Annotated in this window: 109 protein-coding genes, 1 tRNA gene, 1 other RNA gene, 1 pseudogene and 3 riboswitches (2 of these 115 only partly in view); of the genes and pseudogenes, 74 read left to right on the plus strand and 38 right to left on the minus strand. The window is 60.8% G+C overall.

Going from position 1 to position 113,480, the window contains the following annotated elements; all coding sequences use genetic code 11:
- A protein-coding gene (locus LZG00_06070; GenBank protein ID MCF3593561.1) for a tRNA (cytidine(34)-2'-O)-methyltransferase crosses the window boundary here: on the plus strand, positions 1-45 show its end. Its footprint begins 429 nt before the window's first position; only the last 45 of its 474 coding nucleotides appear in the window; its start codon lies beyond the left edge, outside the window; its stop codon occupies positions 43-45.
- A gap of 78 nt (positions 46-123) precedes the next feature.
- Here LZG00_06070 and LZG00_06075 read toward each other — a convergent pair whose 3' ends face one another.
- Together LZG00_06075 and LZG00_06080 are read right to left on the minus strand one after the other, a co-directional pair.
- Complete coding sequence (locus tag LZG00_06075; GenBank protein ID MCF3593562.1) at positions 124-1,170, minus strand: rod shape-determining protein; 1,047 nt, start codon at positions 1,168-1,170, stop codon at positions 124-126.
- 261 nt (positions 1,171-1,431) lie between these two features.
- Positions 1,432-3,012 (minus strand): 2-isopropylmalate synthase, encoded by a 1,581-nt coding sequence (locus LZG00_06080; GenBank protein MCF3593563.1) that lies wholly within the window; start codon positions 3,010-3,012, stop codon positions 1,432-1,434.
- Positions 3,013-3,615: 603 nt separating this feature from the next.
- Here LZG00_06080 and LZG00_06085 point away from each other — a divergent pair.
- A complete protein-coding gene (locus tag LZG00_06085; protein MCF3593564.1) occupies positions 3,616-4,887 on the plus strand; it encodes an FAD-dependent oxidoreductase in 1,272 nt (423 codons plus the stop codon).
- Positions 4,888-5,013: 126 nt separating this feature from the next.
- Here LZG00_06085 and LZG00_06090 read toward each other — a convergent pair whose 3' ends face one another.
- Positions 5,014-5,427: a metallopeptidase family protein gene (locus LZG00_06090; protein ID MCF3593565.1), complete on the minus strand. Its 414-nt coding sequence runs from the start codon at positions 5,425-5,427 to the stop codon at positions 5,014-5,016.
- A 257-nt stretch (positions 5,428-5,684) separates the two neighbouring features.
- On the opposite strand from LZG00_06090, the gene LZG00_06095 reads away from it, so the two are divergent.
- The 4 genes from LZG00_06095 (at position 5,685) to LZG00_06110 (ending at position 7,789) form a co-directional block, all read left to right on the plus strand.
- Positions 5,685-6,230, plus strand: coding sequence for a hypothetical protein (locus LZG00_06095; protein ID MCF3593566.1), 546 nt, complete (start codon positions 5,685-5,687; stop codon positions 6,228-6,230).
- 202 nt (positions 6,231-6,432) lie between these two features.
- A complete protein-coding gene (locus LZG00_06100) occupies positions 6,433-6,837 on the plus strand; it encodes a cytochrome c (protein ID MCF3593567.1) in 405 nt (134 codons plus the stop codon).
- A gap of 89 nt (positions 6,838-6,926) precedes the next feature.
- On the plus strand, positions 6,927-7,337 hold the full coding sequence (locus LZG00_06105; GenBank protein ID MCF3593568.1) for a cytochrome c: 411 nt from the start codon (positions 6,927-6,929) through the stop codon (positions 7,335-7,337).
- Between the two features lie 35 nt (positions 7,338-7,372).
- The gene (locus LZG00_06110; GenBank protein MCF3593569.1) at positions 7,373-7,789 is read left to right on the plus strand and encodes a c-type cytochrome; all 417 of its coding nucleotides are present in this window, start codon (positions 7,373-7,375) and stop codon (positions 7,787-7,789) included.
- Between the two features lie 178 nt (positions 7,790-7,967).
- Here LZG00_06110 and LZG00_06115 read toward each other — a convergent pair whose 3' ends face one another.
- Both LZG00_06115 and LZG00_06120 read right to left on the minus strand, forming a co-directional pair.
- Positions 7,968-8,630 carry a DNA-3-methyladenine glycosylase I gene (locus tag LZG00_06115; GenBank protein ID MCF3593570.1) on the minus strand — a complete coding sequence of 221 codons (663 nt, stop codon included), beginning with the start codon at positions 8,628-8,630 and terminating at the stop codon, positions 7,968-7,970.
- Positions 8,631-8,767: 137 nt separating this feature from the next.
- The gene (locus LZG00_06120) at positions 8,768-9,949 is read right to left on the minus strand and encodes an NAD(P)/FAD-dependent oxidoreductase (GenBank protein ID MCF3593571.1); all 1,182 of its coding nucleotides are present in this window, start codon (positions 9,947-9,949) and stop codon (positions 8,768-8,770) included.
- Positions 9,950-10,129: 180 nt separating this feature from the next.
- Here LZG00_06120 and LZG00_06125 point away from each other — a divergent pair, with 180 nt between their 5' ends.
- The 16 genes from LZG00_06125 to recN all read left to right on the plus strand — a co-directional run bounded on the left by LZG00_06125 (position 10,130) and on the right by recN (position 26,952).
- Positions 10,130-10,549: a cupin domain-containing protein gene (locus tag LZG00_06125; GenBank protein MCF3593572.1), complete on the plus strand. Its 420-nt coding sequence runs from the start codon at positions 10,130-10,132 to the stop codon at positions 10,547-10,549.
- Positions 10,550-10,812: 263 nt separating this feature from the next.
- Positions 10,813-11,979, plus strand: coding sequence for a putative lipid II flippase FtsW (ftsW, locus tag LZG00_06130; protein ID MCF3593573.1), 1,167 nt, complete (start codon positions 10,813-10,815; stop codon positions 11,977-11,979).
- Positions 11,980-12,021: 42 nt separating this feature from the next.
- Positions 12,022-13,125, plus strand: coding sequence for a UDP-N-acetylglucosamine--N-acetylmuramyl-(pentapeptide) pyrophosphoryl-undecaprenol N-acetylglucosamine transferase (locus tag LZG00_06135; GenBank protein ID MCF3593574.1), 1,104 nt, complete (start codon positions 12,022-12,024; stop codon positions 13,123-13,125).
- 52 nt (positions 13,126-13,177) lie between these two features.
- Positions 13,178-14,578, plus strand: coding sequence for a UDP-N-acetylmuramate--L-alanine ligase (murC, locus tag LZG00_06140; GenBank protein MCF3593575.1), 1,401 nt, complete (start codon positions 13,178-13,180; stop codon positions 14,576-14,578).
- A 127-nt stretch (positions 14,579-14,705) separates the two neighbouring features.
- Entirely contained in the window at positions 14,706-15,899 is a 1,194-nt protein-coding gene (locus LZG00_06145; protein ID MCF3593576.1) for an amino acid permease, read from the plus strand.
- On the plus strand, positions 15,896-16,174 hold the full coding sequence (locus tag LZG00_06150; GenBank protein ID MCF3593577.1) for a DUF2484 family protein: 279 nt from the start codon (positions 15,896-15,898) through the stop codon (positions 16,172-16,174). Before LZG00_06145 ends, LZG00_06150 begins: the two co-directional genes overlap by 4 nt.
- Entirely contained in the window at positions 16,171-16,425 is a 255-nt protein-coding gene (locus LZG00_06155) for a DUF2484 family protein (GenBank protein MCF3593578.1), read from the plus strand. The genes LZG00_06150 and LZG00_06155 overlap by 4 nt, the downstream gene beginning before the upstream one ends.
- Positions 16,426-16,429: 4 nt before the next feature.
- Positions 16,430-16,726: a hypothetical protein gene (locus tag LZG00_06160; GenBank protein ID MCF3593579.1), complete on the plus strand. Its 297-nt coding sequence runs from the start codon at positions 16,430-16,432 to the stop codon at positions 16,724-16,726.
- A gap of 83 nt (positions 16,727-16,809) precedes the next feature.
- Positions 16,810-17,739 carry a UDP-N-acetylmuramate dehydrogenase gene (gene murB, locus LZG00_06165; protein MCF3593580.1) on the plus strand — a complete coding sequence of 310 codons (930 nt, stop codon included), beginning with the start codon at positions 16,810-16,812 and terminating at the stop codon, positions 17,737-17,739.
- 72 nt (positions 17,740-17,811) lie between these two features.
- Positions 17,812-18,726: a D-alanine--D-alanine ligase gene (locus LZG00_06170; GenBank protein ID MCF3593581.1), complete on the plus strand. Its 915-nt coding sequence runs from the start codon at positions 17,812-17,814 to the stop codon at positions 18,724-18,726.
- The gene (locus LZG00_06175) at positions 18,714-19,661 is read left to right on the plus strand and encodes a cell division protein FtsQ/DivIB (GenBank protein MCF3593582.1); all 948 of its coding nucleotides are present in this window, start codon (positions 18,714-18,716) and stop codon (positions 19,659-19,661) included. The genes LZG00_06170 and LZG00_06175 overlap by 13 nt, the downstream gene beginning before the upstream one ends.
- A gap of 3 nt (positions 19,662-19,664) precedes the next feature.
- Positions 19,665-20,996, plus strand: a complete 1,332-nt coding sequence (gene ftsA, locus LZG00_06180) for a cell division protein FtsA (GenBank protein MCF3593583.1) — start codon at positions 19,665-19,667, stop codon at positions 20,994-20,996.
- Positions 20,997-21,392: 396 nt separating this feature from the next.
- Positions 21,393-23,060: a cell division protein FtsZ gene (gene ftsZ, locus LZG00_06185; GenBank protein ID MCF3593584.1), complete on the plus strand. Its 1,668-nt coding sequence runs from the start codon at positions 21,393-21,395 to the stop codon at positions 23,058-23,060.
- Positions 23,061-23,302: 242 nt separating this feature from the next.
- Complete coding sequence (lpxC, locus tag LZG00_06190; GenBank protein MCF3593585.1) at positions 23,303-24,223, plus strand: UDP-3-O-acyl-N-acetylglucosamine deacetylase; 921 nt, start codon at positions 23,303-23,305, stop codon at positions 24,221-24,223.
- A gap of 175 nt (positions 24,224-24,398) precedes the next feature.
- A complete protein-coding gene (locus LZG00_06195) occupies positions 24,399-25,253 on the plus strand; it encodes an outer membrane protein assembly factor BamD (GenBank protein MCF3593586.1) in 855 nt (284 codons plus the stop codon).
- Between the two features lie 46 nt (positions 25,254-25,299).
- Entirely contained in the window at positions 25,300-26,952 is a 1,653-nt protein-coding gene (gene recN / locus LZG00_06200) for a DNA repair protein RecN (protein MCF3593587.1), read from the plus strand.
- Between the two features lie 285 nt (positions 26,953-27,237).
- On the opposite strand, the gene LZG00_06205 is transcribed toward recN, so the two are convergent.
- Entirely contained in the window at positions 27,238-29,013 is a 1,776-nt protein-coding gene (locus tag LZG00_06205) for a helix-turn-helix transcriptional regulator (protein ID MCF3593588.1), read from the minus strand.
- Between the two features lie 83 nt (positions 29,014-29,096).
- Positions 29,097-30,473, minus strand: coding sequence for an FAD-binding protein (locus tag LZG00_06210; GenBank protein MCF3593589.1), 1,377 nt, complete (start codon positions 30,471-30,473; stop codon positions 29,097-29,099).
- A gap of 103 nt (positions 30,474-30,576) precedes the next feature.
- On the opposite strand from LZG00_06210, the gene LZG00_06215 reads away from it, so the two are divergent.
- Together LZG00_06215 and LZG00_06220 are read left to right on the plus strand one after the other, a co-directional pair.
- The gene (locus tag LZG00_06215) at positions 30,577-32,265 is read left to right on the plus strand and encodes a chloride channel protein (protein MCF3593590.1); all 1,689 of its coding nucleotides are present in this window, start codon (positions 30,577-30,579) and stop codon (positions 32,263-32,265) included.
- A gap of 108 nt (positions 32,266-32,373) precedes the next feature.
- A complete protein-coding gene (locus tag LZG00_06220; GenBank protein MCF3593591.1) occupies positions 32,374-33,069 on the plus strand; it encodes an NYN domain-containing protein in 696 nt (231 codons plus the stop codon).
- Here the strand turns inward: LZG00_06220 and LZG00_06225 are convergent.
- The 4 genes from LZG00_06225 to cobS form a co-directional block, all read right to left on the minus strand.
- Positions 33,066-33,410, minus strand: coding sequence for a DUF427 domain-containing protein (locus LZG00_06225; protein MCF3593592.1), 345 nt, complete (start codon positions 33,408-33,410; stop codon positions 33,066-33,068). The two genes, LZG00_06220 and LZG00_06225, sit on opposite strands and share 4 nt — an antisense overlap.
- Before the next feature lie 250 nt (positions 33,411-33,660).
- The gene (locus LZG00_06230; protein ID MCF3593593.1) at positions 33,661-35,466 is read right to left on the minus strand and encodes an aminopeptidase P family protein; all 1,806 of its coding nucleotides are present in this window, start codon (positions 35,464-35,466) and stop codon (positions 33,661-33,663) included.
- A 279-nt stretch (positions 35,467-35,745) separates the two neighbouring features.
- On the minus strand, positions 35,746-37,620 hold the full coding sequence (cobT, locus tag LZG00_06235; protein MCF3593594.1) for a cobaltochelatase subunit CobT: 1,875 nt from the start codon (positions 37,618-37,620) through the stop codon (positions 35,746-35,748).
- Between the two features lie 88 nt (positions 37,621-37,708).
- Entirely contained in the window at positions 37,709-38,695 is a 987-nt protein-coding gene (gene cobS, locus LZG00_06240) for a cobaltochelatase subunit CobS (protein ID MCF3593595.1), read from the minus strand.
- Positions 38,696-38,866: 171 nt separating this feature from the next.
- Here cobS and LZG00_06245 point away from each other — a divergent pair, with 171 nt between their 5' ends.
- The 4 genes from LZG00_06245 (at position 38,867) to msrB (ending at position 41,362) form a co-directional block, all read left to right on the plus strand.
- Positions 38,867-39,415 (plus strand): sigma-70 family RNA polymerase sigma factor, encoded by a 549-nt coding sequence (locus LZG00_06245; protein MCF3593596.1) that lies wholly within the window; start codon positions 38,867-38,869, stop codon positions 39,413-39,415.
- Positions 39,367-40,101, plus strand: coding sequence for an anti-sigma factor (locus LZG00_06250; GenBank protein MCF3593597.1), 735 nt, complete (start codon positions 39,367-39,369; stop codon positions 40,099-40,101). Before LZG00_06245 ends, LZG00_06250 begins: the two co-directional genes overlap by 49 nt.
- Before the next feature lie 102 nt (positions 40,102-40,203).
- Positions 40,204-40,767 (plus strand): fasciclin domain-containing protein, encoded by a 564-nt coding sequence (locus tag LZG00_06255; GenBank protein ID MCF3593598.1) that lies wholly within the window; start codon positions 40,204-40,206, stop codon positions 40,765-40,767.
- Between the two features lie 112 nt (positions 40,768-40,879).
- Entirely contained in the window at positions 40,880-41,362 is a 483-nt protein-coding gene (gene msrB / locus LZG00_06260; protein MCF3593599.1) for a peptide-methionine (R)-S-oxide reductase MsrB, read from the plus strand.
- 154 nt (positions 41,363-41,516) lie between these two features.
- Here msrB and LZG00_06265 read toward each other — a convergent pair whose 3' ends face one another.
- Complete coding sequence (locus LZG00_06265) at positions 41,517-42,140, minus strand: J domain-containing protein (protein MCF3593600.1); 624 nt, start codon at positions 42,138-42,140, stop codon at positions 41,517-41,519.
- 192 nt (positions 42,141-42,332) lie between these two features.
- On the opposite strand from LZG00_06265, the gene LZG00_06270 reads away from it, so the two are divergent.
- On the plus strand, positions 42,333-42,587 hold the full coding sequence (locus tag LZG00_06270; protein ID MCF3593601.1) for a BolA family transcriptional regulator: 255 nt from the start codon (positions 42,333-42,335) through the stop codon (positions 42,585-42,587).
- Between the two features lie 221 nt (positions 42,588-42,808).
- Here the strand turns inward: LZG00_06270 and LZG00_06275 are convergent.
- The 4 genes and pseudogenes from LZG00_06275 to LZG00_06290 all read right to left on the minus strand — a co-directional run bounded on the left by LZG00_06275 (position 42,809) and on the right by LZG00_06290 (position 46,289).
- Positions 42,809-43,033 (minus strand): annotated as a pseudogene (locus LZG00_06275) (DUF4177 domain-containing protein).
- A gap of 253 nt (positions 43,034-43,286) precedes the next feature.
- Complete coding sequence (locus LZG00_06280; protein MCF3593602.1) at positions 43,287-45,290, minus strand: hypothetical protein; 2,004 nt, start codon at positions 45,288-45,290, stop codon at positions 43,287-43,289.
- Between the two features lie 106 nt (positions 45,291-45,396).
- Entirely contained in the window at positions 45,397-45,867 is a 471-nt protein-coding gene (locus LZG00_06285; protein MCF3593603.1) for a thioesterase family protein, read from the minus strand.
- Positions 45,868-45,875: 8 nt separating this feature from the next.
- Positions 45,876-46,289 (minus strand): CopD family protein, encoded by a 414-nt coding sequence (locus tag LZG00_06290; protein MCF3593604.1) that lies wholly within the window; start codon positions 46,287-46,289, stop codon positions 45,876-45,878.
- 157 nt (positions 46,290-46,446) lie between these two features.
- Here LZG00_06290 and LZG00_06295 point away from each other — a divergent pair, with 157 nt between their 5' ends.
- Positions 46,447-47,016: a hypothetical protein gene (locus LZG00_06295; GenBank protein ID MCF3593605.1), complete on the plus strand. Its 570-nt coding sequence runs from the start codon at positions 46,447-46,449 to the stop codon at positions 47,014-47,016.
- A 93-nt stretch (positions 47,017-47,109) separates the two neighbouring features.
- Here the strand turns inward: LZG00_06295 and gatB are convergent, their stop codons facing one another.
- Complete coding sequence (gene gatB / locus LZG00_06300; GenBank protein ID MCF3593606.1) at positions 47,110-48,624, minus strand: Asp-tRNA(Asn)/Glu-tRNA(Gln) amidotransferase subunit GatB; 1,515 nt, start codon at positions 48,622-48,624, stop codon at positions 47,110-47,112.
- Positions 48,625-48,798: 174 nt separating this feature from the next.
- Here gatB and LZG00_06305 point away from each other — a divergent pair, with 174 nt between their 5' ends.
- On the plus strand, positions 48,799-48,972 hold the full coding sequence (locus LZG00_06305) for a hypothetical protein (protein ID MCF3593607.1): 174 nt from the start codon (positions 48,799-48,801) through the stop codon (positions 48,970-48,972).
- Positions 48,973-48,990: 18 nt separating this feature from the next.
- Here the strand turns inward: LZG00_06305 and LZG00_06310 are convergent, their stop codons facing one another.
- Entirely contained in the window at positions 48,991-50,343 is a 1,353-nt protein-coding gene (locus tag LZG00_06310) for a hypothetical protein (protein ID MCF3593608.1), read from the minus strand.
- Between the two features lie 173 nt (positions 50,344-50,516).
- Between LZG00_06310 and LZG00_06315 the strand changes: the two genes are divergently transcribed.
- Together LZG00_06315 and gltX are read left to right on the plus strand one after the other, a co-directional pair.
- Positions 50,517-51,449, plus strand: a complete 933-nt coding sequence (locus LZG00_06315; GenBank protein ID MCF3593609.1) for a lytic transglycosylase domain-containing protein — start codon at positions 50,517-50,519, stop codon at positions 51,447-51,449.
- Positions 51,450-51,606: 157 nt separating this feature from the next.
- Positions 51,607-52,929 carry a glutamate--tRNA ligase gene (gene gltX / locus LZG00_06320; GenBank protein ID MCF3593610.1) on the plus strand — a complete coding sequence of 441 codons (1,323 nt, stop codon included), beginning with the start codon at positions 51,607-51,609 and terminating at the stop codon, positions 52,927-52,929.
- 114 nt (positions 52,930-53,043) lie between these two features.
- Here gltX and LZG00_06325 read toward each other — a convergent pair whose 3' ends face one another.
- Positions 53,044-53,628 (minus strand): gamma-glutamylcyclotransferase, encoded by a 585-nt coding sequence (locus tag LZG00_06325; GenBank protein ID MCF3593611.1) that lies wholly within the window; start codon positions 53,626-53,628, stop codon positions 53,044-53,046.
- 209 nt (positions 53,629-53,837) lie between these two features.
- On the opposite strand from LZG00_06325, the gene LZG00_06330 reads away from it, so the two are divergent.
- The 4 genes from LZG00_06330 (at position 53,838) to gcvP (ending at position 59,104) form a co-directional block, all read left to right on the plus strand.
- Entirely contained in the window at positions 53,838-54,302 is a 465-nt protein-coding gene (locus LZG00_06330; GenBank protein ID MCF3593612.1) for an Rrf2 family transcriptional regulator, read from the plus strand.
- A gap of 82 nt (positions 54,303-54,384) precedes the next feature.
- A riboswitch (glycine riboswitch) is annotated at positions 54,385-54,475 on the plus strand.
- Positions 54,476-54,647: 172 nt separating this feature from the next.
- Positions 54,648-55,772, plus strand: a complete 1,125-nt coding sequence (gene gcvT / locus LZG00_06335) for a glycine cleavage system aminomethyltransferase GcvT (protein ID MCF3593613.1) — start codon at positions 54,648-54,650, stop codon at positions 55,770-55,772.
- Between the two features lie 23 nt (positions 55,773-55,795).
- A complete protein-coding gene (gene gcvH / locus LZG00_06340; protein MCF3593614.1) occupies positions 55,796-56,155 on the plus strand; it encodes a glycine cleavage system protein GcvH in 360 nt (119 codons plus the stop codon).
- Positions 56,156-56,272: 117 nt separating this feature from the next.
- A complete protein-coding gene (gene gcvP, locus LZG00_06345) occupies positions 56,273-59,104 on the plus strand; it encodes an aminomethyl-transferring glycine dehydrogenase (protein ID MCF3593615.1) in 2,832 nt (943 codons plus the stop codon).
- 48 nt (positions 59,105-59,152) lie between these two features.
- On the opposite strand, the gene LZG00_06350 is transcribed toward gcvP, so the two are convergent.
- A complete protein-coding gene (locus LZG00_06350; GenBank protein MCF3593616.1) occupies positions 59,153-59,758 on the minus strand; it encodes a LuxR C-terminal-related transcriptional regulator in 606 nt (201 codons plus the stop codon).
- A 98-nt stretch (positions 59,759-59,856) separates the two neighbouring features.
- Between LZG00_06350 and LZG00_06355 the strand changes: the two genes are divergently transcribed.
- The 6 genes from LZG00_06355 (at position 59,857) to LZG00_06380 (ending at position 65,514) form a co-directional block, all read left to right on the plus strand.
- On the plus strand, positions 59,857-61,056 hold the full coding sequence (locus tag LZG00_06355; protein ID MCF3593617.1) for a substrate-binding domain-containing protein: 1,200 nt from the start codon (positions 59,857-59,859) through the stop codon (positions 61,054-61,056).
- Positions 61,057-61,122: 66 nt separating this feature from the next.
- On the plus strand, positions 61,123-61,890 hold the full coding sequence (locus LZG00_06360; protein ID MCF3593618.1) for an ABC transporter ATP-binding protein: 768 nt from the start codon (positions 61,123-61,125) through the stop codon (positions 61,888-61,890).
- Positions 61,887-62,591, plus strand: coding sequence for an ABC transporter ATP-binding protein (locus LZG00_06365; protein MCF3593619.1), 705 nt, complete (start codon positions 61,887-61,889; stop codon positions 62,589-62,591). The genes LZG00_06360 and LZG00_06365 overlap by 4 nt, the downstream gene beginning before the upstream one ends.
- An 8-nt stretch (positions 62,592-62,599) precedes the next feature.
- Positions 62,600-63,592, plus strand: coding sequence for a branched-chain amino acid ABC transporter permease (locus LZG00_06370; protein ID MCF3593620.1), 993 nt, complete (start codon positions 62,600-62,602; stop codon positions 63,590-63,592).
- Between the two features lie 9 nt (positions 63,593-63,601).
- Positions 63,602-64,669 carry a branched-chain amino acid ABC transporter permease gene (locus tag LZG00_06375; GenBank protein MCF3593621.1) on the plus strand — a complete coding sequence of 356 codons (1,068 nt, stop codon included), beginning with the start codon at positions 63,602-63,604 and terminating at the stop codon, positions 64,667-64,669.
- Entirely contained in the window at positions 64,666-65,514 is an 849-nt protein-coding gene (locus tag LZG00_06380) for an alpha/beta hydrolase (protein ID MCF3593622.1), read from the plus strand. Before LZG00_06375 ends, LZG00_06380 begins: the two co-directional genes overlap by 4 nt.
- Before the next feature lie 98 nt (positions 65,515-65,612).
- Here the strand turns inward: LZG00_06380 and LZG00_06385 are convergent, their stop codons facing one another.
- The 3 genes from LZG00_06385 to LZG00_06395 all read right to left on the minus strand — a co-directional run bounded on the left by LZG00_06385 (position 65,613) and on the right by LZG00_06395 (position 69,832).
- Positions 65,613-66,485 (minus strand): inositol monophosphatase, encoded by an 873-nt coding sequence (locus LZG00_06385; GenBank protein ID MCF3593623.1) that lies wholly within the window; start codon positions 66,483-66,485, stop codon positions 65,613-65,615.
- Between the two features lie 64 nt (positions 66,486-66,549).
- Positions 66,550-69,066 (minus strand): FtsX-like permease family protein, encoded by a 2,517-nt coding sequence (locus tag LZG00_06390; protein ID MCF3593624.1) that lies wholly within the window; start codon positions 69,064-69,066, stop codon positions 66,550-66,552.
- A 67-nt stretch (positions 69,067-69,133) separates the two neighbouring features.
- Complete coding sequence (locus LZG00_06395; protein MCF3593625.1) at positions 69,134-69,832, minus strand: ATP-binding cassette domain-containing protein; 699 nt, start codon at positions 69,830-69,832, stop codon at positions 69,134-69,136.
- Positions 69,833-69,845: 13 nt separating this feature from the next.
- Between LZG00_06395 and LZG00_06400 the strand changes: the two genes are divergently transcribed.
- Positions 69,846-70,529: an arylesterase gene (locus LZG00_06400; protein MCF3593626.1), complete on the plus strand. Its 684-nt coding sequence runs from the start codon at positions 69,846-69,848 to the stop codon at positions 70,527-70,529.
- Positions 70,530-70,624: 95 nt separating this feature from the next.
- Here the strand turns inward: LZG00_06400 and LZG00_06405 are convergent, their stop codons facing one another.
- The 4 genes from LZG00_06405 to greA form a co-directional block, all read right to left on the minus strand.
- A complete protein-coding gene (locus LZG00_06405; protein ID MCF3593627.1) occupies positions 70,625-70,831 on the minus strand; it encodes a cold-shock protein in 207 nt (68 codons plus the stop codon).
- Between the two features lie 369 nt (positions 70,832-71,200).
- Complete coding sequence (locus tag LZG00_06410; protein ID MCF3593628.1) at positions 71,201-72,760, minus strand: Ppx/GppA family phosphatase; 1,560 nt, start codon at positions 72,758-72,760, stop codon at positions 71,201-71,203.
- 249 nt (positions 72,761-73,009) lie between these two features.
- Positions 73,010-74,029 (minus strand): hypothetical protein, encoded by a 1,020-nt coding sequence (locus tag LZG00_06415; GenBank protein ID MCF3593629.1) that lies wholly within the window; start codon positions 74,027-74,029, stop codon positions 73,010-73,012.
- A 21-nt stretch (positions 74,030-74,050) separates the two neighbouring features.
- Positions 74,051-74,521 (minus strand): transcription elongation factor GreA, encoded by a 471-nt coding sequence (greA, locus tag LZG00_06420; GenBank protein MCF3593630.1) that lies wholly within the window; start codon positions 74,519-74,521, stop codon positions 74,051-74,053.
- A gap of 299 nt (positions 74,522-74,820) precedes the next feature.
- Here greA and LZG00_06425 point away from each other — a divergent pair, with 299 nt between their 5' ends.
- From LZG00_06425 to LZG00_06440, 4 genes are all read left to right on the plus strand, one after another.
- Positions 74,821-76,470: an electron transfer flavoprotein-ubiquinone oxidoreductase gene (locus LZG00_06425; protein ID MCF3593631.1), complete on the plus strand. Its 1,650-nt coding sequence runs from the start codon at positions 74,821-74,823 to the stop codon at positions 76,468-76,470.
- A gap of 183 nt (positions 76,471-76,653) precedes the next feature.
- Complete coding sequence (locus tag LZG00_06430; GenBank protein ID MCF3593632.1) at positions 76,654-78,366, plus strand: tetratricopeptide repeat protein; 1,713 nt, start codon at positions 76,654-76,656, stop codon at positions 78,364-78,366.
- Complete coding sequence (locus LZG00_06435) at positions 78,359-79,183, plus strand: 4-(cytidine 5'-diphospho)-2-C-methyl-D-erythritol kinase (protein MCF3593633.1); 825 nt, start codon at positions 78,359-78,361, stop codon at positions 79,181-79,183. Before LZG00_06430 ends, LZG00_06435 begins: the two co-directional genes overlap by 8 nt.
- Positions 79,184-79,289: 106 nt before the next feature.
- Positions 79,290-79,631, plus strand: a complete 342-nt coding sequence (locus LZG00_06440) for a hypothetical protein (GenBank protein ID MCF3593634.1) — start codon at positions 79,290-79,292, stop codon at positions 79,629-79,631.
- Positions 79,632-79,862: 231 nt separating this feature from the next.
- On the opposite strand, the gene ssrS is transcribed toward LZG00_06440, so the two are convergent.
- Positions 79,863-80,019: non-coding RNA, 6S RNA (gene ssrS, locus LZG00_06445), on the minus strand.
- A 231-nt stretch (positions 80,020-80,250) separates the two neighbouring features.
- On the opposite strand from ssrS, the gene LZG00_06450 reads away from it, so the two are divergent.
- Positions 80,251-80,700 (plus strand): MmcB family DNA repair protein, encoded by a 450-nt coding sequence (locus LZG00_06450; GenBank protein ID MCF3593635.1) that lies wholly within the window; start codon positions 80,251-80,253, stop codon positions 80,698-80,700.
- A 9-nt stretch (positions 80,701-80,709) separates the two neighbouring features.
- Here LZG00_06450 and LZG00_06455 read toward each other — a convergent pair whose 3' ends face one another.
- Complete coding sequence (locus LZG00_06455) at positions 80,710-80,895, minus strand: DUF6324 family protein (protein MCF3593636.1); 186 nt, start codon at positions 80,893-80,895, stop codon at positions 80,710-80,712.
- 321 nt (positions 80,896-81,216) lie between these two features.
- Here LZG00_06455 and LZG00_06460 point away from each other — a divergent pair.
- The 10 genes from LZG00_06460 (at position 81,217) to LZG00_06505 (ending at position 89,282) form a co-directional block, all read left to right on the plus strand.
- A tRNA-His gene (locus LZG00_06460) sits at positions 81,217-81,293 on the plus strand.
- A 178-nt stretch (positions 81,294-81,471) separates the two neighbouring features.
- A riboswitch (cobalamin riboswitch) is annotated at positions 81,472-81,686 on the plus strand.
- Positions 81,687-81,828: 142 nt separating this feature from the next.
- The gene (locus LZG00_06465; protein ID MCF3593637.1) at positions 81,829-83,700 is read left to right on the plus strand and encodes a TonB-dependent receptor; all 1,872 of its coding nucleotides are present in this window, start codon (positions 81,829-81,831) and stop codon (positions 83,698-83,700) included.
- Complete coding sequence (locus LZG00_06470) at positions 83,645-84,565, plus strand: ABC transporter substrate-binding protein (GenBank protein ID MCF3593638.1); 921 nt, start codon at positions 83,645-83,647, stop codon at positions 84,563-84,565. The genes LZG00_06465 and LZG00_06470 overlap by 56 nt, the downstream gene beginning before the upstream one ends.
- On the plus strand, positions 84,562-85,539 hold the full coding sequence (locus tag LZG00_06475; protein ID MCF3593639.1) for an iron ABC transporter permease: 978 nt from the start codon (positions 84,562-84,564) through the stop codon (positions 85,537-85,539). Before LZG00_06470 ends, LZG00_06475 begins: the two co-directional genes overlap by 4 nt.
- Positions 85,536-86,306 (plus strand): ABC transporter ATP-binding protein, encoded by a 771-nt coding sequence (locus LZG00_06480; protein ID MCF3593640.1) that lies wholly within the window; start codon positions 85,536-85,538, stop codon positions 86,304-86,306. Before LZG00_06475 ends, LZG00_06480 begins: the two co-directional genes overlap by 4 nt.
- Positions 86,303-86,980 carry an adenosylcobinamide amidohydrolase gene (locus LZG00_06485; GenBank protein ID MCF3593641.1) on the plus strand — a complete coding sequence of 226 codons (678 nt, stop codon included), beginning with the start codon at positions 86,303-86,305 and terminating at the stop codon, positions 86,978-86,980. Before LZG00_06480 ends, LZG00_06485 begins: the two co-directional genes overlap by 4 nt.
- Before the next feature lie 48 nt (positions 86,981-87,028).
- Entirely contained in the window at positions 87,029-87,658 is a 630-nt protein-coding gene (locus tag LZG00_06490; protein MCF3593642.1) for a MotA/TolQ/ExbB proton channel family protein, read from the plus strand.
- The gene (locus tag LZG00_06495) at positions 87,658-88,041 is read left to right on the plus strand and encodes a biopolymer transporter ExbD (GenBank protein ID MCF3593643.1); all 384 of its coding nucleotides are present in this window, start codon (positions 87,658-87,660) and stop codon (positions 88,039-88,041) included. The genes LZG00_06490 and LZG00_06495 overlap by 1 nt, the downstream gene beginning before the upstream one ends.
- A gap of 57 nt (positions 88,042-88,098) precedes the next feature.
- Entirely contained in the window at positions 88,099-88,428 is a 330-nt protein-coding gene (locus LZG00_06500) for a biopolymer transporter ExbD (protein ID MCF3593644.1), read from the plus strand.
- Entirely contained in the window at positions 88,425-89,282 is an 858-nt protein-coding gene (locus tag LZG00_06505; protein ID MCF3593645.1) for a TonB family protein, read from the plus strand. The genes LZG00_06500 and LZG00_06505 overlap by 4 nt, the downstream gene beginning before the upstream one ends.
- Here the strand turns inward: LZG00_06505 and LZG00_06510 are convergent.
- Positions 89,272-89,574, minus strand: a complete 303-nt coding sequence (locus LZG00_06510) for a DUF6476 family protein (GenBank protein MCF3593646.1) — start codon at positions 89,572-89,574, stop codon at positions 89,272-89,274. The two genes, LZG00_06505 and LZG00_06510, sit on opposite strands and share 11 nt — an antisense overlap.
- On the opposite strand from LZG00_06510, the gene LZG00_06515 reads away from it, so the two are divergent.
- A complete protein-coding gene (locus tag LZG00_06515; GenBank protein ID MCF3593647.1) occupies positions 89,574-90,617 on the plus strand; it encodes an RluA family pseudouridine synthase in 1,044 nt (347 codons plus the stop codon). The two genes, LZG00_06510 and LZG00_06515, sit on opposite strands and share 1 nt — an antisense overlap.
- Before the next feature lie 299 nt (positions 90,618-90,916).
- Positions 90,917-91,813 carry an RNA polymerase sigma factor RpoH gene (gene rpoH, locus LZG00_06520; GenBank protein MCF3593648.1) on the plus strand — a complete coding sequence of 299 codons (897 nt, stop codon included), beginning with the start codon at positions 90,917-90,919 and terminating at the stop codon, positions 91,811-91,813.
- Between the two features lie 92 nt (positions 91,814-91,905).
- Here the strand turns inward: rpoH and rsgA are convergent, their stop codons facing one another.
- Complete coding sequence (gene rsgA, locus LZG00_06525) at positions 91,906-92,985, minus strand: ribosome small subunit-dependent GTPase A (protein MCF3593649.1); 1,080 nt, start codon at positions 92,983-92,985, stop codon at positions 91,906-91,908.
- 448 nt (positions 92,986-93,433) lie between these two features.
- Here rsgA and LZG00_06530 point away from each other — a divergent pair, with 448 nt between their 5' ends.
- From LZG00_06530 to LZG00_06540, 3 genes are read left to right on the plus strand one after another with little or no spacing between them, the layout of a single operon-like run.
- Positions 93,434-94,129, plus strand: a complete 696-nt coding sequence (locus LZG00_06530) for a phosphatidylserine decarboxylase (GenBank protein ID MCF3593650.1) — start codon at positions 93,434-93,436, stop codon at positions 94,127-94,129.
- 4 nt (positions 94,130-94,133) lie between these two features.
- Positions 94,134-94,895, plus strand: a complete 762-nt coding sequence (pssA, locus tag LZG00_06535; GenBank protein ID MCF3593651.1) for a CDP-diacylglycerol--serine O-phosphatidyltransferase — start codon at positions 94,134-94,136, stop codon at positions 94,893-94,895.
- Complete coding sequence (locus LZG00_06540; protein ID MCF3593652.1) at positions 94,892-95,509, plus strand: methyltransferase domain-containing protein; 618 nt, start codon at positions 94,892-94,894, stop codon at positions 95,507-95,509. The genes pssA and LZG00_06540 overlap by 4 nt, the downstream gene beginning before the upstream one ends.
- Positions 95,510-95,539: 30 nt before the next feature.
- Here LZG00_06540 and LZG00_06545 read toward each other — a convergent pair whose 3' ends face one another.
- Both LZG00_06545 and purD read right to left on the minus strand, forming a co-directional pair.
- The gene (locus LZG00_06545; protein ID MCF3593653.1) at positions 95,540-96,715 is read right to left on the minus strand and encodes a membrane dipeptidase; all 1,176 of its coding nucleotides are present in this window, start codon (positions 96,713-96,715) and stop codon (positions 95,540-95,542) included.
- Positions 96,716-96,879: 164 nt separating this feature from the next.
- A complete protein-coding gene (purD, locus tag LZG00_06550) occupies positions 96,880-98,142 on the minus strand; it encodes a phosphoribosylamine--glycine ligase (protein ID MCF3593654.1) in 1,263 nt (420 codons plus the stop codon).
- A gap of 84 nt (positions 98,143-98,226) precedes the next feature.
- Between purD and xseA the strand changes: the two genes are divergently transcribed.
- Complete coding sequence (xseA, locus tag LZG00_06555) at positions 98,227-99,798, plus strand: exodeoxyribonuclease VII large subunit (protein MCF3593655.1); 1,572 nt, start codon at positions 98,227-98,229, stop codon at positions 99,796-99,798.
- A 4-nt stretch (positions 99,799-99,802) separates the two neighbouring features.
- On the opposite strand, the gene LZG00_06560 is transcribed toward xseA, so the two are convergent.
- Positions 99,803-100,198 carry a hypothetical protein gene (locus tag LZG00_06560; protein ID MCF3593656.1) on the minus strand — a complete coding sequence of 132 codons (396 nt, stop codon included), beginning with the start codon at positions 100,196-100,198 and terminating at the stop codon, positions 99,803-99,805.
- Between the two features lie 10 nt (positions 100,199-100,208).
- Positions 100,209-101,243, minus strand: a complete 1,035-nt coding sequence (locus LZG00_06565) for an alkane 1-monooxygenase (GenBank protein MCF3593657.1) — start codon at positions 101,241-101,243, stop codon at positions 100,209-100,211.
- Between the two features lie 198 nt (positions 101,244-101,441).
- Between LZG00_06565 and LZG00_06570 the strand changes: the two genes are divergently transcribed.
- Positions 101,442-103,127, plus strand: a complete 1,686-nt coding sequence (locus tag LZG00_06570) for an NAD(P)H-dependent oxidoreductase subunit E (protein MCF3593658.1) — start codon at positions 101,442-101,444, stop codon at positions 103,125-103,127.
- A gap of 6 nt (positions 103,128-103,133) precedes the next feature.
- Here LZG00_06570 and LZG00_06575 read toward each other — a convergent pair whose 3' ends face one another.
- Positions 103,134-103,373: a hypothetical protein gene (locus LZG00_06575; protein MCF3593659.1), complete on the minus strand. Its 240-nt coding sequence runs from the start codon at positions 103,371-103,373 to the stop codon at positions 103,134-103,136.
- A gap of 126 nt (positions 103,374-103,499) precedes the next feature.
- Here LZG00_06575 and LZG00_06580 point away from each other — a divergent pair, with 126 nt between their 5' ends.
- Complete coding sequence (locus LZG00_06580; GenBank protein ID MCF3593660.1) at positions 103,500-104,186, plus strand: lysoplasmalogenase; 687 nt, start codon at positions 103,500-103,502, stop codon at positions 104,184-104,186.
- A gap of 4 nt (positions 104,187-104,190) precedes the next feature.
- Here the strand turns inward: LZG00_06580 and LZG00_06585 are convergent, their stop codons facing one another.
- Positions 104,191-105,081 (minus strand): lytic transglycosylase domain-containing protein, encoded by an 891-nt coding sequence (locus LZG00_06585; protein ID MCF3593661.1) that lies wholly within the window; start codon positions 105,079-105,081, stop codon positions 104,191-104,193.
- A gap of 95 nt (positions 105,082-105,176) precedes the next feature.
- Here LZG00_06585 and ftsY point away from each other — a divergent pair, with 95 nt between their 5' ends.
- Positions 105,177-106,628, plus strand: a complete 1,452-nt coding sequence (gene ftsY / locus LZG00_06590) for a signal recognition particle-docking protein FtsY (protein ID MCF3593662.1) — start codon at positions 105,177-105,179, stop codon at positions 106,626-106,628.
- Between the two features lie 50 nt (positions 106,629-106,678).
- Here ftsY and LZG00_06595 read toward each other — a convergent pair whose 3' ends face one another.
- A complete protein-coding gene (locus tag LZG00_06595) occupies positions 106,679-107,161 on the minus strand; it encodes an MgtC/SapB family protein (GenBank protein MCF3593663.1) in 483 nt (160 codons plus the stop codon).
- Positions 107,162-107,242: 81 nt separating this feature from the next.
- Between LZG00_06595 and LZG00_06600 the strand changes: the two genes are divergently transcribed.
- The 6 genes from LZG00_06600 to LZG00_06625 form a co-directional block, all read left to right on the plus strand.
- Positions 107,243-108,145, plus strand: a complete 903-nt coding sequence (locus tag LZG00_06600) for a DMT family transporter (GenBank protein MCF3593664.1) — start codon at positions 107,243-107,245, stop codon at positions 108,143-108,145.
- An 8-nt stretch (positions 108,146-108,153) separates the two neighbouring features.
- Positions 108,154-108,780: a septation protein IspZ gene (locus LZG00_06605; GenBank protein MCF3593665.1), complete on the plus strand. Its 627-nt coding sequence runs from the start codon at positions 108,154-108,156 to the stop codon at positions 108,778-108,780.
- An 85-nt stretch (positions 108,781-108,865) separates the two neighbouring features.
- A riboswitch (SAM riboswitch) is annotated at positions 108,866-108,944 on the plus strand.
- A gap of 63 nt (positions 108,945-109,007) precedes the next feature.
- On the plus strand, positions 109,008-110,189 hold the full coding sequence (gene metZ / locus LZG00_06610; protein MCF3593666.1) for an O-succinylhomoserine sulfhydrylase: 1,182 nt from the start codon (positions 109,008-109,010) through the stop codon (positions 110,187-110,189).
- 261 nt (positions 110,190-110,450) lie between these two features.
- Positions 110,451-111,560, plus strand: coding sequence for a GTP cyclohydrolase FolE2 (gene folE2, locus LZG00_06615; protein ID MCF3593667.1), 1,110 nt, complete (start codon positions 110,451-110,453; stop codon positions 111,558-111,560).
- A gap of 213 nt (positions 111,561-111,773) precedes the next feature.
- Positions 111,774-111,998, plus strand: coding sequence for a hypothetical protein (locus tag LZG00_06620; protein ID MCF3593668.1), 225 nt, complete (start codon positions 111,774-111,776; stop codon positions 111,996-111,998).
- Between the two features lie 105 nt (positions 111,999-112,103).
- Positions 112,104-113,480, plus strand: the 5' portion of a protein-coding gene (locus tag LZG00_06625) for a TrkH family potassium uptake protein (protein ID MCF3593669.1). The gene runs 72 nt beyond the window's last position; 1,377 of the gene's 1,449 nt are visible here — the first part of the coding sequence; the start codon lies at positions 112,104-112,106; its stop codon lies off the right edge, out of view.

The following is a 113,480-nucleotide window of genomic DNA, read 5'->3' on the forward strand; positions in this document are numbered from 1 at the left end:
ACAGCAGTCATCTATCAAGCGATGCGTGGTCAACTGGGCGGTTAAAAGCGGGCGTTGGGGGGATTGTTGGCACTGCAGACAAAACCGGCAGTGCCTAAATCCAGTTGCAGCGCGACCGCCGACTTAGCTGTCGTAGTCAATCGCGTGGCGGAGTTGTTTTTCGAATTCCAGCGCCTTGCCGGTGCCAAGCGCGACGCAGTTGAGGCATTCGTCGGCAATCGAAACGGCAAGCCCGGTGCTTTCACGCAGGGCGAGGTCAAGTTCGCCCAAGAGCGCGCCGCCGCCGGTGAGCATGACGCCGCGATCGACGATATCGGCGGCGAGATCAGGGGGTGTGGTTTCCAGCGCGGTCATCACCGCTTCGCAGATTTGCTGAACGGGTTCGGAAAGGGCTTCGGCGATCTGGGCCTGGGAAACTTCGGTTTCCTTGGGCACGCCGGTCAGCAGGTCACGACCGCGGATCTGCATGGATTGGCCGCGTCCGTCATCAGGCATGCGTGCTGTGCCGATAGAGGTCTTGATTCGCTCGGCAGTTGATTCGCCGATCAGCAGGTTTTGCTGGCGTCTGAGGTAGGCGATGATCGCCTCATCCATGCGGTCGCCGCCGACGCGCACCGAGCGGGCATAGACGATATCGCCAAGCGACAGCACGGCCACTTCGGTGGTGCCGCCGCCGATATCGACGACCATGTTGCCGGTGGGATCGGTGATTGGCATGCCAGCGCCAATGGCGGCGGCAATCGGCTCGGCAATGAGGCCAGCGCGGCGCGCACCAGCGGCCAGAACCGAGCTTCGGATCGCGCGTTTTTCAACCGGGGTGGCACCGTGGGGGACGCAGACGATGACTTTGGGTTTGTAGAAGGTCGAGCGTTTGTGAACCTTGCGGATGAAATATTTGATCATTTCCTCCGCCGTGTCGAAATCGGCGATCACACCATCGCGCATCGGGCGGATGGCTTCGATGGAGCCTGGCGTGCGCCCCAGCATCAGCTTGGCATCTTCACCGACGGCAAGCACCGTCTTGACGCCATCCTTGACGTGATAGGCTACGACCGAGGGTTCGGACAGCACGACGCCCTTGCCCTTGACGTAAATCAGCGTGTTGGCCGTGCCGAGGTCGATCGCCATGTCGGATGCGAATAGTCCGGGCATCTTATCGAATATCGACATGTCGGGGGGTTCCTTTGGCACAAGATAGCAATTCAGCGACTCGGAGTTACCGGGTTGCAGGCGCCCCTGTATAGGCGGGCGGGCTGATGGGTGGAAGAGGGGAATGGTGATCAGGTGAGCGCGATACCGCCGCAGGCGGGGTAATTTGGAATGCGCGTGAACAGGGGGCGCTGCCCCCTCGGCCTGCGGCCTCACCCCTGGGATATTTGCGGCAAGATGAAGGCGGACGGCGCGCGGATTTGCGCCGTCCGGTTGATTGGGTCAGCTCAGGTCGCGGTAGTTGATTTCCTTTTGGTCTTCACCGAGCTTGCCACGTCGCGTGAGCAGACGGTTGAGAGCGTGGATATAGGCCTTGGCGCTGGCGACAACGGTGTCGGTATCGGCCGATTGGCCGGTGGCGATGTTGCCGTCTTCTTCGAGGCGCACCGAAACGGTGGCCTGGGCATCGGTGCCTTCGGTCACGGCGTGGACCTGGTAGAGTTCGAGATGGGCGGTGTTGGGATGCAGCGCGCGGATCGCGCGGAAGCTGGCATCGACCGGGCCATCGCCGCTTTCAACGGCGGTTTTCTCGACGCCGTCGATCTCCATCACCAAGGTGGCTTCGGCGGGGCCGCCGGTGCCGCAGGTGACGCGCAGGGTTTTGAGCTTGAGGCGGGCGTTTTCGGTGCTTTCGCCGACGCGCATCAGCGCAAGGATGTCGTCATCAAACACCTCTTTCTTGCGGTCGGCCAGGTCTTTGAATTGGACAAAAACATCTTTGAGTTGGTTGTCTCCGACCTCGAACCCCAGTTGGTGGAGCTTGTCACGCAGGGCGGCACGGCCCGAATGCTTGCCCAAGGGCAGGGTGGAGGAGGCCAGACCAACATGTTCGGGGCGCATGATCTCGAAATTTTCAGGGTTTTTGAGCATGCCGTCCTGATGGATGCCGCTTTCATGCGCGAAGGCGTTTTTGCCGACGATGGCCTTGTTAAATTGCACCGGGAAGCCCGAAACGGTGGCGACGCGGCGTGAGATCGCCATGATTTTCGTGGTGTCCACACCGGTAGTCCACGGCAGAATGTCGTGGCGGGTTTTGAGCGCCATGACGACCTCTTCCAGGGCGGTATTACCGGCGCGTTCGCCAAGGCCATTGATCGTGCATTCGATTTGACGCGCGCCACCGGCCACGGCGGCCAGTGCGTTGGCGGTCGCCATGCCGAGATCGTTGTGGCAATGGGTGGCGAAGATCACCTCGTCTGCGCCGGGCACTTCGGCGATCAGGCGGCGGATCAGGTCGGCGGATTCCTCCGGGGCGGTGTAGCCGACGGTATCTGGCACGTTGATCGTGGTGGCGCCGGCCTTGATGGCGATTTCGACCACACGGGCGAGATAATCCCATTCGGTGCGGGTGGCATCCATCGGCGACCATTGCACGTTGTCGCAGAGATTGCGCGCGTGGGTCACGGTGTCGTGGATACGCTCGGCCATTTCATCCATTGTCAGATTGGGGATCTGGCGGTGCAGTGGCGAGGTGCCGATAAACGTATGGATGCGCGGTTGGGCGGCGTCGCGGATGGCCTCCCAACAGCGGTCGATATCTTTGGAGCTGGCGCGCGACAGGCCGCAGATTACCGCATTCTTCGAACGTTTGGCGATCTCGTTCACGGCGCGGAAATCGCCCTCGGACGCGATGGGGAAGCCGGCTTCGATGATGTCGACCCCCATATCGTCGAGCATTTCGGCGATTTCGAGCTTTTCCTCGTGGGTCATTGTGGCGCCGGGGGATTGTTCGCCGTCGCGCAGGGTCGTGTCAAAAATCAGGACGCGGTCGCGGGGAGTCGTGCGGGTGTTTGTATCAGTCATTTCAGGGTCTCTTTTGATTTGTCCTTAGCCTCTTGGCGCGAAAGCGATATCCCCTGAGCGTTCGCGCCAGGACGGCACGCTCAGAGGCGGCTAAGGAATAGCAGCGCGGCCAGCGGCCCGTGGGCGGGGCTGGAAATCAAGGAAATGATATGCGTCTGCGTCAACATGCGGGCAAGTTATACGCGGGGAGCCGCGAAGATAAAGCCCAAAATGCCGCAGCAGGAAAATTTGACCTGAGAGGCGCGCGCAACCGAGCGCTTATGTGTGGGGATAGACCCATGTGGCGGGGCCGGGTGATGGCAATTGGCACGAGGATAAGGACGCGCGCCAGATCTGAGGCGCCTGAGCGGGCCGGAAATTGCGGCGTGCAACATATCAATTGTGTGGGCGTCTCACGACGTTTTAGTAAGTGCGCTGGCCTTTTTACGCGGCGCGCCATGATATGAATCAAAGAAGACATATTCGAATTGATTAATGTGTCACATGTTGTGATGTGCAATACTACTTTAGAATTTTAGCATTCGGTCGGCCCGAGGGACGGGGTTTGGCCCGCGACTAAACGCGAACCTGGCGGCGGTGGTCGCCACTGCAGGAGAATACAAAATGGCGCATATCGTCGTATTGGGGGCCGGATTGGGGGGGACGATCCAGGCTTATGAGTTGAAGGATACGCTCTCATCTGGCGACAGCGTGACGCTGATCTCGAACAAACCCTATTTTCAGTTTACCCCGTCAAACCCCTGGGCCGGGGTTGGCTGGCGCAAGAAAGAAGAAATTATTGTCGATCTTGCGCCAGTGATGAAGCGCCGGGGGATTGATTTCATCTGTGACGGCTGCACCAAGGTCGACCCGGAGGCGAACCGGTTGACGCTGGAGAGCGGGCGGGTTGTTGACTATGACTATCTGGTGATTGCGACCGGGCCGGATCTGGCGTTTGACGAGATTGAAGGGTTTGGGCCGGACAATCATACTGCGTCGGTCTGTTCGATCGAACACGCCGAGATTTCGGGCAATAACTGGGAGGCGTTTTGTGCCGATCCGGGGCCGATTGTGATCGGGGCGGTGCAGGGGGCGAGCTGTTTCGGGCCAGCCTATGAATACCTGATGACCATTGAGACCGACCTGCGGCGGCGCAAGATCCGCCACAAGGTTCCCATGACGTTTGTGACCAGCGAGCCTTATATCGGGCATCTGGGTCTTGGTGGTGTGGGCGATACCAAGGGGATGTTGGAATCGATCCTGCGGGATCGCGATATCAACTGGGTGGTGAACGCCAAGACGACCAAGTTTACCGAGGATGCGGTGCATATCACCGAAGTAAATGAGGATGGCAGCGAGAAGGGCACGCGCGAAATCCCGGCAAAATACAAGATGTTCCTGCCGGCGTTCCGTGGCATTCCGGCGCTGATGGGTATTGAAGGGTTGGTTAATCCGCGTGGATTTGTGATCACCGATGAGTATCAGCGTAACCCGAAGTATCCCAACATCTTTGGTATTGGTGTGTGCATCGCCATCGCGCCGCCGGTGGCGACACCGGTGCCGACGGGTGTGCCCAAAACCGGCTTCATGATCGAGAGCATGGTGACGGCGACGGCGCAGAACATCCCGCGTATCATGGCGGGAGAAGAGCCACATATCAAACCTACATGGAATGCGCTGTGTCTGGCCGATTTCGGGGATCGCGGGGCGGCGTTTTTGGCCATGCCGCAGATTCCGCCGCGCAACGTGAACTGGACTGGCGAAGGCAAATGGGTGCATTGGGCCAAGCTGGGTTTTGAGTGGTATTTCATCCGCAAGGTGAAGAAGGGCGTGAGCGAGCCCTGGTATGAAAAGACCATCATGAAGATGATGAAGGTCAACAAATTGGAAGGGTGAGGGGGGCGGAGTGACGCCCTGCGAGATGAGATTTGGCGGGCGCTTCGGATCGGGCGCCCGTTTCGTTTCATGCTTCGGGTGTTGCGCGAGGTGGCTGGGCTCACCGGGCTAGGCCCAGACCCGCATTTACTCCCACCAGCGGTCGATGCTGGCGATGTCGTCGTCGGACCAGCCGAAATGATGCGCGAATTCATGCACGGTGACATGGGCGACAAGTTCGGCAAGGGTGACATCACCGCGGGCGTGCCACTCATCAAGGATCGGTTCGCGAAACAGCCATACGGTGTCGGGCCGGGTGGGAAAATCGAACATGGATTTCTGGGTCATCGGGACGCCCTCGTAAAGCCCGGTAAGATCGAGGGGATCGCCGATGGCGAGGTCGCGCAGCATTGTCGCATCGGGCCAATCGGCAACGCGCAAAAGCACCGCGCGCGCCGGGCCGAGGAACGGCGCGGGAAAATGCGCGATGGTATCGCGGGCGACCTCTTCGATGGCGTCAAGCGAGGGCGCCCGGCCTGGCGTGGCAAATGAACGTGTCATGCGACGGGATATGGGGGCGCGCCGTGTGAAAAGGAAGCGCGGCGAGCGCGTGTTTCGGCAAAACTCTGGATGGCGCGCAAGTTCAAATGGGTCACCCGTGTTGAGGACGCGATGTCTTGGCCGTGTGCGGGTGTCATGGCCGCGGGCGCACGAGGCACGTTCTGCGCCGGCGATGCGGCGGATTCTCCTATAGGAGATACACCATTGAAGGGCGTATGACAGGCTGTGCAAGACCTTGGAAATGAGGAGCAAGGCAGGTGTTTTTCAAGAGAGTTTTCAAGGGCTTGGCAGGGCTTTCCCTGGTGGTGAGTGGGGCAGTTGCGGCGAACGATCTGGCACCGCGTTATAGCATCATGGGCGAGATGACTGTCGAGTTGGGCGGGCAAACGCTGCAACTGGTCATTCCTTACGACAATGAGACGTCCACGGCATATGGCGAGCAGAAGATGATCATGGGCTCGTTTCTGACACTAAACACGGTTGGGGTCGGCGTCGGCGAGAATGGTGCGCCGGGCCAGCCGAGGGTGCAGGTGACGCTGCAACGAAACGGCGGGGCGTTCAGCCTGTTATCGGCAGAGCTTTTCGACGATCAGGGTTTTGATGCGCCCATGATGATGGGGCCTGATGGCGGCGACGGGGCGCTGCGCGAGATCAGCTTTGAAAACAATCGCCTCGACGCGGTGGTCGAAGGAGAGTTTCAGCGGCTTACCGGTTATTCCAAAGGCAGCCCGACACCGGTCGAAGGCGTTGCCCCCGCGCCGGTGACGATCCGCTGGGGCGTTGATTTGCCAGCGCTCAATTAGGGGCATGGCGGTGGCGCGCGCCGTGCAGGGCGCGCGCAGGATTACAACCGTTCGTCTTGCGCAGAGGGGCGGGCGCGACGCCGCCCGGCAGAACGCCCGGCCTGGCATGTCGGGGCAAAAGCAGTGATCCGGATCATTGAAGTTTCGCGCCCATTCGGCCATTCTGACCCGGACAAGCGCGACGGTAGAAAGGCGCGGCGACATGAGCAGGTTGATTGCACTAATGACGGGTGGGGGGCTCGGGCTGACGGTTTTGCTCGGCTGCGCGAGCGTGGCGCCGCACCCAGGGCGCGAAATCTACGCGCGATATTGCGCCATGTGCCATGGGCCTGCCGGTGTGGGGGATGGGCCGGTCGCCGACAAGTTGCCAGTGTCGCCCGCCGATCTGAGCGTGTTGACGGCGGTTAATGACGGCGTGTTTCCAACCGAGCATGTCTTGCTTACGGTGCATGGCTATCCGGGCAAGCATGACATCTCGGTCATGCCTGAATTCGGCCCGCTTCTGGATGGACCCAAGCAGATTTGGGTCTCGCCCACGGGTGAAGAAATCATGACGCCGGTCGCTCTGCTGGAATTGGCGGCTTATGTCGAGACGTTGCAACGCTGAGACGGAAACCATGATGCGGATCAATCCCGATGTTGGCGCGATCTGTTAGAATGTGCATTGAGAAACGCGAGTTGCGAAAGGACAAGGTGATGAAGACGAATACTTGGAAAACGGCGCTATTCGGGTTGGTGGTGGCGTTCGCGGCGGTGCCTGCCACGGCACAGGAGATCGAAGAGGGTGCGCTGCTCTTTGAGCGCCATTGCGCCACCTGTCATGGGATAGATGCCAAGGGGAAAGGGCCGATGTCGGGCGTTTTACTGATTCAGCCGACGGACCTGAGCGGGCTGAACAAGGCCAATGGTGGGGACTTTCCGACGCTGCGCGTGGTGCAACGGATCGATGGGCGCGACCCGCTGGTCAGCCATGGCAGCCCGATGCCGGTCTATGGCGATTTCTTTGAGGGCGACGATACGGCGTTGAAAACCGCCAGCGGTCAGCCGCTGATGACAAGCCGGGCGATTGCCGATCTGGTGGCCTATCTGCAAGATATTCAGGAATGAGTTGCCAAGGCATGCGTTCTGAAAGGGAGACGAGGATGCGACGATCCGTTGGTGTGGCTGCCGGTGTGATACTGCTGGCCGGTTGTGTGAGCCAGGAAATGCCCAGCCCCGGCGAGGGGGCTGTGCTGTTTGCGGACAACTGCGCCATGTGTCACGGCGCACAAGCGCGCGGCGATGGTGAGTTGGCGAGGGAAATCCGTGCCGACCGGGGCAAGAAACCGGCAGACCTGACCCTGCTCACGCGCAAGGCCAAGGGCGTATTCCCGCGCGCCGAAGTTTTGTCTTACATTGATGGTTACACCCGCGGGCGGCTGCCCAAACAGGACATGCCGGAATTCGGCCTGTTGCTGGAAGGGCCGACGGTGCCAGTGGATACCGGCGACGGTGTGCTGAGCCCGGTGCCGCGCCCGCTGGCCGCACTGATGCTGTATATCGAAAGCATCCAACGCTGAGAGCGGCCAGGCGTTTCCACCTTTAAATTCGGGCGGAAACGTCCCGCTTCATCTTTCCCAAATTACTCATGACGCGCCGCTCATGTCCGGCGCGCCAATTTAGGTGACACGTAATCGGTGCCGCCACCAAGGCCGAGCGGAGCGAGGCCCCCCGCGACGCCGAAGGCGGCGCAATCCCTCAGAGACTGCGCGCTAGTGTCTGGCTGATTTCGGTGAGGGAGCGACCGCTCTGGTCCATCCAGATATTGAAAGCACTCTGGACAGCCTTGAGGGCTGATTTCGAAGTTGCAGGTTTGTCGATCACACCTTCCGCGATCAGCCGCGCGGTGACGTCTCGCGACAGGATGAAGCTGTCGCGACCGATAAACCGCATGGCATATTGCGCCGTGCTGCCGCCAAGGCGCGTGCCGTCGCGTTTGAGCCGCTCGAGCAGGCCGATGAAGTCATCTGATGGCCACCCGCCCAGGACCTTGCCCGCGCCGCCGTGTGCGCGCAGCGAAAGCAGGAAGGCGGCGTTATCGCGCACGGTGGCAATTTTAGTGCCATTGCGCACGATGGCCGGGTTGGTGAGCAACCCGTCGAAGGTGGCATCGTCCATGAAGGCGCATTTGCCCGGATCAAACCCCATGAAGGCGGTTTCGAAGCCGTCCCATTTTGCCTCGATCACTTTCCAGTTGAAGCCTGCCTGAAAGATGCATTTGGTGATTTGCGACAGCCAGCGATCATCGGGGATCTGCGCGAGGTCTTCGGGCGCAAGTGGCTTGGTGAGTGCTGCGTTCAGTCGGTCCGAGCCGCCATGGCGGGCGGCTGCAATGTCGAAAATTTCGCTGTAGCTGCGCATGCACGGAGTGTGGCGCGCGCGCGGGGGTGTTGCAAGCCGGATGCGGGCCGGGGCGGGGGCCAGCCCCGGGGGTCAGAAAATTTCACAGAATTTTATGGCCTCCCCCCCGGATAGTTCCGGTCAGAGGAAGTCATTGGTCAGGATTGGGCCGCGATGGCGCGGGCGGCGGCCATGGCCGAGGACCAGGCCCATTGGAAATTATAGCCGCCGAGCCAGCCGGTCACATCGACGCATTCGCCGATGAAATAAAGGCCGGGGAGATGCGCGCTCATCATGCTTTGTGAGTTGATCGCATCAGTCGAGATGCCTCCGGCGGTGACTTCGGCGGTGCGCCAGCCCTCGGTGCCCGAGGGGGTGAGTTGCCAGTTGTGCAGGCTATCGCTCAGAGCGCGCAGGGCGTCGTCGGATTGATCGGCGAGATTGCCTTTGAGCGACAGGCTTTCAGCGAGGTAGCCCGCCAGGCGCGTAGGCAAAAGTTGACCAAGTTCGGTGGAAAGTTGTTTGCGCCCTTGGGTCTGGCGGCGCGTGCGCAGGGCGTCAAACAGGCTGTTTTGGGGGGAAAGGTCGATGCTGATCGGCTGGCCCGGCTGCCAGAAGGACGAGATTTGCAGGATTGCCGGGCCGGAGAGGCCGCGATGGGTGAAGAGCATGGCTTCGTCAAATGTCACGCCGCCTGCGCGTGCGCGGACGGGCAAGGCGACACCAGCGAGCGGGGTGAAGCGACCTTCGGGGAAGGTGAGCGGGACGAGGGCGGGGCGTGGTTCAACAAGGTCATGTCCGAACTGGCGCGCGATGTCATAGGCGAGGCCGGTGGCGCCCATTTTGGGGATGGATTTGCCGCCGGTGGCGACGATCAGGTTGCGCGCCTGCACCGTCTCGCGCAGGTTGCCGCGTGCGATGGTGGCTTTGAAATGGCTGCCGTCGTGAGTGAGATCGCTCAGGGTGGTTTCCAACCGGATGTCGGCGCCGGACGTATGACAGAGCGTGGTCAGCATCTCGACCACCTGGGTGGATTTGCCGTCGCAAAAGAGCTGACCCAGAGTTTTTTCATGCCAGGCGATATCGTGATCGGACATCAGCGAGATGAAATCCCACTGGGTATAGCGGGCCAGCGCGGATTTGGCGAAATGCGGGTTTTGGCCGTGAAATGCCGACGCGTCGCAATGCAGATTGGTGAAATTGCACCGCCCGCCGCCGGAGATGCGGATTTTTTCGCCCGGTGCCGAGGCGTGGTCGATCACGAGAGTCGAGGGGCCAGCATGGGCGGCGGCCATGAGGCCGGCGGCCCCGGCGCCGAGAATGAGGGTGTTGATTTCCATGGCGCAAGGGGGTGGACCGGGGAGGGACGAAGGGCAAGGGGGATTTTGCGCGGCTGTACTCGGCGAGGTCTTCGGTTTGGGGGTGTTGTTGGACAATCTGCCACGGGGCGACGGGATTGAATGCGCTAAATTGGGGCATAGGTTTGGATCAGTTGTAGAGGCTTTGAGAAGGGACAGAATATGACAGATACCAAGGATTATGGTGCCGAACCTTTTGTCGTGGATATCGAGAAGGACACGCTTGAGAATCCCAACTTTCGCACCACGCGCTGGACGGGCAAGAATATTCAGCTGACCTTGATGTCGATTCCGGTGGGCGGCGATATCGGGTTGGAAGTGCATGAAACGCATGATCAATTCCTGCGCCTTGAACAGGGCAAGGGCCGTGTCGAGATGGGGCCTGAGAAGGACAAGATGACCTATCAAAAAGAGGTGAGTGCGGATTTCGCGGTCTTTGTGCCTGCGGGGATGTGGCACAACATCACCAATATCGGGGACGAGCCGATCAAGCTTTATGCGATCTATGGCCCGCCCGATCATCGGCATGGCACGGTGCACGCGACGCAAACGGACGCCGAAAACGACCCACATGAGCATTGACTGACGATAGCCGCCCCTCTTTCCCTCGGGGCGGCTATTGCATTTTTGCGGGGTGGCGGCGGGATGCGGGCCGACGCGGCGCAGTGCGAATGCCCGTATGGGAAACCTTAACCCGCTTGTGTCGTTTCTTTGGGGGCCTGCGCGAATCGCTACCTTCCCATGAGCGAATCACCGTGCTAGGATACTGCTAAGACCCCGAAAACGGGGCTTCAAGACCCCGGAGATGGGGCGTGTTGTTGAGGCAGATTGAGCGGTAAAGATCCATGACGGAGATGGTCTATGGCACGGTGCCGGTACGCGAGGGCGAGCCGGTTTTGCCGAAATGGTGGCGCACGCTCGACAAGTGGACCTTGTCGTGCATCCTGATCCTGTTTGGCATTGGATTGCTTCTGGGCCTCGCGGCGAGTGTGCCGCTGGCTGAAAAGAACGGGTTTGGCGCGTTTCATTATGTGATGCGGCAGGGGGTGTTTGGCGGCGTGGCGATTGTTGCGATGCTGATCACCTCGATGATGAATCCGGATCTGGTGCGCCGACTGGCCGTGCTGGGCTTTCTCGCCGCATTTGTGGCGCTGGCTGGCTTGCCGTTTTTTGGCACTGATTTTGGCAAGGGGGCGATGCGGTGGTATTCGCTTGGGTTTGCCAGCATACAGCCAAGCGAATTTCTCAAGCCCGGTTTTATCGTGGTGGCCGCGTGGATGATCGCGGCGAGCCAGGAAATCAACGGGCCGCCGGGCAAATCGCTGTCGCTGATTCTGGCGGCGCTGATCGTCTTGATGTTGGCCTTGCAGCCCGATTTCGGGCAGGCAGCGTTGATCCTGTTTGGCTGGGGTGTGATGTATTTCGTGGCCGGCGCGCCGATGATCCTGTTGGTGATCATTGCCGGGTTTGTCGTTTTGGGCGGGTCATTCGCCTATAATTCTTCAGAGCATTTCGCGCGCCGGATTGACGGGTTTCTCAACCCTGATGTCGATCCGCGCACGCAGCTTGGCTATGCCGCAAATGCGATCCGCGAGGGCGGGTTTTTCGGCGTTGGAGTCGGCGAAGGGCAGGTAAAATGGAGCCTGCCGGATGCGCATACCGATTTCATTATTGCCGTGGCGGCGGAAGAATACGGGCTTGTGCTTGTGCTGGTGATCATTGCGCTTTATGCGACCGTCGTCGTGCGTTCGCTGATGCGACTCATTCGCGAGCGCGATCCGTTCATTCGTCTGGCCGGGGCCGGTCTTGCCGTGATGTTCGGGGTGCAGGCGATGATCAATATGGGTGTGGCCGTTCGGCTGTTACCGGCCAAGGGGATGACGCTGCCGTTCGTGAGTTATGGTGGGTCGTCGCTGATTGCGGGCGGAATTGCGGTGGGCATGCTTCTGGCCTTTACGCGGACACGGCCACAGGGCGGTATCGACGATATTTTCCGGGGCCGTGGGCGCTAGGGCGTTGGATGGTGGGCATGATGCCCAACCTACGAGGGTGAGATGGCAGAGCGGCAGAAACTTCTCGTAATCGCGGCAGGTGGCACTGGCGGGCATATGTTTCCTGCACAGGCGCTGGCCGAGGTGATGTTGCGCAAGGGGTGGCGAGTGAAGCTCAGCACCGATGCGCGCGGAGCACGATATACTGGTGGATTTCCCCATTCCGTCGAGATCGAGCAGGTGGCAAGCGCCACCTTTGCGCGTGGCGGGATGCTGGCCAAACTGGCGGTGCCGTTTCGCATTGCGGGTGGTGTTTTGGGCCAGGTCTGGCGGATGCGGCGCGACCGGCCTGATGTGGTGATCGGCTTTGGTGGCTATCCGGCGATCCCGGCAATGGCTGCGGCCTGGGTCTTGCGGCTGCCACGGATGATACATGAACAGAATGGCGTGTTGGGGCGGGTGAACCGGATCTTCGCGCGACGGGTTGATGTGGTGGCCTGTGGAACGTGGCCGACCGAGCTGCCCGAGGGAGTCGAAGGCATTCACACGGGCAATCCGGTGCGGGCGGCCGTGTTGGAGCGCGCCAATGCGGCATATATCACGCCGGGCGAATATCCGATGTCGATCCTGGTGATCGGGGGCAGCCAGGGCGCGCGCATTCTGAGCGATGTGGTGCCGCCCGCGATTGCCGAATTGCCCCATGACATGTTGCAATATGTCCGGGTGAGCCATCAGGCGCGCGACGAGGATGGCGAGCGCGTAAAACAATATTATAACGATCAGGGCATTGCCGCAGATGTGCAGCCGTTCTTTCAGGATGTGCCGCGCCGGATGAGCGAGGCGCAATTGGTGATTTCGCGCTCGGGGGCGTCTTCGGTCGCGGATATCAGCGTGATCGGGCGGCCCGCGATCCTGATCCCCTATGCAGCGGCGGCGGGCGATCATCAGAGCGCCAACGCGCGCGGATTGGCGGCGGCGGGCGGGGCGATTGTGATCCCCGAGAAGAAACTGAGCGTAACGGTGATGGGCGAGCAGATCAACGCGGTGCTGAGCCAGCCGCAGGGCGCGCGCGCGATGGCGCAGGCGGCGGTTTCGGTGGGCAAGCCGGAGGCGACGGACGAGTTGGTGGCGCTGGTAGAGCAGCTTGCGGGTGAGCCGGGATATTGAAGTGCGATCCCGATGGGTCGACAGTTAAAGAAAGTTAAAGGCGGGACAGGCGATGAATGCAGCGGCGACGAAACTTCCCGGTGATGTGGGGCCGATTCATTTCGTGGGTATTGGCGGGATCGGCATGTCGGGGATTGCCGAGGTGCTGCTTGATCATGGCTTTGTCGTGCAAGGCTCGGATCTGAAGCGCACGAAGATTACGGATCGGCTGGAAGCGGCGGGTGCGACGATCTTTGAAGGTCAGAAGGCGGAGAATCTGGAGGGGGCCGAGGTTGTTGTGATCTCATCCGCGATCAAGCGGGGCAACCCTGAGCTGGACGAAGCGCGCCTGCGCGGATTGCCGGTGGTGCGGCGCGCCGAGATGCTGGCCGAGCTGATGCGGCTAAAGTCGAACATTGCGGTGGCGGGCACCCACGGCAAGACCACCACGACGACGATGGTGGCAGCGCTGCTGGATCACGGCAAATTCGACCCTACGGTGATCAATGGCGGGATCATCCACGCCTATGGCAGCAATGCCCGCGTGGGGCAGGGCGAGTGGATGGTGGTTGAGGCCGATGAGAGCGATGGCACCTTCAACCGGTTGCCCGCGACCATCGCCATCGTTACCAATATCGACCCAGAGCATATGGAGCATTGGGGCACCGAGGAGGCGCTTCACAAGGGATTCGAGGAGTTCGTTTCGAATATTCCTTTCTATGGTCTGGCGGTGTGCTGCACGGATGATGCGGATGTTCAGGTTTTGGTGGGCAAGCTTACCGACCGACGCGTGGTTACCTTCGGCTTTAACGCGCAGGCGGATGTGCGGGCGGTGAACCTCAGCTATGCCAAGGGCATGGCACATTTTGATATTGCCTTGCAAAATGAGGGTAAGGTGATCGAGAATTGCATCTTGCCGATGCCCGGCGATCACAATGTTTCGAACGCGCTGAGTGCTGTGGCGGTGGCGCGCCATCTGGGCATGAAGACCGATGAGATCCGCGATGCACTTGCCGCGTTTGGCGGGGTGAACCGACGCTTTACCCGAGTGGGTGAGGTCAATGGCGTGACCATCATCGACGATTATGGCCACCATCCGACCGAGATCGCAGCCGTGCTCAAGGCGGCGCGGCAGGCCACGGAAGGGCGCATTATCGCGGTACATCAACCGCATCGCTATTCCCGCCTGCACCATCATTTCGATGCGTTCTGCTCGTGCTTCAACGAGGCCGATGTGGTGGCCATTGCCGAAGTTTACGGCGCCGGAGAAGAGCCGATCGAGGGGGCGACCCGCGATGGTCTGGTGGCCGGGCTTATCGCGCATGGCCACAGGCATGCACGCGCGATTGACGATCTGGACGATCTGGTGCGGCTGGTGAAGGAACAGGCGCAGCCGGGCGATATGGTGGTTTGTCTCGGAGCCGGGACGATCAGCGCCTGGGCCAATGCGCTGCCCGAGAAGTTGTCGACGTAGCACCCCAGTAAGACGTGGGGGGCTGGCCCCCACACCGCAGGAAAAAGCGGGGGGCCAGCCCCCCACACCCCCCGGAATATTTCCGGCAAGATGAAGGGGCGGCCCGACCACAGGGGCGGTGGCGAGAATGGCGAAAGAGCTGCAGCGCAGGATCGGACCGGGGCTTTTGACCGCCTATGGCGTGGGCATCATGGTGGGCGCGGGGATTTACGTGTTGACCGGGGCGGCCGCCGGGGAAGCGGGGATGTGGGCGCCGCTTGCTTTTCTGCTGGCCGGGTTGGTGGCGTTTCCCACGGCGCTGAGTTTTGCCGAATTGTCGGCGCGCATTCCCGAGGCGGCGGGCGATAGCGCGTATGTCGAGGCCGGGTTGGGGCTGCATTGGCTGGCTGTTCTGGTGGGGTTGGTCAATATTTTCGCGGGCACGGTGGCGGCGGCGGCGGTGCTGCGCGGTGGGGTGGGGTATCTGACGTCTTTCGTGGATATCCCGTTTCTCTGGGCCGTGGTGGGCTTGGGCGTGTTGCTGACCGGGATTGCGATTGTCGGGGTGGTTGAAAGCCTGGCTTTTGCCGCGATCCTGACGGTGATCGAGGTGTTCGGCCTCGGCATGGTGATCTGGGCTGGATTTGCCGCCGAGCCGGTGGCGGAATTCGTGCTGCCACTGCCGCCTCTTGAATGGCACGGGCTGGCGGCGGCGACGTTGTTTGCGGTTTTCGCCTTTGTCGGGTTTGACGACATGGTGAACATGGCCGAAGAGGCCCGTGACCCGACCCACACGATGCCGCGCGCAATCCTCATCGCATTGCTGATTACGGCGGTGCTTTATGCGTTGGTCTCGCTTGCGGCGGTGCGCGCGGTGCCACGTGAAGTGTTGGGCGCATCACAACGTCCGCTGGCGTTGGTCTGGGAGGCGGGCATGGGATCAAGCGCCGTATTCCTGAGTGCGATTGCGGTGGCGGCGGCGCTCAATGGTGTGTTGGCGCAGATCGTGATGGCGAGCCGTGTGCTGTTCGGATTGGGACGGCGGGCGCCCGAGTTTCGGGTGTTTTATTCAGCGCATGCCCGGTTCGGCACGCCGGTTCTGGCCTCGGTGCTGGTGGGGGCATTTGTGGTCGGGAGTGCGCTGACTCTGCCGGTGGCGACCTTGGCAGAGGTCACGACCCTGGCGCTGTTGATCGTGTTTGCGATTGTCAACGCGGCGCTGATCGGGGTGAAGCGGTTGCAGCCGGAGGCGGAGTTTTCGGTCTCGATTTTCTGGCCATGGCTGGGCATTGTGCTGTCACTGGGCTGTTTTGTGGGCTCGATCATGGGAGGTTTGATGTGAGCGCATCGCTGATCTTGGGGTGTTTCTGGGTGCTGGCCGCCACCGTGGTGGCGATGCTGCCGATGCGGCGGCAATATGTGCCGGGGGTGGCATTGCTGATTGTAGCGCCGGTGTTGATCGGATTTATCGGCTGGCAGCATGGCTGGGTCTTTGCCGTGTTCGGGGTGGCGGCGTTGGTGTCGTTGTTTCGTAAACCGCTGCGCTATTTCTGGGCCAAGGCCAGAGGGAAACAGCCGGAACTGCCTTCAGAATTGCCGCCGGAGCTGCGCGGATGAAGCTGTCTCTGGTCGCGATGTTCTTATGGCTGTTGGTGGCGAATTTGGCGGCGATGCTTCCGTCGCGCGACAACCATTGGCGCAAGGCCTATGCCCTGATGGCGCTGGGCGTGCCGCTGTTGGTCTGGATATTCTGGGAAAACCCTTGGTGGGTCGGGTTTTTGGCGATTGCGGGCGCGATGAGCGTGATGCGTTGGCCTGTGGTATATTCATGGCGATGGTTCAGGCGGAAGTTGGGCAGGGAAGGGTAGGATTATGCAATATGTGATACCGGCGGCGTGTCTGTTGGCGGGAGGCTTGCTTGGCTTCTTCATAGGGCGCACGCAGGCTTGGGGGTTGCTCTGGGGCACAGTGGCGGTCTTGATTGTCGTGGTCGCCTGGCAATGGTTTGAGGCGCAGAGCGCCACGACGGGTTGGGATGGGATCGCCAGTGTGATCCTGGTATTCCTGTTCCTGATGCCGGGGCTCATGGGGCTTCTTGGCGGGGCGGGCATTGCATGGTGGCGGGGGCGGATGCGCGCGTTGGCAGAGGATGCGCGGGATGAGGGCTGAGATTGCGCAACCTTGAGCAGAGCTTGGCTTTCGCGGGGCTGTATCTTGAGATATGAGGCGCGAAACAGGATGGACGTTGTCTTATGAGTGACATGCCGGAAGTGCGCGGGAAGCTGATCGCCGACCGGATGCTAAGCGAGTTGACCTGGCTGCGTGTGGGCGGGCCGGCGGATTGGCTGTTCATGCCTGCGGATGCAGAGGATCTGGCGGGGTTTCTTGCCGGTCTTGACGCGGCGGTGCCGGTGTTCCCGATGGGGGTGGGCAGCAATCTGATCGTGCGCGATGGGGGGTTGCGGGCGGTGGTGATCCGCATGGGGCGCGGGTTTAATCATATCGAGATCGAGGGCAACCGCGTGCGGGCGGGTGCGGCGGCGCTGGATGCGCATGTGGCCCGGAAAGCGGCGCAGGCCGGGATTGATCTGGGTTTTCTGCGCACCATTCCGGGGAGCATTGGCGGCGCGGTGCGGATGAATGCGGGGTGTTACGGTTCGTATGTGGCGGATGTGTTTGTCGAGGCCAAGGCGGTGACACGGGCCGGGGAGATTGTGACGCTGAGACCCGCAGACCTGTGTTTTGAGTATCGCCAGACGGCGTTGCCCGAAGGGTGGGTGATTGTCGAGGCGACATTTGAAGGGCCAGAGGGCGATCCCGCAGCATTAGCGGAGCGCATGGAGGCGCAGATCAAGAAGCGCGATGAGACCCAGCCGACCAAGGAACGCAGCGCGGGCAGCACATTTCGCAACCCTGCCGGGTTTTCCAGCACGGGGCGGGCGGATGACAGCCACGAGTTGAAAGCCTGGAAGGTGATTGACGATGCGGGGATGCGTGGTGCGCGCATTGGCGGCGCACAAATGAGCGAGAAACATTCCAACTTTTTGATCAATGCCGGGCAGGCAACCGCCGATGATCTTGAGTCCTTGGGCGAATCGGTGCGGAAAAAGGTTTACGATTCAAGTGGTATCACGCTAGAATGGGAAATTATGAGGGTCGGCGAACCGGCCCCTGGTGAATGACAGGCACATTCAAGACCAATAACCAAAGGGCCACAGACAAGGCCCGGTGATTTTGAGGCGGTGAGATAGGGTATGTCGGGCAGGACAACCCCCAAGGTGGCAGTGTTGAAGGGCGGCTTTTCGGCCGAGCGCGAGGTATCGCTTAGCTCGGGGGTGGAATGCGCCAAGGCGTTGCGCACGGCGGGGTATGACGTCGTCGAAATAGATGCCGGCAAGGATTTGGCCGCAGACCTGCACCGCGTTGCGCCGGATGTGGTCTTTAATGCGTTGCATGGACGCTGGGGCGAAGATGGTTGTGTGCAGGGCCTGCTGGAATGGATGAAGATTCCTTATACGCATTCGGGTGTGCTTTCATCGGCGTTGGCGATGGACAAACAGAAGACCAAAGAGGCCTATACCGCAGCTGGTCTGCCCTTTGTGGAAAGTGTTCTGGCGTCGCGCGACGAGATCGAAGCGCGCCATGTGATGGCGCCGCCCTATGTGGTGAAGCCCTATAACGAGGGGTCGAGCGTCGGGGTCTATATTGTCAAGGAGGCCGCCAATGGGCCGCCGTGCCTTGCGCCGGATCTGCCGGAGGTCTTGATGGTGGAAACCTATGCGCCGGGGCGCGAACTGACCACCTCGGTGATGGGGGATCGTGCGCTTTCGGTGACGGATATCATTACTGATGGCTGGTATGACTATCACGCGAAATACGCGACCGGCGGGTCGCGCCATGTGGTGCCTGCTGATGTGCCGGGCGAGATTTTTGACGCCTGTCTTGATTACGCGGTGCGCGCGCATGACGCGCTGGGCTGTCGTGGGTTGAGCCGGACGGATTTCCGTTGGGACGAGACGCGCGGGCTTGATGGGCTGATCCTGCTTGAAACCAACACCCAGCCTGGCATGACGCCGACATCGCTGGCGCCTGAACAAGCGGCGCATTGCGGTATTGATTTCCCCGCGCTCTGCGCCTGGTTGGTGGAGGATGCGTCATGCAATCGCTGAGTGCGCGACCAATGCCGGGGGACGAGGGGCAGACGGCACCGTTGGCTATCTCGCAGTCCAAAACACACGCCAAGGTACTGCCAAAGGGAGACCCGGCGCCGAGCCGTTGGGCCTATCGGCTGCATCGGCTTTGGCTGACTCCGGCGTTTCGCAAGCTGGTGCGGGTGGGGCTGCCGTTTACGGCCGCGTTGGCGGCGGGGTTGATCTATTTCTCGGACCCTGAGCGACGCGACGCGGTTGCCATGACGATTTCCGGGTTGCGCGAGGAAATTCACACCCGCCCCGAATTCATGGTCAACCTGATGGCGGTGGACGGGGTGAGCGGTGATGTGAATGAGGATATCCGGAAAACCGTGCCGGTGAGCTTTCCTGTGTCGTCCTTTGATCTGGACCTTGAGCAGATCCGCGCCGATGTTGTCGGGCTGGCTGCGGTGAAGAGCGCCAGCGTGCGCATCCGCAACGGTGGAATTTTGCAGATCGATGTGGTTGAGCGCCAACCGGTGGCGCTTTGGCGTACGGAAGCCGGGCTGGCGTTGGTCGATCGCGACGGGGTTTTGCTGGGTCCGGTTGAGGGGCGCAGCGCGCGCGCTGAGTTGCCTTTGATTGCGGGCGAGGGCGCGCAGGTGCAGATTGAAGAGGCGTTGCAGATCTTTGCGGCAGCGGCCCCTTTGACGGATCGGGTGCGCGGGTTGGTGCGGATAGGTGAGCGGCGTTGGGATCTGGTTTTGGATCGCGATCAGCGCATCATGCTGCCCGAGAAAAAACCGGTGCAGGCGTTGGAGCGGGTAATCGCGCTGAGCGCGGCGCAGGATATGCTGGCGCGTGACCTTGTGGCAGTGGACATGAGGCTGGCGCAGCGGCCGACCATACGGCTTGACGCTGAGGCGGTCGAAAACTGGTGGAAAATCAGGGAATTAACGGTGGGAGCGAACTGAGACATGATCGAGCTTTATGAATCCCAGCGGGCGATGCGTCATATGCGCAAGGCTGCGATGCAACGCGGTGTGGTGGCTATTCTGGATGTGGGCAGTTCCAAGATTGCCTGTTTGGTGCTGCGCTTTGACGGTGCCGACCCAACGGTCGGTGGCGAGGTCGGGTCGCTGGCCGGGCAGGCCGGGTTCCGGGTGATCGGGGCGGCGACGACACGCTCGCGCGGGGTGCGCTTTGGCGAGATCGACGTGATGAGCGAAACCGAGCGTGCCATTCGCACAGCAGTGCAGGCGGCGCAGAAGATGGCGCAGGTGCGGGTGGATCATGTGATCGCGTGTTTCTCGGGCGCTGAGCCGCGTTCTTACGGGCTGGCCGGTGAGGTCGATCTGGAAGGCACGGTCGTGACCGAACAGGATATCAGCCGGGTGCTGAGCGCCTGCGATGTGCCCGACTATGGAGCCGGGCGCGAGGTCTTGCATGCCCAGCCGGTGAATTTCGCGCTGGATCATCGCAGCGGGCTGAATGATCCACGCGGGCATATGGGCGCGCGTCTGGCAACGGACATGCATATGGTCACGGTCGGAGCGGCGGCGGTGCAGGATCTGGCGCATTGTGTGCGCCGCTGTGATCTGGAGCTGGCCGGGATTGCCTCGTCTGCCTATGTGTCAGGGGTTGCCGCGTTGGTCGAGGACGAGCAGGAGTTGGGGGCGGCCTGTATTGATATGGGCGGCGGCTCGACGGGTATTTCGATCTTCATGCGCAAGCACATGATCTATTCCGATGCGGTGCGCATGGGTGGCGAGCATGTAACCGGCGATATTTCGATGGGTTTGCAGGTACCGCTTACCCTGGCCGAGCGGATCAAGACGTTCTACGGCGGCGTGGTTGCGACTGGCATGGATGATCGCGAGATGATCGAGTTGGAAAGCGATACCGGCGATTGGGAACATGACCGGCGCAAGGTGAGCCGTGCCGAGTTGATCGGGATCATGCGGCCACGGGTGGAAGAAATCCTGGAAGAAGTGCGTGCGCGACTGGATGCCGCCGGGTTCGAGCATCTTCCCAGCCAGCAGATTGTTCTGACCGGGGGCGGAAGCCAGATTCCGGGGCTTGATGGGCTTGCGTCGAAAATTCTCGGCCAACAGGTTCGGCTGGGGCGGCCTTTGCGCGTCCACGGCTTGCCGCAGGCGGCGACCGGGCCGGGTTTTGCGTCGGCAGTGGGGATGTGTCTGTTTGCCGCGCATCCACAGGATGAATGGTGGGACTTTGAGTTGCCGGTTGATCGCTATCCCGCACGGTCGTTGAAACGGGCGGTTAAGTGGTTCAAGGACAACTGGTAAGGCGGGCGCGCGTCTTGCGCCCGAACAAACCCGAAAAATCGAAAGATTTCGCTGCGTTGCCAGATGACAGCCGCGCGCGACGGTGTTAGGATGTCGTCAGCCATGCAGAAGACATGGTGCCGAGGGTCGAGCAGAGACCCCGATTTGAAGAAATGAAGTGAACCGCGCGAGGCTGTTGCGCGCGGGGCGAATCTCTTGTTGTGCGTAGCTGTGCAAAATCCGCAACATCTGGTCAAATCGGCGAAATACCGCGTGAATGAGGCGAAAATACCCCCATATTTTGTGGTTTAGGCGTGTTTTTTGGGTGACGTTTTGACCTTCATTCGTTAAGAATGGAGGGATAAGGCAGAAAATCCCGCTCACATGCGGGGGTCAGACATCAGGCGGACAGCACCCATGACATTGAACCTCACCATGCCCGGACATGAAGAGTTGAAGCCCCGTATCACCGTTTTCGGCGTGGGCGGCGCTGGCGGTAATGCGGTTAACAACATGATCGCAAAACAGCTCGACGGGGTCGAGTTTGTTGTTGCCAACACAGATGCGCAGGCGCTTCAGCAGAGCCACTCTAGCAGCCGCATTCAAATGGGCATCAAGGTGACCGAAGGTTTGGGTGCCGGGGCCAAGGCGACGATCGGGGCGGCCGCTGCGGAGGAGAGCATCGAGCAGATCGTTGATCACCTCGCGGGCGCACATATGTGCTTTATCACTGCGGGCATGGGCGGGGGCACCGGGACGGGTGCTGCGCCGATCATTGCGCAGGCGGCACGCGAATTGGGTGTTCTGACGGTGGGTGTTGTCACCAAGCCGTTCCAGTTTGAGGGCGCCAAGCGGATGAAGCAGGCCGAGGACGGTGTTGAGGCGCTGCAAAAGGTCGTTGATACGCTGATCATCATTCCTAACCAGAACCTGTTCCGTCTGGCTAATGAAAAAACCACCTTCACCGAGGCGTTCAGCCTGGCCGATGATGTGCTTTATCAAGGTGTGAAGGGTGTGACCGATCTGATGGTGCGCCCCGGCTTGATTAACCTCGACTTTGCCGACGTGCGCGCCGTGATGGATGAAATGGGCAAGGCGATGATGGGCACGGGCGAAGCGACGGGCGAAGATCGCGCGACGCAGGCCGCGGAGAAGGCGATTGCCAACCCGCTTCTGGATGAAATCAGCCTGAAAGGTGCCAAGGGTGTGTTGATCAACATCACCGGCGGGCATGATCTGACGCTGTTTGAGCTGGACGAAGCGGCCAACCGCATCCGCGAAGAAGTGGACGCGGACGCCAACATCATCGTGGGTTCGACGCTCGACACCGATATGGAAGGCGCAATGCGGGTCAGCGTTGTGGCCACCGGCATCGACGCACGCGACGTGAACCTGGATATTCCGGTGCCGCGCCGTTCGCTTGCCCAGCCGCTGAAACAGACGGTTTCTGTAGAAGAAGAAGCGGAAGAGCGGGTGCAGGAAGAGGCCGAACCGATGGTTGCCGCCAGCACCCATGAGCCAGAGCTGTTCAGCGATTTTGACAGCCAGAATGCTGCTGCTGAAGAGCAGATGGACGATATCTTTGCCGATGACACTGCTGCGGAGGAATATGAGGACGAAGACGGTCTTCCGGCCCCGGCATATCGCCCGCAGGTGGCGGCGTTCCAGCCGCAAACAGATGCAATCGATGCCGATCCGGAAGAGTTTGTCGCGCCGACCGCCCCGGCACCGGGAACACCGAGCCCCGATGCCATGGCCCGTCTGAGAGCCGCAGTGCAAAACACACCGGGAGCACGCAGGGTCGAGCAGCAGCCGCAAGCAGCCGCACCGCAACCGCAGGCGCGGCAAGGGCAGGAGGCTGAAAAGCCGCGCTTTGGCATCAATTCGCTTATCAACCGGATGACCGGACATGGCACCGAACAGCAGCCGCAGGCGCGCCAGCAGCCGCAAGTTCAGGCCCAGCCGCGCGTTCAGCAACCGACACAATCGGCCCAGCCGCGGGTGCAGCAAGCGCCCAATCCGGCAGAGGAAGCCGAACAGGAGCGGATTGAAATTCCCGCCTTCCTGCGCCGTCAGGCCAACTGACTGCGGGCGGAAAACTGCCTGTAAGGTGCCTGCGAACGCGAGCACATAATACACAAGAAAGCCCGCCGCTCCTGGTGGGCTTTTCTTGTTTTACAGGGGTTTACGGGGTGACGTGGCGGTAAACCGCCGGGCAAAAGCCAAACATTACAAGGCCGTTGCAAAGCGTGAATTGAGACGCGAGGGGCCATATATTATTGTCTGCGGTAACAGCAGGAGAATTCCTGTGCAGACCGAGGTGCAGAGTGCAGACGACGATCAAATCAGCGGTGGCATTTCAAGGTGTGGGGCTGCATTCCGGCAAACCCGCGCGCTTGGTGATTCACCCGGCCTCGGCTGAGCATGGCATCTGGTTCAAGCGAAGCGATATTCATCTGGGTGACCGGTTGGTTCCGGCGCGCTGGAATGTTGTCAATCAGACGCCGCTTTGCACCCGGATCGAAAATGCGCAGGGTGTCAGTGTTTCCACAATCGAACACGTGATGGCGGCCTTGGCGGGGTGCGGTGTCTATAATGCGCTAATTGAAATTGACGGGCCGGAAGTGCCGATCCTTGATGGCAGTGCAGCGGCGTTTGTGCGTGGGATCCTGTCGCGTGGGATCGTGCAGTTGAACGCGCCGGTGCGGGCAATCGAAATCCTGCAAGCTGTTGAAGTGCGCAACGGCGATGCCTGGGCCCGGCTTGAGCCGAGCGAAACCCTGACGATTGATTTTTCCATCGAGTTTGATGACGCGGCCATCGGGACGCAGCGCAAGGTGCTGAACATGTCCAACGGATCGTTCGTGCGCGAACTCTGCGATAGCCGCACTTTCTGCCGTCAGGCCGATGTCGATGCGATGCGCGCGCAGGGGCTGGCTCTGGGGGGAACGCTGGAAAATGCTGTGGTCGTAGATGGCGAGGAAGTTCTGTCGCCGGGTGGATTGCGCCATAGCGACGAAGCGGTGCGTCACAAGATGCTTGATGCGCTGGGCGATCTGGCGCTGGCTGGGGCGCCGATTATCGGGGCCTATACTGGGCACCGTGCCGGTCATGCACTGACCAATGACCTGTTGCACAAGCTGATGCAGACACCGGGCGCGTTCCGCATGATCGTGTGCGATGCCGAGATTTCGGCGCAGTTGCCGGGGGCCGGGGTGCATCTGGACGAATTGACCGCAGTGGCCTGAGCCAACACAGTTTCGATGAGAGTGACGCGGGATTTCCCGGGGAAATGAAGGACATGGGCAAATAGAAAGCGTCTTTGGGCGTCAAAGACGTTTTGCACCGGAATTTTCTGTGCTAAGGCAGTGTCAAAGAGGGCGGGCAGCCCTGAGTTTGGTCTAACGAAGGGTAAGATCGGGCATGACAGGCGGCGGAATCCGGGCAAGTGTGCTGAGCGCGGCTCTGGCAACAACGGTGCTGTTGTCGGGCTGTGGAGGAACAGCCGACGCGGTGCGCCGTGGCGATGTTCCGATCGAAAGTTTTACAGCCGAACAGATTTATGAACGTGGTGAATACGAACTGAACCGGCGTCAGTCCGGAGAGGCGGCGCATTACTTTGGTGAGGTGGAGCGGCTTTATCCCTATTCTGATTGGGCCAAGCGCAGTCTGATCATGCAGGCCTATGCCTTCCATCAGGACAAGGATTACGAGAATAGCCGCGCCAGTGCGCAGCGCTATATCGAATTTTATCCGACGGATGATGATGCCGCTTATGCGCAATACCTGCTGGCGCTGAGCTATTACGACCAGATTGACGAAGTGGGCCGCGATCAGGGTTTGACCTTTCAGGCGCTTCAGGCGCTTCGCGTTGTAATCGAACGCTATCCCGACAGCGAATATGCCCGTTCGGCAGTTTTGAAATTCGATCTGGCCTTTGACCATCTGGCGGCCAAGGAAATGGAAATCGGGCGCTATTATCTGCGCCGCGATCACTATCCTGCGGCGATCAACCGATTCCGCGTGGTGGTAGAAGACTTCCAGACCACGACCCACACGGCCGAAGCGCTGCATCGGTTGGTTGAGGCCTATCTGTCTCTGGGGCTGACTGACGAGGCGCAAACCGCCGGGGCGATTCTGGGCCATAACTTCCGCGGCACCGAATGGTATGAGGACAGCTACAAACTGTTGACCGGACAGGGGCTTGAGATGAAAGCTTTTGGCGACAACTGGTTGCGGAAGGTCTATCGCCAGATGATCAAGGGGCAGTGGTTGTAGCCTATGGGGGTTGGTGGGCAAATAGCCCACCTTACGAGGCGATCTGATGCTGCGCAGCCTTGAAATACACGACATGTTGATCATTGATCGGTTGGAGCTGGAGTTCCAGCCGGGTCTCAACGTGTTGACCGGGGAGACCGGGGCGGGGAAATCGATACTGCTCGACTCGCTGGGGTTTGTTCTGGGCTGGCGTGGGCGCGCCGAATTGGTGCGTGCGGGCGCCGAACAGGGCGAGGTGATTGCCGAATTCGCGTTGCCGGAAGGTCATGCCGCGCATGGTGTTCTGGAGGAGGCCGGATTACCGGGTGGTTCAGAATTGATCCTGCGACGGGTCAATGGGCGCGACGGGCGCAAGACCGCTTGGGTCAATGATCGGCGCTGTTCGGGTGAAATTCTGCGGCAATTGTCAGATGTGTTGGTGGAATTGCACGGCCAGCATGATGATCGAGGACTGCTTAATCCGCGTGGACATCGCGCGCTTTTGGATAGTTTTGCAGGTGTGGAAGGTGACTTGGAGGCGCTAAGCAAGCTCTGGTCTGAGCGGTCCAAGGCTCTGAAATTGCTTGAGAAGGCCGAAACCGAGCTGGCCAGGATGCGGGCGGAGGAAGATTATCTGCGCCATGCGGTGGACGAGTTGGATGTGCTTGATCCGCAACCGGGAGAGGACGCCGAACTGGACGCGGCGCGCCGTCGGATGCAGGCGGCCGAGCGGACGCGCGAGGATATCACCAAGGCGCTTTCGGCGCTGGTGGCCTCTGATGGCGGAGCCGAGTCGACGACAGGCGATGCGATGCGTTGGCTTGAGCAGGTGACAGGGGATCTGGACGGGTTGCTGGATGCGCCACTTGAGGCGTTGGGGCGGGCGCTGAATGAATTGGCGGAAGCGGGAGACGGTATCTCGCGCGCTCTGGAGGCATTGGATTTCGAGCCACATGCGCTGGAGGCCTGTGAGGAGCGGCTTTTTGCCATTCGCGGGCTGGCGCGTAAGCATGATGTGCAGCCTGATGCATTGGGCGAGTTTGCCGAGGCGTTGCGCGGGCGGCTGGAGGCGCTTGATCAGGGCGATGCGGATTTGGCCGCGCTGAAGAAGGCGGCGAAGGCGGCAGAGGCAGCGTATGAGAATGCGGCGCAGGCGCTTCGTGGGCGGCGCCTGGAGGCGGCGGTAAATCTTGATGCGGCGGTGATGCGTGAGTTGGCGCCGTTGAAAATGGAACGGGCGGTTTTCACCACATTGATGGAGGAGGCGGCGCCCGGCCCCGAGGGGGTCGACACGGTGCAGTTCACCGTGGCCACCAATCCGGGCGCGCCAGCCGGACCGCTGGGCAAGATCGCTTCAGGCGGGGAGTTGAGCCGGTTTCTTCTAGCGCTGAAGGCAAGCTTGTCAGAGCGTAATCCGGGCGCGACGATGATCTTTGATGAAATCGACCGGGGTGTTGGTGGGGCGACGGCAGATGCGGTGGGGCGCAGGCTGGCTGCGTTGGCTGACGGGGCGCAGGTTCTGGTCGTGACCCATTCGCCGCAGGTTGCCGCATTGGCCGGGCATCATTGGCGGGTGGAAAAGCGGGTGTCGGACGGAGTTACGCTCTCGACGGTGGTGCCGCTTGATTCGCAGGCGCGGGTTGATGAAATCGCCAGGATGCTGTCGGGCGATGTCATCACGCAAGAGGCGCGCGCGGCGGCAGAACGGCTGATGGGCTAGGTCCGTTGGCGGGTCGAATGCCGCGCCTTTGGACAAGAAACGTCTCTTCAAACAAGAAACGACCCCGCACCGGATACCGCTAATATAACGCGGCAGGGCCGATGCGGGGCCTGGTTAATTTCCATCCGCTTTCGCGTCCGGTTTATGTCGCACCCCCCGAGGAAAACCCTGTAGATGCCCTTAGAAATATGACCTCTGGCCCGAAGGCGATTGAAATACTATGCGACTCAGAGTGCCATTGTTGCGTCATCCTGTCATACCCCATTTGTGGTAGGGCAGAGATTTTCAGAGAAATTTCTCCATTACATCAATAACATCGCGCCATTTCTTGAAAAAGATCAACTGGCCTGCGTCGTCGTGAACAATGAACTCAACCCAGGGGTAATCCTCTTGAAACTCGTACAGCGTCTCTGACGGGGTCTGCGGATCTTGCAGGCCATTGAAGAAAATAACCGGGCAGCGCCCTTCAATTCGGCGAACCGGGCCGCTCCAGTCGGTGGTTTCCTGCTCGGTTACTTCGGCGGCGAAAGTGGCGTGGGCGGTGTGATCTTTTGATAGGCTGACCTCTGAGCCGACCGCCATGGCCTCGAACACCTCTGGCATGTCGAATGTTTCAACATCAGCGGGGCTGTCGCCATAGACAGCTTGGAGAAATCGGCGCTTGCCCAGCTTTCGGGCGAGGGCGAATCCGGCCTTGACCATGAAGGGTAGCAGATGCGGCGTATAGTGAGCGCCGGCCAGGATAAAGCGATGCCATTTGTGCATCCGCTCGTATTGTTCGGGGCGCGAGATCGGCAGGATGCCTGCACAGGCGATCATTGCGGTGACGCGTTCGGGGTAACGATCATGGAAATGAGCCGAGAAGTAAAAGTCACCCCCCATGCTGAGGAATGGGCAGGCGGCGACACCAAGATGATCGAGCAGGTGGGCGTAGTCTTCAATGATGGTTTTGCTAAGCAGAGTACCACGCGGCAGGGGGGTGGATTGGCCGAAGCCTGGGCGCACCGGGACGATCACCTTGATCTTGCGTCGCAAGGCTTCGCGTTCGGCCGACGCGGGCCAGCGGGTGAGGCCGTAATCCTGTGGGCCGAAAAGGCAGGGACGCCCGGTGGGATCGCCCAGCACGAGATAGTCGAAGCGGCGGCCATCGGGCAGGCTGAGGGTGTGGAATGGGCGGGGCGCCAGCGTTTTGAACCCCTTGCTTTCGCCGGAAATGGGGGCGGCGGTGGCCTGGGTGAAATTGGCGATGTCCATTGTCGAGAGGGTCAAGCGGATGAGCTCGGCCTGACTGCGGGTTTCGGTCTTGGACATTACCGATTTGAGCTGGGCGCGCACGGTGTCGACAGTGCGCCCACGCATCCGTGCGATATCGCTGACACTGTGGCATTCCGAAAGGGCGCGCAGCACTTCTATTTCGGCCTTCGTCAGGTTGAAGCCGGAAGCAAGAAAACTCTCGAACCCGGCGGGCCAGGTCAGCTCGGACGTGACCGAGATGACGAAAGGTGGCTTGTTTTCGGGGCGCAGCAGGCGAAGTTGCATCAGGATCAATCGCGGGTTGCTCTTGAGGCGGGCGCGAAATAGCAGCGGATCGTTGCGGTTTGAATCGAAAAGACGCGTGATCTGTTCTGCCAGCGCCTCGCAATCCTCGGTTTCGAGCGGCAGAGCCGAGAGAGGCGCGCCGGAGGCAAGGCCAAGCGCGCCTGTAGCGGGCGGGTTGACGGCGCCGATCGTGAGATCGCGGCGGATCGTGAAACTGGCGGCGTTGTCAAATTGCGCGACCATGAATTCAGGCGTGCCGTCATCGTGGGCAGCGGTGTTGAGACCGTCGAGCACCTTGGAGGCACGGCGAAAATGGGTTTCGAAATCAATCGCAGTGAGGGCGATGGGTGTGTCGACCCCCTGAGCCCGCCGATAGGGGCTGATCATGTTTTCCCATTGATCGAGCAGTTCTTCATAACGTGCGGGATCAATGGCAACTTCATAGAGGCGGTCAATCACTTCCTGCGCGAGGAGGTTCGGATTGCCTTGGCCCTTCTTCCCGGGTGGGGATTTGACATTCATAATGCAGTGTCGTGGTTTTTGACCCGCCGGTCAAGTTACCGGCGTGGGGTTGCGCGGAGCAAGTGAAGACAAGCGTTAAGTGGTCAGTTTTGCGGCGGTACCAGTTTGCCGGGGTTCATGATATTGTCAGGATCAAGGGCTTGTTTGATGGCCCCCATCACCCCCCAGGCATCGCCATGTTCAAGCGCCATATAGTCGAGCTTGCCAATGCCGATGCCGTGTTCGCCGGTGGCGGTGCCACCCATCGCAAGGCCGCGTTCGACCATGCGGTTAGAGGCGGCTTTGACACGCTTGAGAGCGTCCGGGTCGGCGGGGTCGAACATGATGACCGAGTGAAAATTGCCATCCCCGACATGCCCGAGGATGGGGCCATAGAGCCCGGAATCGGCAAGATCGGCGGCAGTTTCGTTGATCGCATCGGCCAGCCGCGAAATCGGCACGCAGACATCCGTGACCAGAGATTTCCAGCCGGGTCGCGCACCAAAGATCGCATAGGCGCCGTTGTGGCGCATGGTCCAGAGGGCATTGCGATCTTCGGGGCGTGTGGCCCAGTCAAAGCCGTGGCCATTATGGTCGGCAATGATTGCGCCGAAGGTCTCGGCCATCTCCTCGACGCCGGAGGTTGAGCCGTGGAATTCGACCATCAGATGCGGGGCATTTGGCATTTCGGCCCCGGCATAGGCATTGAAAGCGCGCACCGTTTCGGCATCGAGAAGTTCGATCCGGGCCATCGACAGGCCCATCTGGATCGTGTCGATCACGGCGCGCACGGCGTCGTCGACCGTATCGAACGCGCAGATCGCGGCGGTGATCGCTTCGGGCTGACCATGAAGTTTCAGCGTCAGTTCGGTGACTAGGGCAAGGGTGCCTTCGGAGCCGACCAGAAGGGCGGTGAGATCATAGCCGGCGGAGGATTTGCGCGCGCGGCTTCCGGTGCGGATGATGCGACCGTCGGCCAGCACCGCCTCGAACCCCAGAACATTGTCGCGCATGGTGCCATAGCGCACCGCCGTGGTGCCCGAGGCGCGGGTCATTGCCATGCCCCCGAGCGAGGCGTTGGCGCCGGGATCGACCGGGAAGAACAGGCCGGTGGCGCGCAGCTCGTCATTCAGGCCCTCGCGGGTGAGACCGGGCTGCACCGCGACATCCATGTCGCCCTGACGCAGATCGAGCAGTTTGTTCATGCGCGAAAAATCGACCACCACGCCGCCAGAAATCGCCTGAGACTGACCTTCGAGAGAGGTGCCCGTGCCCCAGCCGACCACAGGAACGCGGTGGCGCGCACAGATTTTCACCAGCTCGGAAACCTCAAGCGTCGACTCCGGGTAGGCCACCGCATCGGGCGGCGCCATTGGAAACCAGGTCTCCGAACGGCCATGCTGTTCGAGATCGGGCTTGGAGCGGCTCAATCGTTGGCCTAGTAATGTTGACAAATCGTCTAATGCGTCTTGGATGCGCATCGTTCCCCCCGGTGGATGCCTGTTGCAAACTCTAGGGCAAGCGGCGGGTCTGGGGAAGAGGAGGTGTTTTCATTTTGACTAAAATCCGAGGCAATTGGTCGGCATGAAGCAGACGGTGTGGCTATTTCTGCGACGAAAGGCAGCTTCGGGTTGGGTGCAGCTTGCTAAAGGGTTGGGTGTGCTACGCGAAAAGGGGCCGAGCCAGGTGCAATTCTGGTTCCTGGCTTTGCTTATCGGGATCGCTGCGGGCTTTGCTTCGCTGTTTTTTCGCAAGGGAATCGACGCGCTTCAGGCCTGGGTTTATGGCACGCCGAATGTGAACCGGTTGCACAGCTTTGCCGAGACGTTGCCGTGGTATTGGATTGTTGTGATCCCGGCGGTAGGCGGGCTTGTTGTCGGGCTGATCCTGCATTTCTTTACCGATGATGGCCGGGTTCGCACCGTTTCGGATGTGATCGAGGGGGCTGCAATCTATCAGGGGCGTGTCGAAATGCGCGCCGGTGTTGCTTCGACCTTGTCTTCGCTGATCACGCTGGGCACGGGTGGTTCGACCGGGCGCGAAGGGCCGGTGGTGCATATGGCCAGCCTGATTTCCTCATGGGTGAGCGAGCGGATCCATGCAAACGGGATTACAGGGCGTGATCTTTTGGGCTGTGCCGTGGCGGCGGCGGTTTCAGCCTCGTTCAACGCACCGATTGCCGGCGCGCTGTTTGCGTTGGAGGTGGTGCTGCGGCATTTCGCGGTGCGGGCGTTTGCGCCGATCGTGATTGCCAGCGTTGCGGGCACCGTGATCAACCGGTTGGCTTTTGGCGATGTGACCGAGTTTACTTTGCCCGTTTCCACCGCTCTGGAATTCTACGCGGAGCTACCTGCCTATCTTATTCTCGGGTTGGTCTGTGGGTTGGTCGCTGCGGCGCTGATGCGTGGGATATTTCTGGCCGAGGATTTCGCCAGCGAGGTTCAGGCGTGGGTGCGTTTGCCGAGATGGCTGCGCCCGGCTGTAAGCGGTGTCATGCTGGGCGGTTTGGCGGTGTTTTATCCGCATATCATCGGCGTGGGATATGAGACGACAAGTGCCGCGCTCACTGGTGAGTTGGTGTTGCATGAAGCGGTGGTGTTCACGATTCTCAAGGTTTTGGCTGTGTGCATCACCATGGCGGGCCGTATGGGGGGCGGCATGTTTTCGCCCTCGCTGATGGTGGGGGCGCTGACCGGGTTGGCCTTTGGCCTGATCGCGACCGGGATTTTCCCCGAAGTGTCAGGCTCGCACACGCTTTATGCGCTGGCCGGGATGGGGGCGGTGGCCGCTGCTGTATTGGGCGCGCCGATCTCGACCACGCTGATCGTGTTTGAAATGACGGGGGATTGGCAGACCGGGCTGGCCGTGATGGTCGCGGTCAGCATGTCGACCACCCTGGCGTCGCAATTGGTGGACGGGTCATTCTTCCTCATGCAACTGGAGCGACGACGCGTGCATCTGGCCGCCGGGCCGCAATCCTATCTGTTGGGGATGTTCCGGGTTACCAGTCTGATGAAACCTGTGGATGATGCAGGCATCCCCGACGAAAGCGCGCTGTGGGAGATGGTACAGGCGGGCAACTATGTGGAAGCCAATGCAACGCTGGCGGATGCGATGCCGAAATTCGATCGCACCGGGGCGCCGTTCTTGCCGGTGCTCAACATCACGGGCGAGGAAACGCCGCCCGACCTTTGGGGGGCGTTGGCGCATGTTGATGCTCTGGTGGCCTATAACCGGGCATTGGCGGCGACGGCGGCGGAAGAGCATTCGTAAAGCAGCGTGTAGCCCCTTCGGTTTTCTCAGATGTTTCACGGGCGTTCCATATTGATGCCATGAAGTGTTGGTTGGCTCGGCTGAGCGAAGAAAAATTCAGTGCGTGATATGAGTCGAATTGATGTTGAGGTGGGCCAGTCGAACAGGATCAGGTCAGGTGTGGCGGTTCTGGTTGATGGCGAGAATGTGAATACCGGACCGGCGGCAGAGGTTTTGCGCGGCGTAGGCGGGGCCGAAAAGGCGGCGGTGCGCCGGGTTTACGGAAATGAGCAATTGCTTGGCGCGTGGTGCGAAACGCCTGGATTTCGCATGGTGCATACGCATACGAGCAAGAATTCCGCCGATTTGCGCCTTTGTATCGACGCGGTGCATCTATCGCATGAAGGGGGGATTGGCAGTTTTGTGATCGTTACCTCTGATGGCGATTACAGCCATCTGGCCTATTATCTGCGCGAGCGACATTTACAGGTGATCGGAATCGGAGAAGCCAAGACGCCCGCTGGATTTCGCGCGGCGTGCAGTCGGTTTATCGAATTGAAGAAAGTGGAATCGCCAGCACCCGCTCCAAAGCCGCAGTCGCTTTCCAAGATGGATCAATGGGTGCGGGGTGCGATATTGACCGAAGGGAACAATAACGGGCTTCCTATTAGTCGTTTGAATGCCTTGATACGCGTCGATGGTTTCAGGATCAGCACCACGCCAGACAAAACATGGCGCGCCTACCTGCTGAACAGACCAGCGCTTTATGCCTGTGATCCGAAAGGCCCTAACGCCAGGGTACGTTGGATTGGTGCCAATCCCTAGACCAGCTCCACGGCCACTTCTTCGCTGGGATAAAACGCCAGATGGTCCTTGATCCGCGCCACGTCTTCGTTGGGCGCTTCATAGCTCCAGGCGGCGTTTTCAATGGTTTTCGACTTGGTGATGATCGAGAAATAGCTGGCATCGCCCTTCCATGGGCAATGGCTGGCATGGTCGCTGGTGTCGAGAAAAGCCATGGCGATATCAGCGCGGGGAAAATAGATCACGGGGGGATAATCACCCTCGGTCAGCTCCAGAGCCGCCTTGGTTTCACCCAGAACAGCGCCCCCGGCACGCACAACCCATTTACCCGGCGCGCGGGTGATGGTGATTTTTGGTGCCATAGTCTTCTTCCTTCCCAAGTCGTGGATGCCCATTTCGAGGCGTTACGCGTATTTTTGAAACACGGCGACACCTAAAACCAAGCACAAAATGAAATATATGCGCATTTCGCTCGCAAAGTGCGATCCAAACTGAACCCCGAAACGCTTAAGCGCCGGGATGAGGTGGACTTGTGTCATGGACTGGCGCGGTTGAACAGGGGTCACATGCCGCGCGACGCGAGGTAGGTTCGTGGCAATCTGCGGGCGGCGTTCAGAGCGGTTGCGTTGCCGATTCGAGCCAGGTCCGTGCGGGCTCGGACACTTTGGCCGCCAGATGATCGCGGCAGGCGGCATGATAGCGGTTGAGCCAGTTGATCTCGTCTGTGTCCAGCATCGCGGGGATGATTAGGCGACGGTCGATCGGAACGAAGGTCAGCGTGAGGAACTGATACATCTCGCGCTCGGGGTCGGCAGATGGAAGGGCGGTGGCCTTCTCAACCACGATCAGGTTTTCGATGCGAATACCAAAGGCGTCTGGCCGGTAGTAGCCGGGTTCGTTTGACAAGATCATGCCGGGTTTCAGGGGCACGTGGGACATGCGCGAAATCCGCTGTGGCCCTTCGTGAACGCAGAGATAGACGCCGACGCCGTGGCCGGTGCCATGGTCGAAATCCTGCCCTGCGAGCCAGAGATTGTAGCGCGCCAGCGAATCGAGATCGCGCCCCGCAATCCCCTTTGGAAACCGCGCGCGCGAAACCGCGATCATGCCCTTGAGCACGCGGGTGAAAGCGCGGCGTTCTTCGTCGCCGGGTTGACCAATCGGAAGCGTGCGGGTGATATCGGTGGTGCCGTCGATGTATTGCCCGCCACTGTCGACAACGATCAACTGGCCATCTTCGAGCCGGGTGTTGGAGTTTTCGCTCACCCGATAGTGCATCACGGCGCCGTTGGGGCCAGTGCCGGCGATGGTATCGAACGAGATGTCGAGAAGCGCGTTGGTGGCGCGGCGAAACCCTTCGAGCGCTGTGACCACGTCAATTTCAGTGAGGGTGCCGGGGGCTTGGGCATGAAACCAGGTGAGAAATTCGACCATGGCAGCGCCATCGCGCAAATGCGCAGTCTGGGTTGCGGCGATTTCGGCGCGGGTTTTGCAGGCTTTGGGAAGCACGCAAGGATCATCGTCGAAAGCATGGTCGCGGCCTGCTTCGCGCAGCGCGTATAAAACCGCGACAGGGGCGGTTTTGGGATCGAGCCGAACGGTGCCGGTGAGAGAATGCAGTGCGGGCAGAAAGGCCGAGGGCGGACGCAGGCGCACTTCGGGGCCAAGATGGGCGCGCAGGCTGTCGCTGATCTTGGCCGGATCGACAAACAGCGCCACGTGACCATTGTCGCGCAGGATGGCAAAGCTGTGGGGCACCGGGTTGCGCGCGATATCCGAGCCGCGAATGTTCAAGAGCCAGGCGATGCTGTCGGGCAGGGTGAGCACGGCGACAGAATGCCCCGCCTTGCGCAGGGTTTCGCCTAGGCGCGCACGTTTGGCGCCATGGGTTTCACCCGCCAGCTCGACCGGGTAGGGCGTGATTTCTCCGAGGGGCGGTGCTGGTTGATCGGGCCAGATCCGATCAACCAGATTGTCAGTGGGTTTCAGACCGATTGCGTGCGGTGTGCAGGTGTTTTCAAGGGTTTCGATCTCATCAGGTGTGTGCAGCCAGGGATCAAAACCGATGTTGCCGCCTTGGGGCAGCTGCGCAACCAACCAATCGCCGAGCTTTGTTTCAGGCCAATCAACTGGCGTGAAATGGGCGAGATCGACCTGACGCTTGACTTGTGTGCGATATCGGCCGTCGACGAAAACACCGGCGATCTCAGCCAGCGCGGCGCAGAACCCGGCGGAGCCGGTAAACCCGGTGGCCCAACTCAGACGGTCGTCATGCGGGGCAACGTATTCGCCTTGATGTGCATCGGCGCGCGGAATGAGAAAACCGGCCAACCCTTCCCGCGCGATTTCCGCGCGCAAGAGTTTCAGCCGGGGCGCGGCCTGATCCGGGCGGGCGGTGTCTTTGAAACTCTGAAACATGAAAACTCCTTGGATGGTCACGGTATGGAAACGTGAACATGTGGTGCGTGCAAGTGGAAAGCGCTTCCACAGGTGTGTGCGTCATTGTGTGGGGGGATGGAAGCGCGAGATCCTTGCCGTTCGCGCAGGAGGCCAGGTCAGGGTTTGAGTATTATTGGAACGATGAAACGCAAGGCGCCAGCTTTTCACGGTGGAGATGCGCAAAGCGCTGCTTTCTTCATGGGCGCCGCCAGAGTGCGTGTGATGTGCTTTCAGACAGGCGTTTGGTCGCGCGACAGCTTAGCTTGCCTTGCGAATTCCAACCATCCGGGCGCGAGAGCGCGGGTCGGTATCAAACAGTGCGGCCAATTGTTCGGTCATCGCGCCGGCCAATTGCTCGACATCGGTGATCGTTACGGCGCGGTCGTAATAGCGCGTCACGTCATGACCGATGCCAATCGCCAGAAGCTCGACAGCTTTGCGCTTTTCGATCATCGCGATGACGTCGCGCAGGTGTTTTTCAAGGTAATTGGCCGGATTCACCGACAGGGTAGAATCGTCGACCGGGGCGCCGTCAGAAATCACCATCAGGATCTTGCGTGCCTCGGGGCGCTGCCCCATGCGCCGGTGCGCCCATTCCAGCGCCTCGCCGTCGATATTCTCTTTCAACAACCCTTCTTTCATCATCAGCCCGAGATTGGGCCGGGTGCGCCGCCAGGGTGCGTCGGCGCGTTTATAGACGATGTGGCGCAGATCATTGAGACGACCGGGCTGTTGCGGGCGCCCCTCATTGAGCCATTTTTCGCGGCTTTGACCGCCTTTCCAGGCGCGTGTGGTGAAACCGAGGATTTCGACCTTTACGTCACAGCGTTCGAGCGTGCGGGCCAGAACATCGGCGCAGATTGCCGCGATCGAAATCGGACGGCCACGCATCGAGCCGGAATTGTCCAGCAGGAGCGTCACGACTGTGTCGCGGAACTCCATGTCTTTCTCGCGTTTGAAACTAAGCGGCGTGGTCGGGTTGGCCACCACCCGCGCCAGCCGCCCAGCATCGAGAATGCCTTCTTCGAGGTCGAATTCCCAACTGCGGTTTTGCTGTGCCTGAAGGCGGCGTTGCAGCTTGTTGGCGAGCCGAGACACGGCCCCTTTGAGCGGGTCGAGCTGTTGATCGAGATAGGCGCGCAGGCGTTCGAGTTCGGCGGGTTCGGCCAGATCTTCGGCTGCGATCTCCTCGTCAAACTCGGTGTTGAAGGCGCGGTAATCGGGGTCGGCGTCGGAAATCGGTGCGGGCGGCGGCGGGTCGAGCGGGGCTTCACCGTCGGGCATTTCAGCCTCTTCGCCCATCTCTTCGTCGGCCATATCGTCCATCGAAACCTGGGCTTCGGCGGCGTCTTGTTGTTCTTCCTGGCTTTGCTCAGGGTCGGCCTCGCCGGTTTGCTCTTCGCTTTCGTCCTGACCGGTGTCGTCGGGGTTTTCTTCTTCCTCGGAGTCTTCGGCCTGATCGTCTTGATCTTCATCTGAGGCGTCGGGGTCTTCACCAAGTTGATCGCCGTAGCCGAGATCGGTGATCACTTGCCGCGCGAAACGGGCGAATTCGGTCTGATCGGCGAGCTTGTCTCTTACGCTTTCCAGAGTGCCGCCAGCCTGTTCCTCAATAAAACCCTGCCACAGCTCCATCACGTTGCGCGCGCCTGCGGGGAGATCGCGCCCGGTGGCGAGATTGCGCACCAGATAGCCAGCAGCAGCGGCCAGCGGAGCCTCGGCCCGGTCGGTGATCTGATCAAAGCCAAGGCGCGCGGTGTCATTGGCGATTTTGGCGTCGATGTTGCCGGCAGTGCCGGGCATGTCGCGCGCGCCCATGGCTTCGCAGCGTGCGGTTTCCATCGCCTCGTAGATGTCGCGGGCCATGTCGCCGGGCGGGACATAGCGGGCGTGGGTCTGTGCGTCGTTGTATTTGTGCTTGAGCGCGAGGGCATCTGCAGTGCCGCGCGCCAACAGCACCTCTTCGCGCGTCACCCGGCGCGAGACTTGCGGCAGGCGCATTGCGTCACCGCTGACGCCTGAGGGATCAACCGTATAAGAGACCGACAGTTCCGGGTCGTTGGCCATCACCTTGGTGGCTTCGGCCAGCGCCTTCTTGAACGGGTCGGCGGGGTTGTCGGTTGGTTTTTTCATCTCGTCCGTGCCTCTGACCGGGGGCTCATCGACCCTCGCGGGTTGCCTCGTGAGGACCGTGCGCAAAGGCGGGATGAGCGTATTACGCTCACCCCAAGCTCACGCTTGCCGCGCTTTCGGGGAGTTCCTCGTCAAAGCAGCGCTGGTAGAATTCGGCCACGGTCTGGCGTTCCAGCTCGTCGCATTTGTTGAGGAATGTCACCCGGAAGGAATAACCGATATCGCGGAAGATCTCGGCGTTTTGCGCCCAGTTGATCACCGTGCGGGGCGACATGACGGTCGACAGGTCACCATTCATGAAGGCTGTGCGGGTGAGATCGGCGACGGTAACCATCTGGCCGATCTGCTTGCGGCCTTTGTCGGTGTTGAAATGCGGGTTCTTGGAAAGCACGATCATGGTTTCGGCGTCGTGGCTGAGATAGTTCAGCGTTGCCACCAGCGACCAGCGGTCCATCTGGGCCTGGTTGATCTGTTGCACGCCATGATAAAGCCCGGTGGTGTCGCCAAGTCCGACGGTGTTGGCGGTGGCGAACAGGCGGAAATAGGGGTTGGGCGTGATCACTTCGTTCTGATCCAGAAGCGTCAGCTTGCCGTCATGTTCGAGGATACGCTGGATCACGAACATCACGTCAGCGCGACCGGCATCGTATTCATCAAACACGATTGCAGTAGGATTGCGCAGTGCCCAAGGTAGGATGCCTTCGTGAAATTCGGTGACCTGTTTGCCATCGCGCAGCTTGATCGCGTCTTTGCCGATCAGGTCGATCCGGCTGATATGGCTATCAAGATTGACCCGCACGGTGGGCCAGTTGAGCCGCGCGCCGACCTGTTCGATATGGGTCGATTTGCCAGTGCCGTGATAGCCCTGAATCATCACGCGGCGGTTGTGGGAAAAGCCCGCAAGGATCGCCAGCGTGGTATCGCGATCAAACTTGTAGGTGGGGTCGATATCGGGAACGCGCTCGCTGCGCTCGGCGAAGCCCTTGATGTGCATGTCGGAATCGATGCCAAAGACATCGCGGACCGAGAGTTCTTCGGTGGGTTTCACGTTTGTGTCGATTTGTCCGTCCGCCATGTCCCGATATCCTTGTCGCGCCGTCTCAATCCAAGCTTTGCCCGTGGTGCAATAAATCCGGGCCAAGGGCAAGGGGAAGAGGGCAGTAACGCTGTGGCGTTTTGCGGGCGGGCCGGGCGTAGACGGGGATTGTCGGTGACGAAACGCGTATTTTCTGTTTTCCTGCGCATAATGGCAACGCGAGATGAGATAGAAGGTATGCTGGCCCGCACCGCTTTGGGGGACCGGGCAAGTTTTGCCGCACTCTATGAAGCGTGTTCGGCGAAACTTTTTGGCGTTGCCCTGCGTGTCTTGAGGGACAGGGGCGAAGCCGAGGAGGCATTGCAGGAAGCATTTGTGCGGATATGGCACAAGGCCGACCAATACGCGGCCAATGGTCTGAGCCCGATGACGTGGTTGATCACCGTGACGCGCAATCTGTCGATTGACCGGCTGCGCAAGCGCAAACGGCGCGAGGCGCAGGCGGACGGCGACGCGGTGGAGTTGATGGTTGATCCCGGGCTGGGGCCAGAGGCGTTGGCGGTTGCTTCGGATGAGCGTACGCAGATTGCCGCCTGTCTGGGCGAGTTGGAGGCGGCGCGTGCGGGGGCCGTGCGGGGCGCCTATCTTGATGGGTTGAGTTATGAAGAGCTGGCCACGCGACATGGCGTGCCGCTCAACACGATGCGAACATGGCTGCGCCGCAGCCTGTTGAAACTGAGGGAGTGTCTGAGCCGATGAGCGCCGGGGCAGATCGCGAAGAAGACCGCCAATGGGCCGCGGAATATGCGTTGGGTCTGCTGGACGGGGCTGAGGCACGCGCGTTCGAGGCGCGACTTGCGGCTGAGCCTGGCTTGCGCGCGGAATATGCGGTTTGGGCCGAAAACCTGGTAAGCCTGAGCGACGATATTGACCCGGTGGCCCCACCGAGCGGCACCTATCGGCGGATCGAGGCGCGGCTCTTTCCCGAGAAGAAAAAAGCGGGTGGCGGGGTGGTGCTGCGCTGGCTTGGGCTGGGGTCGGTTTTGGCGGCTGGGGTTTTGATGTTGGCGGTGTGGCTGGGCGATGCGGGTGGGCCGACCGGGCCCGTGCCCGACATGGTGGCCGTGTTGGAAGCCGAGGGCGGTGATCTGCGGCTGACGGCGGGATATTTGCGCGACGACAATGTGTTGCAGCTTACCCGCCACGTCGGCAGTCCGGCGTCTGGCAGATCGTTTGAGCTTTGGCTGATCGAGGGCGACAACCCGCCGGTCTCGCTGGGGGTTCTGCCCGAAGCCGAACGGGCGCTGCTGGTGATTCCAGACGCTTTGATGGCGCGAATGAGTGGCGGGACGCTGGCCATCTCGGACGAGCCGGAAGGTGGGTCGCCCACGGGTGCCCCGACCGGTGCGGTGCTTGCGGCGGCCCCTCTGATCACGTCGTCGTGAGCCGCTGAAACATCGTGAAACTCCTGTCGCGTGGGAAACGTGACTGCTTGTGACCCGGCCAGGAAAGGCCGGGCTGAACACTCAGTTGAACAGGAGAAAACGATGACACGTTTCACAATTGCCAGCACCGCCCTTGCCCTTGCTCTGAGCGCAGGACTGGCCACCGCCGGAAGCCATTCAAGCAACCCCATGGTGGGCGGCGCGCCGATGTTGCCTGAGAAAAACATCGTGGAAAATGCGGTCAATTCGGCCGATCACACCACGCTTGTGGCTGCTGTCAAAGCTGCCGGATTGGTCGATACCTTGATGGGTGAGGGGCCGTTTACCGTGTTTGCGCCCACTAATGCCGCCTTTGCCAAGCTGCCTGAGGGCACTGTTGAAAAGCTGCTTGAGCCGGGGATGAAGGAGCAGTTGAGCAAGGTTCTGACCTGTCATGTGGTCGCCGCAGATGCGATGTCAGATGCGATTGCTGGCATGATTGCAGACGATGGCGGCATGCATGATGTGCCGACCGTGGGCGGTTGCACGCTGAAGGCGCGGATGGATGGCGACATGATCACGCTGGAAGATGAAAACGGCGGAATGGCGACGGTGACGATTGCGGATGTGAAGCAATCCAACGGCGTGATCCACGTGATCGACGCGGTGCTTCTGCCCAAGATGTAAGCGGTTTTCGCGTTCGACCAGAGGATCACCTCACAAGAAATTGCACCGCTCGTGATTGCAAGATTGCAAGCGGTGCAGCACTTATGACCCAAGCCCATAGAGGAGAAGGCCAATGACTACTCATATGAACCGGCGTTTTATGTTAGGCACTGCTCTGGCCGGAGGGGCGCTGTTGGTGGCGGGCGTGAACTCGCGTGCGCAGGCCGCGTTCGAGGTGACACGCACCGACGCCGAGTGGCGCAAGATGCTGAGCGCGCTGGAATACAAGGTGATGCGCAAGGCCGGGACCGAGCGTGCCGGTTCGTCGCCGCTCGATAAAATATATGACAAGGGTGTCTATCAATGCCGGGGGTGCGACCTGCCGCTCTACAGCTCGGAACATAAATTCGACAGCGGCACCGGTTGGCCCAGTTTCTGGCAGGCGTTGCCCGAGGCGACGGCAACCCAGCCGGATCGCACGATATGGGGCGTGCATACGGAAGTGCATTGCCGTCGATGCGGTTCGCATCTGGGACATATCTTTGATGATGGCCCCAAACCGACGGGCAAGCGGCACTGTATCAATGGCGTGAGCCTGGTGTTCAAGCCCGCGTGAGAGTGTGGCGCAAAATGCTGAAGCAACGTTAACGGCTGCGCGCGGTGGTTTGCGCCAGGTCTTCTGGGCGGTTTGAAGGGCGGGTGATTCCCGCCCCTATGCTTTTCCGGTAGCCCATATTAGCGGGCGCAGGGCCGCGCGCAAATCACCCGGCTTATTTGAAGTTGCGGCTGACCTTGATCTGATCCCAGGCCCAGACAACTTCTTGCAGTTGTTCTTCCTGCGAGCGGTCGCCGCCGTTGATATCGGGGTGCAATACCTTGATCAGCGCCTTGTAAGCCTTGCGCACCTCGGCTTTGGTGGCGTTGTCTTTTACTTCGAGAATGTCGACTGCGCGGCGTTCGGTCGGCGGCAGACGGCGCTGACTTGTGCCGCCCTTGCCGGGGTTCTGCGTGGCATTGGCGCCGAGAATCTGGTGCGGGTCTTCCACGCCGAGCCGGGCCCATGCGCGCTGCTCGGGATCGCCGAGCGGCTTGGTCTGGCGCTCCCAGACCTTGTCTTTGGACATCTGGGCGTTCAATTCGGCTTCGGTCGTGCCGTCAAAGAAGTTCCATTTCAGATTGTATTCGCGCACGTGATCCTTGCAGAACCAGAGGTATTCATCCAGCACATCCGGGGCCCGCGGCGCGCGGTATTTGCCCGGTTCATCGCATCCTTCCATGTGGCAGACGCGATTCGAGGTTTCGGACGCGCCCGACATGCCGCGACGGCCACGCGGGTTGCGCTTTTTGGCCGATGATACGGACATATCAAAACCGAAGGGATCGGATTTGCTCATGATCAAACACCTTTTCGACTCGGACCCGTGAGTTTAGCCAAAACCACCTGGAGTTCAAGCTCCATCGCAGCTTGCGCGCGAAACATGCCGGGTCTTTTGCGGCGCGGGTATTTTGACATATTGCGGCCAAACGACAATAGGGTGAAACCTGCGCAAGCGAGATTTATTTGAAACAGGTCTAGGGGGCAGAAAATGGCGAAAGCAGATGAGATGCGGGCCGCATTAGAAGCGGCGTTCGAAGTGCAGGAGCTTGAAATTGTGAATGAATCTTCGCGTCATTCGGGGCATTCTGGTGATGATGGATCAGGCGAGAGCCATTTTGCGATACGCCTGCGCGCGCCCGAGCTTGCCGCGATGGGCCGTGTGGCGCGCCACCGTGCGGTGAATAAGGCGCTGGGGGCCGAACTGGTCAGCTCTATTCACGCGCTATCGCTGGATCTGGGTTAGACCGAGCGGGGCGGCGTTTCGGCGTCGTCATCATCCTGGTGTTCTGTGTCGGCGCTCGTGTCGTTTTCGGCGTAGACCGGCGGGGCGGGATGGGGTGTGGAGTCAGTGTCGGTGCGGGCGGTTTGAAAATCGGTGTTATGAACGGGGGGCGCGCTGGGCGCGTCGTCGGGCAAATGTTCTATCGCGGGCGGGTTAACCGCAGCGGTCTCTTGCGTGCGGGGGCGGCGGAAGACCAGCACATCACGGTAAACCGTTTGGCTGCCGGTGAGGCCCGCGCGTTCATCGCTGGGCAGCGTTTCGGCGCGCAGATAATCCCAGCCCTCGGCGCCGTGTTGGTTCATAACTTCTTGCAAAGCCAAGGAAAAACGCGACTCGGGGGTTTTGTATCCTCTGGCTTTCTGGCCCTTTCGCGGGGCCGGGACAACCTTGTATTCATACTGCGCCATGGTCGCGATCCTATCTGAAATTCGTCGTTTCATATCAAGGCGAAGCGGGTAAGGAAAGAGAGGGTTAACGAGGCGTCCCGGTGGGTTAACGGTTATCCGGGAGCGAGACTGTGGGGGTGATCTGTGGCTGCTGTCTGGCTGTCGGGCGTATGACATACGCTGGCGTATGGTGGGGCGGCGCAAACAGTTACCTGGACGCGCGGTTGGGCAACGAAAAATCAGATTGGTGTCAGGTTGGTAACTGGGTCGATTGTCAGGCTTGCGCGAGGCGGGCGCGAATGCTGTCGCGCAGTTTGATGGCGGTCTCGTAATCCTGGCTGGAATGTTCGGGATCATAGACGCGCAACGCGTTTTCCACATAGGTCAGCGCGATTTGCAGGTGGCTTTGCGCGTCGCCCTCGGCCTTGGTCGCCCAATCGTCGTGAAGATAGGCGAGGTTTTCCTCGGCCATGGCCCAGAGCATCGGATGGTGCGCCTCGTCATAGATTTCGAGGGCGGATTGATAGGCGGCTTGGGCGCGGGGAAATGCGGTCTCGGGATCTGTGCCGATTGCGGCCTGAAAGGCGCGGGCGTTGCCGAGATTGATCTGCACCAACGCCCAATCCATCGGGTGATCGCGTTGGGTGTAGATGCGCAGGGCCGCTTCGAAACAGGATTCGGAGCGTGCCAGCAGGGCGATGCGCATGTCCCCTTCGGCATGTTCGGCCTGCGCGGTGAGCGCATTGCCGAGGTTGAGTTGTATCGTGGCCCAGTCATCGGGGTGGTCGTCAGGGTTGACCGGGCCGAGTGCGGTCTCGAACGCGGTGACGGAGCGGACCATGGCGGCAGCGGCGGGCGCGCCATCGAGCCGTTCGCCCCATGCCTTGAGCGCGACCCCGAGATTCTGTTGCAGGCGTGACCAGTCCAACGGGTCATTGGCGCGGTCGCGGGCATCGAGCGCAGCCTCAAACGCGGTGATGGTGCGCGCGAGATGGGCGATTCCCGCATCCCCTGCGGTGCGCGCGCCAAGCGTGTTGAGGGCGGCGCCGAGGTTTTGTTGAACGGTGGCCCATTCCTCGGGCGACCGGGTGCGATCATAGCCGGTGAGGGCGGATTCGAACACCGCGACCGCCTCGGTCAGAAGGGCCGTGCCGTCGGCATGGGCGGTGAACTTCGCCTGATTATGCAAGGCAATGCCGCGGTTCTGGCGACAGGCGGCGAGAAGATCGGGCTGGTCGGTTGCCTGCGCCTGGGCCGCACCGGTTTCGAGCATTTGCGCAGCAAGCGTGAGGGCGGTGCCGCCGTAGCGTTGACCATGGGCGAGCAGGAGGCTGGCATAGTGATTGCGGCGCTGCGGCGGTTGCAGGGGAGAGACCGCACCAAAGGCATCAGCGGCGGCGCTGAGCAGGGTGAAGGCCTGTTCGGCACGGCCACGCATCAGGGCGTTTTGGGCGCGCGCGAGGGTGGTTTCAGCAAAGAGCGTTGCCTCGGTGGTGGTGACGGCGGCGAGGATGTCTTCGACGGCATCGAAATCGAGCTGCTCGGCGGCGGTGAGGGCTTGGGATTTGAGGGAGGCGACTTCGCTGACGCGATCATCGAGGCTGTCGATCTGATCGCGGTAGAGGCGGTATTCGTCAGCCTTATCAGTGAGAAACTCAATAAGCGTGGCAGGATCGGCCCCGGCGGGCGCGCCGAAACGGGCAGCGAGGGCAGAGAGATCGGCGTGCGCGAGGGCGGAAGGGGTATCGAGGGCCTGCTCGATGCCGCCAAGGCGCGCGAGGATGGCTTCGATCTGGCTCGATTGTTCCTGCTGGCGCTGCATCTGGATGCGGGTGAGGGCCGGGTCGAGGGCCGTTTTGAGGCGGGGATCGTCGCAGATCGTGGCGAGAATCGGGGCCAAAAGGCGGCGGAAGGCGCGGATGTGTTCGGGGCGATAGTCGGGGCTGTCGAGCCGGTCGATCAGATCGTCGAGGATGCGCCCGGAATCGAGCCCGTGATGGGCGAACTCCATGCGCGCGGCAGATACTTCAAGCATCTGGGGCAGAAGCAGGCGCGCATCGTCGGGCTTGTCATAGGCGGGTTTGGCCAGTTCGCGGTTGAAATCACGCTCAATCTCGGTGGCGAGTTGGTTGAGGGCGGGATTGCGGGCGGTGATTTCCTCGCTGAGCAGACTGAGGGCGGAGAGCGCGGCGCGCCCGATAAAAACGCTGGTGGGGTTGGAAACGGCCGCGGCAACGGCGACGAGGAGTTGGCCGGTTTTGATGGACTTGGGGAACAACGGAGCGGCCTTCGTGCGGGATGCTGGGGGCAGCTTAGGCGCGAGAGGGGCTTTAGATCAAGTTTTGAGCGACGCGGGCGTGCGCAAGCGGCGCGGGATGCCCGCCTTATCTGCGGATGCCGATGGGTTTGCCGACGGTTTCCGGTATGGGCAGCTCGCGGTGCTTGGCTGCCAGCGCCTCGACCCGTGCGAGGATGTCGGGGGGCATTGGCGCGACGCGCGGGCCGGATTGGTCGATATGCAGCATCATGCCCTCGCCGACGGCCGAGACCCACCCGTCGGAGTGGATCAGTTCCTGATAGAAATGTATGCGCTTGGCGTCGTGGTCGAGGATCTGGAAGCTGGCGCGGACGCTGTCGCCGAGGTGAATTTCACGCAGGTAGCGCAGGTGATATTCAGCCGAATACGTGGTCAGGCCGCGTTCGCGGGAATAGTCGGGGCCAAAGCCGATTTCATGCCAGATGCCATCGACGCCGCGATCAAGGAGCACGTTGTAATAGGCCATGTTGAGATGGCCGTTATAGTCGATCCATTCGGGCTCAAGTGTCATCGGTTGGGAGAGGAAAGGTTTGCTCATATCGGGTCTCAGAATGGTTTGACGACGACCACCCAGAGGATGGCGACTGTGGCGATGACGCTGACTTCGTTGAAGATGCGCAGGAAGAGGTCGGATTCGCGAAATACGCCGCGTTTGGCACGCGCGACCAATCGGCCCGTCCAGATGTAGTGCAGCGCAAGCAGGGTGACGAGGCCGATTTTCATATGGGTCCAGGGGGCGAAATCCCATATCGCCCAAGCCATATAGAGGCCGGTTGCCACGCCGATCACCGCCAGCATGGCCGAGAAGCGGTAGAGCCGCACGGTCAGGTCGCCGGTGGGGCCGAACGCGTTCGAGGCGGCGAATTCGCGCTTCCAGAAGATCAGCGCGCGCGGCACGGCGAAGACCGAGGTCATCCAGCCCATGACGCAGAGGATATGTATGATTTTGATCCAGTCCATGCCGGGTGTTTGGCGGATTGCGCGGCGGGGTTCAAGGGGGCCGATTTTATCCGCAGATGGGGCGAAGAAATCTGCGACAGGTTTAAGTAAATTTTTACAGGTTCGGGATTAGCGTCGGATCTAGAACACATGGTGAACAACGATGGAGGGACACCCCATGCAGGCATTGGTATTGAACGAAGACCGCGACGCGCAGGTGGGTATGACGATTGCGCTTCTCAAGCGCGGGTTTCAGGTGGTTACGGCGGAGACGGTGGAGCACGGCATGGCCTATGCCGAACTGGGCGTTATGGATCTTGTGGTGATGAGCGAACGGATTGCGGGGCGGCTGAGCCATTCGGTGGCCTTGACGGCGGAACTGCGCAATCCGGCGCTGACGACGATGATTCTGACGCCGCGAACGGATGGGGATGTGGACGAGCTTTATGAGTTGCTGCCGTCGCTCTATGGCTTGCTCGGGCCGGACCTTGCGCCAGAGATGATCGGGCGTCTGGCGGTGGCCGGGGTGACGGGCAGCATGGCCTGCGCCGAAGCGGCGCGGCGGCGCGAGGATGAGGCCGAACGGGATGAGGCCAGACAGGATGAGGCCGGACAGGATGAAACTGGACAGGATGAGGCGGCGCTCATGGGGGCTGCGCTGGCCGGGATCATGGCGCGGGCGGCAGGGAGTCTTGACCGCAATGAGGCAGCGCAAGAGCCCGGCAAGAGGGAGATTGTGACGGCGTGATTGGCGCAGGGCCTGACCTTGATCGGGGAGGTCGGCGGGGTAATGCGCCGCCCTTCACGGGTCTGAAGGGCGGCTGACTGCCCGTTGGCGGAATTAGAGCGCGAGCTTCTGCGCCACCAGATCGTTGACTGCTTTGGGGTTGGCCTTGCCTCCCGTGGCTTTCATCACCTGACCGACGAACCAGCCTGCGAGTTTCGGGTTCACCTTGGCTTTTTCGACCTGTGCGGGATTGGCGGCGATGATTTCGTCCAAAGCGGCTTCGATGGCGCCGGTATCGGTGACTTGCTTGAGGCCTTCGGTCTCAACAATCTCTGCAGGGTCGCGGCCAGTGGTGTAGGCGATTTCAAACACGTCCTTGGCGATCTTGCCCGAGATGGTGTCGGATTTGATCAGCTTGATGATGCCGCCGAGTTGTTCGGGCGATAGTGGCGCATCGCTGATGTCTTTCTCATCCGCTTTGAGACGGCCGAACAGCTCGTTGATGACCCAGTTGGCGGCGAGTTTGCCATCGTCGCTGGCGGCGACGACCTGTTCGAAATAGGCGGCCGAGGTGGTGTCGGCGGTCAGCACCGAGGCGTCATATTCGGTAAGGCCATAATCGCCCATGAAGCGGGCCTTTTTGGCGTCGGGGAGTTCGGGCAGCGAGGCCTTGATGTCATCGACCCAAGCCTGTTCGATCTCAAGCGGCAAGAGATCGGGGCAGGGGAAATAGCGGTAGTCGTGCGCCTCTTCCTTGCTCCGCATCGAGCGAGTTTCGTTCTTGTCGGGATCGTAGAGGCGGGTTTCCTGATCAACGGTGCCGCCACCTTCGACGATTTTGATCTGACGGCGGGCCTCGTATTCGATCGCGGCTTGGATGAAGCGCATGGAGTTCATGTTCTTGATCTCGCAACGGGTACCGAGATGCGAGAAATCCTGGGTCTCCATGTATTTCTCATGCTGACCGGGACGGCAGATCGAGACGTTGACGTCGGCGCGCAGGTTGCCGTTTTGCATGTTGCCGTCGCAAGTGCCCAAATAACGCAGGATCTGGCGCAGTTTGACGACGTAAGCCGCCGCCTCTTCGGGGCCGCGAATGTCGGGGCGGCTGACAATCTCCATCAGGGCGACGCCGGTGCGGTTGAGATCGACAAAGGACATGTTGGGGTCCATGTCGTGAATGGATTTTCCCGCATCCTGTTCGAGGTGAATCCGCTCAACCCGCACCAGGCGCGCAATGCCGGGGGCCATATCGACGAGGATTTCGCCTTCGCCCACGATGGGTTCGTAAAGCTGGGAAATCTGATAGCCTTGGGGCAGATCGGGGTAGAAGTAATTCTTGCGATCAAAGGCGGATTTGAGGTGGATTTCGGCGTTGAGGCCAAGGCCGGTGCGCACCGCCTGCGCGACGCAGTATTCGTTGATGACGGGCAGCATGCCGGGCATGGCGGCGTCAACAAAGGCGACGTTCGAATTCGGCTCGGCGCCGAATTGTGTGCTGGCGCCGGAGAAGAGCTTGGCGTTGGAGGAGACCTGTGCGTGCACCTCGAGTCCGATCACCAGTTCCCAGTCGTGCTTGGCCCCGGAAATGACCTTGGGCTTGGGGGCTTCGTAGGTGAGATCGAGCATGGCGCGTTTTTCCTTCATCGCAACGGTTCGTCTTCTAGGGCAGGGGCCGGAGCGGGGCAAGAGGGCAGAGAGGGCTTGTGGGGAACAAAAGAGGCCAGAAGGAAGGGAATTCCAGACTGTTGCGGGGCGCAGAGGCGTGTTGAAATACCGGTATTACAAGAAGGGGATTTTACAATGCGATTTCATCAGTGGATCATGCTGGTTGCCTTGGCCGTTGCCGTTTTGACGGCAGGGGCCTCGGCGCTGCCGGGATCGGAGAGCACGGATATTACCGACCCGGGCTATTGGCTGGCCGTGGGACAAGAGGTGATTGGGGTATCCGAAAACGGCTGGTGCAGTTGTTCGTGAGCCATCCGTTTCGAGTTCTCAAGAGGGGCTGAAGAAGCGCAATCCGTGGGGCGAGAAGGCAATGGTGGTGCCTTTGAGGATTTCATCGGCGAAGTGACGCGCGATGGTGCGCCGGGCGGTGAGACGACCGCGCCGCACGAGGGTTTTGCGCATGGGCAGCGGGGCATGAGCATCATGGCCCATCGCCGCCTGCGCCCAGACCAGCGGGTGCAATTCATAGAGATAGTCCGACAAGATCCAGTCGAGCGTGCCATGCAGACGGGTGCGCAGATCGCGGGTGATGTCGGGGGCGGTTTCGGGGAGCGCGCCCGGATCCATCGTAATGGCGGCATAGGCGGCCATCAGGTTGGCGTGATACTGTCCGGCGCCCGACGCCACCGCCTGGGCCAGAATATCGCGCATGCCGTCGATGAAGAAATCGAGGTCAACGATCCGCGCGGCACCGGGATCAATTGCCAGCGCATCCCAGAACACCCAGGTGTAGCCGCCGCTGCCCCAGGTTTCGGTGGTGCGCGAAGCGGTGCGGCGGGCTTCGAGGTCGAGTTGTTGGTAAGAGCCATGCCAGCGCGGCAACAGATGATGGCCGAGCGCACGCATCGGGCGGGGATTGACCGGGTCGAGCGCAATCAGGGCTTCATATTCGTCGGCAAGATTTTGCGCCGGAAGGGGGCGACCGGCCAGCAGCGCACAGCGCGCAGAGGCCAGAAGCGGGGCCTTGGGCACGATGTTGTCAAACCGTTCGAGAATCGCCGCAGCGCGATCGAAATGTGCCTCGAACAGCATGAGATTACGCTCGGGAATTTCATGTGGCCAGTCGCCGCCGCGCCAGGCCCAGCCAAGGTCGATATGGGCCAGTGCGACGATCACCGCGATGGCATAATCGTCGGGGTATTCGAGCAGAATTTCCTCGAACGCCTCGATGCCTTCGAGCGAGGGATTGGAACCATCGCAGATGGCGTCTTCGGCGGCCTGAACCACGTCGGCGCGCGCGCCAAAGCACAAGAGTTCGGTGTGTGACATCGCGCAGGCCGTGGCGCGGCGGGTATGGTCAACCTGGTGAATCAGTGCCGAAAGCTCTTCCCAGCGGTCCTGTCGGACCAGAAACTGGCCATAATCCTGAACCGCGGCGCGCGAAGTTTCTTCATCGGTTTCATCGGCGGTGGGCAGAATCAACTGGCGATCAAGCCGGGCAACGAGTTCTTCGTCAAGCCGCGCCCCCGATCGCAGTGCCGCCGCCAGCTTGCGGCGCTGTTTGGCGCGCTTGTGTTTGCAAAGCACGGGCAGCGTCGCCAGACCCTGCGAAAGCTTATGAGGCAATGCGGTGGGCAAGGACTTGGACAGGGTCTTGGACAGGGCGGCAGGAAGTTTCAAGGGTGCCTCCGGAATGGGAAAGTCGGGTAACGTGGGCCTTTGTGCCTGTGCATTCGGGCCAAAATTCGGCGCGTGTCAGGGTTTTCAGGGGCATTGCCGGAGCGATGCCGCGGCAGGGCGCCTTGGCAAAGGTCAGCCGATGGATCAGGCGAATACGCCAGGTTGTTGCTATTATGGGCAAAATCGATTTTGATGGCGCGATGTTCTGGGGGGATCATAAACCGGGCGCGTTAGCGCAAGGATGCAGCCGTGCCGACGACATTGCGGGCGGGCGGCGAAAGGCTATTGTCTTGACGTTGGTTTTCGGGGTCGGGCTGGTCAGTCTGACTGCCGGGATGGTCGTGGCCGAGGCGGCAGCGGAGGCGGCGGAGCCGATGACGAGCACTGTGGCCACACCCGAGATTGCGACCATAGCGGCGATTGCACCGCTTACGGGCGAAGACCCCGACGGCGAGACCACAAGCGCGACGGCACTGCGGCAGGTCAGTCTCGGCCCCGCGCCGGTGCGCCCGAAGGCGCGCAAGGAGGCCGTGCCGAGAGCCCGCTGGTCGCATCGCCCCGAGGCGACGCTCTGGACCCGATCGGCTCTGGCGGCACTTGGCGATCACGGACAGCCGTTGGTCAAGATGGTGCCGGGGGATATTCTTGATTGGTGCCCGGCCTATCCGCAGGCATCGCATGATCAGAGAGCGGCGTTTTGGGTGGGCTTTATTTCGGCGCTGACCAAACATGAGAGTACATATAAGCCCCGCGCCGTGGGCGGGGGTGGGCTTTGGTATGGGCTGATGCAAATTCTGCCATCCACAGCGCGGCTATATAAGTGCCACGCGCGCAGTGGCGATGCGCTCAAGAACGGTTCGGCCAATCTGAGCTGTGCCATTCGGATCATGGCGCGAACGGTACCGCGCGACGGGGTGATCCATGCCTATACAAAATCCAGCAAACGGCGCTGGCGCGGTGTGTCAGCCGATTGGGGGCCGATGCGTTCAGCCGCCAAGCGGCGCGATATGGCAGGGTGGCTGAAAGCGCAGAGTTATTGCAAACCGCTGTCGTCCATGCGGCCCCGCGAGCGCCCCGATGGGTTGGCGGCGAAGCGCGAGGGATAGGGCCAGAGATTGGGCCAGAGATTGGGCCGGAGTCTGGGCTTACGACAGGGCCGGAGATAGGAAAGGCGCGCAGAATGCGCATCCTTTGGGGTCTCAATTCTGGACAATACGCGCACTTCATGGGAAAGGGCAGGTCGAGACCCAAAGGAGGCCTTTCATGGTCACGACACGTTTTGCCCCGTCGCCCACAGGATATATCCATGTCGGTAACCTGCGCACCGCCCTGATGAATTTCCTGATCGCCCGCAAGGCGGGTGGCGAATTCATCCTGCGTATTGACGATACCGATCCCGAACGCTCGAAAGAGGAATACGTCGACGCGATCAAGGAGGATCTGGCGTGGCTTGGGCTGCATTGGGACCGGGTTGAGCGACAATCGCTGCGGCTTGATCGCTATGCTGCGGCGGCGGATCGTTTGCGCGAGATGGGGCGGTTCTATGAGTGTTTCGAGAGCCCGACCGAGTTGGACCTCAAGCGCAAGAAACAGCTCAATATGGGCAAGCCGCCGGTCTATGACCGGGCCGCTCTGGCGTTGAGCGAAGACGAAAAGGCGCAATTGCGCGCAGAGCGCGGCGGCTATTGGCGCTTTCAGCTCGATCAGGAGCGGATCGAATGGCAGGATGGCATCGGCGGGGCGACCTCGATTGATGCGGCCTCGGTGTCTGATCCGGTGTTGATCCGGGCGGATGGACAGGTGCTCTATACTTTGGCCAGCGTGGTGGATGACACCGAGATGGGCGTGACCCATGTGGTGCGTGGGTCGGATCATGTGACCAATACGGCGACGCAAATTCAGATCATCAAGGCCTTGGGCGGCCAGGTGCCGAATTTCGCGCATCACAGCCTGCTGACCGGGCCACAGGGCGAGGCTCTGAGCAAGCGGCTGGGTGTGCTGTCGTTGCGTGATCTTCGCGCGCAGGGCGTCGAGCCGATGGCGCTACTAAGCCTGATGGCGCGGCTTGGGTCGAGCGATCCGGTGGAACTGCGCAATGACATGGGGGCGCTGATCGACGGGTTTGATATCGCCCGGTTCGGCACCGCGCCGACCAAGTTCGACGAGGCCGATCTGGGGCCGCTGAGTGCCAGGCTGTTGCATGGTGCAGACCTGGACGAGGTGGCCGGGGACGTTGCGGATGCCGGTGTGCCCGAGGCGCTGGCGGTGCCGTTCTGGGCCGCGATCCGCGAGAATATTCAGACCCGCGCCGACATTGCGGCATGGTGGGCGCTCTGCCGCGATGGAGCGGTGCCACAGATCGACGCGGAGGATGCGGATTTTGTGGCCGAGGCGCTGGCGCTGTTGCCCGATCGGCCGCATGACGCGGAGACCTGGCGCAATTGGACGGCGGCTGTGAAAGAGGCCACCGGGCGCAAGGGGCGCGGGCTGTTCATGCCCCTGCGCAAGGCGCTGACGGGTATGGAGCACGGCCCGGACATGGGCGCGCTCTTGCCGCTTTTGCAGGTGATCCGGGCCAAGGATTGAAGCAGCCGCTGAAACCGGGGTTTTGGGCGGGGTGGACCCGCGTGGAATGGCAGGTTGCGGCGGCGTGCGCCTGACTGGCGGATTTGAGTATTTTTGGAATGATGAAGGGCGGGGTCAGACCGGGTGCGGTGCGATCAGGGTGACGGCGAGGCGTTTCAGGGCGTCGTCGACAAAGCTGCGCTCGTCCGTGCTTAGCACCTGATGGCGGGGATAGAGCGGCGCGGCGCGGTCGTTCATCACCGGGGCGTCCCAGCCGGACGTGGTGTCAAAGAACCTTTGCGCGCCGATTTCGCCGAAGGCTTTGAGATAGCCCTGAATCACAACGTCGAGATAGCTGAGCAGCACCGGGTGAGCGGCGTCGGGGCGGCCATGGGCCTCGGGTGGGATGGCATAGATTGCCACGTTGGGTTTGTGATCGAGAGCGTGCTCGACATTGTTTTGAGCGTGCACGCGGGCGTAGGCATGTTCGCGCAGATCAAGCGCGGCCCAGTCATTGCCGGGGACGTGGGCGATCATGCCGTCGATGGTGCAGGAGGGGTCAGGCACGGCGGTGAGGAAAGCCACCGGGCGCAGATCGGTGTGGCGCCAGGCGCGCCGCCAACCGCGTGCGCGGGCCGGGTGGGCATCGCTGAATCCATGCGTGGAGAGGTTCACAAGTGAACCATAACCAAAGAAATAAGCGGTTTCAGAAGCGAGCATGGCATAAATTTGACGATGCCTTGATACATGTCAAACCGAAAGCGCGTAAAATAGGCATGATCGGTTCACCTTTTGAGGTGTTCTGAGAGTGGATTGCAATGCGGTCTGATTTCCGGGGCACAGGAAACTTAACGATGGTGAAGACGTTCAGACTTATCGCAATGCGTCGACATCATACCGAAATGCCCGAGCGGCAGGGGACCGGCATCATGCGGATCACCAAGAGAACCAATATCGCCATTCGCGTTCTGATGTTCTGCGAGGTGAACGGCGGGCGGTTGGCCACCAAATCCGAGATCGCCGAGTGTTGCAATACCAGCGAGAACCATCTCGCTCAGGTGGTCAACCAGTTGGGGCAACTGGGCTATCTGCGGACCCATCGCGGCCGCAATGGCGGTATCGAGTTGGGGCGGCCCGCGAGTGAAATCATCATTGGCGAAGTGTTTCGGGTGATGGAAAGTCATGTGCCGCTGACCGAGTGTTTTGCCGATGTCGACAATACCTGTCCGTTGACCGATGCCTGCCGGTTGCGGTTGGCCATTCAGGACGCGGCGGAGGCGTTTTATGCGCATCTTGACGGGGTGACGCTTGATGCGCTGGTTTGTGACAATGATCCCTTGAAGGCGATCATGGCAGCGATCCCTTGTGGTCGTGAGCGGGCGACGGCGGCCTGACGCAATCTGCCCGAAACGGGGCCATGCAAATTGACGATCCGGGCTCTTGCAGAGGGTGTTGCGGTATACTAGCGTGTGCCGGACAGCAGGTTCGGGAGAACCGACGTGATACGTCGGTGCCGAAGGAGCAACCGCCCCGGAAACTCTCAGGCGCAAGGGACCGATCCTGCCTTCGACACTCTGGAGAGACCCCGGCACCAGACCGGGGCGCCGAAGGGATAGCGATCTCAGGCGAAGGGACAGAGGGGGCATCAGGCACGCAGAGTCATCTGCGTGTGACGTGATGCCGGACGGGGTTTTTCGCAGAAAAGCCGACCCTTCCGGCCTGAGAAGGGGAGACCGGTGATGGCGGATCTTGAACGCACATGCCTATACGATCTGCACGTGGAACTGGGCGCCAAGATGGTGCCATTCGCGGGCTATGAGATGCCGGTGCAATATCCGATGGGCGTGATGAAAGAGCATCTGCATTGCCGCGAGGCAGCAGGGCTTTTTGATGTCAGCCACATGGGCCAGGTGATCGTGCGCCCCAAGGACGGCAAGGGCAACGGCGCCGAGGCGTTTGAAACGCTTGTGCCGCAGAATATCTTGGATCTGCCTGAGGGGCGGCAACGCTATGCTTTCTTCACTGATGAGAATGGCGGGATATCAGATGACCTGATGGTGGCCAATCGCGGGGATCATCTGTTCGTGGTGGTGAATGCAGGCTGCAAGGCGGCCGATATTGCCCATATGCGCGAGGCCTTGCCCGGCTGTGAGGTGGAAGAGATCACCGACCGCGCGTTGTTGGCGTTGCAGGGGCCGGATGCGGCGGAAGTTCTGGCGGGAATCGTGCCCGATGTTAAGGACATGCGGTTTATGGATGTGGGGGTCTATGGGTCGTTCTTTGGCGAGTTATGGATCACACGTTCGGGCTATACCGGTGAGGATGGGTTCGAGATATCTGTTGCCGCTGAGCGCGCCACCGCGCTGGCCGGGCGGTTGATGAGCGATTTCAGTGTTGAGCCGATCGGCCTTGGCGCGCGCGATTCGCTGCGTCTTGAGGCGGGCTTGTGCCTTTATGGCAATGATATCGACACCACCACCAGCCCGGTCGAGGCGGGATTGGAGTGGGCCATCCAGAAGGTGCGGCGCAACGGTGGCGCACGTGAGGGCGGCTTTCCGGGAGCGGCGCGCATTCTTGATGAGTTGGAAAATGGTGCTGCACGCCGTCGCGTAGGCTTGCGCCCCGAAGGGCGTGCGCCGATGCGCGCGCATACGCTGCTTTTTGCGGATGAAGCGGGCGGCGAGGCGATTGGCGAAGTGACTTCGGGGGCCTATGGCCCCACCATCGAAGCGCCGATGGCGATGGGATATGTGCCCACCGGGTTGTCAGAAACGGGCACCCGGCTTTTTGGTGAAGTACGTGGCAAGCGTTTGCCCGTGCTGGTGGTTGAGACGCCGTTTACACCGGCAAATTATAAACGTTGAGCGAAATCAGGAGACAGATTGACATGAAATTTACCGAAGAGCACGAATGGCTGCGCGAGGAAGATGGGCTGATCGTGGTGGGCATTACCGAACATGCCAGCGAGCAATTGGGCGATGTGGTGTTCGTGGAACTGCCCGAGGTGGGCATGGAAGTGACCAGGGACGAAGAGATCTGTGTGATCGAGAGCGTCAAGGCGGCGAGCGATATTCTGTCGCCGCTGGATGGTGAGATCGTCGAGGTGAACAGTGCCATCGTGGACGAACCCAGCAAGGTCAACGAAGATCCGATGGGCGATGCATGGTTCTTCAAGATCAAGGCGTCGGATCTGAGCCCGATGGACGATTACATGGACGAGGCCGAGTACAAGGATTTCATCGGCTGAGTGGGGCTGTCGGCCGGAGGCATGAATGTTCGCGAAAAGCCGCGACGCCTTCGGCGAGAGTATTTGCTGAAAGATGAAGCAGGGGCGTGCGATGCCGCGGTCCCCGGGAGATATGAGATGCCGTTCGAACCGACCGATTACTTGCCATATGATTTTGCCAACCGTCGCCATATCGGGCCAAGCCCCGAAGAGATGGACGCGATGTTTGAGGTGTTGGGTGTTGAGAGTCTGGATGCGCTGATCGATGAGACGGTGCCCAAGGCGATCCGTGCGAGCGCGCCGCTGGAATTTGGGCGGGCGAAATCGGAAAGCGAGCTGTTGCATTTCATGCGCGAGACAGCGGGCAAGAACAAGGTTTTGAAATCGCTGATCGGCATGGGCTATTACGGCACGGTCACACCGCCCGCGATCCAGCGCAACGTCTTGGAAAATCCGGCCTGGTATACCGCCTATACCCCCTATCAGCCGGAGATTTCGCAAGGCCGGTTGGAGGCGTTGTTGAACTTCCAGACCATGGTGAGCGATCTTACCGGGTTGGAAATTGCCAATGCGTCGCTCTTGGATGAGGCCACGGCCTGCGCCGAGGCGATGACCATGGCGCAGCGGGTTGCAAAATCGAAAGCCAAGGCGTTTTTCGTGGATCGCGATTGTCACCCGCAAAACATCGAAGTGATTAAGACGCGCGCGGCACCTTTGGGGATTGAGGTGATCGTGGGGGACCCGGACAAGATGGACGCGCGCGCAGTGTTTGGCGCGGTGTTTCAGTATCCCGGCACTTATGGGCATGTGCGAGATTTCACGTCGCATATTGAAAAGCTTCATGAAAACAAAGGTATCGCCATTATGGCGGCGGATATCATGGCGTTGACGCTGCTTAAAGAACCAGGCGCGATGGGGGCAGATATCGCGGTCGGCAATACCCAGCGGTTTGGCGTGCCGATGGGGTACGGCGGGCCGCATGCGGCCTATATGGCGTGTCACGACGCGCATAAGCGGGCGATGCCGGGGCGGCTTGTCGGGGTCAGCATCGACAGCCATGGCAACCGCGCTTATCGGCTGGCGCTTCAGACCCGCGAACAGCATATCCGACGCGAGAAGGCGACCAGCAACGTCTGCACCGCGCAGGCGCTTTTGGCGGTGATGGCGGGGATGTATGCGGTTTTCCACGGGCCGAAGGGGCTCAAGGCGATTGCCCAGCGGATTCACCGCAAGACCGTGCGGTTGGCCAAGGGGTTGGAAGAAAACGGCTTCAAGGTTGATCCGAAGGTGTTCTTTGACACGATCACGGTGGATGTCGGGCCGCTTCAGGCGGCGGTGATGAAATCGGCGGTGGATGAGGGGGTGAACCTGCGCGCGGTGGGCGAAACGCGCGTTGGTATTGCGATGGATGAAGCGACGCGTTCGGACGATATCGAGAGCGTCTGGAAGGCGTTCGGGATTGTGCGCGCGGATGACGATTACACGCCGGAATACCGGGTACCGGAGGCGATGCATCGCACAAGTGAATTTTTGACCCATCCGGTGTTTCATATGAACCGCGCCGAGACCGAGATGATGCGCTATATGCGTCGTTTGGCGGATCGCGATCTGGCGCTGGATCGGGCGATGATTCCGCTGGGGTCATGCACGATGAAGCTAAATTCGGCGGCGGAAATGATGCCGATCAGCTGGCGCGAATTTGCCACGATGCACCCGTATTGCCCCGAGGATCAGGCGCTGGGTTATAAGGCGCTGTTTGAAGATCTGAGTGACAAGCTGTGCCAGATTACCGGTTATGACGGGTTTTCGCTGCAACCCAATTCGGGGGCGCAGGGGGAATACGCCGGGCTGTTGACGATTTCGTCGTATCATGCGAGCCGGGGTGAGGGGCATCGCAAGGTCTGTCTCATTCCGGTGAGTGCGCATGGCACCAACCCGGCGAGCGCGCATATGGTGGGCTGGGATGTGGTGGCGGTGAAATCGTCGGCGAATGGCGATATCGATCTGGATGATTTCCGCGCCAAGGCCGAGAAACACTCTGACAATCTGGCGGGCTGTATGATCACCTATCCCAGTACACATGGCGTGTTTGAGGAAACGGTGATCGAAGTTTGTAAGATTACCCATGAGCATGGCGGGCAGGTTTACATTGATGGTGCTAATCTCAATGCCATGGTGGGGTTGAGCCGTCCGGGTGATCTGGGCGGGGATGTGAGCCATCTCAACCTGCACAAGACTTTTGCTATTCCGCATGGCGGCGGCGGGCCGGGCATGGGGCCGATTGGGGTGAAAGAACATCTGATCGCGCATTTGCCCGAAAAATCCGGCGCGGTCAGCGCGGCGCCCTATGGGTCGGCTTCGGTTTTGCCGATATCTTATGCTTATATATTGATGATGGGCGGCGAGGGGCTTACCCAGGCGACGCGGGTGGCGATCTTGAACGCCAACTACATCGCCAAGCGGCTGGAAGGGGCGTTTGACGTTCTCTTCAAGGGGCCGGGCGGGCGCGTGGCGCATGAGTGCATCCTTGATACACGCCCCTTTGCCGACAGCGCGGGCGTCACGGTGGATGATATTGCCAAGCGGTTGATCGACAACGGGTTTCATGCGCCGACGATGAGTTTCCCTGTGCCGGGAACCTTGATGGTCGAGCCGACGGAGAGCGAGACCAAGGCCGAGTTGGACCGCTTTTGCGATGCGATGCTGTCGATCCGCGAGGAAATTCGCGCGATTGAGGAAGGCCGGATGGACGCGACCAACAATCCGCTGAAGAATGCGCCGCATACGATGGAAGACCTGGTCAAGGAATGGGACCGACCCTATAGCCGCGAAGAGGGCTGTTTCCCGCCGGGGGCTTTCCGGGTCGACAAATACTGGCCGCCGGTGAACCGGGTCGACAATGCCTGGGGGGATCGCAATCTGATGTGTATTTGCCCGCCAATGGAAGCCTATGGCGAGGCGGCAGAGTAGGGTAATCAGCCGTTCAACGCGTAGGTGAGAGCGTGGCAGCGGGGCCGGTCAGGATTTGCCGGATGCCGAGACCACGTGATCGCCGTCGATCCCGCCGAGGGAATGGAACAGACCGCTGGTATTGTTCACGCCGAATTTGCGCAGAAGTTTGGCGCGGTAGACCTCGACCGTGCGATACGAGATGTCCAGTTGCAGGGCGATTTCCTTGCTGGTCAGCCCGTCCGACAGGTGGCTGAGGATTTCGCGTTCACGGCGAGTCAGTGGGAAATAGGGGCGCTCGGCGCTGAGGTCGGCAAAGCTCCACACGGCGCGGGCCAGCGGGTTGTCGGGGGTGAAGGAATGGCCGCGCACCCGGCACCAGAACAGCGTGCCATCCTTGCGTGCCATGATCCGTTCATCCCAATAGCGGTTGGTTTCGCGAAGTTGTTTCACGCCACGGTCGCGGATATTCACAAACTCTTCGTCCGAGGGGTAAAGCATTGAAAATAAATGATTGCGCAGCTCGTCTCGGGTATAGCCGAACATGTTGGCGAAGGCGATGTTGCAATCGCGGATCACGCGCATTTCGGTGATCACAAGACCCACGGGCGCATAGGTAAACGCAAGCTCGGCAAACTGGCCTTCTTCATAGCATTCGTCGATACGTATTTCCACGCTCTTGCCTCAACCTGTCATGTCTTGGATGCTACTCTACACATAAACGACGGGTCAGGTGTGCGCAATTGCGCCTTGGTCCGATATGGGAGGATATCATGAAAACACTTACGCGGTTCGCCGCTACTCTAGCCACGTCTATCGCTCTAGCGGGTGCGGCCTGGGCGCAGGATCCGATCAAGATAGCGCTGGTGCACGGCCTGTCGGGATCGAGCTTTGAAGCGTTCTCGAAACAGGCACAGACCGGATTCGAGCTGGGCCTGGAATATGCCACCAAGGGCACCAACGAGATCAAGGGACGCCCCATTGAGGTGATCATCAAGGACACGCAGTTCAAGCCGGATGTGGCGCGTGCCGTTCTGGCCGAAGCTTACGGCGACGATGACGTGTTGCTGGCGGTGGGTGCGACCTCTTCTGGGGTGACCAAGGGGATGCTGCCGATTGCAGAGGAATACGAGAAGATCCTGATTGTCGAGCCTGCCGTGGCCGACAGCCTGACCGGGCCGGATAGCAACCGCTATGTCTTCAAGACATCGCGCAACTCGTCGATGGACATGCAGGCGCAGGCGTTGGCGCTTCAGCCGGATGAAAACCTGTTTGTTGCCACTCTGGCCGAAGATTACGCCTTTGGTCGCGATGGCATCACCGCGTTCAAGGCGGCGCTGGAAGGGAGCGGTGCGACGGTTGTGAGTGAAGAGTATGTGCCGCAGGGTACTGCCGATTTCACCGCCCCCGCCGAGCGTCTGTTCAATGCACTGAAAGACCATGAAGGCCGCAAGGTCATTCTGGTTTATATTGCCGGGGGTGGCGATGCGCCGGGCAAGATTCAGGCGATGGACCCGTCGCGTCACGGCATCGAGATTTCGATGGGTGGTCACATCCTGCCGGTTCTGCCGACCTACAAGCGGTTCCCCGGTATGGAGGGCGCGGTCTATTATTACTATGAGGCCTATGACAACCCGATCAACAACTGGCTGGTTGAAGAGCATCAGAAGCGTTTCGACAGCCCGCCGGACTTCTTCACTGCTGGCGGCATGTCGGCTGCTCTGGCCGTGGTCAAGGCGTTGGAAACTGCCGAAAGCTATGAGACAGAAGACTTGATCACCGCGATGGAAGGCATGTCATGGGACACCCCGAAGGGGATGATGACTTTCCGCCCCGAGGATCATCAGGCGCTGCAATCCATGGTGCACTTCAAGATCCGTGTGGATGACAACGTCGATTGGGCGATTCCCGATCTGGTGCGGATCATCGAAGCGGATGAGATGAACATCCCGATCGGTCGCAACAACAACTGATAGCGCGCTCCGGCCCGCCCAAAATCTGGGTGGGCCGGGGGCCACTTAGGATTGCAAGCGAATTTCATGTCCCAGCCTTCTCTTACCACCACTGACCTGACGATCCGTTTTGGCGGTCATGTTGCGGTCAATCAGGTTTCCTGTGCGTTCCATCCGGGCGAAACGACCGTGATCGTGGGGCCGAATGGCGCGGGCAAAACGACCTATTTCAACCTTATTTCAGGGCAGTTGGCCGCATCGGGCGGAACCGTGCACAAGGGTGAGATCGACCTCACTGGCATGTCGCCGTCAACGCGTGCGCACCATGGTGTGGGGCGCGCCTTTCAGTTGACCAACCTGTTTCCACAACTGTCAGTGTTGGAAAACATCCGGCTCGCGGTTCAGGCGCGCGCCGGTGATGGCTGGCGGTTGTTTCGCCCGGCGCATCGGCTGACTGATCTGACGGTGAAGGCTGACGAATACCTGCACGCCGCGCAATTGGGCGCCAAGGCGCATATGCCGGCCTCGGCTCTGCCACACGGCGATCAGCGCAAGCTGGAAGTTGCCCTGCTGATGGCGATGGAGCCTGATATCTACATGTTTGACGAACCGACCGCGGGCATGTCTCTGGATCAGGCGCCTGCCGTTCTGGAGCTGATTGCGAAGATCAAGGCGGACCCGAGCAAGACCGTGCTTCTGGTCGAACACAAGATGGACGTGGTGCGTGCGCTGGCCGACCGCATCATTGTGCTGCACAACGGTGAATTGCTGGCGGATGGCGCGCCCGACGAGGTGATGCAAAGCCAGATCGTGCGCGACGTTTATCTTGGCACCGCGACGGAGGAAACGGCGTGACGCTTTTATCCGTAAGCGAGATGAAGACCGATATCGGACAATATGCCGTGCTGCATGGTGTCAGCTTTGATGTGGCCGAGGGCGGGGTGTTTGTTCTCTTGGGGCGCAATGGCGCGGGCAAGACGACCACGCTGCGTTCGATCATGGGGCTTTGGCAGCCCTCGCCGGGATCTGTCACCTTTCAGGGGCAGGATATTTCGGGGCTGGCAACGGCAGATATTGCCCGCAAGGGGATCGCCTATGTTCCCGAAAATATGGGGATATTCGGCGGTTTGACGGTCGAGGAAAACCTGGTGCTTGCCACCGAGAAGGGTAAGTTTGATCAAACCCGGCTGCAACGTATTTACGACCTGTTCCCGGCGCTTGAAACATTCTGGAGCAAGCAGGCGTGGAGCCTGTCGGGCGGGCAGAAACAGATGCTTGCCGTGGCGCGCGCCATCATCGAGCCGCGCGCCTTGATCCTGATTGATGAGCCGACCAAGGGCTTGGCACCTTCCATCGTTGCGGCCATGGGCGAGGCGTTTCGTGAGATTGCCCAGAGCACGACGATCCTTCTGGTCGAGCAGAACTTTAACTTTGCCCGCAGCCTGGGGCGCGACATGGCCGTGATCGAGGATGGCCGGGTGGTGCATCACGGTTCAATGGCGGATTTTGCCGCCGATACTGATTTGCAGGGCCAGCTTCTGGGTCTGTCTGCATGAGGGGATTTATGGATAAGCTCTCTGAAACGCTTGGCCGGTATGGTGGCGTTAACCTGTTGCCGCTCGCCCTTGCCGCAATTGCTTTCGTTCTGATCGGCGCGCCCTCGTCTTGGGTCACTTTGACCGTTGCGGGGCTTTCGATGGGGATGATGGTGTTCCTGATGGCTTCGGGGCTGAGCCTTGTGTTTGGCTTGATGGATGTATTGAACTTTGGCCATTCCGCATTTGTCAGCTTCGGTGCCTTCATCGCGGCCAGCATTTTGGCGGCGCTTGGCGGCTGGCTTGGCGGCGATAGTGTCTGGTTGGCCTCGGCTGCGCTGGGCCTTGCCCTTCTGGGGGCGCTTGCCTTTGGCCTGGCGGCGGGGCTGTTCTTTGAGACGGTTATCATTCGCCCGGTTTATCGCGACCACCTGCGTCAGATCCTGATTACCATGGGTGCGCTGATTGTGTCGGAAGAGATCATTCTGGCCGTTTGGGGCGGCACGCCTTTGATCGTGCCGCGCCCGACTTTCCTTGAAGGGGCGTGGATCATTGGCGATGTCAGCATCGAGATTTACCGCGTCTTTGCCTTTGGTCTCGGGCTGGCGGCGTTTGTCGGGTTGATGGTTCTGCTCAACCGCACGCGCGTTGGACTGTTGATCCGCGCAGGCGTTGAGAACCGCGAGATGGTCGAAGCATTGGGGTTCAAGATTAACCGGTTGTTCATCGGGGTGTTCATGCTTGGCTCGGCATTGGCGGCACTCGGGGGGGCGATGTGGGCGGGGTATGTGACCGTGATCACCCCGGCGCTGGGCGGCGAGATGATGATTGTGGTGTTCATCGTCGTCATCATTGGCGGGCTGGGCTCAATCGAAGGCACGCTTTTGGGGGCGATCATTGTCGGGCTGACGGCGAACTACATCGGCTATCTCGCGCCGAAACTGGCGCTGGCCTCAAACATGATCCTGATGATGGCAATTTTGATGTGGCGGCCGAGCGGCTTGCGTCCGGCGGTGAAATAGATGGCTCAGATGAAAGACACATACGGCGCGCTTGCGATCAAAACCACCATGCTGGTGATTGCCGCAATGTTGCTGTTCGCGCCGTTCCTGTTTCAGGATGTGCGCGCGCTTGAGGTGGCGGCACGGATCTGCATCTTCATTGTGCTGGTGGCGAGCTATGATCTGTTGATCGGCTATACAGGCATCGTCAGTTTTGCCCATACGATGTTTTTCGGTTTTGGTGCTTATGGCTCTGCTATCGCGCTCAAACAGATGGGGCCGGGTTGGGACGCAGTGGCGCTTGGCACGGTTGCCGGTGTGTTGGTCTCGCTTGTCGTGGCGGCTGCGATTGGGTTGATCAGCCTGCGCGTCAAGGCGATTTTCTTTGCCATGATCACCCTTGCCACTGCGTCGGTCGTTCTGGTGCTGGCGTCGCAGCTTTCCCAGATCACCGGGGGCGAGGATGGCATCACCTATCGCGCGCCAGATGTGTTCAAGACCGCGACCAAGTTGATGGTCGATGAAGACGGCAAGGTCGTGCGCTGGTTCGGGGTCAGGCTGAACGGCAAGCTTGCCGGGTATTACTTCGTCTTTTTCACCTCGCTGGCGCTTTTCATGCTCATGTTGCGCATCACCGTGTCGCCGCTGGGAACCGTGTTGAAGGCGATCCGCGAAAACGAGGCGCGCGCCGAGGCGATTGGCTATCGGGTTGTTGCCTATCGTACTTTCGTGTTTTGCCTGTCGGCCGTTGTCGCCTCGCTGGCCGGGTCGGTTTATGCTGTGTGGCTGAAATATACCGGGCCGGATACGGCGCTGTCGTTTGATATCATGATCGACATCTTGCTGATGGTGGTGATCGGTGGCATGGGCACCATGTGGGGTGCGGTCATCGGGGCGGTGTTGTTGGTCATGGCGCAGTATTATCTGCGCGACCTCATGGCGGTCGCGTCAGATGCGGTGGCAGGTATTCCGCTGATGCCGGAGCTGTTGGCCCCGGATCGCTGGCTGTTCTGGCTCGGCATTATCTTCATCCTGCTGGTCTATTTCTTTCCCAAAGGGATCGTTGGCACGCTGATCACGAAAGGTGAACGTATATGAGCGGCGCTCGCTTCCGTTTTGTCCCGGTCATGGACCATGAGGTGCATGTGACCGAGTGGGGCGATCCCGGCGCGCCAGCGTTGATGATGATGCACGGGCTGGCACGCACGGGGCGCGATTTTGATGAGCTGGCAGCGGGCCTGGCGGATGAGTATCATGTGCTGTGCCCCGACATGATCGGGCGCGGTCGATCGAGTTGGTCGACCAACCCGGATGCGGAATATACCATTGAATATTATACTGGCATCGCCTCGGACCTGATGGATCACTATGGGCTTGAGCGCACGGCATGGCTTGGCACGTCGATGGGGGGGCAGGTCGGTATGCGTATAGCCTCGGGGGGGTATCGCGACAGGCTGACCTGTCTGTTGCTCAACGATATCGGACCTGAAGTGCCGGGTGCGGCGGTTGAGCGGATCATGTCTTACGTCGGAAATCCGCCGCATTTCGAGAGTTTCACCAAGGCCGAGATATGGCTGCGCAACGCCTATGCGCCGTTTGGCCCCGCGAGTGACGAATTCTGGCAGAGGATGGCGCGCAGTTCCTTGCGCCGGCGCGCTGATGGGCGGCTGACGCTGCATTACGATCCGGCGATCATTCAGCAATTGACCGCTGCACCGAGCGAATTGACAACATGGGATCGCTGGGAGCGGATCACTACGCCCTGTCATCTGTTCTATGGGGTGCGCTCGGATCTGCTGACCGAGGATATCCTGAACAGGATGACGGGTTCGGGTCCGCACCCCGGCACGACCGGGTTTGAGGATTGTGGCCATGCACCAACTCTGTCACGTGCGGAAGATATCGCTCGCGTGCGCGCGATTTTGGGTGATCTGACGCGATAGAGCTGCGCTTGGCATTTCCATTGTCTGACAGAGTGACACGCAGCCCCGGTGTCCATTGACCAAAGCATCTTGGGGTTTCGGAGCAGTGCCCCCTGAGGTCAGTCTGTGCCCAGCAAGACGGGTGCAAAATGGTCGCGCAGCGCGCCCCATGTTGCTTCGTTCGGAGCGCTCAGGAGGAAGCCGTCGGTGCGCAGGATGTCATAATCGGAGCCATCGAGGAAACGCGACACACCGCCAGCCTGTGCGCAGATAAAGGCACCCGCCGCGTGGTCCCAGGGGTTGAGCTTGCCCGAGAGCACGAAATCGACCGCGCCCTGCGCCATCAGGCGGTATTCATGGCACGAACAGCGCATCGAGCTGATGCGCGCGAAGTCCGGGATCAGGGGCGCGAAGGCCGCCTGGTGGTCGGGCGACATGAGCGAGACATGGACCAGACCCGAAAGCGTATCGAGCGCGCCACCCTGCGAGGCGGCGAGCCGTTTGGAGGGGGTGGCGATTTCCGATTGCAGGGCGGGGCCGTCTTCGGTGGCGGTGATCCAGTCGTCGGTAATCGGGTCATAAAGCAGCCCGAAGATCGGCCGCCCGAAGCGGGTGGCAGCCAGAATGACGCCAAAAAGCGGCACGCCATGGGCAAAATTCCACGTGCCATCCACTGGGTCGATAATAAAGGCCAACTCGGCGGCGCCAGCTTTTTCGCGCGATTTGGGATCGTTGGCCGCCGTTTCCTCGCCCAGCACCGTGGCATTGGGAAACAGCCGCAGAATGGCACGCGCGATCATTGCTTCGGCTGCGGTGTCGGCCTCGGTCACCAGATCCGAAGGGCCGGTTTTGGCGGAAATCTGCCCTTCGGTCAGGTTGCGAAAGCGGGGCAGGATCTCGGCGCGGGCGGCGCGGCGAACGATCTGGATCAGGCTGGATTGTTGGGCCTCGGTCAGGCGTGTGGCGGGCTGGGGCAGGGTTTGGCTTGGCATGGCGAGCGTCTTTCTTGCGGAAGTTGGGGGCGGGATGCCATCGGCGGGGCGCGCCCGCAAGCGCTTATTCGCGCGCGCGCAAGATGGCGCCGGGGCGTGAGGCCAACGCGCGAGTGGCAAAGCCGACCTGTGCAACAAGCGTGGCCGCGACACCGCCCAGGATGATGGCAATCCCGACGGGCCAGATGACCGCAAACCCGGTGTCGAAGATGAAATGGCTGACCGCCCAGGCGCTGATCAACCCGGCACCAAGGGCAACGCTGCCGGCGGCAAGGCCGAGGAGTGCGGCGCGCAACAGGAAGCTTGACAGGATACGTGTCCGGGTGGCCCCGAGCGTTTTCAGGATCGCCGCCTCATGGGCGCGCGCGGAGGCCCCCGCAGCGGCGGCACCGATCAGGACCAGAAAACCGGTGAGCAGCGTGGCCGAGGCGCCCCAAGCGGTCGCGGCGGCGAGCGCCGAGAGCATCTCGGAAACCCGTGCGATGGCATCCTTGACGCGGATCGCGGTGATGTTGGGATGGGCGCGCGAGAGGTCGCGAATGATGCGCGCTTCTGCGTCGGCGTCGGCATAGATCGTTGCGATGAAACCATGCGGGGCGGCGGCGACCGAGGCGGGGTTCATCACCATGACGAACCCCATGCCCGCAGTGGAAAAATCGACCGCGCGCAGCGAGGCGATGGTTGCGGTGATGTCGCGGCCCAGCACGTTGATGGTGAGTGTATCGCCAAGCTTGAGGCCCATTTCGAGGGCTTCTTCCTCGGCGAAGCTGACCAGTGGCGGGCCGGTGTAGTCTTCGGGCCACCATTCGCCAGCGGTCAGGCGTGTGTTTTCGGGCAGGCTGGCGGCATAGGTGATGCCGCGATCGCCGCGCACGACCCAGTGATCGCCCGCTACTTCGCGCGCCGGGCGGCCATTGATACGGGCAAGCACGCCGCGCAGCATCGGGGCGCTTTCGATTTGAGACACTGCCGGATCGGACCCAAGGCGCGACAGGATGTCGGGCATCTGATCCTTGCGGATGTCGATCAGGAAATAGGAGGGGGCCTGCTTGGGCAGATCGCGCGCGATGGCACCGCGCAGGTTGCCATCAATCTGACCCACCGCCGCCAAGACCGACAGGCCGAGGCCGAGCGATAGAACCACGGGCAGGGTTTCCGAGCCAGGGCTGGAAATCGCGGCGAGCGCCCATCTGAGCGCAGGTTTGCCGCGCGACAGACGGCGCAGGCTGCGCGCAAGGGCGCGCACCGCGAGCGAGGCGAGGGCGAGAAGGGCCAGCGACGCCGTGAGGCTGGCGAAGGTCCAGAGGGTGAGGGCGAGCGAGCCGGAGAATAGCGCCGCAGCGCCAATCAGGGCGGCGAGGAGCAGGGCAGTTATCAGGATGTAGCGGGCGCGTGGCAGCGAGGGGGCGCCGGAAAACGCATCGCGAAACAGGGCGGCGGCGCGGATACGCTCTAGCCGCGAGAGCGGCCAGAGGGTGAAAAGTGCGGCGGTGAGTGCGCCATAGAGCGCGGCTTCGAGCAGCGGCGCGGGGTAGAGAGAGAACACAGCCGGTACCGGCAGGCGGGCTTGCAGCAGGGGCGCAAAGAGCAGGGGGATCACCCCGCCGAGCACGAGACCGATGGCGATGCCGACCAGGGAAATTGCGGCAATCTGAAGCGCGTAGGTCATGAAGATCGTGGCGTTGGTGGCGCCAAGGCTGCGTAGGGTGGCGATTGTGCCGGTCTTGCCCGAGAGATAGGCGCGCACCGCCGCCGAAACGCCGACACCGCCAACGGCGAGGCCCGAGAGACCGACAAGGATCAAGAAGGCGGAGAGACGTTCGACAAAGTCCGCGACACGGGGCGCGCCGTTACGTGCGTCACGCCAACGCATGCCGGACCCATCGAGGGCTTTGCGGGCTTGGGCTTCGAGCGCTTCGAGGTCGGTTTCGGGCGGCAGTGTCAGGCGATATTTGGTCTCAAAAAGCGTGCCGGGAGAGAGCAGCGCCGTGTCTTTCAGCGCCGAGGTGGCGACTATGGTGCGCGGGCCAAGGCCGAAGCCGCCGGTGGTATTGTCGGGCTCGCGCACGAGGATCGCAGAGAGGCGGAAGGGCAAGCCGCCAATGGTAAATTCGCTGCCCGGTGTGAGGCCCAGACGGTCGGCCAGAATACGCTCCATCACGGCACCGGGGAGGGCATCTTGGGTTGCGAGGGCTTCTGAGAGGGGGATGGGCGGATCGAGCTGAACCTGCCCAAGCAGCGGATAGGCAGAATCGACGGATTTCACCTGGGTGAGTGCGCTGTCATCGCCAAACGCGGCCATTGAGCGGAAATCGGCGATTTCGGAATGGGCCGTGCTGTTGGTTTTGATCCAGTCAAGCTCCTCATCGGTGGCGAAGCGATAGGTTAGTTCGATTTCGGCGTCGCCACCAAGAAGGGCCGCCCCTTCGCGGGCCAAACCGGCCTCGATCGCGGCGCGCACCGAACCGATACCGGCAATAGCGGCCACGCCAAGCGCCAGGCAGATCAGGAAGATGGCAAAGCCACGCAAGCCGCCTCGCAGCTCGCGCCGCGCGATGCGGGCGGATTGTGCAAGACTCATGCGCGGGCCTTTGTCACGGATCGGGTGGAAAGGCGGGGCAAGGTCGGGCCTGTGCGAAGGGTCGGCATCATTGTGCGGCCTCGGTCATGGCGGTTTCGGTGATACGCCCGTCAGCGAGGTGCAACACCCGGTCGCAGCGCGCGGCAAGGGCGGGATCATGGGTGACCAGCACCAGCGTGCTGCCATGGGCCGCGCGCAGGGCAAAGAGCTGTTCGATGATCTGGCTGCCGGTATTGCTGTCGAGATTGCCGGTGGGTTCATCGGCGAGAAAGATCGCCGGACGCGGGGCAGCGGCACGCGCCAGCGCGACGCGCTGTTGTTCGCCGCCAGAAAGTTGGGCGGGATAGTGGTCGGCGCGCGCGGCAAGGCCGACGGCGGCGAGTTCTTCGGCAGCACGCTTGAAGGCGTCGCGATGGCCTGCCAGCTCAAGCGGTGTGGCGACGTTTTCGAGCGCGGTCATGGTCGGGATTAAATGAAACGACTGAAACACAACGCCCATCTTGTCGCGTCGGAAACGGGCCAGTGCATCTTCGGACATGGCCGACAGATCCTGGTCCAGGGCGGTGATATGCCCCGAGGTGGCACGCTCAAGCCCGCCCATCAACATCAGGAGCGACGATTTGCCCGAACCGGAAGGCCCGATCAGCGCCAGCGTCTCGCCGGTGTTTACTTCAAGCGTGATGCCATGGAGAATATCGACACGACCCGCATTGCCATCGAGCGACAAGGACACATCTTGTAAGGAGAGCAGTGTTGCTGAGGACATGTTGAGAGGCCTGATGATTAAGATATCAAGGACATATGGGGTAAAGCGCATGATGCGCAAGACGCTGGCGGTAGTGTTTTTCGCCTGTTTGCTGGTAGGACAGACGGCCGCAGAGGCGAGGGAAAAAGTGCAATTGGTTGCGTTGGGCGACAGTCTGACTGCGGGGTACGGGTTGCGCGAAGAAGAAGGTTTCGTGCCGGTCTTGCGGGCATGGATGGCGGCGCAGGGCGAGGATGTGGAGATCATCAATGCGGGCGTTTCCGGGGATACGACGTCGGGCGGGCTTGAGCGGTTTGACTGGGCGTTGAGCGATGAAACGCAGGGGATCATCATCGAGCTTGGTGCCAATGACATGCTGCGCGGAGTCGATCCGGGCGTGGCACGCGAAAACCTGCGAAAGATGGTCGAGATGGCGCAGGCGCGTGGCTTGGAAGTTCTGCTTGTCGGGATGCCGGTCGCGGGGAATTACGGGTCCGAATACAAGATGGCATTCGAGACGATCTGGCCCGATCTGGCCCGGGAGTTCGACGTAGCGCTCTATTCCGATTTCTTTGCCGGGCTGGGGGAAGGGCAGGTTGAAGTGCTGCGCTTCATGCAAGACGACGGGATTCACCCGAACGCCGAAGGAGTGCGCCGGATCGTGAGCGGGATTGGTCCAGAGGTGCGCGCGTTGGTTGCGCGGATCAGGGCGCAGTGATTCTGGTGAAGGCGCGCGCGGGCCTGGCGCCGACGCCTTGAATGAAAACGGGCGCCCAAATGGACGCCCGCCTTGCAAACCTTATCGCAGTTGGCTCAGGCCAGGGCGATGTTGATCGCGGACTCGCGGCCATCGCGGCCGGGTTCGATATCAAAGGTAACTTTCTGGTCATCGGCCAGACCGGTCAGGCCCGAACGTTCGACAGCCGAGATGTGCACGAACACGTCTTTGCCGCCCGTCTCGGGCGCGATGAAGCCATAACCTTTGGTGGTGTTGAACCATTTGACGGTGCCATTTGCCATCGTCTTTACTCCTATTAAGTCCTGCCCGCGGAAGTGCTGCAGGGTTGGCGTAGTCAGTGCAGAATCGATTGACTGGCCGTGTAGGAGCAGTGGTCGATAGTGGTAACGTCGCGTGGTCGATATGAAATGGGGTCGCAAAAAAAATCAAGAAAAAACTATTGCAACGGGCGTTGTCATGGCCGGATAGGCAAAAAGTTGCGCGTATAGCGGGTGATTTGGGACCAATTGCACGATAAGCGGGAGGCAGGCCCAAATCGGAGGCGCATGCGTGATAAAGCGTTTCCGCTTATATTTGGCACAGGGTTCGGGAGAAACGTGGTGCGTCACATCAATGGTGGGCGCGTTTCAAGAAAACCCTGTGAGTCTGCCCTATTTTGAGCCGTTTTGGGTCGGCATATGCACGACCGGCTGAGCCGAAAGCGCAGCGGCGAGGGAATTGAAGCGGGCTTCGGCCACCTCACCAAAGAGCGGCGCGGCCTGTTCAGACAATGTTAACTCAAGGATCTTCTTCTTTGGGTAAACCTTGAGGCGGCCAAGTTCGGCATCTTTCTTGAGCCACAACATAGCGCCAAACCGCATCGCCTTGCCGATCACCTCGGCTGCGGTCTGGTCCTCTTGCGAGATCAACTCGAACTGCGGTTCAAACCGGGTTCCCTTGCGTGAACTGGAGTAGCGGTGCAGCAGAGACAGGCCCAAAAAGACACGCTCGGAGTGGCGCAGCCCGCCGAGGTTGGCACGCGTGGCGTTGTCAAAACAAAGCTCGGCGCGGTAGTCGGGATGGGCGCGCCAGGTGACGTCATGCAACAGGCAGGCGGCCTTGATCAGGCGTTTGCGTTCGGGCGTGGCCGATTTGAACAGCGGCGAAATGAAATCATAAAGCGTGCGTCCGAAGCCGGGCAGGCGGGCATCCTTGGCTTCGGCAAAGCGGCAAGCCTCGATCAGAGGGTCGCGGTTGCGCAGGCGTTGCGGCATTTGTTCGTAAAGCATGCCTTCACGAATGCCATAGGAGGAGATGGCGATGTCGCGGGGGCGGAAGGTCTTGACCAATTCGTGCAATACCTCGATCGCGATCGGCACCAGCGCCATGCGCGTGGCGTTGATGCCGCAACGCAGGCGCAGCTCTTCCATATCGCTTTTTGCAATGTAGTCGGCAGTCGCGGTGACAACTTTGCGGCTCATCCGGTATTCGTGCAGGACATGCAGCGGATAGCCGCGCCGTTCCATGTCGATCTTGGCAATCGCGCGCCAAGAGCCGCCGACGAGGAAAAGACGATTGTGCTGGTCGCCCATTTCAGCGTGCAAATCAGCCAATACAGCCTGAATATGGGCTTTGCGGCCCTTCTTGCCGCCCTTGATGCTTCGCAGTTGCAACGGCCCGAGGCGCGAGGAAACCCGGCGCCCGACATTGCCGCCACCGATTTCGGCCAGTTCCATCGAGGCACCGCCAATGTCGCAGACCAGACCATAGGCGCCGGGCCAGCCCAGAAGCACGCCCTGCGCAGAAAGGCGGGCTTCTTCGCGACCGTCGATGACATGCAGCTTGAGGCCGGTTTGTTCTTCCACCAGATCGCGGAATTCCCCGCCGTCTTCGGCATCCCTGACGGCGGCTGTCGCCACGGCGGTGAGCGGGCCGGTGGCCATGCCTTCGGCCAATCGCTGAAATCGACGGATGGCAGAAAGGGCGCGGATGCGGCCGGTGGGGTTCAGGCGGCCGGTTTCGGCAAGGCCGTCACCAAGGGCGCACATGATCTTTTCGTTAAAGAAATAGGCCGGTGAGCGCGCGGCGCCATCAAACACCACGAGGCGCACCGAGTTGGAGCCGACATCGACCACACCGACGCGCGAAAGTGCGCGCGCTGAGGGGTCTTCAAAAATTGGTCGGCCAAAATGCCCCCAATCGGTTGATGTTGCTTGGTTTTCGCCGTCCATCATATCCCCCGGGGGCCGTTGAGAGGTGTTTTAAGGCAATGGGGCGGGGCTGGTCAATCGTTGCGTTGTCGCGGCGGCGGAGACGTCGCACCCCTTAACCAGATGTGGGGCGCCCGCCCGGGCAGGTTAACGCGCCCCCGGTGGGGCGAATCGAGGGAGTGATCTGCGTCTGACATTCGGCTGTCCCTTGGCTGCCGGGAGAGCGGGGAGAGGTTAACGCGGTATTAGGTTAACGCGGGGTGCGGTGCCTCAATCGAACGTGCCCGCAACCCGACCCAACAGCATGAAGGCGCGCGCGGTGCGGGTATCGGCCAGTTCGGAAATCTCGGCGTCGCTTCCCGATTCGGCAAATTCGGTGAAGATCTGATCGAACTTGCGCAGGAAATGATGCGCTGCGTCGCGGAAAATCGAATCTTGGCGCATCCGGCCCGCCGCCAGCGCCAAGGAAGAACGGTCGCGCACGCCGCCAAGGGCCGCAACCGACCGGCCACGCTCTCCGGCGGCGAATTTACGCCAGATTTCGGGGCGCGCCATGTCCGGGCGCAGATCGTCCATATAGATCCCGTCCTGACTCAGCAGAGTCAGCACATCCTGGCTGGCGCGTACAAGCTGGCTGGCCTGATGATCCTTGAGCGCCTTGCGCAAAGCCGAGAAGCCCTCGGTGTCTTCCGACGTTTCGGGGAAATTCATCGCCCGAATGAAATCGGCGCGCGACAGCGGCGGCGCCATGTCTTCGGCACGGGTGCCAAGAGGCAGGGCAACCTGTTCCTCGGACCCCGAGGCAATGGGGGCCGGTATCACGGGTCGAACCGCGCTGCTTTCACGGGTCGACTGGAACATGGCCAGCGCCGTTTCGGCCTTTTTCTGGGCGGCAGCAATCTCGTCGAGCTTCTTTGCCACCGAATTGTCGACAACAGCGCCGCGGCCTTGGTTCTGGGCGACATAGGCTTGTCGAATCGCATCAATCGCCCCCTGCAACCGGCGGCTTTCTTCGCGCATGACCTTCGAGGCCCGTGCCGCAGTCGCCGCGACCCAGATCATTGCAACCGGCATGAATATCGCCAGCATCGTCATGATAAAACGCAACGTGTCCGGGCCGTCGTCCTGACTGGGGGTGGATTCGGGCAACGACATGAAGAACACACCAGCGCCGATCAGCCATACTGCCGAAAGGCCCAATGCGATGAATTCGATCGCCGTGAGCACAGGTTGACTGGGCCGGTCATAGATGCCCAACGGCGTTGGGCGGCTCTCCTGTGGGTCGGTCATGGATTGGCCTCTTGGCACACCTCAGCGATATTCGATCTTGAGTATTTCATAGCTGCGATCACCGCCGGGGGTGCGGACTTCGACGCTGTCGCCTTCGTCCTTGCCGATCAGTGCCCGCGCGATGGGGGACTTGATGTTGAGCAGACCCTGCTCGACGCTGGCCTCATGCTCGCCCACGATTTGCCAAGTCTTCTCTTCGTCGGTGTCTTCGTCAACCAGCGTTACCCTGGCGCCAAACTTGATCGCGCCGGACAGCTTGGACGGGTCGATCACTTCGGCAAGACCAAGCACCCCTTCGAGTTCCTTGATGCGGCCCTCGATGAAGCTCTGCTTTTCGCGCGCCGAGTGGTACTCGGCATTCTCACTCAGATCGCCGTGCTCGCGCGCTTCTGCAATCGCTCTGATGATGGCGGGGCGCTCGACGCTCTTGAGCTGCTTCAGTTCTGTTTCCAACGCGGTATTACCCGCGCGTGTCATCGGGATCTTTTCCATGGCACCGGTTCCGTTATATTTGCTCGGCCAATTTGCTTACGCGTTTCTAAGAGAACGCGATTGCATCACAATGTCCCCAAGGAAGACCGCAATGCAATAGGCCAAAGCGAAGATGCAGGCAATGGGCAGGTTTCATCAGCAGAACCCCACGGGAAAAAGCCCAATCGCGACCTCAAAATATCAGTTATCGCGCCTGTTCCAGAAGCATTACGCGGGGTGGTCATTGACGCAATGCAGCATGAGCATGTAATCAAGCGCGAAACATTCTTACCCGAGTGGCGTGATAAGGGATGCATCCGATGTCGGAAATTGAACGCGAAGCAATGGAATATGACGTGGTCATCGTTGGAGCTGGCCCTGCGGGTCTTTCGGCCGCGATCCGTCTCAAGCAACTTGATGCTGATCTTCAGGTTGTTGTTCTTGAGAAAGGCTCGGAAGTGGGCGCGCATATCCTTTCAGGCGCAGTTCTCGACCCGTGCGGGCTTGAAGCGTTGTTCCCTGACTGGAAAGAGAAGGGCGCGCCGCTCAACACGCCGGTCAAACACGACAATTTCTATATGCTCGGCGAGGGCGGGGGCATTCGTGTGCCAAACTGGCCAATGCCGCCGTTGATGAACAATCACGGCAATTACATCGTGTCGATGGGCAATGTCTGCCGGTGGATGGCAGAACAGGCCGAGGAACTTGGCGTCGAAGTGTTCCCCGGAATGGCTTGTTCCGAGCTGGTTTACGACGAAAAGGGTGGAATCAAGGGGGTCGTTGCTGGCGAGTTTGGCAAGAATCCGGATGGCACGCCCGGCCCGTCCTATGAGCCCGGCATGGAATTGCATGGCAAATACACCTTCCTCTCTGAAGGTGTGCGCGGCAGCCTCGCCAAGGAGGTGATTGCTAAATACGATCTCTCGGCCGGAAAAGAGCCGCAGAAATATGGCCTTGGCATGAAAGAGATCTGGGAGGTCGATCCGGCCAAGCATCGCCCCGGCACGGTCACCCACACGATGGGCTGGCCGCTGGGCAGCAATGCCGGGGGTGGTTCATTCATTTACCATCTTGAAAACAATCAGGTTTTCGTGGGTTTCGTGGTTCACCTGAACTACAAGAATCCACATCTGTTTCCGTATATGGAATTTCAGAGGTTCAAGCATCATCCGATGGTGGCCGAACTCCTCGAAGGCGGCAAGCGCGTGGCTTACGGTGCGCGCGCCATCTCTGAAGGCGGCTGGCAATCGATGCCCAAGATGGTGGCGCCCGGCGTGGCGCTTCTGGGCTGTTCGGTGGGCATGGTCAATGTGCCGCGCATCAAGGGCAACCATAATGCGATGCTTTCGGGCAAGGCCGCGGCCGAGGCGGCATTTGCCGCTCTGCAAGCCGGGCGTTCGGGCGATGAATTGACCGAATACGAAGCCGATGTGCGCGACGGGGCGATTGGCAAAGACCTCAAGAAAGTGCGCAATGTCAAACCGATGTGGTCGAAATGGGGTCTGTTGCCCAGCCTCGCCATGGGTGGGTTGGACATGTGGACCAACACGCTTGGCTTCTCGCTCTTTGGCACGATGAAACACGGCAAGACCGACGCCGCCGCGACCGAGCTGGCGGACAAGCACAAGGTGATCGACTATCCCAAACCCGATGGCAAGATCAGCTTTGATCGGCTGACCAATGTGGCGTTTTCCTTTACCAACCACGAAGAAAGCCAGCCCTGTCATCTGCATCTCAAGGACGAAAGTATTCCGATCGGGGTCAACCTGCCGAAATACGACGAGCCGGCACAAAGATACTGCCCGGCCGGCGTGTATGAGGTGGTGCGTGAAGAGGGGGCGGAGCCGCGTTTCGTCATCAACTTCCAGAACTGCGTGCATTGCAAGACCTGTGACATCAAGGATCCCCCCCAGAACATCAACTGGACCACTCCCCAGGGTGGCGACGGGCCGAACTATCCCAATATGTAAAGCCGCAACCCGGCCAATACGTGTTTTCTTACCGCCCGGTGGCCTTGATGGCGCCGGGCGTTTGCGTTCGCCAAACTGCAAAACCGCAATCACATGTCCGCGTATGGGGCCAAGCCGCATTGCGTTTACTGGATGTTACGTTACTTTATGCCTTCATACCGGCAGCAAAGGGCAGACCCACACATGAAAGCCAATCGAATAGTCGCGATCGCGGCGCTTGTGGTGCAGCTTACCATCACGCCAGCATTGGCGGATGGGCTTGCCGGGGCGTATCTTGCCGGGCGACAGGCGCGTTACTCAGGCGATTTCGATGCCGCCTCGCAATATTATACTCAGGCACTGGCGCGCGACCCGTCGAATCCGTCTCTGATGGAAGCCACTGTGCTGTCCTTCCTTTCGCTGGGACGAATTGACCGCGCGCTGCCGGTGGCCACCGTGATGGAGGCGAAGGAGCTGAAAAGTCAGCTCAGCCAAATGGTGCTCTTGGCGGACGAGGCCTGGAATGGGCGATATGACGACCTGCTCAAACGGATCGAGGACGAGCGCGGCATCGGTGAATTGGTCGACGGTCTGATCGGCGCCTGGGCGCAATTGGGCAAGGGTGCAATGTCAGATGCGATTACCGCTTTTGATACATTGGCAAAAGAGCCGGGACAGCGCGGCTTTGCGCTCTATCAGAAAGCCCTGGCTTTGGCCCTTGTCGGCGATCTTGAGGGGGCGGATGCAATCCTGAGCGCGTCGGGTCCGGGGGCTGCTGTGCAGACCCGCCGTGGCGTGATTGCACGTGTGCAGGTGCTCAGCCAGCTTGAAAAAAATGATGCGGCACTTGAGGTGCTTGAACAGGCCTTTGGCAAATCCTTCGATCCCGAACTGGAAGTCATGCACGATAGGTTGAAGGCGGGCGAAACGCTCAGCTTTGATGTCATCGGTTCAGTGCGCGATGGCATGGCCGAAGTGCTCTATACGGTTGCAGGGGCGTTGCGCGGAGAAGCGCGGGATGTTGATACGATCCTCTTTGCCCGTCTGGCCGAATACCTGCGCCCCGAGCATGTAGATGCGATTCTGCTGACGGCTGAAATTCTCGATGATATGGCGCAATATGATCTGGCAACGGCAGCCTATCGCAAGGTGCCGCGTTCTGATCCGGCCTTTCATGCCGCCGAACTTGGGCGCGCTGACGCGCTGCGCAAGGCCGGCAAACCCGACGCTGCCATCGAAGTGCTGGAACAGTTGACAAAAAGTCATGGCGATTTGCCGGTTGTTCACAACACTCTGGGGGATCTGCTGCGCACGCTTGACCGTTATGACGAAGCCATCGCGGCCTATGATCGCGCAATCGCCCTTTATGATACCGAAGAAGCAACGCAGTGGTTTGTCTATTACGCCCGCGCCATCTGTCATGAGCGGGTCGGCAACTGGCCTCAGGCCGAGGCCGATTTCCGCGCAGCGTTGGAGCTTGATCCCAACCGGCCCGAAGTGCTGAACTACCTCGGGTACTCGCTGGTCGAGAAAAGTAACAAGCTGGATGAGGCGTTGGACATGATCGAACGTGCCGTCGCCGTACAGCCAAATTCGGGCTATATCGTCGATAGCCTTGGCTGGGCGCTCTATCGTCTGGGACGTTATGACGAGGCGGTCAGCCATATGGAACATGCGGCCGAATTGATGTCGGTCGACCCTATCGTCAATGATCATCTGGGCGATGTCTATTGGGCTGTGGGCCGCAAACGCGAGGCGGAATTCCAATGGAAACGCGCGCTTTCCTTCGTCGATTACGGAGAAACCGCCGAAGATGCCGACCCGGATCGCATTCGCCGCAAGATCGCGGTCGGTCTGGACAAGGTTCTCGAAGAAGAAGGTGCGCCGCCTCTGAAAGTGGCCGGTGAGGATGGCTGACGCCTCGGGCTTTGCGCCCGCCAAGGTAAATCTTTCGCTGCATGTCGTTGGTCAGAGATCGGATGGTTTGCATCTGCTCGACAGCCTTGTTGCCTTCGCGCAAATTGGGGATCGTCTGAGCGCAGAACTTGCCAGTGTTACAACTTTGAAGGTAACCGGGCCGATGGCCGACGGCGTGCCGACGGATGGCCGCAATCTCGTCTTGAAGGCTGCCGAGTGGCTGGGGATTTCTGCCGCGATTACGCTTGAAAAACACTTGCCCGCAGCCGCCGGGATCGGTGGCGGTTCTTCAGATGCGGCGGCGGCGATACGCGTTCTTACCGATCTGACCGGAAAAACCATCCCCGCTGGGGCCGAGGTTTTGGGCGCGGACGTGCCTGTGTGCCTGTCTGCGCAATCGGTGCGGATGCGCGGGGTCGGCGAAAGGCTGGACCGGGTTGTGTTGCCGCCATTGCCTGCGCTCTTGGTCAATCCTGGCGTCGCTGTGCCGACAGGTTCGGTGTTTTCCGCGCTTCCCACCAAGAACAACCCTGCCATGCCCGACGACTTGTCAGGTTTTCGCAGCCCATCAGAGGCAATCGCGTGGATTTCGATGCAGCGCAACGATTTGCAGGCGCCTGCGATGCGTATCGCGCCCGAAATCGACGCCGTGCTGCGCTGTCTTGCGGCCTTGCCCGGCGCGCGGCTTGCGCGCATGTCCGGGTCAGGCGCGACCTGTTTTGCGCTGTTTGACACCCCGCGCGAGGCGGTGGCGGCAGAAACCCTTTTGCGTGAAGAGCGCAGCGATTGGTGGATTGCGGCAACCCGGCTGGGCTGAATGAACTGCGCGGTGAATCCGCCGAAAATCACCGCCCCGTGCCCAACCTCTTGAAGCTTGGCCCGGAAGGGACCATGATAGAGGCAGAGATAGGGGAAGTGACATCATGCCCAAACTGATCCGAATGTATATCATCAATGTCGTCATCGGCTTTGGCATAGCAGCCGGATTCGTGGCGATGCTTCTCTATTTCAATATCGCCAATCTCTGGCATCTGGTCAGCCATTCAGACAAGGGATGGCTGGCGGTATTGGTGTTGTGGTTTGCCAATGGCATCGTGTTTGCCGGGGTGCAGTTTGCAATCGCCGTCATGAAAATGAAGGATGACGACGATGACGGACCCGGGGGTGGCTTGCGCCAGCACGTCGCACGGCCAGAACCGCAGGTCGTGCCGGTGCGGGTGTCGGCGCGAAACCCGGGCAACCCTGCGAACCCGCCCAGAGGATAAAATGCGCGCCTGTCGGTCAGACTTGGCGATCCATCCCGCAATCAATCGTTTGCTTTAGCCGTCTTGAACGCGCCCCAGCCTCGGGGCGCTTTCGTCATGTCGCTGTCAGGGATTAAAGCGTTTCGAGATAGACCAGATTCACGGGTTTGTGTTGAAGCGCCCACAACGTTGATGTGTTGTGCGGCGTTGCGACCTAACTCTGTCTCAGGTTTAAGTAAAAACGCTTTAGGCGGCGGAACCACCCGGACCGTGGGGTTATCTCATTCCCGAGGACCTGTGTGCACAGGTGGGCGCCAGGTAACGAGGCCAAGACCTCGACAGAGCCAGCTCCCTCGGAAGTATTTAAGGCCACCGGAATGCAACCGTGTCACGAGAAGGGCAGAACCGCCAATTCCCACATAGGCAGGGCAGGGTGAGATAACAAGCCACCATTTCCAATCCTGTGAACAATGGCGGATTACAGCGCCCGCCTTGGCCCGATCTCGACACCTGCCAGGTTCCGCGCGGGGTCCGATCCTTGATATTGAAGCTGCCGCGTGCAGTCGCCCAACGGCATTCAATCAAGCAAGTCGGCCAAAATCCCCTTGAATATGTTCTCTCTTTGTTCAATATTTGGGGGATGGATGACCAGCTTCCTTCAGAGCAAATGCAACCCGGTCAGCTCTTGGGGCGTGGGGTATGCCGTTTTTTGGCCAGCCATGATTTCGTGACGCTGGAAGAGTTCGTGCCCCAGAGGGGCAAGCGTGTGGATGTCATGGCGCTTGGGCCGAAAGGTGAGATCTGGGTGATCGAATGCAAATCCAGCCGGGTTGATTTCACGTCTGATGGGAAATGGGGGGGCTATCTGGAATGGTGCGACCGCTATTTTTGGGCGGTGGACACCGATTTTCCGACTGACCTTCTGCCGGATGATACGGGATTGATCATTGCCGATGCCTATAATGCCGAGATCATCCGAATGTCGCCCGAGGTTAAACTGGCCGGCGCCCGTCGCACTGCGCTCACACGGCGCTTCGCCCGGCACGCGGCGCGTCGACTGCAAGGGTACCGTGATCCACGGGTCTTCTAGGGCTTCGGGTCAGCCCTTGGCGCGTGCGGCCCGTGCAGCAGCGCGGATTTCTTCGGCGATTTCGTCGGCTTCCTCGGGGTCGAAATCCATAGGAATCTCGATGTCCCGCGCCTCGATATAGAGCCGCACCATTCCTTGATCGGTCGGGCCGATTTGCAAGTTGGCTTCGATGTCGCTCTGTTTGTTGATGCTCATGACGTGCTCTCCTGAAGCTGGCATTCAGCTAGACAGTTTGGCCTTGCGATGCAAGCACCTGCAACCATTCTGCACCTGTTGCGGCGCGCATGTTCCGGCAATTGTCGGGCAATGACGCGGACCCGCCAACGAAATATCAGACCGCTCTCGCGTGGGTGTCGAATGGGTTCGCTTTGTGAGAGCTTCAACAAGGGCGACTCGAAATGGCGCGCAACAGATCAATGTCATGGGCGTTTTGTGACAAACCCGTGATTCAAGTTTGTCGCGAAACGCTTTAGAGGCTTGCATTCACGCGACTCGGAAGCTAAATCGCCTGACAGTGCCGCCTTAGCTCAGTTGGTTAGAGCGCTGGATTGTGGATCCAGAGGTCCCCTGTTCAAGCCAGGGAGGCGGTACCATTTTCCCCCGACATGATTACACTGGTAAACTTGCACCGGCAGAGTCCTGGTTTTTGCTCTTGCAGACGGTAGCCCCAAGTCGCCCAGGGCCTGACGGGCTTGACCTAACACAAAAATATCCCACCCGAGCCGGGACGCGTTTGGCGATCACGACGCTTTACACAGAGAACGTTCGCGGTTAATCCGGGCGTGCTTCGGTCCGAACAAAGAGTCGTTTGGATAATAGGGAATATGGTGAGGTCGCCCGCAAGGCTGCCAAATCCACAACTGCCCCCGCAACTGTAGGCGGAGAGCGAAGCCGGAATACACCACTGTCGCAGAATCTGCGGCGGGAAGGTCCGGCCAAGCGTTGACCCGCAAGTCAGGAGACCTGCCGAAGTGAACACCCTGTCCGCGCGCGTGGGGCGTCGTGGGCTGCGGAGCATTCTTCCGCCGTGGTGTCTTCACCGTCTCGGGGGAGGGCTCACTTTCCCCCAAAGGCAAACAGATATCGCAGCGGTCGCACAAGCTTGCGCCGTGTTAATGGGGAAATGCGATGACACGTTCGAAACTATTGGCCAGCGTGGCCACAACTGCACTTTATTCTGCTCTTCTGGCCGGGTCCGCCTTGGCCGAAGAAACCTATGATCTGGGCGAGATCACGGTCTCGGGCAACCTTGCACCAACACCGCAGGCGCAGAGCGGCGCCAGCGTCGAAGTCCTCGAAGGTCAAGCGCTTGCGCAGGGCGATGTGCCGCTCGCATCGGTTCTAAGCCGCGTGCCGGGGGTAAGTGTTTCGTCCAATGGCGGGCTTGGGACCACCAGCAATCTGCGCATTCGCGGTCTGTCCAACAGCTATGTTGGCGTGCGCATCGACGGGATCGACGTGACCGATCCATCAAGCACCCAGACCGGTTTCAATTTTGGTGGTCTGACCTCCGCAGGGATTGGCCGAATCGAGGTTCTCAAAGGCACGCAATCCGCGCTTTACGGTTCGGAAGCCATTGGCGGCGTGGTCGACATCACCAGCTACCGGCCGACCGAACTGGGCTTCTCCGGCAAGGGGAGCATCGAAGCGGGCAGCTTCAAGACCTATTCGGGCAGCCTTTCGTTGGGCCAGAAAAGCGAGCGCGGCGAAATCGCGCTGACCTTCTCGACCGTGCGCTCCGAGGGCATTTCCTCCCAATCCTGGGATACCGAGGCTGACGGGTTTGAGCAAAAGATGCTGACCTTCTCGGCGCGCTATGCCTTAACCGACAATCTCACCGTTGGTGGCTCTGTCCTTTGGCGCGACGCCGAGATTGAAATCGACCGGCAAGGCCCCAACACTTGGGGGGCACCGATTGACAACACCGGGGTGAACTACACCACCCAACGTGGCGGGCGCATCTTTGCAGAACTGACCACCGGCTCGGTGCTGCACACTTTGAGCTATTCGCAGTTTACAAATGAAAGGCGCGATCCCGGCGGTTTCTCCACCTTCTTTGATGGTGAACGCACGCAGCTTTCCTATCTGGCCAGCGCCGATCTTGGCGCGCGCGCCAAGCTCAACTTCGGTCTCGACAAGACCGAAGAAAGCTTCGCGACCTCGTCCGAAAACGGCAGCTATGACACCAACTCGGCGATGGCCGAATTGCAGTGGAGCGTGACGCCCGATTTCGACCTGTCGATCACCGGGCGCTATGATGATCATTCGTTCTTTGGCGGCAATTGGAGCGGGCGGGTCGCCGGCGCATGGCGCGTCAGCAGCCAGACGACCCTGCGCGCCGTTCTCGGCACAGGCTTTCGCGCGCCCTCGCTCTATGAACTCTATAGTGGCTATGGTGATCCCACGCTCAACCCCGAAAAAAGCCGCAGCGCCGAGCTTGGTGTTGAGCACCGCTTTGCCGGTACCGACGGGATGGTCAAGGCAACGCTGTTTTACACCGAAATCGACGATCTGATTGAGTATGACGGTGCCTCTATGGCCTGCGCCAATGCCATCGCCACCGGTTGGGCCGGTTGCTACAATCAGGTGCCCGGCACCACGCATAGCCAAGGGGTTGAGCTTAGCTCCAGCTTTGCGCTCAATGATCGCACCACGATTTATGGCAACTACACCTACACCGACGCGCGCTCCAAGGGTGCACGGCTGACCCGGGTGCCGATGCATGATCTCGTGCTGGGGCTCGATGCAAGGTTCTCCAACCGCTTCGCCGCCAATCTGGAAATGCAGCACGTCGCCGGTGTGAAGGCCAGCGCCTTTGCCCCCGCAGGGCATAAGGTGGGGGACTATTCACTGGTTAATATCGGCCTGCGTTATGACGTGACGGATTCGGCGCAAGCCTATCTCAGGGTCGAAAACCTGCTCGACGAAGACTATGAAACCGCCGGTGGCTACAATCAGCCGGGCCGTGCAGTCTACTTCGGCCTCCGTGCGGCTTTCTAGGTCCATATCCCTCGCGGCGGCACTGGCCCTTGGCCTTGCCGTCGCACCTTGCACCGCGGACGATGCGGCGCAAACGGCTTTGCCTGAAACAGCCCCGGCGCGGGTTGTGTCGATGAACCTCTGCACCGATCAGCTTGCAATGATGATCGCCGCTCAGGGGCAACTCATCTCGGTCTCCCATGTCGCCTTTGATCCGCTGAGTTCGGCAATGGTGGACGAGGCCGCCGCCTATCACAAGAACCATGGTCTCGCCGAAGAGATCTACCTGCTCAAACCCGATCTCGTGCTTGCCGGGCGCTTTTCCAATCGTGCCACGGTCTCCATGCTCGAACGGCTCGGCATTCCCGTCGTGTTGCTCGACGTGGCCGGATCTCTCGAAGAGATTCCACCGCTGATCACCAAAGTCGGCGCGGCCCTGCACCGCGCGGAGCGCGCTGCCGCCCTTGTGCAAGATTATCAACAACGCCTCGCCCGCCTGCGCGCCGAAGCCATCACCCACCCACGCGCCGCGCTCTATTACGCCAATGGCTACACGCTGGGGGACAATTCGCTATCCGGGCAGATCCTGCTGGCGGCAGGTTTCAGCAATGTCGCCACCGAGGCCGGGATTACCCGCTCCGGCACCCTACCGCTGGAATTGCTGGTGATGAGCGCGCCCGAAGCTCTGATCACCGGCACGCACTATCCTGGTGCGTCGCGCTCTGAAGAAATTCTCTATCACCCGGTTGTCGAAACCCTGCGCGCAAACCTGCCCGGCGCCGGGGCCAGCGATCGCGACTGGATCTGCGGCACGCCGCATGTGCTGGCCGCCGTCGAAGACATGGCCCAAGTGCGCCGCCGAATGCAGGCGGGAGGGGGCGAATGATGCGCATGGCCCTGATCCTGACGGTTCTGCTTCTCTTCGCCGCCTCATTAGTGATCGGCCCGGCACCGATTGGTCCACTGGAAAGCCTTCATGCGCTGATCACCGACACCGATGGCGCGCTCAGCATGGTGATGCGTGAAATCCGCCTGCCGCGCGCTCTACTGGCGCTGCTGGTTGGGGGTAGTCTCGGCCTCGCCGGGGCGGCGATGCAAGGCTATCTGCGCAACCCGCTGGCCGATCCCGGCCTGATCGGGGTGTCGGGTTCGGCGGCCCTTGGTGCGGTGTTGGCGATCCAGACCGGCTTTGCGGCGCTGATCCCTCTGGGCCTGCCGCTGGGGGCGCTCACCGGGGCCTTTCTCGGCGTGTTCCTGATCCTCGCGCTGGCCGGCCCGCGCGGCACCTCGCTGACGCTGATCCTTGCGGGCATCGCCATTTCCTCGCTCACCGGCGCGCTGATTTCGCTTGTGCTCAACCTCTCGCCCAATCCCTTTGCCGCCAGCGAAATCGTGTTCTGGATGATGGGCTCGCTCACCGACCGTTCGATGGTTCACGTCTGGATCGCGCTTCCCTTCATTGCGCTCGGGGCTGTGTTGCTGCTCGGCCTTGCGCGTGGCCTCGACGCGCTCACCCTGGGCGAGGATGCGGCTGCGGCGATGGGTATCAACCTGTCGCGCCTGCGCCTCACGCTGGTGATCGGAACCGCTTGTGTCATCGGCGCCTCAACGGCTGTTGCGGGCGCCATTGGATTTGTCGGCCTCGTGGTGCCGCATATCCTGCGCGGATTTGTCGGCGCGCGGCCCGGGCGGCTCTTGTGGGCGTCGGCACTGGGCGGGGCGGGAATGGTTCTGGCCGCCGATATCGCCGTGCGCCTCATCGTGCCCGAGCGGGATCTCAAGCTCGGCGTGCTCACTGCGCTGATCGGTGCGCCGCTGTTCCTGCACCTGATTTATCGCACCCGGAGGGACGCCGCATGATCTGCCTCTCCGTCTCTGATCTTGCTGTGTCGCTGCGCGCTCGCCCGGTTCTGTCCGGCGTGTCATTCGAGGTTGGCCCGAACGAGCTGATCGGCCTGATCGGCGCCAACGGGGCGGGCAAGACCACGTTGATGCGCGCCGCTTTGGGGCTGATCCCGCACACCGGCCACTCCAGCCTGACCAAACTTGCGCCGCGCGCGCGCGGTCAAATGGCGGCATGGATGCCCCAGGCGCGCGAAATTGCCTGGCCCGTTTCGGTCGAAACTCTTGTCATGCTGGGCCGCACCCCGCATCTCGCACCGGGGCAGGCGCCAAGCCCTGCCGACCACGCCGCCGTCGAGCGCGCCTTGGACGCGCTGAGCCTCACGGCTTTTCGTCATCGCACCGCCACCCGGCTTTCCGGAGGCGAGCAGGCCCGCGTCCTGCTGGCCCGCGCGATGGCACAGGAAACCCCGCTCTTGATGGCGGACGAGCCGATTGCGGGGCTTGATCCTGCACATCAGATTTCCACCATGCAGAGTTTTGCAAAGTTGGCCGGCGAAGGCCGCTCGGTTATTGTTTCGCTGCATGATCTCGGCCTTGCCGCGCGCCATTGCACCCGCCTGATCGTGCTCGGCAAGATCGGGGGGCACGGCGGAATCGTGGCCGACGGACCACCTGCCAAGGTGCTTACCCCCGCTCTCATCCGTGACACGTTTGGTGTTACTGCCTGGTATGAAAATACCGCCCAAGGCCCAGTGTTTCAGCCGCTTGAGGTGCTGGAATGAACACCGTGACCCTTTCGCACCCCTGGCTTGAATTCGATCTCGGCGGCGCGCGTCAGGTGCTGAGCTGGAGCCTCAACCGCCCCGGTTTTGTCACCGCCCGCCGCATCCTCTGGCGCGAGGTGCGTAATGCCGATCTGCCGCGCGATTTCGATGTTGCGGCATGGCTGGCCGGGGAACTCAAGCGCGCCGACGCCGAAGATGCCGTCTGCCTGCTCACCTCGCGCAACATCGACAGCTTCACCCAGGCCACCGCCACCGTGGGCGCCACAACAGCGCATTGCGTCGCGACGGTTGGGCTGACCAATGCCGAACGCGTCGGCCATCGCATACCGGCCAATCCGGCTGCATATGGCACCATCAATATCGCGGTGTCGCTCGATTGCGCGTTGTCGCAAACCGGGCTGATCGAGGCGATGAGCATCGCAACCCAAGCCCGCACCGCCGCCATTCTTGAAGTCGGTTTGCGCCTGCCCGTGGGGCTGGCCACCGGCACGGGCACCGATTGCATTGCGCTCGCCGCACCGCACGGCAGTCAAGATTATGCGGGTCTGCACACCGAAACCGGCGAAGCGCTGGGCGCTGCTGTCTATCGTGCCACGCTGGCGGGGGCGCGTGATTGGCGCCCGCCCACCGGGCCAGAGTCAACGCACAGGACGATAGATGCAGATGCCTGACACGCATATCACCAAACACCCTGAACCCGACAGGAAGGAGCCGACCCCATGTCCCTCGATATGACAAACATTCGGGCATTCCTCGATACCGGCGGCCCCGCACTTTGGGCGATCGCCGCGCTTTCTGTGCTGACCGTGGCGATCATTGCCTGGAAACTCTGGCGGTTGGCGCTTGATGGCGCCTGGGCAAAAGCGCGCGCCGCGCGCGCATTCGACGCGCTGGTATCGGGCGAAATGCCCGCGCTCTCTGCACGTCCGCGCACATTGCGGCTGCGCTTTGTTGCCGCGCTGGAGGTCGGGCGGGGCTCGTCCGACGCCTTGGCGCGCGAACATATCACGAGCATCGCTCAGGATGAACTTCTGCGCCTGCGCGCCGGGCTGCGCCCGCTTGAACTGATCATGACCATCGCGCCGCTGATCGGCCTTCTTGGCACGGTTCTTGGAATGATTGAGGCGTTTCAGGCGCTTGAAGACAGCGGCGGGCAGGCCGACCCCTCGGTGTTGGCAGGCGGCATCTGGGAGGCGCTTTTGACCACAGCCGCCGGCATGGCCGTCGCCATTCCCGCCGCCGTCGCGCTCAGCTGGTTTGAAGGCATCAACGAACGTATCCAAGGTGACTTTGAGACCATGGCAACGCGCTTTTTCATTGCCTCCACGAGCGCCGACAAGGCCGCCTGATGATCCGTTTCGCCCCCCCCACGCGCGCGCGCCGCATGCCAAGCCTGACGCCGATGATCGACGTGGTTTTCCTGCTTCTGGTGTTCTTCATGCTGGCGGCGCAATTCGGGCGCGAAGCGGTTGTGCCTCTGGGCATCGGCGGCGGGGGCAGCGCCGATTACAGCGGGCCGCCACGCCTGGTGGAAATCGCGCCCGAGACGGTGACATTGAACGGCCTGCCACAGGATGAAACAACGCTGGCCGCTGCGCTGAGCGGGCTGACAGAACACCCCGACGATACCATCGTATTGCGCGCCGCGCCCGATACACGCCTGCAACGGCTGGTCGATGTGGCCGAAACCCTGCGCGCGGCGGGGTTCACCGCCCTGGCCATCGTGGAGTAGAGAGCGATGCGTTTTGCCCGCCCCCCCCGTCGCCGGCCGAGCGAAGGCATCGTGCCGATGATCAATGTGGTGTTCCTGCTGCTGATCTTCTTCATGATGGCGGCGCGCATTACGCCGCCCCAACCCTTTGATCTGACCCCGCCCTCGGCCACAAGCGACACCAGCCCCGAACAGAGCCACATCCTCCATTTGTCACGCGATGGCGTGCTGGCGTTTGAGACCTATCGCGATGCAGATGTCTGGTCGGCATTGTCCCAAGCCGGGCAAACCGGCCCGCTGACCCTGCGCGCCGATATGGACATGCCCGCGCCCTTGCTGGCTGAAACGCTTGGGCGGCTGGCGGCGATCGGGATAAGTGATGTGAACCTGACGGTGCGCGTGAAATGAGGGGGCTGTTTGAATTCTCCGGGTTTCTGGGCGCCTCGGTCGCGGCCCATCTGGTGCTTTGGCAGGAGGCTGCACCCCAAGGCGCCACGGCCTCGGCCGGGGCAGGGGGCGCGGCGACGATTACCCTGACCGGTGCCCCCCAGACGCTCGCCGCGCTGGTTGACGCGTGGGAGCGACCGCCCGAGTTTCTGGTCGATCCGTCACTGGTCGCGATGCCCGCAGCGCCCGATCAACCTGCCATGCCCCTCACCACCCCTCAACCCGTTGTCAGACAGACACCCATGGCCCCGCCACGTGCTCCGACGGTGCCCGGCATGGTCCCTTCGGCGCCGCAGGTCGATCTCACCCCGCCACCTGCGCCGCGCTCGGCCCTTGCGCCCGACACGTCGCCGCGCCCAAGGCCACGCCCCGATCAGACCGAACGCGCGCAAAAACCGACCCCCAAGACCCAGCCCAACGCCAAACCGCAGCGCGCCGCCGCCCCCAAACAGACCGCCGCGGGAAGTGGCGGCAAGGTGGCGGCGGGGAAGGCACGCACATCCGGCACCGGCGCGCAGAAATCGACCAAAGCCAACGCCAGCCTGATCGCGCGCTGGGGCGGCTCGATCCGTGCCCGCGTGGAACGGCGCAAGCGGTATCCTTCGGGCACATCGGGAAACGGCAAGGTACGGCTCTGGCTCAAGGTCACAACCACCGGCCAATTGGCCAGCGCAGGACTCACCCGCTCGTCCGGCAATCCGGCGTTTGATCGCGCCGCATTAAGCACCGTGCGTCGCGCCGCCTTGCCGCGCGCACCGGGCGGCATCGCGCCGGGCGCCTATCGTTTCACATTGTCGATGTCGTTCAGTCGCTAGGAGTCACTTCGATCTCTTGCAACAGGGTACCGGTGTCGGGGTTGTAAATCAGGATGCGATTATCCTCGGTCACCACCGCATACCAGTTCTTGGCTTGGGTGAACGCAGCGGCCTTTGCCCCGGCGGGCAACTCGATCCGCTCAGGAATCGGCAGCCGCTTTTCCGAGAACTTGATGACAAACAGCGCGATGATCACTAGAAGGCCCAAGATCATCGTGCCTGTCAGCACCGTGACCAGCAGACGCAGGAACTTCAGCGTCTTTTCATCCATCGGCTGAGGAGTGTCGTTCATTGGCCCAAACCCTTGTCAATTTTGCGGTCCAGCCCGATCCGCCTGCGCGCCTTGATAAGGCGCTTTCGCGCGATGTGCCAGAGGCGGCGGCGCTGTCGCGCACCCGATTGGTGCGTTTGATCGAGGCGGGCGCGGTGCGCATCAACGGTGAGGTGGCGACAAACCCCAAGGCACAGGTGAACGAGGGGGACAGCGTCGAAATCACGCTTGAGGCCGCAACCGAAAGCCATATCGGCCCAGAGGATATCACGCTGGAAATCGTCTATGAAGACGATGACCTGGTGGTGGTGAACAAGCCCGCCGGCATGGTGGTGCATCCCGCTCCCGGCACGCCATCGGGCACGCTGGTCAACGCGTTGCTGCATCATTGTGGGGATAGTCTTTCGGGCGTCGGCGGTGTCGCGCGCCCCGGAATTGTGCATCGCATTGACAAGGATACCAGTGGTTTGCTGGTGGTGGCCAAGTCCGATCGGGCCCATCATGGCCTTGCCGCCCAATTCGAGGCCCATAGTGTCGAGCGTTACTATCTCGCCATCGCCAATGGGGTGCCTGATGGTGCTGATCCGCGCCTGCGTGGTCTTCGCGGCGTCAGTTTTGAGCCGGGCAATATCCTCAAGATCACAACCCAGCTTGCACGCCACAAACATGACCGTCAACGCCAGGCCGTGCTGTTTCAAGGCGGGCGCCATGCCATCACCCGCGCCCGTCTTGTTGAACGATTCGGTACGCCTCCTGTGGTTTCTCTGCTGGAATGCTGGCTGGAAACGGGGCGCACCCATCAAATCCGGGTGCACCTTGCCCATGCCGGACATGGGCTCATCGGCGATCCGGTCTATGGCGGAAAACGCAAGATTGCCGAAAAGGCGCTCCCCGCTGAGGCCCGCGCCGCTGCCAAGGCCTTCCCGCGGCAGGCGCTGCATGCCGCGGTGCTGGGGTTCGAACATCCCGTCAGTGGCGAAACCCTGCGATTCGAGGCGCCCTTGCCCCAAGATATGTGCGACCTTCTCGATCTGTTGCGCGCGCCCGGCCCCGACGCGATGTAACATGAACCTGCTGCGGTTGCGGGCCAATTCGCGCCGCCGCGCCCGGAAAGCGGGGTGCAAGCGGCCTGTAACGCCTCCGAGACCATGGAACCAACGCCATCCAGGCACGTTATTGAGATAACAGGCGCGTTGTTGACGCAATAAGCACATTGGCGTGATGCCGGATGTTTCTCCCGACAGAAACCCTTATGCTTTGCGTATAAATGCATACGAAGGGGCTTGAACCGCGCTCACAGCACCCCCATCTCGATGTTAATAGAGTAAACATTAAGCTCTGAACAGTTACAGGGACATGACAAATGGCCAACTACGCAAACCTCCCAGCCCCCACACCAGAAGGTGGCTTGAACCGCTATATGCAGGAAATTCGCAAGTTTCCGCTGCTTCAGCCGGAAGAGGAATACATGCTCGCGAAAGCCTGGGTCGAAAAGGAAGACACCGAGGCCGCGCACCGTATGGTCACATCGCATCTGCGATTGGCGGCCAAAATCGCCATGGGCTATCGCGGCTATGGGCTGCCTCAGGCCGAGGTGATTTCCGAAGCCAATGTCGGGTTGATGCAGGCGGTCAAACGGTTTGATCCGGAAAAGGGCTTTCGCCTCGCGACTTATGCGATGTGGTGGATTCGCGCCTCGATTCAGGAATACATCCTGCGCTCATGGAGCCTTGTGAAACTTGGCACCACCTCGGCCCAGAAAAAGTTGTTCTTCAACCTGCGCAAGGCCAAGGCCCGTATCGGTGCTCTGGAAGAGGGTGATCTGCGCCCCGAGAATGTCGAACGTATCGCCCATGATCTCGGTGTGACGGAAACCGAAGTGATCTCGATGAACCGGCGCCTGTCGGGGGGCGATGCCTCGCTCAACGCCACGGTCGGCTCCGAGGGCGAAGGCACGATGCAGTGGCAGGACTGGCTGGAAGATGAATCCGCTGATCAGGCCGGAGATTACGAGGCACGTGACGAATTGGAAGCGCGCCGCGAAATGCTGGCCGCCGCGATGGACGTGCTCAACGACCGCGAGAAAGACATCCTGACCCAGCGACGGCTCAACGAGGAAACCATCACGCTCGAAGACCTCTCGGGTCAATATGACGTCAGCCGCGAACGCATCCGCCAGATTGAGGTGCGCGCGTTCGAAAAGCTGCAAACCCGGATGCGCGAACTGGCTGCCGAAAAGGGCATGATGACCGTGGAATGAATGGCCCGTAAAAGGGATCAGCCATAGGTTCGAAATGACACAAGGCCGGGGCATCGCCCCGGCCTTTGCCGTTCGCCCCATTGGCGAAAATCTTAACGTTTGCCCTTTTTCTGCGACAAACGGATCTGTTTGCGCAGCGACTTGCCCACGGATTTGCGCTCGGTCAGCGTCGAGGAATTGAACCGGCCCTCAGCGGCCAGTTTCTTCCAGCGTTTCAGCTTGCCACGATCAATCTCCCCCGCTTCCAGCGCCGCGCGAACGGCACAGCCGGGCTCGGTCTCGTGTTGGCAATCGCGAAACCGGCATTGGTGTGCCAAGGCCGTCAGCTCATCGAACATGTCGGCAATTCCGGCCTCGACGTCGATCAACTGAAGCTCGCGCATGCCGGGCGTGTCGAGCACCGCGCAGCCCTCGGGTGTTACATGCAATTGGCGGCGCGTGGTGGTGTGGCGCCCCTTGCTGTCATCGTCGCGGATGTCGGCGGTCTCGGCGATGCCCGCGCTGAACAACGCATTGACCAGCGTGGATTTTCCCACCCCGGAGGACCCCAGAAAGGCAACGGTCTGTCCCGGCTGGCACCACGGAGCGAGTTGGTCAATCGTCTCACTGCTGCTCAACGCGTTCAGCATGACCACCGGCACACGGTCTGAAACCGCGCCTGCCTCGGCCAGATAGGTGTCGGGATCGTCGCAGAGGTCAGGTTTGGTCAGCACAATCACCGGCGCGGCTTCGGATTCGAACGCCAGAACGATATAGCGTTCAAGCCGCGCAACGTTGTAATCGTTGTTGCACGAGGTCACGATGAAGGCGGTGTCTACATTCGCCGCGATCCGCTGAAGCTTGCGCTCGGTGCCCGGCGCGCGCCGCTCGAACAGGCTCTTGCGGTGCAGAACTGTGCTGTCGGTCGGGTGCTGTGCATCAAACAACAACCAATCTCCGACGGTTGCGTCCGGTCCCGGCGGGATGAGCGTATCAATGCCGTCGCCCAGTGCACGCAGACCGTTCCTGTGAACCTCCACCACCCGGACCGGCGGTGTCAGAACGAGAGTTTCTTCGTTGATTTGTTGGGCGAAAAACGGCTGCCAGCCAAGCTTGACCAGCGGCGTGATGTCACGCCCGGTTTTGCTTGCCGCCCCTGCGGATGGTGAATTCTGGGAGGGATCCCGTGTCATGTCTGTGATCTTTCATGTTCCGGTCGGGGGCGAGACCCGCACCGCAAATTGTCTGGAAATTGTCTTGTGATTGAAAAGCAATCTTGCGATTGGAACGCGAAACACCTCCCGCCGAACGCAATGGGGCGGTGCCGGTTTGGCTTTGTTTCGCAACGGAAGGGCGTCTTGCCTCCCCAGTTTACCGCGACATGAAATCTCCATGAAAGTAGACCTCAATTATAGCCTTTGGCGCAGATTTTACAAGCGTTCGCCACCGGATCGAAGCACGCTGGGGTGCCTGCCCGATCCGGCGATACACTCCGCCCCGCGCTGGGGGACACGCGGGATTTGTCTCGTGCTGGCACGCAGGGGCTTTGACGTTTCCCGCGCGGCCCATGGATTGAGCCGTTGAAACCGGCGCGAACCCCCTGTATTCCCGCGAGGTATCCGCAACAGGTGGTCCCAAACGATGAAAATGCACGAAACCTTCATCAAGCCAATGCACCCCGAAGGGCGCCGTTTCGTGGCAATCTTTGCCGGTCTGACGCTGCTGCTCTTTCTTTTGTGGGAACCGCTTGGCTGGATCGGCGTCGGGCTTACGGTCTGGTGCTACTATTTCTTCCGTGATCCCAAGCGCTCGGTGCCTGATCGCGCCGGGTTGATCGTTTCACCCGCCGATGGCGTGGTCTCACTGATCGAACCTGCCGCGCCGCCGCCCGAACTGGGCATGGGCGACACTCCGCTCACGCGGGTCAGCGTGTTCATGTCGGTTTTCAACTGCCACGTGAACCGCGCGCCGATCTCCGGGCGCATCGAAAAGATGGTCTATCGTCCGGGCAAATTCCTCAATGCCTCGCTCGACAAGGCCAGCGAAGACAATGAACGCAACAGCCTTGTGATCGCCATGGAGGATGGCCGCAAACTGGCCGTGGTGCAGATCGCGGGCCTCGTGGCGCGCCGCATCGTGCCCTTCGTGCGCGAAGGCAACAGCCTGCTCACCGGCGAACGCTTCGGTCTGATCCGGTTTGGCTCGCGGCTTGATGTCTACCTGCCCGAAGGGGTCGAACCACAGGTGGCGCTGGGCCAGACCATGATCGCCGGGGAAAGCATCATCGCCGATTTGGCCCAAGGCGACACACCGCGTATGACCTCACGGCGCCTCTGAACGAATGGCACCAACCCCAAAAAAACGCGCCCCCCTGCGTCCGGTGCAGCTTCTGCCCAACCTGATGACGCTTAGCGCGATTTGCGCGGGCCTTACTGCAATACGCTTTGCGGTCGATGGCAATGTCACGCTCTCGGTGGCGCTGATCGCCTTTGCGGCGCTGCTCGACGGGCTCGATGGCGCCATGGCGCGCCTGCTGAAAAGCGAAAGCGCGCTCGGCGCCGAACTCGACAGCCTTGCCGATTTCCTCAATTTTGGCGTGGCCCCCGCGCTTATCCTCTATCTCTGGGCCTTGCCCGATAGCCGCAGCGGTGGCTGGATCGCCGCCCTGATCTACGCCATCTGCTGCGCTCTTCGCCTTGCGCGCTTCAACGTCGTTGACAAGGCGCGCGCCGGTGGCAGCAAACAATCGGGTTGGTTTCAAGGGGTTCCCGCCCCCGGCGGCGCGCTCCTCGTGCTTTTGCCGCTGGTTGTGACGCGCAATTTCCCCGGCATGATCGAAGCCGCGCTTCCGGCTTTTACCGGCATTTGGCTTCTCGCGGTGGGCTTTTTGATGATTTCGCGTCTGCCAACTCCGTCATTCAAGCTCATGCGCATTTCGCGCGACAAGGCACCGATGCTGATGGTGGCGCTTATGGCGCTTACCGCCGCTGCCTTTACCTGGCCTTGGCCAGTGCTGCTCATTGCCCAGATCGCCTATCTTGGCCTTCTGCTGCGGGTTGCGATTAAGCCTCCCACCCATATCCCAGAGGAACCTGCCCCATGAAAGCCGAAGCCGTCACCGCGTCCTACCGTCGTTGGGCTCCAGTTTACGATCTGACCTTTGGTGCAGTTACCGGCGCGGGGCGCAGGCGGGCAGGGGCCTATCTTACCGGGCGTGGTGGTGCCGTGCTTGAGGTCGGCGTCGGCACCGGTCTCGCTCTGGGGCACTACGGTTCCGGGGTCGAGGTCACGGGAATCGACTTCTCCAACGAGATGCTGGCCAAGGCCAAACGCCGTGTTGCGGAGGAACGCCTCACTCACGTCAAGGAACTGCGCCAGATGGACGCCGGCGAACTCGATTTCGCCGATGCGAGCTTTGACAGCGTTGCGGCCATGCACGTGCTTTCGGTGGTGCCCGATCCCGAAGGCGTCATGGCGGAAATCGCCCGCGTCCTGCGCCCCGGTGGACGGGTGGTCATCACCAATCACTTTGCCCGCCCCAAAGGCCCTCTCGCCACGCTCGAACGGATCACCGCGCCATTAGAAAACCTGATCGGCTGGCAATCGGATTTTCAGATTGAACGCGTGCTGGGAACGCCCGGCCTCACAGAAGTCGAACGCGACAAACTGCCGCCTCGCGGCCTGATGACCTGGCTCGTGCTGAAAAAAGACGGTTGAGCCGGACGACCTGCATGTGACTGCCCAACGTCACTTCAGTCGTGCCCGCAAGACCCGCAGCATATTGCCCCCCATCACTTTTCTGATCTGCGCCTCGCTCACCCCCGCACGCAACAGCGCATCTGTAAGAGCGGGCAATTCGGAGGTGTCGAAAGCGGTCGCCACCGACCCGTCGAAATCCGACCCCAGCGAGACATGATCTTCCCCCACCGCCGCGATCCCGGCCTTGATCATCGCGGCAATGCCATCGGGGTTGATCTTGCCACAGGCGACCTCGCCCCAATATCCCATGCCAATCACACCGCCCCCGGCGGCAATGGCACGCATCAGATCATCGGGGAAATTCCGCTTTACCGGACAATGCGAATGAATGCCGCTATGGCTCAGCACGATCGGCACATCCACCATTCCCAAGACATCGCGCGCCACCTGCGGGCTGGAATGGGCCACATCAATCACCACCGGCATCTTGGCCAGTCGGGCCACCACCTCGCGGCCAAATTCGGTCAGCCCGTGATTGCCCGTGCCATGCAGCGATCCACCCAGTTCATTGTCAAAGAAATGCTGCAAGCCAAACACCCGATGCCCGGCCTCAAACAACCCATCTAGCTTGGCAATATCGCCTTCCAGCGGATGCGCGCCTTCAATCCCCAGGATACCACCAACCACCGGTTTCCCGGCGGCACGCTCTGCCAGCACAGCATCGAGATCGGCCTGCGTGCGGATGATCTGCAATGCCCCGTTCGAGGCCGCCTCAAACCCGTGCAGTTTCTCCGCCTGATAGATTGCGCGCTCATAGATCGATGTCCATGTGCGGATCGGCCAAAGCTGCCCAAAGGCCAGAAGCGTGATGTTGTCAAACGCATCCGCCGCGTTCTCATCGTAATTCTGCCCCATCGGGCTCTTGGTCACGGCGGTGAAGACCTGCACCGCCACGCCCCCCTCCAGAAGCCGGGGCACATCCACCTGCCCACGCTCACCACGTTCCAGCAGATCGCGCTTCCACAGCAGCGAATCCGCATGCCAATCGCCGATCACCAACTGCTCATGCAGGGCGCGCGCTTCGTCTGAAACCGGGTAAGGATCATGCACCGCCACCGCGTTGCGCCCCTTTTCAACAATTCCCGGCGCAAAGGCCCAGAACGCTACAAGTCCCAGAACCAACAGCATCGCCACGCCCGCCAAGATCCGTTTCACCCACCGCATACCAAATCCCTCCCGCATTTCTTTCGATTTACCCACGCAAATCGATTCGCCTCAACGTGAACGCGGCGGAAAGCCTCTTCATCTTGCCAGAAATATCTCGGGGGGTTCGGGGGGCTGGCCCCCCGTTCGGTCGGATTGCGCAGCAATTCGAAGCCGCTCAAACCTCAGAGCGCGCGCCATCCTATATCGCGCCGGCAAAACCCTTCGGGCCAGTCGATCCTGTCCACCATTGCATAAGCCCGATCCCGTGCCTGGCTCAGGCTCGCCCCGCGTGCGGTCACGCTCAACACCCGCCCGCCAGCGGCGATAAACTGCCCGTCCTTGCGCTCGGTCCCGGCATGAAACACCATGTGAAAGCTGTCTTCACCACAGTTTTCCAGCCCCTTGATGACACTGCCCTTCTCATAGTCACCCGGATAGCCATCGGCCGCCATCACCACGGTCATCGCATGATCGTCGGCCCAATTCACGGCGCACTCCGCAAGCCGCCCCTCGGCCGCCGCCTGTAACAGGTCAAACACCTGCGCCCCAAGCCGCATCATCAAAACCTGACATTCCGGATCGCCAAACCGCACATTGTATTCCACCAGTCGCGGCTGCCCGTCCTTGATCATCAACCCGACAAACAAGACCCCCTGATAGGGCGTGCCGCGCTTTGCCATCTCGGCCAATGTGGGGCGCACGATCTCGGCCATCGTCTTGTCAACCACATCGTCGCTCATCACCGGGGCAGGGGAGTAGGCCCCCATCCCGCCCGTATTTGGCCCGGTATCGCCTTCGCCCACCCGCTTGTGATCCTGCGCCGTCCCGATGGGCAGCGCCCCCTCACCGTCACAAAGCACAAAGAACGACGCCTCCTCGCCCTCCATGAACTCCTCGATCACCACCTCGGCACCTGCCCCGCCAAACGCGCCGCCAAACATGTCGTCAAGCGCCGCCAGCGCGGTTTCCAAATCCATCGCCACGATCACGCCTTTCCCGGCGGCCAGACCATCGGCCTTGATCACGATCGGCGCGCCCTGTGCTTCAACATAGGCCCGCGCCTCCGCCAGATCGGTGAAATGCCCATAGGCGGCTGTCGGCGCGCCGCAGGCATCGCAGATCTCCTTGGTGAAGCTCTTCGAGGATTCGAGCTTTGACGCCGCCGCCGATGGCCCGAACACGTTGACCCCTGCCTCGCGCAGCCGATCCGCCACCCCCGCCGCCAAAGGCGCTTCTGGCCCGACAATCACGAAATCAATCGCGTTGGCTTCGGCAAATGTCGCTACCGCCCCGCCATCCATGATATCAATGCGCGCGCACTCCGCGATTTTCGCGATTCCGGCATTTCCCGGCGCCACGATCAACTTGTCGCATTTAGGGTTCTGCATAACCGCCCAGGCAAGGGCATGTTCGCGCCCGCCACTGCCGAGAATGAGGATGTTCATGGGGCTGTCTCCGCTTGGCCTTCTTTGAATGGCGTTCTAAGCTCCGCCCGAGCCAGTGACAAGCAAGGTGACACGCGAGGCATGATGTCTGACCTGATTGACGATCCCACACCCGGTCAGAATGACCCGGAATTTACCGTTACGGAGATTTCCGGCGCGATCAAACGGGTGATCGAAGGCGAATTTGCGCATGTGCGCATCCGTGGCGAGGTCGGACGCGTGTCGCGCCCCCGCTCTGGTCACGTCTATCTTGATCTCAAGGATGACAAATCGGTCATCAACGGCGTGATCTGGAAAGGTGTTGCCAGCCGCCTTGCCGTGCAACCCGAGGAGGGCATGGAAGTGATCGCCACCGGGCGCATCACCACTTTTGGCGGCCAATCGCGCTATCAGATCGTGATCGAAGATATCAAACCCGCCGGCGTTGGCGCACTCATGGCGATGCTGGAGCGGCGCAAGGCTGCGCTTTCAGCCGAGGGGCTTTTTGACCCCGAATGTAAGAAAAAACTGCCCTACCTGCCTGAAATCATTGGCGTTATCACCTCTCCTTCGGGCGCCGTGATCCGCGATATTCTGCACCGACTGCGCGACCGTTTTCCACGCAAGGTGCTGCTCTGGCCCGTTGCCGTGCAGGGCGACAAATGTGCGCCTGAGGTGGCCCGCGCCATTGCTGGCTTCAATGCGCTCGAACCGGGCGGGCGCATCCCGCGCCCCGACCTGCTGATTGTCGCGCGCGGTGGCGGCAGCATCGAAGACCTTTGGGGCTTCAACGAAGAAATCGTTGCCCGCGCCGTTGCCGCGTCGCAGATTCCGCTGATCTCTGCCGTGGGTCACGAAACCGATACCACCTTGATCGACTATGTTTCGGATCAACGCGCGCCAACCCCCACGGCGGCAGCGGAAATGGCCGTGCCGGTGCGCATGGAACTGCTCTCATGGGTCGAAGGCCAGGGTGCGCGCATGGCGCAAGCCCTCGGTCAAGGCGTCGCTTCGCGCGGTCAGCGCCTGCGCGATCTCTCCCGCGCCTTGCCGCGCGCCGACACGCTGCTTGATACCCCCCGCCAACGGCTTGATCGTGCCTCTGATCGTCTGCCTGCCGCCCTGATCGCCGGTGTCCAACGGCGAAAAGTGCATCTTTCGGGCATTTCAGGCAGCCTGCGCCCCTCGGTCTTGTCGCGCCACCTGGCCCAGGATCGTCGCCGCCTTGATGCTTCCATCCCCCGCCTGGGTGCGGGTCTGTCCCAGGCCATAGAGCGCAAACGCGAATCCCTCGGTCGCCGTACCGATCGGCTGACAGTCACCCCGATCCGCCGCGACATCGCCCAGAAATCAGAGCGCTTGCAAATGCTTGCCCGCCGTTTCTCGGACGCCGCCAAACGCCAGACCGAAGAACGCCGCGCCCAGATCGAAGCCCTTGATCGTCTGCGCGAAACCTTGGGCTATGTTGAAACCCTCAAACGCGGCTACGCCGTTGTGCATGGCGAAAACGGTGTGCTGACCAGCCGCAAGGCCGCCAGAAAATCACCGCCCCTTGAGATTGAATTCACCGATGGCCGTCTGACGCTCGGCCCCACGTCTGCCCCCAAAGCGCGGCGGGCTGCGAAATCCGACAAGCCGCCCCGCAAGCCACCCAGCGATCAAGGCTCGTTGTTTTAAGGCTTTAAACGCCCACTTTCGGCCCCAGACAATGCAGCGGCTTCGTGCTCTGGCGCAGCTCATAAAGCACGCGCCCTCCAGAATCGTCGGCAAACTGCGCCCGCAGGCCTCCGCCGTCCATCTGGAAGGTCCAGCAATGCTGGCGCGGGTCGTCCTCATAGACAAAACAGATCAGCGATCCCTCTTGCCACCAGCGTCCCTCAAGGCACTGCCCATCGAGAAATGACCAGCGCACGCGCCGATCCTCCAGATATTCCTCGGCACCATAAGGCTCTCCGCCCGAGCTGAAATAGAAGGTCTTGCCATCGGTCAGCGCCTCGAAAGCGTCTGCATCCAATGCACTCTGGGCCAGAGCCAGCCCCGGCCAAAACCCCAACAGAAGAAAAAATGCCCGCCACATGCCCGCAAGGTTACGCCGATTTGCCCGACTCGGGCAAGCGCCTCAGAGCACGCGCCATCACCCTGCGCCAAAGCGGCGGAAAGAGCGCAATCACCGCCATCACCGGCAGCGAATGCGGCAGAATCGGCATCTCGTCGCGCAGCCGCAAACCCGGATAGGGCCGCGTCGGGTTAAGGTGATGATCGGAATGACGCGGCGCATTCACCATCAAAGCCGAGGTAAACCAATGCGGCGTGTTCCAGCTATGTTTATCGTTTACAGGCTCGGGCTTGCCGTTCTCGCGCACGCTACGGCGAAGCCCGTAATGCTGCACGTAATCGGCCAGCAAAATCTGCGCCTGCGCGTATAGACACAAGAAGGCATAGGCCATCAACCCATTGATCCCAAGCGCAAAAAAGCTGACGCTCAGCCCCAGCGCGGCCATCGCCAGATATCCCACATAGGGATGTGTTATGAGCCTGCGCGCATCTTTCGCCCGTGCGCGCAGGGCGTTCTCGGCCGCCAAGCCCGCGCGAAATGATCGCCCCCAGGCCGATACGAAAAACCGATAGAACCCCACGCCGCGCTCTGCCGAATTGGGATCACTTGGGGTGGCGACATGCACATGATGCACCAGAAGATGCGCCGAGGCGTGATGCCCGATCAAAAGCGAGCCATAAATCGCCCGCCCCAGATAGCGCGCCCCGCGTTCGCTGCGATGGATCAACTCATGTGCATTGGGGTGGCTCACCTGTCCCAGCCACAGCCCCGCCGCGATCAGCGTCAGGATTTTGGCCAGTACCCCGGCCTCGCTCAGAACCGTCGCGCTCACCACACCGATCAGAAGAGCGAAATGCAAAAGCCCCAACAGCACCGACAAACCCTTGCCCGAGGGAAATTCCGCCCCGTGCGGCGCATCAGGCAGCAAGCGAGGCAGAAACCGGTCCAGCGCCGCCGCGAAAAGCGTCATGTAAAGCAGCGCAACCAAGGACCATACCCCGCCGAGTGCTGCCGCTGCCCCGATCAATCCCACAGGCGCGATCGTCGCTATTGCAAAGCCGATCATCTGCATCGCGCTGGCTCTCCTTTTCACCTCACCTAGACGCTAATCCCGGCGCTTTCGCGGCACAATCGGACAAAACCGCCGCTTCGGGAAAGGACAGGACAGGACGAAACCCGCAAACCGCGCTCATCATGTCGCTTTTGTCCTCGCGTTTACCTTGGTGAAGCCGCTAAATTCGGGGCGCAACCAAAGGGGCCGGGCATGACGCAAGAGACAAAAAAGGGCATTTGGAAGTCCGGCAAGGGCAAGGGGCGCCGCACGCCCAAGGGCCGACAGCTTGACGATCTTGCGCTTGAACAGGTGCGCGCGCTTTTGGGCGAAAACGAACGCCGTCGCGATTTGCTGATCGAATTTCTGCATCTCATACAGGATGCCTACGGCCACCTTTCCGCCGCCCATATCCGCGCCCTTGCCGAGGAAATGCGCCTCTCACAGGCGGAAATCTACGAGGTTGCCAGCTTTTATGCCCATTTCGATATCGTCAAAGAGGGCGAAACCCCGCCACCCGCGCTCACCATCCGGGTCTGCGATTCGCTTTCCTGCGAACTGGCTGGCGCGCAAGCGCTCATGGCTGCACTGAAAGACGGGTTTGACCCGGCCGAGGTTCGCGTATTGCGCGCGCCCTGCATGGGGCGCTGCGACACCGCGCCGACGCTGGAACTTGGCCACAACCATATCGACCATGCCACATTCGACAGCGTAAAGGCGGCGATCCAGGCCGGCGATACGCACCCGACAATCCCCGACTATCAAACTCTTGAAAGCTATATTTCGGGCGGCGGATACGACGTGTTGAAACGCCTGCGCACCTCGGGCGATTGGGAAGAGGTGCAAGAGCAGATGCACGTGTCCGGTCTGCGCGGTCTGGGTGGCGCTGGCTTCCCCTCGGGCAAGAAATGGGGCTTCGTGCGCGCCCATGCGGGGCCGCGCTATCTGGCTGTGAACGGTGATGAGGGTGAGCCGGGAACTTTCAAGGATCGCTACCACTTAGAGCGTGAACCTCATCTTTTTTTCGAAGGTATGTTGATCGCGGCATGGGCCGTCGATGCGACCCGTGCCTATATCTACATGCGCGATGAGTATCCCGCAGTTCTTGATATATTGCGTCGTGAAATCAAGGCATTGGAAGATGCTTCTTATGTGGGCAAAGGCTATATCGAACTGCGCCGCGGCGCGGGGGCCTATATCTGCGGCGAAGAAAGCGCGATGATTGAAAGCATCGAAGGCAAACGCGGCATGCCACGCCATCGCCCGCCTTTCGTGGCCGAGGTCGGCCTGTTCGATCGCCCCACTCTGGTGCATAATATCGAAACCCTGCACTGGGTTGCGCGGGTGATGAGAGAAGGCCCCCAAATCCTTAATTCGGTTGAGAAAAATGGGCGCAAGGGTCTGCGAAGTTATTCCGTGTCTGGCCGCGTAAAGAACCCCGGCGTGCATCTCCTCCCGGCGGGGTCCACCATCCTCGATATCATCGACGCGGCGGGCGGCATGCTCGACGGTCACACCCTCAAGGCCTATCAGCCCGGCGGCCCGTCTTCGGGGCTTTTACCCGCCTCGATGAACGACATCCCGCTCGATTTCGACACGCTGCAACCACACGACACCTTCATCGGTTCGGCGGCGGTCGTGGTCCTGTCGCAACATGATTCCGCGCGCGCCGCCGCGCTCAACATGCTGCGCTTTTTTGAGGATGAAAGCTGTGGCCAATGCACCCCATGCCGGGTGGGCTGTGAAAAAGCGGTCAAGCTGATGCAGGCTGATCACTGGGATCAACCACTTCTGGAAGAGCTCTGCCAGGCTATGGGCGACGCCTCGATCTGTGGGCTGGGGCAGGCCGCGCCGAACCCCATTCGCCTCACCATGAAACATTTCCCTGACGAGGTTTGAACCGCCTTAGCGCGCGCCCAAAATCCGCTGCCAAAGCCGCCCGCCAAACCGCGGCATCAGCCACATATAGGCGATCACGGCGGCAAACAGCACCAGCGCGGGCAGGCCGTTCAACTCGAACCCGCCCTCGGTGGTATTGCCGGTGAATTTGGCGATCAGATAGCCGAACAGTATAAAGCTGGTCAGCAGATCAAGGATAAAGGCCACAACGACCTTCCAAGTCGCCGGGCGGGTGTCTTCAGTCATATGCGTAGCTCCTAAAAATGTCCTTGCCCGTAATATGCCTGCAACCTGTCCCGGCTGGCAAGAACTCTGGAAGTGCCGCAAGGTGATCATTCCCTCACGCCGCGACCTGCATTAGCGTGCCCCCCGATGAGCCATCTTTTCTCCATCCCCGGCATCCTGCCACTCGCGCTTGTCGCCGCTGCCCTCGCCGCGTTCTATTGGTTGTGGTTTTGCTATCGCACGGCAAGTTGGGCAAAATCGGTGGTGAAAACTGCCTCGGTCCTGGCGCTGACTTTGGCCGCAGCACTGGCAGGCGGGCCAGCGTCACTCATTGCCGCGCTCTTGCTCTGCGCATTGGGGGATTACCTGCTTTCGCGCCCCTCCGAGGCACAATTCATGGCCGGAATAGGCGCTTTCGCCGCCGGTCATATCGCCTATGTCGTGCTGTTTCTGACCCATCCGCTGGCCCAGCCCGAAACCCTTCTCGTCATGCCACAAACGGTTTACATCGCGCTCTTGGCGGGGTTTGGCGTCGTGATGGCGCTGCTTCTCTGGGCGCGCGCCGGTGCGATGCGCGTGCCGGTTCTGTTTTACATTCCGGTCATCCTGTCGATGGGGGCAGGGGTTCTGGCGCTGCCTGCGCTTGGCCCGCTCGCCCTCGCGCACCCTGCCGCGTTGCTCTTCATCCTGTCGGATTTCACCCTCGCGATGGAGCTTTTCGTGTTGCCCGAGCGCCAGCGCTTGCGCCGCTATACGCCCTTTATTGTCTGGCCCACCTATTGGGGCGCGCAGGCGCTCTTTTTCCTTGCTTTCGCGGCTCATCTACCCGTTTGAACGCTCATTTCCCGTTGCGATAGACGGCACAGATACAGCCCTTCGCGCGCAGCTTGCGGCACAAACCATGCGCCGCCTTCGCTTCATCCTGCCCGATCCGTGCCATCCAATAGCCGCCCTTGCGGCTGGCCCGGCTCTTTTGCCAGACAAGATCCAGCCGCTTGCCCTTGATCAACGCCGAACAGGCCCGGGTTTTTTCATCAAACCGCGCCCGCGCTTCTGCCTTGCTGGTGCCAAAGGCCAATTGCACCCCCCAGGGCGCAATCCGTGGCTTGGGCCGGGGCATGGGCGATAGACGCCGGTTTTGCGCCATATCGAAACAGGCGGCGGCAACCCCCTTGTCCTTGGCCAGCCGCAGATCGGGCACCTTCACATCCTCCTCAAGCCAATCCTCATGGCTCAGCCCGGTGATGAGCGCCACATAGTCCACCGTTTCGCGCATCAGCCCGCCAGTTCCCGCAATCAACCCCTCGGCGCGCCGCTCGCCTCCGTTATAGCCCACGGCCGCCAGTCCAAGGTTGCCATACCGCTCCGCCATTTCGGCCAGATACCGGGCTGAATGATCCAACGCCTCGGCCGCATTGAACGCATCGCGCAGGCCGCGCCGTTTGGCCGTGTGGGGCATGAATTGCGCAATCCCCTGCGCCCCCGCCGGGCTTATTGCAAACGGGTCAAACCGGCTCTCCTGCCAGATAAGACGCGCGAAAAACCCCGAATCAAGCCCATAGCGCGCGCTGAAAACTTCGATTGCCTGACAGGTGTCACGCACGAAATACGCTGCACGAATGCACCGCACATCCTGCAATTTGCCACTCGAACAGGTCTGATCCGGCGGGTCGCCCCGCGCACCCGCCCCCAACCCGACAAACAAGACAATCCAAAGCATGCGCATCATGCGCCCCATCCTGCCTGCCGCCCGCCTCTGCGTCCATGCCACCTTTTCATGCCCGCGCAGGGGCATTAGATGGGAGGAAAGAAAAAGGGGCGCCCATGTCATTCTTCAAGAAGCTCAAGTCCAAACTGTTCAAATCCTCCTCCCGGCTTGAGGAAGGGCTTGATGCGATTGTCCAGGAAGGCGGCGAGGCGGAAGAAATCGTTTCTTCCGCCCAACCCGAAGAGACCCCGACGCCTGAACCTGCCCCGGTTCCAGAACCCGACCCCAAACCAGAACCCACGCCGCAACCCACGCCAGAACCAGAACCGGTTCCGACTCCTGAGCCGCAAGAAGTTCCCACCCCAACACCGACGCCTGAACCGGAGCCAACCCCGGTTGAAAAGCCCGCGCCCCAGCCCGAGCCGTCTCCAGCGCCGGAACCCAAACCAACCCCGCGCCCGGAGCCACAACCTGAACCAAAACCTGAACCAAGCCCCATCCCCGAGGTGCCCCCGGCTCGTGACCCGATCCCGGCGCCGACCCCGGTCGAAATTCCAGACTCCACACCCAGCGAATCGCCGATGCCCGCCGATCCGCCACCTTCCCCCACCCCTGTCGAGATCCCTGTCGAAACCCTGGGCACCCCCGCCGCCTCGGCCAAGCAATCAACCAGTGAAAGCATCACACCCGGCTTCCTTGGGCGCATTTTCAAGCGTGAGAAGAAAACCGTCCTGCGCCGCGTGCTTGACGACGACATGCTCGAACAACTTGAAGAGCTGCTCATCGCCTCTGACATGGGCGTCGACACGGCCCTGCGGATTACGGCCAACATGGCCGAAGGTCGCTATGGCACCAAGGTCTCCACCGACGAGATCAAGCGCCTGCTTTCAAACGAGATCAGCCGCGTGATGGAGGAGGTCGCCCGCCCGATGCCGCTTTATACCAAGAAGCCGCAGGTCGTGCTGGTGGTCGGCGTCAACGGCTCGGGCAAGACCACAACCATCGGCAAGCTTGCCTCGCAATTCAAAGCTGCGGGCAAACAAGTGGTGATTGCGGCGGGCGATACCTTCCGCGCCGCTGCGGTTGAACAATTGCAGGTCTGGGGGGATCGCGCCGGTGTGCCGGTCCTCACCGCGCCCGAAGGCTCCGACCCGGCCAGCCTCGCCTTTGACGCGCTGAAAAAGGCCGAGACCGACGGCGCCGACCTTTTGATGATAGACACCGCGGGTCGATTGCAAAACCGCGCCGATTTGATGGAGGAACTGGCCAAGATTGTTCGCGTTATCCGCAAGATCGACCCCACTGCGCCGCACAACACACTTTTGGTGCTTGATGCGACCACCGGACAAAACGCGCTTTCTCAGGTCGAAACCTTCCAGAAACTCGCCGATGTAACGGGTCTCGTGATGACCAAGCTTGATGGCACCGCCAAGGGCGGCGTGCTGGTGGCGCTGGCTGACAAGTTTGGCCTGCCGATCCATGCCATCGGTGTGGGTGAACAAATCGACGATCTCGCCCCCTTCGATCCGGCCGAATTCGCCGCCGCCCTGACCGGAGTGGAGGCATGATTGAGGAGCGCGCAACGTGAAGCTTTTGCATTGCGACGCGGCGTACGCGTCTATTCTTGCTTGGCGAGTCTCGCGATCTGACCCAGAATCAGCAATACAACCAGAATGATCCCTGTCGTCATCGCGGCCAGCGGCATTTGCCCCGCACCACACGCCAGCCCGATAGCGCCACACAGCCAGAGCGACGCGCCCGTGGTAATGTTGCGCACCTCGCCGCCGGAGGTAAAAATGATACCAGCCGCCAGAAAGGCGACACCTGCCGTCACCGCCTCAACCAATCGTAGCGGGTCGACCCTAAGTGCGTCCTGCGCGCCAAACGGCATACTGGCCAGCTGTTGGCTGACAATGATGAACAAACAGGCCGCCAATGACACCAGCATATGCGTGCGAAGCCCGGCAGGCTTGTTCCAGAATTCCCGCTCAAATCCAATTAACCCGGCCAGAACCATGGCGGCAATCAAGCGCGTCGCCGCAACAATTGGCGGAACGGCAGAAAAAGTACCGTTCAGCTCATTGAGAATAATATCAAACACGCGTCCCTCGCAAATTGCTCACATCCCGAACCAACGCCCCAGGATAGAAAAGGTTCCGATTGATCCGGGGCAGGGTGTGTCATGAGCGATTGGATCATCTCTCTTGAAGGCACCGAAGCAGGCCACCGCGCCGCAATGGGCCTAGCGCTGTTGGCGGCCTTCCTGCACGCGGTCTTTGGCGCGTTGCAAAAGGGGCGGTTCGACCCTTGGCTGTCGCGCGGCGCGATTGATGGCTTTTATGCGCTGATCGCTGCGCCGCTGGCGCTGTTCGTCGTGCCTTGGCCCGAACCGCACATGTGGCTGCTCTTTGCTGGAGCCTGGGCCATTCACACCGCCTACAAGGTGCTCCAAGCGATGACCTACACGCGCGGTGCCTATACGGTGGTCTACCCGGTGGTGCGCGGCACTGGCCCGCTGTTTGCCGTAATCGGCGCATGGCTGATTTTTGGCGAGACCTTCACGGCCATTCAATGGCTCGGCGTCTTCACCTTGCTGGCGGGTATCTACGGTCTTGCGGTCTATAACCTGCGCACCATTACCGTTGATCGCGAAACCATGCCGCTCGCACTTGGTCTTGCCGTGATCACCGGAATGTTTGTGGCGTTTTACACCACATTTGACGCCTACGGCATCCGTGCCACCGCCAATCCTTTCACGTTCCTTGCGTGGTTTTTCATGATCGACGGGCTTACTTTTCCGGTGATTGCCGCATTGCGCTACCGCTCGCTGCTCGCGCCTCCACCACTCGCCCCGCTATTGCGCATGGGCTTCATGGGCGCCTTCATCGCATTCGCCTCCTTTGGCTCGATCATGCTGGCCACGCGCCTCGACAAAGTCGGCGAGGCGGCGGTTTTGCGCGAAACCTCCACCGTCTTTGCTGCCCTGATCGGCTGGCTGATGCTGGGTGAGCGCACAGGTCCCCGCCGAATTGCCCTTATGGCCTTGATCGCAGCGGGCGCCGTGATAGTTGAGATGGGCGGATAGGAGAGACCATGACCCAGACCGACCCCAATCAGACCCCTGATCAGCCCAAAGCCATCAGCCCATTGTTGAAAATGGCGCTCGAACTTGGGCCGGTGATCTTGTTCTTTATTGCCTATGTAAAGCTCAAGGACGAGGTTTATACCATCGGCGGCACTGATTATGCCGGGTTCATCATCGTCACCGCCGGGTTCATTCCGCTGATGATCGCCTCCACGGGCATCCTGTGGTGGCTCACCGGGCATCTGTCGAAAATGCAGATCATGACGGTGGTTCTGGTGGTGGTCTTTGGTGGCTTGTCGGTCTGGCTCAACGATCCGCGTTTCATCAAGATGAAGCCGACAATCCTTTATCTTTTCTTTGCAGGAGCCCTCGGCGCGGGGCTGTTGCAGGGTAAAAGCTATCTGCGCGGGTTGATGGATGGCGTTATGCCGCTGACACATGAGGGCTGGATGCTTTTGACCAAACGCCTCACCGCCTTCTTCCTCGGTCTTGCCGTCGCGAACGAGCTGGTCTGGCGGCTGATGTCTGAACAGGCTTGGGTGAACTTCAAGACCTTCGGTTTGACGGCGGCGATCTTCGTCTTCTTCATGACACAGGGCAAACTCTTCAAAGAGTATAATTCAGGCGAAGAATAACCGCGCCCGCGCCCCTCTGCGCACGCCGCCCTCTTTGGTAATTTCTGCAGGCCTCACATTGACAGCCGTCCATTGCGCGCGCTATCAGCGCGTCAGTGGCGATTTGTTACCGGATTGCGGGCCACTTAAAATAATTCCGCTAAAGAGGTCATCGGATGGGAAACCCCGTCGCTTGACCGCGACCGGGTTTTTTTGTTTGAGGCCACGCGCCTCGAAAGGAGCGACCGATGAGCGACAATTGGAACCCACGCACCAAAGCGGTGCATGGCGGCACCCGCAGATCCCAGTACAACGAAGTCAGCGAGGCGATTTTCCTCACGCAGGGCTTTGTCTATGACACCGCCGAACAGGCCGAGGCACGGTTCATTGAAACCGGCCCCGATGAATTCATCTATGCCCGCTACGGCAACCCCACCGTGGCAATGTTTGAAACCCGCATGGCCGGTCTCGAAGGGTCCGAGGATGCCTTTGCCACCGCTTCGGGCATGGCCGCCGTCAATGCCGCACTGGTTGCGCCCTTGAAGGCGGGCGATCACGTCGTCGCGGCACGCGCGCTTTTCGGTTCCTGCCTCTATATCCTGGATGAGATCCTGCCGCGCTTCGGGGTCGAGGTCACATTGGTCGACGGCACTGACCTCGCCCAGTGGGAAGCGGCCCTGCGCCCCGACACCAAACTGGTGTTCTTTGAATCCGTCTCCAATCCGACGCTCGAAGTGATCGACATCACCGCCGTTTCTGCCCTTGCACATAAGGTCGGCGCAACCGTTGTCGTCGACAATGTTTTTGCCACGCCAGTCTTTTCAAACGCCATCGCGCAAGGTGCCGATGTGGTGGTCTATTCCGCCACCAAACACATCGATGGGCAGGGGCGCGCACTTGGCGGCGTCGTGCTCGGCACGCGTGAATTTATCCGCAAAACCATCGAACCCTACATGAAACACACCGGCGGTGCGATGTCGCCCTTTACCGCCTGGATCATGCTCAAAGGGCTGGAAACCATCGACCTGCGCGTCAAGGCCCAAGCGGCAACCGCGCTGGCCATGGCCAATGCGCTGCAAGGTCATGCGAAACTCGCGCGCACGATCTATCCCGGCCATCCGGGCCATGCGCAACATGATCTGGTCAAATCCCAGATGGGGCAGGGCGGCACAGTGGTCTCGCTTGATCTCGCGGGTGGGCAGGCGGCGGCGTTCCGCTTCCTGAATGCGCTTCAGATCGCGGTGATCTCGAATAACCTCGGTGATGCCAAATCAATCGTCACCCACCCGGCGACCACCACCCATCAACGCCTGCCGGACGATCAGAAAATCACCCTTGGCATCACCCCCGGGTTGGTGCGGTTCTCGCTCGGCCTCGAAGATACTGACGACCTCATCGCCGACGTGCTGCAAGCCCTCGATACCGCCTGAACCACGGGCCTCCCCCGGCGGGAGGCCTGTCTCACGCAAATGTGACGGGTGTGCTCAAAGTTGCCCAGAGCGTGCCTATTCGGGCGCAATCTTGCATCACTGGCAAAAAAGGCGGGCAATACCGCCCCTCTCGCGCTCAAATCCGTATTCCGCGAGTGTCACCAAGCCGCGCGCCGCTCTCCATCGGTCGCTTGCTGATGGCAATCAGGCCGGATTTTAACTACATTGCACAATGCAACAGGACTCATCGGAGTGACGGGAATGAACAAGTTTGTACCCGAAATCGACACAACAGCAGCGCCGACGCGCGACGAGGCGCAAACCGCGCTCTCTCGCCTGCGCCATTGGGCGGCCACGGCCAGCCCCGAAGAGGTGGCCGACCTCGACCCGATGATCGCCCGGCTTCTCCCAGATGCCGCCCTGTCAAATTACCCCGCATTGGCGCGCGCCTACCCGGAAGGTTTCGAGGTGAGCGAGGCCTACAAAGCCACATTGCCCGACCTGCAAAACGGGCCGGAGAGCCTGATCAAAGGCGCAAAACGGGTGATTCAACACGTCGGCATCTCAAATTTCCGCCTGCCGATTCAATATCACACCCGCGACAACGGCGATCTGACGCTGGAAACCTCGGTCACTGGCACGGTTAGCCTGGAGGCCGGGAAAAAGGGCATCAACATGAGCCGCATCATGCGCTCATTCTATACCCACGCCGACAAAACCTTCTCTTTTGAAGTGATTGAAGCCGCGCTTGATGACTACAAAGCCGATCTCGAAAGCTTTGACGCGCGCATTCAAATGCGTTGTTCCTTCCCGGTCAAAGTGCCCTCCCTACGCTCGGGGTTGGCGGGGTATCAATACTACGATATCGCGCTGGAACTGGTCGAACAGGGCGGCGTGCGCTCCAAGATCATTCATCTCGATTACGTCTATTCCTCAACCTGCCCCTGCTCGCTTGAGCTTTCCGAGCACGCCCGCCAATTCCGCGGACAACTCGCCACGCCGCATTCGCAGCGTTCGGTCGCGCGCCTCTCGGTCGAAGTGCTTTGCGGCGCGGATTGCCTGTGGTTCGAAGATCTGATCGACCTTGCCCGCCGGGCCGTTCCCACGGAAACTCAGGTGATGGTCAAACGCGAGGATGAACAGGCATTCGCCGAACTTAATGCCGCCAACCCGATCTTTGTCGAAGACGCGGCGCGCCTTTTCGCCCAGCAACTCGAACAAGACCCGCGCGTCGGCGATTTTCGCGTTGTGGCCAGCCATCAGGAAAGCCTGCATTCCCATGATGCGGTTTCGATCCTGACCGAAGGCGATCTGTTCGAAAGCCAGAGTGTTGACCCCAAACTTTTCACCACCCTGTTTCACGTCGGCTGACCCAACCGCCGCCCGCACTCCGGTATGTCGCGAAAAACCGCGCGCATCCCTTGGCCATGGCGCGGCCTTCGTCTGACGCCGGGCTATCGTGCGTTGTCTTGCAGCCAGCGGGACGCTGCCATGCGCAGGGGGCTGTTGTCATGGCAACAAAGCTGACCTATTTTGCAGAGCAGGGAGGAAACCAAACCGCACTTCATTGGAAAGGTTTCCAAAATGGCCGACTTTACATCGCAGTTCACGTTCTCCGATAACATCCGCTCGGGCTACCGTCGCGCATTGGCATCAATTTCGCGCGGCATCATGGCCCATGCCGATGCAAGATCACGCCGCTCTGAAATCGAGGCGCTCGAAAGCCGCTCTGACGCCGAACTGGCCGCAATGGGCATCAAGCGCGATCAGATCGTGCACTACGTCTTCCGCGACCTGATCCACATCTAGGCCTCTCGGCCTGCGCAGCGCCGGGGTTTGCGCCCCGGTTTTTGGCGATCATGCGTTGGCAAAGCGGCTTGACAGCGCGCGCCGCGCAGCCCAACGCTTCGCCTCATGTTTGATCTGCGCCCCGTCGGATATGTGATTGGTTTGCTGGTGGCAGCGCTCGGGCTGGCCATGCTTTTGCCCCTTGCCGTCGATTTGGCAGAAGGGCGCGAGCATTGGCCCGTCTTTGCCGAATCCGCTGTGCTGACCTTCCTCACCGGCGGGCTGATCGCGCTGTCGTGCCAGAATGGCACCCAGCAGGGGCTGAGCATTCAGCAAACCTTTCTTCTGACCTCGGGGGTCTGGGTGGCGCTGCCCCTTTTCGGCGCCTTACCCTTCATGCTGGGTCATACTGACGCCCGCTTTGTTGATGCGTTTTTTGAGGCGATGTCGGGCCTTACCACCACCGGTTCCACAGTGTTTACCGGGCTTGACGACATGCCCAAGGGCATTCTGCTTTGGCGTGGCATCCTGCAATGGCTGGGTGGCATCGGCATCATTGTCGTGGCGATGGTGTTCCTTCCAGAGCTGCGGGTCGGCGGTATGCAGATTTTTCGCTCCGAGGCCTTTGAAACAATGGGCAAAATCCTGCCCCGTGCCACCCAGATTTCGGGCCAGATTTCGGTGATCTACGTTGGCATCACATTGCTATGCACAGTTACCTATCTCATCCTTGGGATGAACCCTTTTGATGCCACGGTGCATGCGCTGACCACTGTATCCACGGGCGGGTTTGCCAATTACGATGCCTCATTCGAAACCTTTTCGGGGCCGATAGAATACGCGGCTTCGGTCTTCATGATTCTGGCGGCGCTACCCTTCGTTCGCTACGTTCAACTGCTCAATGGCCATGCCACGCCGCTGTATCGCGACACTCAGGTGCGCGCCTTTCTATTAACAATCGCCTTTCTGGTTCTGGTCACGGCGCTGGTGCTCACCTCGATCTTCCCGCACCATTGGGAGCAAGCTATCCGCGAGGGGCTTTTCAATATCACCTCGATCATTTCGGGAACCGGCTTCTCGTCCGTGAATTACATGAAATGGGGTGCCTTTCTGATTGCGATGTTCTTCTTTGTCGGGTTGATCGGCGGCTGCGCCGGGTCAACCACCTGTTCGGTCAAGATATTTCGCTATCAGATCCTGTTTTCCTCGATACGTACTCAGGTCAAGCGCACTGCCTATCCCCATGGCGTCTTTCCTCCGCATTATGATGGTCGCCCGATTACCGAGGACGTGCTCAATTCGGTCATGTCCTTCTTCGTCTTCTTCACGGTTACACTGGGTCTTGTCGCAGTTGCACTTTCACTGACGGGGCTCGATTTTGTCACCTCGCTTTCCGGTGCTGCCACGGCGATCGGCAATATCGGCCCGGGCCTTGGGGATACCATTGGCCCCGCAGGCAATTTTTCGACCCTCAACGACTCCGCCAAATGGATCCTCAGCTTC

The organism is Rhodobacteraceae bacterium LMO-JJ12, from assembly GCA_021555075.1.
Taxonomy (GTDB): Bacteria; Pseudomonadota; Alphaproteobacteria; order Rhodobacterales; family Rhodobacteraceae; genus JAKGBX01.

Coding starts and splice junctions, on each gene's coding strand:
- LZG00_06410 (MCF3593628.1), bottom strand. CDS start 72,760: ATGGACGGCGAAAACCAAGCAACATCAACCGATTGGGGGCATTTTGGC.
- LZG00_06480 (MCF3593640.1), top strand. CDS start 85,536: ATGATCTGCCTCTCCGTCTCTGATCTTGCTGTGTCGCTGCGCGCTCGC.
- LZG00_06505 (MCF3593645.1), top strand. CDS start 88,425: ATGAGGGGGCTGTTTGAATTCTCCGGGTTTCTGGGCGCCTCGGTCGCG.
- LZG00_06565 (MCF3593657.1), bottom strand. CDS start 101,243: ATGATCGGCTTTGCAATAGCGACGATCGCGCCTGTGGGATTGATCGGG.
- LZG00_06355 (MCF3593617.1), top strand. CDS start 59,857: ATGAAAACACTTACGCGGTTCGCCGCTACTCTAGCCACGTCTATCGCT.
- LZG00_06075 (MCF3593562.1), bottom strand. CDS start 1,170: ATGTCGATATTCGATAAGATGCCCGGACTATTCGCATCCGACATGGCG.
- ftsW (MCF3593573.1), top strand. CDS start 10,813: ATGACGGAGATGGTCTATGGCACGGTGCCGGTACGCGAGGGCGAGCCG.
- LZG00_06315 (MCF3593609.1), top strand. CDS start 50,517: ATGGGCAAAATCGATTTTGATGGCGCGATGTTCTGGGGGGATCATAAA.
- LZG00_06230 (MCF3593593.1), bottom strand. CDS start 35,466: ATGTTTCAGAGTTTCAAAGACACCGCCCGCCCGGATCAGGCCGCGCCC.
- LZG00_06205 (MCF3593588.1), bottom strand. CDS start 29,013: ATGAATGTCAAATCCCCACCCGGGAAGAAGGGCCAAGGCAATCCGAAC.
- LZG00_06325 (MCF3593611.1), bottom strand. CDS start 53,628: ATGCTCGCTTCTGAAACCGCTTATTTCTTTGGTTATGGTTCACTTGTG.
- LZG00_06330 (MCF3593612.1), top strand. CDS start 53,838: ATGCGGATCACCAAGAGAACCAATATCGCCATTCGCGTTCTGATGTTC.
- LZG00_06100 (MCF3593567.1), top strand. CDS start 6,433: ATGAGCAGGTTGATTGCACTAATGACGGGTGGGGGGCTCGGGCTGACG.
- LZG00_06265 (MCF3593600.1), bottom strand. CDS start 42,140: ATGAGCAAATCCGATCCCTTCGGTTTTGATATGTCCGTATCATCGGCC.
- LZG00_06450 (MCF3593635.1), top strand. CDS start 80,251: ATGGATGACCAGCTTCCTTCAGAGCAAATGCAACCCGGTCAGCTCTTG.
- LZG00_06270 (MCF3593601.1), top strand. CDS start 42,333: ATGGCGAAAGCAGATGAGATGCGGGCCGCATTAGAAGCGGCGTTCGAA.
- LZG00_06105 (MCF3593568.1), top strand. CDS start 6,927: ATGAAGACGAATACTTGGAAAACGGCGCTATTCGGGTTGGTGGTGGCG.
- LZG00_06385 (MCF3593623.1), bottom strand. CDS start 66,485: ATGCCAAGCCAAACCCTGCCCCAGCCCGCCACACGCCTGACCGAGGCC.
- LZG00_06570 (MCF3593658.1), top strand. CDS start 101,442: ATGACGCAAGAGACAAAAAAGGGCATTTGGAAGTCCGGCAAGGGCAAG.
- LZG00_06380 (MCF3593622.1), top strand. CDS start 64,666: ATGAGCGGCGCTCGCTTCCGTTTTGTCCCGGTCATGGACCATGAGGTG.
- LZG00_06215 (MCF3593590.1), top strand. CDS start 30,577: ATGAAGCAGACGGTGTGGCTATTTCTGCGACGAAAGGCAGCTTCGGGT.
- LZG00_06425 (MCF3593631.1), top strand. CDS start 74,821: ATGTCGGAAATTGAACGCGAAGCAATGGAATATGACGTGGTCATCGTT.
- LZG00_06295 (MCF3593605.1), top strand. CDS start 46,447: ATGCAGGCATTGGTATTGAACGAAGACCGCGACGCGCAGGTGGGTATG.
- greA (MCF3593630.1), bottom strand. CDS start 74,521: ATGGAAAAGATCCCGATGACACGCGCGGGTAATACCGCGTTGGAAACA.
- LZG00_06390 (MCF3593624.1), bottom strand. CDS start 69,066: ATGAGTCTTGCACAATCCGCCCGCATCGCGCGGCGCGAGCTGCGAGGC.
- LZG00_06510 (MCF3593646.1), bottom strand. CDS start 89,574: ATGAACGACACTCCTCAGCCGATGGATGAAAAGACGCTGAAGTTCCTG.
- LZG00_06305 (MCF3593607.1), top strand. CDS start 48,799: ATGCGATTTCATCAGTGGATCATGCTGGTTGCCTTGGCCGTTGCCGTT.
- murB (MCF3593580.1), top strand. CDS start 16,810: ATGAGTGACATGCCGGAAGTGCGCGGGAAGCTGATCGCCGACCGGATG.
- LZG00_06500 (MCF3593644.1), top strand. CDS start 88,099: ATGATCAATGTGGTGTTCCTGCTGCTGATCTTCTTCATGATGGCGGCG.
- recN (MCF3593587.1), top strand. CDS start 25,300: ATGCTGCGCAGCCTTGAAATACACGACATGTTGATCATTGATCGGTTG.
- LZG00_06115 (MCF3593570.1), bottom strand. CDS start 8,630: ATGCGCAGCTACAGCGAAATTTTCGACATTGCAGCCGCCCGCCATGGC.
- rpoH (MCF3593648.1), top strand. CDS start 90,917: ATGGCCAACTACGCAAACCTCCCAGCCCCCACACCAGAAGGTGGCTTG.
- LZG00_06405 (MCF3593627.1), bottom strand. CDS start 70,831: ATGGCAAATGGCACCGTCAAATGGTTCAACACCACCAAAGGTTATGGC.
- rsgA (MCF3593649.1), bottom strand. CDS start 92,985: ATGACACGGGATCCCTCCCAGAATTCACCATCCGCAGGGGCGGCAAGC.
- LZG00_06485 (MCF3593641.1), top strand. CDS start 86,303: ATGAACACCGTGACCCTTTCGCACCCCTGGCTTGAATTCGATCTCGGC.
- LZG00_06090 (MCF3593565.1), bottom strand. CDS start 5,427: ATGACACGTTCATTTGCCACGCCAGGCCGGGCGCCCTCGCTTGACGCC.
- ftsY (MCF3593662.1), top strand. CDS start 105,177: ATGTCATTCTTCAAGAAGCTCAAGTCCAAACTGTTCAAATCCTCCTCC.
- LZG00_06575 (MCF3593659.1), bottom strand. CDS start 103,373: ATGACTGAAGACACCCGCCCGGCGACTTGGAAGGTCGTTGTGGCCTTT.
- gcvH (MCF3593614.1), top strand. CDS start 55,796: ATGAAATTTACCGAAGAGCACGAATGGCTGCGCGAGGAAGATGGGCTG.
- murC (MCF3593575.1), top strand. CDS start 13,178: ATGAATGCAGCGGCGACGAAACTTCCCGGTGATGTGGGGCCGATTCAT.
- LZG00_06175 (MCF3593582.1), top strand. CDS start 18,714: ATGCAATCGCTGAGTGCGCGACCAATGCCGGGGGACGAGGGGCAGACG.
- ftsA (MCF3593583.1), top strand. CDS start 19,665: ATGATCGAGCTTTATGAATCCCAGCGGGCGATGCGTCATATGCGCAAG.
- LZG00_06600 (MCF3593664.1), top strand. CDS start 107,243: ATGAGCGATTGGATCATCTCTCTTGAAGGCACCGAAGCAGGCCACCGC.
- cobT (MCF3593594.1), bottom strand. CDS start 37,620: ATGAAAAAACCAACCGACAACCCCGCCGACCCGTTCAAGAAGGCGCTG.
- LZG00_06155 (MCF3593578.1), top strand. CDS start 16,171: ATGAAGCTGTCTCTGGTCGCGATGTTCTTATGGCTGTTGGTGGCGAAT.
- LZG00_06285 (MCF3593603.1), bottom strand. CDS start 45,867: ATGAGCAAACCTTTCCTCTCCCAACCGATGACACTTGAGCCCGAATGG.
- LZG00_06195 (MCF3593586.1), top strand. CDS start 24,399: ATGACAGGCGGCGGAATCCGGGCAAGTGTGCTGAGCGCGGCTCTGGCA.
- LZG00_06430 (MCF3593632.1), top strand. CDS start 76,654: ATGAAAGCCAATCGAATAGTCGCGATCGCGGCGCTTGTGGTGCAGCTT.
- LZG00_06255 (MCF3593598.1), top strand. CDS start 40,204: ATGACACGTTTCACAATTGCCAGCACCGCCCTTGCCCTTGCTCTGAGC.
- LZG00_06225 (MCF3593592.1), bottom strand. CDS start 33,410: ATGGCACCAAAAATCACCATCACCCGCGCGCCGGGTAAATGGGTTGTG.
- LZG00_06605 (MCF3593665.1), top strand. CDS start 108,154: ATGACCCAGACCGACCCCAATCAGACCCCTGATCAGCCCAAAGCCATC.
- LZG00_06475 (MCF3593639.1), top strand. CDS start 84,562: ATGATGCGCATGGCCCTGATCCTGACGGTTCTGCTTCTCTTCGCCGCC.
- LZG00_06455 (MCF3593636.1), bottom strand. CDS start 80,895: ATGAGCATCAACAAACAGAGCGACATCGAAGCCAACTTGCAAATCGGC.
- LZG00_06545 (MCF3593653.1), bottom strand. CDS start 96,715: ATGCGGTGGGTGAAACGGATCTTGGCGGGCGTGGCGATGCTGTTGGTT.
- ftsZ (MCF3593584.1), top strand. CDS start 21,393: ATGACATTGAACCTCACCATGCCCGGACATGAAGAGTTGAAGCCCCGT.
- msrB (MCF3593599.1), top strand. CDS start 40,880: ATGACTACTCATATGAACCGGCGTTTTATGTTAGGCACTGCTCTGGCC.
- folE2 (MCF3593667.1), top strand. CDS start 110,451: ATGAACAAGTTTGTACCCGAAATCGACACAACAGCAGCGCCGACGCGC.
- LZG00_06490 (MCF3593642.1), top strand. CDS start 87,029: ATGTCCCTCGATATGACAAACATTCGGGCATTCCTCGATACCGGCGGC.
- LZG00_06370 (MCF3593620.1), top strand. CDS start 62,600: ATGGATAAGCTCTCTGAAACGCTTGGCCGGTATGGTGGCGTTAACCTG.
- gcvP (MCF3593615.1), top strand. CDS start 56,273: ATGCCGTTCGAACCGACCGATTACTTGCCATATGATTTTGCCAACCGT.
- LZG00_06540 (MCF3593652.1), top strand. CDS start 94,892: ATGAAAGCCGAAGCCGTCACCGCGTCCTACCGTCGTTGGGCTCCAGTT.
- LZG00_06495 (MCF3593643.1), top strand. CDS start 87,658: ATGATCCGTTTCGCCCCCCCCACGCGCGCGCGCCGCATGCCAAGCCTG.
- LZG00_06080 (MCF3593563.1), bottom strand. CDS start 3,012: ATGACTGATACAAACACCCGCACGACTCCCCGCGACCGCGTCCTGATT.
- LZG00_06250 (MCF3593597.1), top strand. CDS start 39,367: ATGGCTGCGCCGCAGCCTGTTGAAACTGAGGGAGTGTCTGAGCCGATG.
- LZG00_06620 (MCF3593668.1), top strand. CDS start 111,774: ATGGCCGACTTTACATCGCAGTTCACGTTCTCCGATAACATCCGCTCG.
- LZG00_06465 (MCF3593637.1), top strand. CDS start 81,829: ATGACACGTTCGAAACTATTGGCCAGCGTGGCCACAACTGCACTTTAT.
- LZG00_06530 (MCF3593650.1), top strand. CDS start 93,434: ATGAAAATGCACGAAACCTTCATCAAGCCAATGCACCCCGAAGGGCGC.
- LZG00_06580 (MCF3593660.1), top strand. CDS start 103,500: ATGAGCCATCTTTTCTCCATCCCCGGCATCCTGCCACTCGCGCTTGTC.
- LZG00_06220 (MCF3593591.1), top strand. CDS start 32,374: ATGAGTCGAATTGATGTTGAGGTGGGCCAGTCGAACAGGATCAGGTCA.
- LZG00_06110 (MCF3593569.1), top strand. CDS start 7,373: ATGCGACGATCCGTTGGTGTGGCTGCCGGTGTGATACTGCTGGCCGGT.
- pssA (MCF3593651.1), top strand. CDS start 94,134: ATGGCACCAACCCCAAAAAAACGCGCCCCCCTGCGTCCGGTGCAGCTT.
- cobS (MCF3593595.1), bottom strand. CDS start 38,695: ATGGCGGACGGACAAATCGACACAAACGTGAAACCCACCGAAGAACTC.
- gcvT (MCF3593613.1), top strand. CDS start 54,648: ATGGCGGATCTTGAACGCACATGCCTATACGATCTGCACGTGGAACTG.
- LZG00_06145 (MCF3593576.1), top strand. CDS start 14,706: ATGGCGAAAGAGCTGCAGCGCAGGATCGGACCGGGGCTTTTGACCGCC.
- LZG00_06290 (MCF3593604.1), bottom strand. CDS start 46,289: ATGGACTGGATCAAAATCATACATATCCTCTGCGTCATGGGCTGGATG.
- metZ (MCF3593666.1), top strand. CDS start 109,008: ATGAGCGACAATTGGAACCCACGCACCAAAGCGGTGCATGGCGGCACC.
- LZG00_06360 (MCF3593618.1), top strand. CDS start 61,123: ATGTCCCAGCCTTCTCTTACCACCACTGACCTGACGATCCGTTTTGGC.
- LZG00_06085 (MCF3593564.1), top strand. CDS start 3,616: ATGGCGCATATCGTCGTATTGGGGGCCGGATTGGGGGGGACGATCCAG.
- LZG00_06135 (MCF3593574.1), top strand. CDS start 12,022: ATGGCAGAGCGGCAGAAACTTCTCGTAATCGCGGCAGGTGGCACTGGC.
- purD (MCF3593654.1), bottom strand. CDS start 98,142: ATGAACATCCTCATTCTCGGCAGTGGCGGGCGCGAACATGCCCTTGCC.
- LZG00_06415 (MCF3593629.1), bottom strand. CDS start 74,029: ATGACCGACCCACAGGAGAGCCGCCCAACGCCGTTGGGCATCTATGAC.
- LZG00_06160 (MCF3593579.1), top strand. CDS start 16,430: ATGCAATATGTGATACCGGCGGCGTGTCTGTTGGCGGGAGGCTTGCTT.
- LZG00_06560 (MCF3593656.1), bottom strand. CDS start 100,198: ATGTGGCGGGCATTTTTTCTTCTGTTGGGGTTTTGGCCGGGGCTGGCT.
- LZG00_06170 (MCF3593581.1), top strand. CDS start 17,812: ATGTCGGGCAGGACAACCCCCAAGGTGGCAGTGTTGAAGGGCGGCTTT.
- xseA (MCF3593655.1), top strand. CDS start 98,227: ATGTCTGACCTGATTGACGATCCCACACCCGGTCAGAATGACCCGGAA.
- LZG00_06400 (MCF3593626.1), top strand. CDS start 69,846: ATGATTAAGATATCAAGGACATATGGGGTAAAGCGCATGATGCGCAAG.
- LZG00_06120 (MCF3593571.1), bottom strand. CDS start 9,949: ATGGAAATCAACACCCTCATTCTCGGCGCCGGGGCCGCCGGCCTCATG.
- LZG00_06585 (MCF3593661.1), bottom strand. CDS start 105,081: ATGATGCGCATGCTTTGGATTGTCTTGTTTGTCGGGTTGGGGGCGGGT.
- LZG00_06245 (MCF3593596.1), top strand. CDS start 38,867: ATGGCAACGCGAGATGAGATAGAAGGTATGCTGGCCCGCACCGCTTTG.
- LZG00_06125 (MCF3593572.1), top strand. CDS start 10,130: ATGACAGATACCAAGGATTATGGTGCCGAACCTTTTGTCGTGGATATC.
- LZG00_06395 (MCF3593625.1), bottom strand. CDS start 69,832: ATGTCCTCAGCAACACTGCTCTCCTTACAAGATGTGTCCTTGTCGCTC.
- gltX (MCF3593610.1), top strand. CDS start 51,607: ATGGTCACGACACGTTTTGCCCCGTCGCCCACAGGATATATCCATGTC.
- LZG00_06435 (MCF3593633.1), top strand. CDS start 78,359: ATGGCTGACGCCTCGGGCTTTGCGCCCGCCAAGGTAAATCTTTCGCTG.
- gatB (MCF3593606.1), bottom strand. CDS start 48,624: ATGCTCGATCTCACCTACGAAGCCCCCAAGCCCAAGGTCATTTCCGGG.
- LZG00_06440 (MCF3593634.1), top strand. CDS start 79,290: ATGCCCAAACTGATCCGAATGTATATCATCAATGTCGTCATCGGCTTT.
- LZG00_06210 (MCF3593589.1), bottom strand. CDS start 30,473: ATGCGCATCCAAGACGCATTAGACGATTTGTCAACATTACTAGGCCAA.
- LZG00_06375 (MCF3593621.1), top strand. CDS start 63,602: ATGAAAGACACATACGGCGCGCTTGCGATCAAAACCACCATGCTGGTG.